Here is a 115,343-nt window from a genome sequence, read left to right as displayed (position 1 = left end):
CTGGATCTTCAAATTTTTCAGCATTAATGGGCGTGTTGATAGCCCCTGGTGCAATGCTGTTCACTCGAATGCCTTTATGTGCATATTCTAAAGCGATTGTTTCATTAAACAACTTCACTCCGCCTTTACTTGCTGAATAATGCGCAAATGTCGGCCAAGGAATCCGTTCATGAACAGAAGATAGGTTAATAATGTTGCCCTTTTTATTTTTTTCTAAATAGTGGTTTAAAGCGGCTTTAGAACCTAAGAATACTCCTGTTAAATTGACGTTCAATACTTTGTTCCAATCCTCCAATTTCAATTCATGGGTGGGAGATTGATTCTCCATTCCAGCATTATTGACCCATAAATCTAAACCACCAAAATTTTCCAAAGCTGCTTTCAATAAACTGTCTACTCCTTCTTCAGTTCCCACATCTGCTTGTACCGCAACTGCTTCGCCGCCTAATTTTTTCAAATCAGCAACCGTCTCTTCGGCACCTTCTTTATCGCTGTGGTAATTGATGACAACGGACATTTTTTCTTCTGATAAACGCCTAGCAATGGCATTTCCTATTCCCTTAGAGCCTCCAGTAACGACTGCAACTTTTCCCTCTAAATCTTTGTACATAAAACGTTCCTCCTTTAGAAGTTCTGCTTGTTTTATCTGTTTCTCTTATCTATTTTAATCTAAAGGATTTAGCTTCATTAAGCAAAAATTCAGCTTGTCTGATCATAACGTGAACAGCAAAAAAGCTGACTGAGAAGGGTTCTCTCAATCAACTTTTGTGATTATTTCTTTATCATGAGACAAGTTTTAACCCGATCGTTGCGACTAAAACCATTGCTATAAAAAGAATTCTTTTCCAATCTTTTGATTCGCCATACAGCAACATTCCTAGTATAGCCCCACCGGATGCTCCTATCCCTGTCCAAATAGCGTAAGCTGTTCCCATAGGAATGGTTTTCATCGCATATGAAAGGAAGAAGAAACTTACTCCAAAACCTGCTGCTAATAAAACTAACGATTGCCAATTGCGGTGTTGGTTTAGTCGATTGATCATCATGACACCCACTATTTCAAATAATCCGCCTGCAATTAATGAAAGCCACGCCATTACGAAACCTCTCCTTTTTCAGTTTTTTGTTCGGTCACTAACTTCAATCCTATAACGCCTGCCAGTAAAAGAAAAATCAGCAGTAATTTACTGATATTTAAAGGTTCATTAAAGAAAATAATTTCAGAAAAAACCGTTCCTGCTGTTCCTAAACCAACGAAGACAGCATATACTGTTCCGACTGGAATGTATTGGCTTGCTGCAATAATCAAATAAAAACTAAGTATTATTGCAAGAAGTGTTCCTAGCCATGCCCAAATATTAGCAGCATGGTTTAAACCAATCACCCATAGCACTTCACAAACAGCGCCTAACAATACTTTTCCCCACTGCTTATTCATATTAAAACTTCCCCTTCCTCATTTATTGCAAAATAAAAAGCCCGAAAGTAAACTGGTTACCAGTTACTCCCGGGCTTTTGTCCCTCCGTGACACAGTAAAACTGTGCGTTTTCTCTCGGTCCAGGCCAATCAGTTGATTGCGGAACCCTAGAAAACAATCGATTTGTGCAATTAATTATTAGTATAAAGACTATTTTTAATTAGTCAAGAAGAATAGACGACCTGTATCCATTCCTCCTTACTGCTTCCAATTCTAATAGTTTTTTCTTCATTGGCAGCTTTCCTCTATACCCTGAAATCCCACCATTTTTGTGGATTACTCGATGACAAGGAACAACGATTAAAACAGGGTTTTTCCCAATAGCCGTTCCGACAGCCCGAGAAGAACCAGGCTTATTGATCCTGCTGGCTATTTCTCCATATGAAGTCGTTGCGCCATACGGCAACTCCATTAATGCTGCCCATACTTCTTGTTGAAATGCAGTTCCAGTTGTATCGATCGGCAATTCAAACTGGCTTCTTTCCCCTTTGAAATACTCTTGCAATTGTTTAGCATATACTGCTACCTCGCCTTCGTTCTCTTCTAATAAGGCATAAGGGGTATATTTTTCAGCCCATTTTGTTAACTCGTCAAATCCTTCATCTAAAGAGCCGATAAAACAGAGCCCTTCTGCTGTAGCAGCTAAATAAAGCGGCCAATCAGGGTTGTCTAGCTGCCCATAAAAAATATGCGGTCTTTCTTTGTTTTCCATTATTTCCCGCCTCCTCTTTAGATATATTTGTTTACTTTGTTTCATTATTGATTTTTTTAATCGCTTTTGCTGGTACTCCTGCAACAACCGTATTCTCTGGAACGTCTTTAGCAACAACTGCTCCTGCAGCAATAACTGAGCCGTTTCCAATTGTGACGCCCGGCAGGATGGTTGAGTTGGATCCGATCCAAACATTTTCTCCAATAGCAACTGGAGAAGGATAAGTTGTGTTCCTTGTTTCTAAAGATAAGCCATGGTTAAGTGTAGCAATCGTGACATTCATACCTATCAAGGTGCCATTTCCTATCCTAATTCCGCCTCTATCTTGAAAGGAACAACCTATATTGAAAAATACGTTTTTTCCAATAGTGATATTCTTACCAAAATTCGTGTAAAACGGCGGATTACAGACAAAAGACGAATCGACTTTGCTGCCTGTCAGTTCGCTGAAAATATCTACGATTTCTTTTTGTGAATGATAGGATGTATTCAATGCCATGGTAATTTTTTGAGCTTCATCACTGCATTGAGCTGCTAATTCCTCCAATTCTTCGTCTTTATCTGGAATTGGATAACCGTTCTTGCAAAAAGCTATAAATTCTTTCATGTCCATTAAAAAATCCCCTATCTTTCTTTTTTATTGATCATTTATTATACTTCTTATTTTGGCAGGCAGTTAATCGTATTTAACACGTACTCTTTCAAGTATCTTGATTCCCTAAGGAACTATCTGAATCAACGGGAATGTTTGGAAGAACTAATGAACGTTTTAACAGTATTGCACTATATAATCTCGTTACCCTGCCGCACGAATAGTTGAAGGAAATAGCTGGTATACGTTATTTAACTAAATTTTAGCAGTTTCACATTAATTTTAACATATTGAGTTTGAAAAATAATGGATACTGAGCCAGTTGTTTCGCTGTTTCGTTTAAAAGTATAAAAAACTTCAATTTAATGACTATTAGTCCAACAACAGCTAGAACCCCCTCATTGTTAACCTTATAAAAAATTCGGTTGACAACGCACCCTTTACCTATTACACTTTCATTATAGAAACTACAGAGGTGAATGATATGACAACAAAACAACGCGTATTAGCTTTTTTAGAAAAAAATAAAGGCACCGCTATTTCTGGACAAGAATTAGCGAATACCTTGAAAATTTCCCGGACTTCCATTTGGAAAGCCATCAATTTATTGAAAGAAGAAGGTTATGCAATCGAAGCGATAACGAATAAAGGGTATTGTCTTTCGGCATCTTCTGATCTTTTATCTGCTGAAGCGATACGCCCTTTCTTGCTGCCGGAACTAAAAGATCGCCCTTTTCATATTTTTAAAACCACCGAATCGACTAATAATGAAGCAAAGAAAATAATCGTTGAACAAGCAAATACAGAAGCAATTGTCTTAACCGAAGAGCAGACAAAAGGAAAAGGACGACTAGGAAGATTTTTCTATTCTCCGCCTAAAACAGGCATTTACATGAGTCTTATTCTAAAACCACAGATGACTACGATGGATGCAACTTTGATCACAACTGCTGCGGCCGTCGCCGTTTGTTTGGCGATTGAAAAAATAACCAAAAAGAAACCAAAAATCAAATGGGTGAACGATATTTACTTAGACGGTTATAAAATTTCTGGTATTTTAACTGAAGCCGTCACAAATTTTGAAAATGGAACAATCGAAACGATTATTCTAGGAATCGGTTTAAATTTCAGAATGCCGCTTGAAGGATTCCCAGCTGAATTACAATCTATTGCAGGGAGTTTGTTGTCCACAGAAAACCCGGAAACAACTCGTAATGAATTGATTGCTGAAATCACAAATCAATTTCACCATATTTATCAACAGATTGAAACAAGAGAGTACCTTGAAGCTTACAAAGAACGTTGCTTTGTCTTTGGGAAAAAAATCGACTTTAGACAAGGAAAACAAGAATTTGAGGCTATTCCACTCGATATTGATCAACAAGGCGGCCTAATCGTTAAGATGGAAAATGGCGAGCAGCGTACTTTGTCTTATGGTGAAATAACCATCAAACGTCCGTTTAACAAGGAGAACAAAAAATGAAAATGAGTACAAGGGATCTCACCTATTGCAGCATTATGGCTGCCTTAACCTTTATCAGCGGATTTATCAGTATTCCTCTTGGCCCTATCCCTTTAACGTTGCAAACGTTAGTTGCTTTATTGACTGGATTACTGCTCTCAAAGAGGAATGCTGTTGTCGCACAAGGTTTGCATATTATTTTGATTCTTATCACAAGCGGATTTCAGTCTTTCCTCAGTCCAAGTTTCGGTTTTGTTTTTGGTTTTGCAGCTGGAGCTTACGTCATCGCCTTTATTTTAGAACAGTATCGATTTACTATTAAAACTGTTTCACTAGCTGTTCTGGCAGGCTCATTAATTTTCTATCTCATTGGGCTTCCATACATGGCCCTCATCTTAACAGGATACCTGGGAGTTAATTTATCGGTTTTCCAGATTTTCCAAATGGGAATGTTTGTCTTTATTCCCGGGGATATCATCAAAGCTATCATCGCGGTCACCCTTGGTTTGCGGCTACGCGGAAAAATCGCTCGTTCTCAAACATCCGTTTAAAATATTCGCTAATATATGGTTTTAATTTTAGTTAACGGATTAGACTAGAAGAAAAATTTGAATTTTAAATTACCCTATAATAAAGTGAGCTGCTTATTTTAATCAGCTGTTTCTGGCATGGTAATGCTAGAAGGATCGATGCCAAGCGATTCAGCCGTTTCTTCATTGATAAACAATTCTAAATGATCTGAGGTTTCTACTGGCATTTCAGCTGGGTTTTTCCCATTCTCAATTATTTCCAATGCCATCCGAGCCGTTTGACGTCCTAAATCTTCGTATTTGATACCGTAAGTTGCCAATCCTCCAGATTCTACCATTCCAGCTGAACCTGGAACTACTGGCAAGTCGTATTCTTTTGCGATCTCGCTGACAGTCGGCATCGTGCTGGTCAAAGTGTTGTCTGTTGGAATGTAAACTCCGTCAACTTCTTCAGCAAGCGTGGTCATAACTTGTTGAACATCGTTCGTTGTTGTAACGGTCGATACTTTAACCTTTACTCCAGCAGCTTCAAGAGCTTTCTGTGCTAAATCGGCTTGGATCTTAGAATTGGGTTCACTGGAATTGTAAATAATGCCAATCGTTTGAGCATCAGGTGTGAGAGACAGCAACAAAGAAACTTGGTCTTCAATAGGCACCATGTCGCTTGTTCCTGTAAGGTTCGTACCTGGAACGTCATTGCTTTCCACTAAACCGGCATCGACAGGATCAGTGATAGCCGTAAATAAAATAGGATCTTGACTAGTCAGATTAGCTAATGTTTGAGCCGCTGGGGTTGCGATAGCCAAAATCACGTCATTTTCTCCCGCTAATTGATTGCTCATACTTTGCAGATTCGCTTGGTCTCCTTGGGCATTTTGGTAATCAACCACTAAATTTTCTCCTTCAACGTAACCAGCTTCTGCCAGTTCGCTTAGAAACCCTTCTCGTGCAGATGTTAATGGACCATGTTCCATAAATTGCAATATGCCTACATGTACGACTTCATCTTCTTTGCTGTCTGCTGAATTGCCGCATGCCGCCAAACTCAATGTGGCAATGAGTGCTATAGCTAAACCAGCCAGCTTATTGTTTATTCTTTTTCCATTTTTCATTTCTTCTTCCTCCTATTTTTGTGCTTACCCAAACTAAAAGTCCATCAGCACTTCTTTTTTGGATAAGCAGTTAGTAATAACTTGCTTTTCTAACCAATAAAAAACACCCACTTAGATTTTGTATAAAATCTAGGTGGGTGTTTCGTCTTCGCTTAACAAAAAGACGTTTTAGTATAAAAGTTATGTGATAACCACCTAGATTTTAAATTTCATCTATGTGGCATAATTCATCAAACTCAAAGAGCTCTAGCCATTATAGATACAAACAAAGTTGTTAGTTGTTTGCATCCATGAGTAATCATTTCTACAAACAGCATCTAAGATAGCTAAAGTAATAGTTATTTAATTGTAGTTGATTCTGGATCGCTGATTGCTTTTCCATAATGATCCCTCACAATTTGAATTTGATAAACAAAGCATACTGAATAACGCTGTGGAAGTCAACTTTTTTTACTATGCTGGCGACACTTAGAATGCAAAAATCATCTCAAAAAGCCATAGAAGCGCATATAGTGTACTTGCCTACCTTATCGATAGCAATTTAAAAGACTTAAGGTACTAAAAAGGAGTTTGCCTACCTTATCAATAGACATTTAATAGCTTTAAGGTACTCAAAAGGGTTCAGGCGCCTATATTTTTTATTTTATGCCGATTTCACTCCTATCATTACTAAAAAAAGAGAAACTAAAGGTTAAAATAGATTAAAAAGAAAAACAGCCGCCAATTTAATCAGCAGCTGTTTTTTTTCGTTTTTTCACTACATTAGTTTGCTGTTTCTACAACTTTATATTTCGTGTCAGCCAGTGCTCCTTGAAATACTGGCGCATCAATTTCGTTTTGGCTTTCTACGATAGCCGTTTTACTGTCTAAATCGATCATCACGCGTTCAACACCGTCTACTGCTTGAAACTTTTCAGCAACCGTACTGGCACAGCCTTCACATTTCATGCCTTCAATCGTTAATTCTTTTTTCATTTTATCTGTCTCCTTTAAATTTAGTGGTCTTGCTTTTTTCTATTTACATTGAAGATGGTTTAAATCGTTTCAACCGCAAAGCATTCAATAAAACCGATATGGAACTAAAACTCATCGCTGCTCCGGCAAGCATCGGGTTCAATAAAGGACCACCAAACAGGAACAAGATCCCCATTGCGACAGGAATGCCCAGTGTATTGTAAGCAAATGCCCAAAACAGGTTTTCTTTGATATTTTTGATTGTTGCTTTACTCAATTCAATTGCCGTTGGAACATCCATCAAATCGCTTCTCATTAAAACAATATCCGCTGATTCAATGGCAACATCTGTTCCCGAACCAATAGCAATTCCGATATCAGCTTGTGCTAAAGCCGGTGCATCATTGATCCCGTCTCCTACCATCGCAACTTTTTTGCCCTCTGCTTGCAATTTCTTCACTTCGTTTGCTTTTTCTTCTGGTAAAACTTCGCTTAATACGCGGTCGATTCCGACTTGTTTGGCAATCGCATCAGCAGTTCGGGTATTGTCGCCCGTAATCATCGCTACTTCTAATCCCATGCGATGCAACTTCTCAATGGCCATTCTACTGTTTTCTTTGATCGTATCTGCAACGGCGATGATGCCAGCCAATTGACCGTCAACCGCCACATACATAGGCGTTTTTCCTTGGCCCGCCAATTCATCTGAAACAGTGATCAACGTTCCCAATGAGATAGAGCGTTCCTCCATTAATTTTTTATTTCCTAATAAAACAAACTGATCATTTATCGTTCCTTCGATTCCATGTCCTGGAACTGCACTAAAATCATGCGTCTTCAATAAGGTCATCTTTTGCTCTTCTGCCGCATTGACAATGGCTTCGCCAAGCGGATGTTCTGATCCTTTTTCAGCTGAAGCAGCTAGCAGCAACAAATCATCTTTACGAAATTCATTCGTAGTGATGATGTCCGTTACTTTAGGTTTGCCTTCTGTGATCGTTCCCGTTTTATCAAAGACAACTGTTTGAACTTGATGAGTTGCTTCAAGTGCTACGCCGCTTTTGATCAAGACGCCATGTTCAGCGCCTTTTCCAGTTCCTACCATGATTGCTGTAGGCGTTGCTAGTCCTAGCGCACATGGACAAGCAATCACTAAAACCGAAATAATGATCGTTAAAGCAAAGATGCCAGATTGTCCTGCGACAAACCACGTTAAACCGGAAAGCAATGCTAAGCCAATGACGATTGGAACAAAGTAACCCGAAATCGTGTCAGCTAATTTAGCTATCGGCGCTTTTGAACCTTGTGCATCCTCTACTAATTTGATGATTTGTGCTAAAGCCGTATCTTTCCCAACTTTAGTCGCTTCGTACTGAATCGTCCCATTAGTATTAATGCTGCCTCCAATGATATTGTCGCCTTTATTTTTTTCGACAGGCATGCTTTCTCCCGTCAGCATCGCTTCATCAACCGAAGTTGTTCCTTCAGTGACCGTTCCATCCACCGGCATTTTCTCGCCAGGTTTAACAACGATGCTATCGCCGACTTGGACATCTGCAACCGCCAGTTCAACTTCTTGTCCATTGCGGATAACACGGGCAGTTTTAGGAGCTAGGCCCATTAATTTTTTTATTGCTTCAGAAGTTTTCCCCATCGAAAGTGCTTCAATGTATTTCCCTAAGGTGATTAGCGTTAAAATCACTGCAGCTGATTCGTAATATAGTTCCATCGCGTAATCAGGATGTCCCATAAAAACTCCGACAGTTGCTCCTGCACTATAAATAAATGCTGCACTGGTTCCTAAAGCTACTAATGAATCCATATTCGGGTGGCCTTTAAATAACGCTCTGAAACCAACTGTAAAGAATTTTTTCCCTAAAAAGATAACTGGCAAGGTCAAAATAAGTTGGGCAATGGCAAATACACCAGGATTCATTGCAGGGTTCAGGAATTCAGGAAGAGGTGCTCCCAACATATGTCCCATTGAAATGTACAATAACGGAACTGTAAAAAGAGTAGAAACCCAAAATCTCTTCCAAATGCTTTGAATGTAGACCGCTTTCTTATCTTGGTGCTCATCTGCTTCATTTGCAGAATCAACTTCTTCGACAGCCTCATAACCTGCATCCGCTACTGCTTGGGTAATGCTGGAAGCTGTAACGGTTGCCGGATCATAATGGATCTGCATCTTTTCAGTTGCTAAGTTTACACTGACCGTTGAAACTCCAGACAATTTCCCAACAGCTTTTTCAACCGTCTGTGCACACGAAGCACATGTCATTCCTTCAATATTGAATGTTTTTTGTACATCGAGGCTCATGGCTTGATAGCCAGCATCAGCCACTGCCGCTTGGATATCTTTTTCAGACAGGTTTGCTTGATCATAATCAATGGTCAACTTTTCAGTCGCTAAATTGACATTGGCTTCTTGAACGCCTGGTAATTTTTTAGCAGCTTTTTCAACCGTTTGTGCACACGAAGCACACGTCATGCCTTCAATCGTAAATGTTTTATGAGTCATACTCTCTCCTCCTTATTTTTTTCTTACTACTAGCAATTGCATTGGCCAGGAGCACAATTACATGCTACTTCATCTACAGCTTCCTTCTTTTTCTGAGCTAAAACTTCTTCTAACAACCTCACGTCTTCATGGCTCAAGGTTGCTTCTGCCAATAAATTGGCAAGCGTTGTGCCAACCTTTTTATTGCACATTTGTGAAAACACATCCAGTGTCACGTTTTTAACACTATCTTCTTCACTAACAGTAGGTGTGTAAATAAATTTATTCCCCACTGGTTCAGTGGCCAATAATCCTTTTTCAACCAGTCTTCCTATCAATGTTTTGATCGTAGCTGGTTTCCAATTCATTTTGTCTTTTAATACAGCCACGATTTCTTTGCTCGTAACCGTTTCAGCTGTCCATGCAACCCGCATTACTTCCCATTCAGCTTCAGTAATCGTTGTTTTTACTTTCGTTGTCATTTAAGACCCTCTTTTCGTTTACATTCGTAGTCGTTTAATTCTATACTTAGTTTACGTCTGTAATCGTTAACTGTCAACCCTTTTGTTTTTAACTAATAAAAGGTTCTTTTAAATTTTTTTAAGATGGTGAATCTTTTCGAAATAGAGTAAGCTACATCACGAAACTAATAATCCCTTGTAATACAAAACAAGTTGGTTTAAATAGAATAATTTTTTAATTTTTTTCTATTAGAACTCAGACAACTGAAGTATGGACAAAATGGTTGCGTTCTTAATCATTGGCTAAACAAAAATTTCTCCTAAATCCCTGAACCAATTTTTTAAAACAAGGCATATGCCTTGCCAGTTAAGCTTTCATTTAGTTTTAATTTTTTCAATTTAAAGCTATGTTTTTGGGCAAAGGTTTGCTATACTAACAAACAGACCCGTTGGTATGTTAGGAGAAATACATCAAATATGAATACAAAATCGCTATTAATTGATACTGCTACGTCCCTTTTTCAGCAAAAAGGCTATAAAAATGTCGGTCTTAACGAGATTTTAAAAGCCTGTAATGTTACAAAAGGAGCGCTCTATCATCATTTTCCAAATGGAAAAGAAGAATTATTGATTACTTGTTTGCAAGGTTTGAATGAAGCCATCACCACAGATATCGAAGCTATTTTTAATCGATACCCATCAGCTGAGGACGCTATACTCTCAATGATCGATAAGTTGGTTCACAGCTTTGAACAGAATGGCACTATTATCGGCTATACATTTAGCAGCATTGTTAGTGAAATGGCCACGATGAGTGAACCGGTCCGCACTGCTTGTAATGCTCTATATGAAAATCTTCAACACCTTTACTGCAAGAAGCTGTTAACAAATGGTTATTCAGATGAATCAGCTTCTGCTATGGCACTATTGCTGACAGCTTCAATCGAAGGCGCAATGATGCTTTGTTTAACGCAAAAATCCGCAAAACCTTTAAAAACAGTTGCCGCATTATTGCCAAGTATCTTAAAAGTGAACAATTAAATTAGACAGAGCCCATTTATAGACTTTGTTAATATAAAAATTGGGGCTGCGTAAAAGCAGCCCTTTACTATTGCATTTATTAAACTGGGTACATCTTCAGTACAACTTGCATTTAATGCAGCTTATGGATATGTCTGACATTTATTCGCTCCATAGCGTAATTTATTATTGGCATATTATTCATCGCTGTATTTGCTTATCTATTTAGCGTCGGTCTCAAATATGGATTTCGAAAGGAAGAAAAATAATTATGCAACAAGAAAACAGATTACCAAAAAACGGTAAAGAGGGCTTTTTATATGGCACAATTATCGTAACTTTATCAGTATTAGTAATGGGCTCCATCAACATGATCATTGCAGCTGGAGAATTCAACAAAGATGTTGCAATGACCATGTTAGTCGCACTACCTATTATTTGGGTTATCGTTATGATTATTGAGCCACTAGCAATCGGCCGCTGGGCAGAATTTATATCTTCTAAATTTATTTCACCAACAGACGGCTTTGCTGCTCGTATTATGTTCCGCACGCTTTTTACAGTATTGGGAATGTCCTTTACGATGACGATTATTGGAGATATTTTCGGAAATGGTTTATCAGCCGATAGCTTTACTCACTTTATCAACGCTTGGCCTCGTAATTTCTTGCTCGCTCTATTTTTCGAGAGTGTTATTATTCAGCCATTTGCCCGTTTCGTAATGGTTAAAATGCATGCAGCGCAAGATAAAAAAGCTGCCATTCAAACTAATATAGAAAATGCTTAAAAAAGTGCTCAGGCTTTTGAAAAGTCTGAGCACTTTTTTTATCTCTATTCAGGAAAAAAGAGTAATCAAAACAATACCACATAGAGGAATAATTGAAGCAAACATAAATACCAGCCCTATATAACTTGGTGCAAAACGCTCAACAAAAGACTCTTTTGGCTTATCAGGATTGTAATAAACGTTCATATAACTTCCTAGTGGAAAGGCTTCTTGCATGGTCATATTGATAGAAGCTGCAGAATTATTTCTAATTCTCAATTTCGTGTCTAGTATATCGCCTTTTACCTTTGATTTTATAGGTTTAAAAGTAGATGAAGTTGTTATGACTACTGAATAGCGCAAAGCGGTTTTATAATTTTTACCGTTGACTTCATATTCTACGACCGGTGCCCGTGATTGGTTATATGAGTAATTAACCACTTCCCCTAGTATATGGTTAATGCTATTTTTCTTAATTCTTCGTTCCTTCAAATACAACCAAATTCCTAATGTTAAAAAACTTACTGTTAATACTGCCATTAGAGCTAATACTGCTAATAAAACATAATCCCTAGTCATTTCTACCATAACTCCCGCTTCTTTAAATTTACATTCTCTAAAACTAATTGTAACAATAAAATTGCTGCGAATAGTTGTAACCAAAAAAAGTTGAACCAAATTAATTTGGTCCAGCTTTTTTCATATACGATTTTAGTCCGTATAAAAGTATTGTTGTCATTCCACTATAAATCCAAAAAAACAATTCCTGTTACTTCATCTTTTTTAGAACAAGTCTTGAACTCAAGAACCCGCTTATAAGAGATATACTGATTAATAACAAAGATGGCAGCAATTCATTTATTCCTTCATTATAAAAATAGTTATGAAATAATCGAAAAAGAATAAAGCCAATCACAAAAGAAACTAAAAATCCTATTACATAATACAAAACAGTATAAGTAAGAGAATTATTATCTATTACTCTTTCATCTTTATTGTTCATACTGCCGCCAGTATGAGACATTTTTGCACTATCAAGCTTATTTTTATCCGCATTTTGTCCGACATTTACTCTTGCGTACATCGAACTAGATATATTGTTTTCTCGATTGTATTTTTGTTGTTTTTCGCGATCACTCACACCACTCAGCCCTTTCCTTAGTTAGAAAATGAAGACTTTTATATGTACTTCAATTATATATTATATTGAACGAAATCTATTCTAAAAAAACGGGTTTTGAATTCAATAAAAAACGAGTGAGAAGATCGCAAAATATCACTTATATAGTTATATACACTCAGTAACAGCAATCGCTCTTTTTTATCCATATGGAATTTCTTATGGCTGATACCAGTTATTCGATTCAAGGAAAGCTATGTTGCCCTTTTGCCATTTCGCAGCCGCTATCATTTTATTCGCCTTAAACTTCAGCTTTTTATCTCCTTTAACTTTTAATTCTATTTTATATTGGATCAAGCCTTTTTTTGCTTTAAATAGTTCAATATCCTTCCGGGGAATACGAACATAGGTGTCTGCAAAGTCACCCATCAATGTTAAACCAACCAAAACAATTTCTTCTGGCGAAAAGACCAGTAAAAAGTGACTCATATCCACAAAAGATGCTAATGCTCCATAAGTAAAAGAAGATAGCAATCCTGGTTCTGTATAACCGTATACAAAATTTTGCGATACCTCAACATCTAGTGGTTTCATATATTCTTTAATATTTTCTACTTTCATTGCTTCATTCATTTATAGCAACTCCTTTTTTTCAATTTTAGCGAAAACCGACAAAAAAGGGAAATAATAACCTAAGGTCTAAAGTTATTTCTCTGTTACCAAAGTCGCGAAGTGATGGAAAATTTCATTAAAGTAACGAAGATAAGTATTAAGAATAGCAAACCTTTCATAAGTAGATCTGCTGTTCTTACATCTTAATGCACTGAACAGTTAAGGATAATAAAGGTTCAACTCCCCTTTGTATTACACATGCGCATATAAAAGAACAGACATTCCTGAATGAAGATAGTCTATTAAAGTAGTTTATAATGATTGTATTCCAGAGATAGAATAAGGTAGTATAGGTATGTATATATTATAAATAGGAGAGATTATTTTGAAACTTAGAGCACTAGAAATTAATGATCTACCTGTTGTACACGAGTTAAATAATGAACATTCTATTATGTCTTACTGGTTTGAAGAACCTTATGAATCACTTACTGAATTGCAATACCTTTTCGATAAACATCTATTAGATGAGTCTGAAAGAAGATTTATTGTAGAAGATGATAAAAATATTGTGGGCATAGTTGAATTAGTCGAAATCAATTACATACATCGTAATTGTGAAATTCAAATCATTATCAAACCAGAATTCAGTGGTAAAGGTTATGCTAAATTTGCTTTTGAAAGGGCAACAAATTATGCTTTTGATGTTTTGAATATGCATAAAATATATTTATACGTTGACACTGATAATGAAAAAGCAGTCTACATTTATGAATCTCAAGGTTTTAAAAAAGAAGGCTTGTTGAGAGAACAGTTCTATACTAATGGAAAATATAAAAATGCCTACTTAATGGCTTTGTTAAAAGAGGAGTACATTTCCTAAAAAAAGAAAGTAGAAAAAAGCGTTCAGACTCGAAACACTGGAGCACGTTTAAGAAAAAATAGTTAATAAATGGAAAAGAGGCTGAGACTTTTATCTCAACCTCTAAATTTTAGTTGTATTTTGGAGATAGAATAAAAATTGCTAGTATAAAACCTCTCTGCTTTTTCATAAGGATTCATACCAGTGGCATTCAACAAATTATTTTCCGATAATGATTTTGTTCCATAATTTCCATTTGCTTATTGCATCTATAAGATTGGACTGATTGAGTTTCAGGAACCAATATTGTTTCGCTTATTTATAGCCCAGCGATTAAGGTTCCTACAATAAACCTTCACCATTCCTTATGCTCAGCAGTTTGGAAATATGATTCATTAAAAGAAATCGTTTTTTCAGTTAAATTTACCGTTGTATGTATCCCATAAGGCAACGCACAATGCGGGTAAGCATGTCCAAAATTAACGTTATACAATATGGGCATTGTGTCATCAGAGACAACCTTTTTATAGATTTTTTTGTACTCTTCATAATAAACTTCATCTTGCGGTTTTCCAACCAATATGCCGTTGATAACAGAGAAAATACCGGTTTGTTTTAAAGTCATTAATTCTTTTTCTAATTCCTCCGGAGAAGGTTTTTCCTCACTGGTTTCTAGAAACAGGATTTTTCCTTCCCATTGTTCTATAGAAGGAAACAAATGGTACTTCTGACTTATCTCAACTTCATCTGGATAACGTTCTCCAGCCAGCAAATCATAGAAACTTTCTAAACACCCTCCTAACAAAGGTCCGGAAAAGGAACCTGATCCTTGTAAAACTTCGTACCCTTTTTTTTCAAGGTGCTGGATGCGCTCGGTCCCTACCGCTGTTTGAGAGAAATCAGTGCGTTCTTCATACCAGAACTTACTTGAAAGAATTTCGTGTAGTTCATGTCCTTCTAAATAAGATTGCAATGTGGTTTTCGTATATGGCAACAAATCGTCAGCGAGTTCCGCTACATCATTGATGAAATTAGGGCCATAAAAAGAGACCATTCCCAACTGGTAGAACATTAAGTGATTGATAGTGGTATCGGAAAATCCTGTAAATAACTTGGGATTCGCTTGCACGTTCTGAATGAATTCCTTGTCCTCTAATAAGAATGGCAATAAACGATATGTATCATCGCCTCCAATAGCACAGATTATTCCTTTGATAGCTGGATTTCGAAAGGCATCTTTTAAATCTTGAGCACGCGCTTCAGGATGCTGTTTTAAATAGTCTATCCCTTTTAAAGAATTGCGCATAAAGACAGGCTCCAATCCTAATGTCATTAAACGCTTTTTCCCTAACTCAAGTTGATGGGAACAAAAATCTTCTCCCAAGATACCACTTGAAAGACTGACAATAGCTACTTTATCTCCTTTTTTTAATTCATTCGGTTTCTTCATTGTTTTCTCCCCTTTTTTTAATAGTATACCAATAATCTTCTCTTTTTAATCAAAATATAGGCTTAAAATACCCGGGAACAGCTAAATTATTTTTAGCTGTTCTTTTCTTATTTGATATGAAAACTGGACGTCACTCGTTAGCAAAAAAATATATGTTACAATAGTGGAGATTTGCTTGCTGTGTTTTGTGTAGGAAAATGTCCTTTTTCGTATACATAAAATCAATCAAGTGAGTGGGAATTTGTACAATGGAGGTTTTTCTTTGAAAATCAATTTAGGGAAAAAAGCGTTTTTTTTATATAGCTTTATTTTGCTGTGTCTCATCTCATCGATGGTGTTTGTGCAAAACAATTTTCACTTATATGAACAGCCCATAGCTGAAGTAGTAGAAGCAACGCTTAAAGAAGAACAGGAAGCGATTGATTTACCTAATACTAAAGATCGTTTGTTTTATCAACATTTAGTTGGAAAAATAAAAAATGGAGACCGAAAAGGACAACTGATCTCATTAGAAAATAAATACTCCTCATCGGGGGCATATGACCACAACTATCAAATAGGAGATGAATTATTTGTCTCAATCCAAACTAATAATGGAGAGAGCTTGAGAGGCGTTATTGACGGTCCAAAACGAGATAAGTATGTTGTGGTGGCAGCGTGGTTATTTATCCTAACGGTATTGCTTATTGGCAAAAGAAGCGGATTGTTTTCGCTAATCAGTTTAATTATCAACGTCTTAGTGTTGTCACTCGCATTAAATAACTATGTAAACTCAGAACGTGCCAGTTTACTGCTTATTTGCGGCGGGTTAGTGGTTTTTTTCACGGTTACTTCTTTGTTATTGATCAGCGGAAACAATGAAAAAACGTATGCTGCTATCCTAGCGACATTGGCAGGAACTTTTTCCGCATTGCTTATAGCGTACATAGTCATGGTTCTGACGGCTGAAAAAGGTCTTAGATACGAGGAAATGGCATTTATAACGAGATCGCCGCAAAAAGTGTTTTTAGCCAGCATTCTAGTTGGTTCTTTAGGAGCTGTAATGGATATTGCAATTACCATAACCTCTTCGCTTTATGAACTGTATGATAAAAATAAAGATATTCCGCTAAAAGACTTAAAGGCATCTGGTATGGAAATAGGCAAAGACATCATGGGTACAATGACGAATGTTTTGTTTTTTGCGTATGTTAGCGGAAGTATTCCTATGGTCCTTCTCTATTTAAAAAACGGCTCTGCATTGGGGTACACCTTATCTATGAATTTATCCTTGGAATTGACTAGGGCCCTTGTTGGAAGTATCGGTATTGTCTTAACCATTCCGATCAGCATCTATACAGCGACTTATTTCATTCGCAAAAGGAGTGCAGCAAAATGAGTGTATTAGTGTGTTTAGCGGTCATTTTATTTATCCTAATGAAGTTTGTCGGCGGTGAAAAAGGAACAAGGTCTTTTATTGCTCTTTTTTTAAATTTTGGCGTAACATTTGCGACCATGCTTTTGATGGGCTCCACAAATAATCCCATTATCATCACCTTAATAGCCTGTACGGTCATTAGTTGCATTAATTTGTTTTATATCAATAATGTGTCGATCAAGTCGATTGCCGCATTTATTTCAACAATGATTACTTTAGTTCTTTTAGTATCGGTTATTTTTATATTAGTTGAAATGTCTATGATACAAGGATTTGGAATAGAAGAGATAGAAGAGCTCAATTCTTTTACATTGTATGTAGGGATAGATTTTGCCAAAGTTGCAGTCTGCACGATAATCATGGGAACGATCGGTGCTATTACAGATACGGCTATTTCTATTTCTTCGGCGATGAATGAAATATCTATCCATAACCCACTGATCGATCGATTCGGTTTATTCAAATCAGGTATGAACGTCGGCAGAGATATTCTAGGAACAACGACAAATACGTTGTACTTTGCCTTTATTGGTGGTTATCTGGCTTTAATTTTATGGTTTAAAGATTTGTCTTACTCTCTTGGTGAAGTTGTTAATTCCAAAGTATTTAGTTCAGAAATCATCTCTATATTTTGTATTGGCACAGGTGCAATTCTGATTATCCCCATCACTGCCTGGCTTACAGCTTATATTTTGTCTAAAAACCAAAACATAACTCCTAAAAATAAGCTAACTTCTGAATAAACAACTGAAACAATCCTTTCCACAATAAAAACCCTTCAAATCAAAATATTTGAAGGGTTTTTAGGTTTTATAAATGAAAGTACAGTCGTAAAAGAGCTTTGGCTCCTCTACTCCTTATGCTGCAAATCCTCACTCTATGCACTTATCTAAGAGGTTCGTTCTGCTTTTATATGTTGAGCTCTTTTCATCACTTTAAATACCGTATCGATAGTAAAGATTGCTAAAGCAATCATCCCAGCTATTTGGATAGTGCTTTGCAAATGGCCTTGTGCTAATGCCGTATGACCTTTGATAAATTCGTAAACCGCTAAATACATACCCGATCCTGGAAACAAGGGAAAAAAACCGGGTAAAAAGAAAATCGTTACAGGAACTTTAAAAATCCGCGAGAAAATGTGCGATTGAGTAGAAATCACTAACCCTGAAATATATGTAGCCGAAACAGCTCCTAAGGTTTCAAGACAAAGTAAATAAACTCCCCAACCTAAAGCTCCCACAAAAGCTGTCGCAAAAATATGCTTTTTGGGGGATTCTAAAATAATGGACGCTGCTGCGACTGCTAGAAATGCCCCTATGATTTGACTAATCAAAATACGACACCTCCAATAAGAACCAATCCAATCGCAACTCCTAAAGCAATCGATAGAGCGACCACAAAGGCCTCTAAGGCTTTAGCCCCGCCGGACATGTAATCGCCTTGTAAAGTATCTCGAATCGCATTTGTAATGGCTGTTCCTGGTACTAGCGGCATAATGGTTCCCGTTATGACTAAGTGCATATTAAGCGTGGGAAAAAGAAACGCATGCATCAACCCGGCACCTACCGAAATAACGGCAGAAGATAAGACGTTTCGTACAAAGGACCCCATGTCTAACTTTTTTTCGCCTTTCAATACCAATGCCAACAAACCGCCATTGACTCCAGCAGCCAGAATTTCTAAAATACCGCCGCCTAACAATAAAGCAAAAGAAGCAGCTAAAGCTGATGTCGCAAGATCTTTATAAAGCCGCTTATATTGTACTTTTCCAATATCCTGCAGCGCCGCATACGCTTCTGGAATGGTTATTTCTTCACTGGTCAATTGCCGTGAAATAGTATTTACAACCGCAATTTTATTTAAATTCGTATCCCGCGAATTGATCCGTTTAACAATTGTGATTGGATCATCAATACTAGGATCATCTAATGTGGCAACTAATCCAGTTGCAATTGCCAAGGCTTCAGTCGTTTCAAACTTTGACGTTTTTAGGATATGGTTCATTGTGTCTTCTACACGATATGTTTCAGCATTGCTTTCCAACATAATCTTCCCTGCCAATATGGCGATATCCATTAGTGTTTTGTAATCCATTTTGCGTCCCTCATCCTTTCCCACGCTGGTTATCAGCCGTTTTTTCTAGTTGTAACATCCATTACAGGTTCGAATTTCAATTTAGTATAGCATACTTTCTTTTATCCCCCAGAACCTTTCAATTCTTTCTTATATCTTTTTAACCTTAATTACTACTAAAAATGAAAGGGAGCGGAACAAAGCTAAAGACGATCAAATCAAGACAACAGAAAAATCGATTTGACAGAAAGATATCTTTTAGGGACCCAATTCATCCGTATTTATGAAAAACACTATTCTGAGTTGAACAAACGAAACACTATTCCCCTACTAAAACATGATCACTACCAAAGAAAATCTGGGACAGTGACTAAGGTAAAAAAACTGATAATCGAAGATAATTCTTTGCATTCAAAGACGAAGGCAAATTTTTGCATTCAAAGTGAAGTTGTACTAGACTGAATGTGAGAATCACTAGAAAAGGCAAGCTTCTCTCAACACTTCTATACAGAATGGTGGGCGATAGTTTAGTCCGCATACGCATACCTTCAATAACGTCTCTCATTTTTCTATAAGCATTTGTTTTATTTGTTCGAGCGCTAGAATGGATTTCCATCTAACAAAAACCAACCGACACAAAACCCACATGCAATAGACCTAGACCAGCTGGATGATACAGTTATAGGGAAATAAATTCTTCATAATTGAAAGGATGGATGAGAACATGAATAAGGAAAGAGATTCAAAAGAATTTGAAAGCGCGATGACAAAAAGAAACAACTTGATCAGTATCACCGAAAAAATACCGGTCCAGATAAAGGAATGACGAGTGATACTGGCTTTAAAATTCCTAATGATCGTTGGAGTTTGCGAGCCGGAAAACGCGGTCCTTTAGCTTTTCAAGATATCCACTTTTACAGAAAACAATCCCGTTTCAACCGTGAACGAATCCCGGAAAAAGTAGTTCATGCTAGAGGTTTTGGTGTGTATGGAGATTTCGAATTGACGAAGTCAATGAAAGAGTATACCGTCGCTGACTTTTTGCAAGAACCCGGGACGGTAACTCCTGTTTTTACGCGCTTTTCTAACTTTATCGGAAATAAAGGGTCGAAAGACACAGCTGTAGATATACGCGGATTCGCAGTTAAGTTTTATACTCAAGAAGGAAATTATGACATGCTATCCCTTCAGTTCCCTGTCTTCATCATGTCAGATGCTATCAAGTTTATGGATGTGACCCATGCAGTAAAACCGAATCAGACCACAGATATACCTCAAGCGACGGTCGCCCACGAGCGTTTTTGGGATTACGTAGCAAACAACCAGGAATCTGCTCATATGGTGATGTGGCTGATGTCTCTTAGAGGACGGCCAAGAAGCTGGCGGATGATGGAAGGCTGGCCAATCAATACTTTCCGATTTATCAACAAAGACGGTAAGTCCACTTTTGTAAGATTTGTATGGAAACCTAAACTGGGCGTCCATTCGTTATTGATGGAGGAAGCCAATATGATTGGGGGCATCGATCCCGATTTTCATCGCCGGGATATGATAGAAGCAATCGAAAAAGGCGCCTATCCTGAATATGAGCTGGGCGTACAATTAGTTCCTGATGAAGATGAGTTTAAATATGATTTTGATGTGCTTGATTCTACAAAATTGTGGCCTGAAGAAGTCATTCCTGTTGAAATCATCGGGAAGTTAACTTTAAATCGATTGGTTGATAATTTCTTTGCAGAAGAAGAACAATCATCCTTTGACCCTTCCACGCTTATTCCGGGAATTGGTTTCACGAATGATCCTGTTTTACAAGGAAGGTCGTTTGCCTATCGAGACACAGATTACCATCGACTCGGCACAGGAAACATCAATGAAATCCCTGTAAACAAGCCGATTACCGAAGTAAATACTAACTTTAGAGACAGCTTTTCAAAATATCCGATTGATGAAGATAACGTCACCCATCATGAAAATTCACTTGCAGGAAATACGCCAGCAGAGGTTTCTCCAGAAGAAGGCGGCTATGCACACTACCCAGAAAAAGTAGAAGGGTATTTGACCAGTGAAGCACCTAGCGAATCGTTCCTCGATTACTTTTCCCAAGCAAGACTGTTCTGGAACAGCCTTGCATCTTTTGAAAGAAAAGATCTGATTGATACCTTCACTTATCATCTTCAATATGTAAAGAGTAAATCAGTCAGAGAGCAGAACGTGGAAATGTGGGCTAATGTAGATGAAGAGATGGCTAGCATTCTTGCTGATCGTCTAGGCGTAGAACGGCCTAAAGTTTCTCCTGTAAAAGATTCAAAAAGTTCCCCTGCACTCAGTATGGCTAACACAGCCTATTCTGCTTCTACTCAAAAAGTGGGCGTGTTGATTGGTGATGGATTCGACGGTCCAGCAGTTAAAAAAGTTTTAGAATCGCTGCAGCAACATGGAGCATTCGTGCACATTATCAGTGAAAACTTGGGCACCCTTACGGGAAATGACGGTACGCAATTAGAAGTACAAGAGACTTTTAAAACAAAACATCCTGTTTTGTATGACGCTTTTTATATTGTGGGCGGAAGTGCAGAAAACCAAGAGGAATTTAATCAGTATCTCATGGAATTTTATTACGAAGCATACAAACACTATAAACCAATCGGTATCGCCGAAAATGGTGATTCATATATTGAAATACCGAAACAGAAGAACCCGCTTGGTGTTGTCTTTGCTGCAAACAACCCTGAATTTGGCAATCAATTTATAGATGCCATTACTCAAACACGTTTTTGGGACAGAAAATAATCAGGTGCTTCATATGTAGATGAAGGTAAGTTTTTTTTACCAGATTTCTATCAAAGTGCTTGAAATAAAGGTCTCACCTGAAAAACAAAAAAGCAAATCTACATTTTTGTAGATTTGCTTTTTTGTTTTTAATCTAAACCAATTTCAGCTCTAACCACATCGGCAATGCGTTCAACATAAGAATCAACTTTTTCTTGTGTCGGAGCTTCAGCCATAACACGTAATAACGGCTCTGTTCCACTTGCACGAACTAAAATCCGGCCATCACCGTTCATTTCTTTTTCTACTTCATCGATAATCGCCTTGATAGCTGGAATATCCATTGCGCCATTTTTGTCGCTGACACGGATATTTACCAACCGTTGTGGATACGTTTGAACTTCTTCTGCTAATTCTGATAATTTTTTACCTGTTTGTTTCATTACATTTAATAATTGAATTCCTGATAACATTCCGTCACCAGTCGTATTGTAATCTAAAAAGATCATGTGACCCGATTGTTCGCCACCAAAGTTATATCCGTTTTTACGCATTTCTTCCATGACGTAACGGTCTCCTACTTGTGTTTCCAAAGCAGTCATTCCTGCTGCTTCCACAGCTTTATGGAACCCTAAATTGCTCATGACCGTTGAAACGATCGTATCTTTTTTCAAACGTCCTTTTTCCATTAAATACTTTCCACAAATGTACATGATTTTGTCGCCATCAACGATATTGCCTAATTCATCGACTGCAATAACACGGTCAGCATCTCCATCAAAAGCAAGACCTGCATCTGCTCCTTTTTCGATAACAAATTCAGCTAGTTTTTCAGGATGTGTCGAACCAACACCATCATTGATATTCAAGCCGTTCGGCGAAGCTCCCATCACATCAAACTCTGTTTCTAAATCTGCAAATAAACGGTTAAGCAATGGGCTTGTTGAGCCATTTGCTCCATCTAGACAAACTTGTAATCCGCTTAAATCATCCGGAATCGTTTGTTGTAAGAATTGAGTATATTTTAATGATCCTTCTGGATAATCATCAACCGTGCCTAAACCTTCTGCACTTGGACGAGCCAATGCATCTTCCTCTTGGTCTAACAAAGCTTCAATCTCCAACTCTGTTTCGTCTGATAATTTAAAGCCATCTGAACCAAAGAATTTGATGCCGTTGTCTTCTGCTGGATTATGGGAAGCTGAAATCATGACTCCCGCAGCAGCTCCTTGAATTCGTGTTAAATAAGCCACTCCTGGTGTTGAAATAACGCCTAATTTCATGACTTCGATTCCAACCGATAAAAGTCCGGCAATTAAAGCTGATTCTAACATTTCTCCGGAAATCCGTGTGTCTCTTCCGACCAATACGCGCGGGTGCAATTCTCCTGCTGAATGTTGGCACAATACGTAGCCGCCAAATCTTCCCAATTTAAACGCTAATTCTGGTGTTAGCTCTGAGTTTGCCACTCCTCTAACTCCATCTGTTCCAAAATATTTTCCCATTCTCATAATGCCCCTTTTCAAAGTTAAGAATCTTGTTTTGTTTAGAAAATCTTTTATTGTGTGCTTGAGTCTGAACTAGATTGACTAGCAGATGATTCGCTGCTTTCGCTTGATACATCTGGGTTAATGATTTTATCTTCTGAAGATGCACTCGACTCTAGTGAGGACTCATCTTCACTACTAGAAACTGCTTCTGAGCTGCTGGCAGATCCACTGGTTGAACTACTGCTGGTATCTTTTATTGTGCTGCTCGGCGTTTCCTCTTTTGGTGTCGAATCATCTTCTTTGACGACTGTTACCCTCACATTGACTTTTTCTGGTGTCACAGCTGAAGCACCTTCCACTAAAGCTAATTCCACTTCTTTAGTCGTTGTTTCAGTTATTCCTGTGACATCGACTTCTACAGGAAAACTGCTTAAATCATCTAATAATTCTTGTGACCCGGTTACACTTACCGTTGTATTTTTTTCGTTTTCTATGCCTAATTCATACGTATAATCATCTTCTGGTTCACCTGTTTGAATCAAAGAGACAGGCACTTCTTTGCTTTCAGCGGCTACTGGAATACTAACAGTGACTTCGCTTGGATTGATATTCACATCCAACTGATTGCCATCTGCATCACTGACACTTATCGGGACGGTTTGCTTGATATCTGACTTCGCACCTTTTGTGGCAGTAACGATTGCCTGCACAGAATGAACCTTATCGATCGTGGAAGCAGCTCCGGAAATTTCAACGGTATCATAATTTAAAGTAGGCTGCCCCGCTACATAACCTTTTGCCAAATCGGTTGCCTCAAATACGACGCCAACTTTAAACGTTTCAACGCGTTTTTCTTCAATTTTAATCGTTACTTCTGATGGTGTAACGGTATAATTCAAATCGGAGGAAAGCCCTTCCGGTATCAATCGAATCGTATGAGTACCTACGCCCAATTGATCTAAGTTTTGAGCTACTAGATCAAAACCTTTATTGGCTGTTGTTTGCGCCACGATATTGGTTGGACCAGTAATTTCGACTGAAGCTGTTTCAGGGAAACCGGAAACAAAGTATTGGTCTTGATCAATATCTACTACGATCGGCACATTTGTGATCGTCTTACTCGAGGTAATGCTAACGCCGCCTAGCGGATTAGTCGTTCGTAGTTTGCTAGTATTTTCGTAATTTACATAAGTAAATAACAAGACAGCGAATCCGAAAGCAACCAGTTTTGTAAACCATGGAGAGTTATAAATCTTTTCCATTTTTTACACTCCTTTCTTAAAACTGTCGATAAACTCTTGTAGCGGATTTTTTTTGACAGCTTCTTCTGGGAGAACCAATTCTTTACTTAAAAATTTCACGAAATCTTCGCGGGATAATTCTCTTAACAAGTCACCGCGGTGAGAGATGCTTACTCCACCTGTTTCTTCTGAAACGATAACCGTGATTGCATCCGTTACTTCACTTAATCCGATTGCTGCACGATGCCGTGTTCCTAAATCTTTCGGGATCAAGGAACTTTCGGATAGCGGTAAATATCCTGCCGCGGCTGCTATTTTATGGTTTTTAATGATGACAGCACCGTCATGCAAAGGGGTATTCGGAATAAAAATATTGATTAACAATTCTCCCGATATATCTGCGTCTAAGGCAATCCCGGTCGAAATATATTCTTCCAAACCTGTTTCCATTTGAATCGAAATCAATGCTCCGATTCTTCGTTTAGCCATGTACTGAACGGCCTGATCGATTTGTTGAATCATTTTTTTAGCCGGGTCTATTTTCCTTTGATTGTTTTTGAAAAACGATCCTCGTCCCAAATGTTCTAACCCTCTGCGCAATTCTGGCTGAAAAATAATGATGATCGCCAAAACACTCCATTGAATAACTAAATCCACGATCCAGTCTACTGTTTGCAATTGGAGAAAGAAACTTCCTATTTTGATCAACATGATGACCGCGATCCCTTTTAATAATTGGACAGCTTTTGTGCCTTTCAATATTTTTATCAGCTGGTAAATAAAAAAAGTTACCACCATAATATCGACTGCATTGATAAACGTTCGCCATGTAAATAAGTGTGACCAATCTATGGACATACGTGCACCTCCAATAACTTTTTAAATTGTCACTCGTTTTTTATTATACCATACTTACCCTAAATACTCGTTCATTGTATGAAGGAAAAAACCTGCTTTATTCTGCTGTTTTTTCGAATAATATAAAAAAAACTAGCAACGTTTCCGTCACTAGTCTTTATGAGTCATGCAGGATTCGAACCTGCGACCCTCTGATTAAAAGTCAGATGCTCTACCAACTGAGCTAATGACTCGAAGCTAAACAAGTTGCTAAGCATGGCAACGTCCTACTCTCACAAAGGGAATCCCTTCACTACCATCGGCGCTAAGAAACTTAACTGCTGTGTTCGGAATGGGAACAGGTGTATCCTTCTTGCCAACACCGCCACACTTTGGACGACTTGTTTAGTTATTTTAAATGCATTTACTAAAAATTAAATTAGTAAATTAATGGTGGAGGGGGGCAGATTCGAACTGCCGAACCCGAAGGAGCGGATTTACAGTCCGCCGCGTTTAGCCACTTCGCTACCCCTCCCAAAACATCCTTTTACATCTTATAACATATCATTCACTTTATCAAGTATAATTTGAAAGTTTTTTTGTTTCTAAGCCCTAGGAGTTGCTTCCAGTTCCTAAGCACTTTACACTTTTAGCATAGGCTGTTTTTTTAGTTAACATACACCTATTTGAGATTACGGTATGTCTCTTCGATTTAAATGCTGAAAACCCCAGTAAAAGCCCTTTTTTGATATACTATTATTGAAAACATCCATTTTTTAGAGATACTTTTTTGTCTGTCTTAAAGGAGGAGAATAGATTGGATACACAAACGCAAAAGAAAAAGAAGTTTTCTATGCCGTCGTCTTTTACTGTATTGTTCCTCATTATCGTTGCTATCGCTATTTTAACCTGGTTTATTCCAGCAGGTTCATATGACACTGATGATGCAGGAAATATTATTGCTGGAACTTATCATACTGTCGAATCCCATCCTCAGGGGATCTGGGAGGTTTTCATGTCTCCTGTAAAAGGGATGCTTGGAACCGACACGACACCTGGAGCAATTGAAGTTTCGTTGTTTATTATGGTTGTGGGCGGGTTCTTAGGAGTCGTAACCAAGACTGGAGCTTTAGATGCGGGAATCGCTTCTATCGTCAAAGCTTACAAAGGCAAAGAAAAAAAGCTGATTCCTGTATTGATGCTGATTTTCGCTATTGGAGGAACTACTTTCGGTATGGGAGAAGAAACATTAGCTTTCTATCCCTTAATACTGCCAGTGATGGTCGGTGTCGGTTTTGATACTTTGGTTGCTGTGGCTATTGTATTAGTTGGTTCGCAAATAGGTGTTTTAGCTTCTACGGTCAACCCTTTTGCTACTGGAGTTGCGTCACAAGCACTAGGCATCAGTCCGGGAGAAGGTATTATTTGGCGCCTCATTTTATTTATTGTCTTGTATGCCGCTTCCACTTTTTATGTTTACCGTTACGCTGTCAAAGTAGAAAAAGATCCTGATGCATCATTTGTAGCAGAACAAAAAGAAAAAAATATTGATCATTTTAAAATTCACGAATCGCAAAAAGAGCTAGATGTACGACAAAAAAATGTCATGATTCTGTTTGCATTAACTTTTTTCATTATGATCCTTGGTTTGGTTCCTTGGACCTCTTTAAATCAAAACTGGACTTTTTTTGAACGGTTCAATTCTTTCTTGGTTGATATTCCAGTTGTCGGGTCGTTGCTCGGGGCAGGTATGGTGCCCTTAGGAGAATGGTATTTCCAAGAAATTACTATGTTGTTTTTCTTGATGGCTGTAATCATTGGTTTACTGTATCGTCTACCTGAAGGAGAAATCGTCGACGCTTTTATGGATGGCGCAAAAGATCTATTAAGCGTTGCATTAGTGGTAGCTATCGCTCGTGGTATCCAAGTAGTCATGAACGACGGAATGATCACCGCTACTGTTTTACATTGGGGAGAAGAAGGATTGAGTGGTTTGTCTCCTGTATTTTTTACTATTCTAACGTATATTTTCTATATTCCTATGTCATTCTTGATTCCTTCTACTTCTGGGTTAGCCGCTGCAACCATGGGAATCATGGGCCCTTTGGGAGGCTTCTCAGGTGTACCGCAGCATCTGGTCATTACGGCGTATCAATCCGCTAGCGGTATCATTAATTTGATCACACCTACTTCTGGCGTAGTGATGGGAGCTTTAGCTATCGCCCGAATCGATCTTAGCACCTGGTGGAAATTTATGGCAAAATTAATCGCACTAGTTTTTATTCTTACCTGTGTCATTTTAGGCATTGCGGCAGTCTTTTCCTAAGTCATTTTCATTGTAAATGTACGTAAAAAAGAAAGAGGTCATCCTATGAAAACATTTATCCAAGAACACCATCAACAAGCTTGTCTTGAAACAATCAAAACGCTTATTGCTTATCCTTCCTATTTGAGAGAAGAACCGAAAAACCCTACTCCGTTTGGCCAAGACATTCAAGCCGTTTTGGAAGAGACACTTTCTATCTGCAAAAATTTAGGTATGAAAACTTATCTTGATCCAGAAGGGTATTATGGATATGCAGATTATGGCGGCAGCAAAGAATCGCTAGCTATCCTGTGTCATTTGGATGTTGTGCCGCCGGGTGATTTAAATTTGTGGGCAACAGATCCTTTTGAAGGTGTCGTCAAGAACGGAGCGCTTTATGGCCGAGGCTCACAAGACGATAAAGGACCAGCAATGGCTGCTCTCTATGCCTTTAAAGCTGTCATTGATTCTGGGGCGAAATTCAACAAACGCATTCGCTTTATTTTTGGAACCGATGAAGAAACCCTTTGGAGATGCTTAGATCGCTATAATGAAATGGAAGAAAAATCAACCATGGGCTTTGCGCCAGATGCTGAATTTCCATTAACTTATGCTGAAAAAGGGCTCTTACAAGTGAAACTGCATGGCTCTGGAGATGATCGCTTATCTTTAGATTGCGGCGAAGCTTTAAATGTTGTCCCCGGTTCAGCCAACTACCAAGGTTTTTTGACCAATAACTTGATCAAAGAGCTTCAACTATTAGGCTTTGATTACACAATGAATCAAAACACCTTATCCGTTAAAGGAAAATCTGTGCATTCAAAAGATGCTCCAGAAGGTATTAATGCTATTGCCAGATTGGCAGCGGCTCTTGCTCCGCATACCAAGAATGAGGCCATAGCATTTATAAACGCTATGCTTAAAGAAGAGGCAAATGGACAGTCTCTTTTCGGTACGATCCAAGACGAGGATTCAGGAAAGCTGACGGTCAATTTAGCTACCTTAAAAATCGATCCAAAAGAAACAGTCATTGGATTAGACCTTCGCATTCCTGTTACTGCCGATAAGGAACATCTCGTTAATGTACTCACCAAAACAGCTAATAAATACGATTTAATTTATGAAGAATTTGATTACCTCTCTTCATTATATGTCCCTAAAGACAGCCGTTTAGTAACTACCTTGTTAGATGTGTATCGCGAAAAAACAGGTGATTTATCTGACCCGCTGGTTTCGGGAGGGGCAACTTTTGCTCGAACGATGGATAACTGTGTAGCTTTCGGTGCCGTCTTTCCAGATTCAGAAGTTACCTTTCATATGCCAAATGAAAAGATGGCTTTGGATGATATTTATCGTTCAATGGATATCTATGCAGAAGCTATTTATCGTTTAGCTTGTCAGTGAAAGCAAAAAAACGGATGATTCTCGCTGTTATTACACGAGAGTCATCCGTTTTTTTATTTGGTATTAAAACTGGGCTAGCTGGATTCGAACCAACGCATAAGGGAGTCAAAGTCCCTTGCCTTACCGCTTGGCTATAGCCCAATAATGGTGGAGGGGGGCAGATTCGAACTGCCGAACCCGAAGGAGCGGATTTACAGTCCGCCGCGTTTAGCCACTTCGCTACCCCTCCATATTAAAAATAATACTTTATTAAAACCTTTAAAAGAATTAATGCCGGCTAAAGGAGTTGAACCCTCGACCCTCTGATTACGATTCAGATGCTCTACCAACTGAGCTAAGCCGGCATAGGCCATTCAAGTAAACGTTTGTTGAAAAAAACTGACCCGTACGGGATTCGAACCCGTGATACCGCCGTGAAAGGGCGGTGTCTTAACCACTTGACCAACGGGCCTATAGGCTTTTCATTCTTAAGCACAAGATTGATTATATAAAGAATTTCATAAAATGTAAAGGGAGAACTGCCTTTTCATAGAATTTTTAATCATTTTTTCATTTTTATGCAGTATATTACATATTTCACCTTGCAGCTTACCTTCTTTTTTAAAGAAAAACTACTCTAATATGGTTAATTAGAGTAGTTTCTTAAGGCTGTTATTTCGCTTCTATATCTGCATATTTTTCTGGTTTTCTTTCAAACAAAGTTTTGGCATACGGACAAAGAGGCACGATTTTTTTATTTTCATTGCGCATTTCTTCAACTACACGATCAACCAATTGTGCTGCAATACCTTGTCCTCGTAAAGATGGATCTACAAACGTATGATCTAAAATAACTTTGTCTTCACCTGATGGCACATAAGTTACTTCAGCTAACATTTTTCCTTTTTCGTCATTTTTATAAAAACGATTTCCAGATTTTTCGAATTCCATTTTTTCACTTCCTTCGCCTGACTTATTAGTAGATTACCTTCTCATTATAACATTAATATCTTGCTAGCATTTAGTATATCAAATTATTTTAAAATTGAACAACCTTCAGATACGCAGCGCAATTTTCCCTACTTGTTGTCCCTTTTCCAAATAATCAAATGCTTTTTCATATTCATCCCATTCAAATATACTATCGACGACAGGGTGAATTTGATGTGTTTCAATGAAGTTTAACATTTCTTGATATTCTTCTGCGCTTCCCATCGTTGTGCCTTTTAACGTATATTGTCCATAGAAAAATTCTCTTAAATTAAATTCAATGGTGTCTCCTGTGGAAGAGCCGATCAGCACCATTGTACCACCTTGACGCAGTTGCTTCATCGATTGATGAAACGTAGCTGCTCCCACAGTTTCAATGACCACATCAACTTTTTCGTTATCCAATGCCTCATCCCAATTTGACTCGCTTTGAATACCTTTATCGGCTCCTAGTTTTTCTGCTTGCTTTAATTTTTCCGCCGAACGAGAAGTCACGTAAACCTTCGCACCAGCCGCTTTAGCAAATTGCAGCAAAAATGTCGCTACTCCGCCACCGATACCCGGAACTAAAACAGACGTCCCTTCTGTAACATTTCCTTTTGTAAATAAAGCTCGATAGGCTGTTAATGCAGATAACGATAATGTTCCAGCTTCTTCCCATGATAAAAATTCAGGCTTCAGCGCAATATTTTTAATAGGCAAAATGATTTCTTCAGCGAAGGTGCCATGGACAGGATTGCCAAGTATTTTAAAGTCAGCAGGAGCTGCATCTGTCGCTTCATGCCAGTTTAAGCCTGGATTGATTATTACTTCGTCTCCAACTTTAAACTGCTGTACATCTGCATTTATTTCGCTAATAACTCCTGTTCCGTCAGACCCAATGACTAAAGGAGCTGCTGACGCTTCATGTTGCGCAACTGTAAATAAATCGCGATGATTTAAGCCGACCATTTTCATCTTCACACGAACTTCATTTGATTGTAAAGAACGGCTTTCCCATTCTTCCAAATGCAAACCCGCCATCCCTTTTTGATTTTTATGAACTAATGCTTTCATTTGATCACCTCTCCTTAAGTTTAAACTAAGTATACCGTTAACTTGTTGAAGATACAAAATAACGCTACAGAAGCCCATAGAGGCTTGTCTTTTTGTCCAAGTCTTATAAGTTCAGAAGAGATAATCGTACAGATAAAAAGGTATTTCAAAGAATTCTAACTCATACTTCGTTAGCAAAAGTGTGGATTTAAACATTCTTACGATACTCAAAAAGGGTTTGCGTACCTTATGTACGGAGATTTAAGCTCCTTAAGGTACGTAAAAGAGGTTTGCATACCATATCAATAGAAGTTTAGTGCCCTTAAGGTACTCAAAAGGAGGTTGCATACCATATCGATAGAGATCTAACATCCTTACGGTACTCAAAAGGGATTTAGGTCATATACTTTTATATCATTAACGTATTGAAGACACAAAAAAAGCCACATCCCATTAAGAGATGTGACTTTTATTTAGTGTTTATTTTAAGCCACTTGCCGGAATCGAACCGGCGACCTCTTCCTTACCATGGAAGCGCTCTACCAGCTGAGCTAAAGCGGCAAGAATAGACATCGTTAAACAAAAAAAAAGAACTCCGCAAGCAGGATTCGAACCTGCGACATCATGATTAACAGTCATGCGCTCTACCAGCTGAGCTATTGCGGAATAATGATCAATGCGCGGCAGCGTCCTACTCTCACAAAGGGAAACCCTTCACTACCATCGGCGCTAAGAAGCTTAACTGCTGTGTTCGGCATGGGAACAGGTGTGACCTTCTTGCCGTCACCACCGCACATTGGTTCATCAAGAGAACGGTGTTCTCTCAAAACTGGATAGTGTTTTTCTCTTGCAACGCCGTGTCGAAACCAAGACACCGTTTAAAAAATTGGTTAAGTCCTCGACCGATTAGTATTGGTCCGCTCCATACATCGCTGTACTTCCACTTCCAACCTATCTACCTGATCATCTCTCAGGGGTCTTACTCACTTACGTGATGGGAAATCTCATCTTGAGGGGGGCTTCACGCTTAGATGCTTTCAGCGTTTATCCCGTCCACACATAGCTACCCAGCGATGCTCTTGGCAGAACAACTGGTACACCAGCGGTGTGTCCATCCCGGTCCTCTCGTACTAAGGACAGCTCCTCTCAAATTTCCTGCGCCCGCGACGGATAGGGACCGAACTGTCTCACGACGTTCTGAACCCAGCTCGCGTACCGCTTTAATGGGCGAACAGCCCAACCCTTGGGACCGACTACAGCCCCAGGATGCGATGAGCCGACATCGAGGTGCCAAACCTCCCCGTCGATGTGGACTCTTGGGGGAGATAAGCCTGTTATCCCCAGGGTAGCTTTTATCCGTTGAGCGATGGCCCTTCCATGCGGAACCACCGGATCACTAAGCCCGACTTTCGTCCCTGCTCGACTTGTAGGTCTCGCAGTCAAGCTCCCTTCTGCCTTTACACTCTACGAATGATTTCCAACCATTCTGAGGGAACCTTTGGGCGCCTCCGTTACTCTTTAGGAGGCGACCGCCCCAGTCAAACTGCCCGTCAGACACTGTCTCCCAGCCAGATCATGGCTGTGGGTTAGAGTGGTCATACAGCAAGGGTAGTATCCCACCAACGCCTCCACCAAGACTAGCGTCCTGGTTTCATCGGCTCCTACCTATCCTGTACAAGCTGTACAAACACTCAATATCAAACTGCAGTAAAGCTCCATGGGGTCTTTCCGTCCTGTCGCGGGTAACCTGCATCTTCACAGGTACTATAATTTCACCGAGTCTCTCGTTGAGACAGTGCCCAAATCATTACGCCTTTCGTGCGGGTCGGAACTTACCCGACAAGGAATTTCGCTACCTTAGGACCGTTATAGTTACGGCCGCCGTTTACTGGGGCTTCAATTCTGAGCTTCGCTCGAGAGCTAACCCATCCTCTTAACCTTCCAGCACCGGGCAGGCGTCAGCCCCTATACGTCATCTTTCGATTTAGCAGAGACCTGTGTTTTTGATAAACAGTTGCTTGGGCCTATTCACTGCGGCTGACCAAATGGTCAGCACCCCTTCTCCCGAAGTTACGGGGTCATTTTGCCGAGTTCCTTAACGAGAGTTCACTCGCACACCTTAGGATTCTCTCCTCGACTACCTGTGTCGGTTTGCGGTACGGGCCGTTTGTTTCTCACTAGAAGCTTTTCTTGACAGTGTGACATCAGGAACTTCGGTACTTAATTTCCCTCCCCATCACAACTTGTCCTTAGAGAAGCAAGCATTTGACTCGCTTCAAGACTTGTTGCTTGGACGCACATATCCAACAGTGCGTATTCCTTAGCCTACTGTGTCCCTCCATTGCTCAAACAAAACAAACGGGTACAGGAATCTCAACCTGTTATCCATCGTCTACGCCTATCGGCCTCGACTTAGGTCCCGACTAACCCTGGGAGGACGAGCCTTCCCCAGGAAACCTTAGTCATTCGGTGGACGGGATTCTCACCCGTCTTTCGCTACTCATACCGGCATTCTCACTTCTAAGCGCTCCACCAGTCCTCACGGTCTAGCTTCGACGCCCTTAGAACGCTCTCCTACCATAGAACCTAAGTTCTATCCACAGCTTCGGTGTTATGTTTAGCCCCGGTAAATTTTCGGCGCAGGGTCACTCGACTAGTGAGCTATTACGCACTCTTTAAATGATGGCTGCTTCTGAGCCAACATCCTAGTTGTCTAAGCAACCCCACATCCTTTTCCACTTAACATAAACTTTGGGACCTTAGCTGGTGGTCTGGGCTGTTTCCCTCTCGACTACGGATCTTATCACTCGTAGTCTGACTCCCGGATATAAATCAATGGCATTCGGAGTTTATCTGAATTCGGTAACCCGAGAAGGGCCCCTAGTCCAAACAGTTGCTCTACCTCCATGATTCTTATTCCGAGGCTAGCCCTAAAGCTATTTCGGAGAGAACCAGCTATCTCCAAGTTCGATTGGAATTTCTCCGCTACCCACACCTCATCCCCGCATTTTTCAACATACGTGGGTTCGGTCCTCCAGTGCGTATTACCGCACCTTCAACCTGGACATGGGTAGATCACTTGGTTTCGGGTCTACGACCACATACTCATTCGCCCTATTCAGACTCGCTTTCGCTACGGCTCCGTCTCATCGACTTAACCTCGCATGGGATCGTAACTCGCCGGTTCATTCTACAAAAGGCACGCTATCACCCATTAACGGGCTCTAACTACTTGTAAGCACACGGTTTCAGGTGCTGTTTCACTCCCCTTCCGGGGTTCTTTTCACCTTTCCCTCACGGTACTGGTTCACTATCGGTCACTAGGGAGTATTTAGCCTTGGGAGATGGTCCTCCCGGATTCCGACGGAATTTCTCGTGTTCCGCCGTACTCAGGATACTGATCAGAGTGAACGGGGTTTCAGTTACGGGGCTTTTACCCTCTTTGGCGGACCTTTCCAGGTCGCTTCTCTTACACCGTTCATTTATGACTCTATGTGTTCAGTCCTACAACCCCAGAAAGCAAGCTTTCTGGTTTGGGCTTTTCCCGTTTCGCTCGCCGCTACTCAGGGAATCGAATTTTCTTTCTCTTCCTGCAGGTACTTAGATGTTTCAGTTCTCTGCGTCTACCTCTACGGACCTATGTATTCAGTCAGCAGTAACACCCTATCAAAGGTGCTGGGTTTCCCCATTCGGAAATCTCTGGATCACAGCTTACTTACAGCTCCCCAAAGCATATCGGCGTTAGTCCCGTCCTTCATCGGCTCCTAGTGCCAAGGCATCCACCGTGCGCCCTTATTAACTTAACCTATGGTCGTTGTTAATAGCGATCCAACATCAATTGATGCGAATCGTAAAAAATAAAACGCGGTTTTTACTTGGTTTCTTACTTTGTTACAATTGTTAAACACTATCCAGTTTTCAAAGAACAACATTTTTGATTTTGCGAATTGCTTCGCAATGGAGCCTAGCGGGATCGAACCGCTGACCTCCTGCGTGCAAGGCAGGCGCTCTCCCAGCTGAGCTAAGGCCCCAATTAAGGTGTTAAAGTAAAAAAAGGCCATTGACCTCTCAAAACTGAACAAAGCTAAAACGAATGTGTGAGGTTCCGTAATATTCCTTAGAAAGGAGGTGATCCAGCCGCACCTTCCGATACGGCTACCTTGTTACGACTTCACCCCAATTATCTATCCCACCTTAGGCGGCTGGCTCCTTTGCAGGTTACCTCACCGACTTCGGGTGTTACAAACTCTCGTGGTGTGACGGGCGGTGTGTACAAGACCCGGGAACGTATTCACCGCGGCGTTCTGATCCGCGATTACTAGCGATTCCGGCTTCATGCAGGCGAGTTGCAGCCTGCAATCCGAACTGAGAATGGCTTTAAGAGATTAGCTTGACCTCGCGGTCTTGCGACTCGTTGTACCATCCATTGTAGCACGTGTGTAGCCCAGGTCATAAGGGGCATGATGATTTGACGTCATCCCCACCTTCCTCCGGTTTATCACCGGCAGTCTCACTAGAGTGCCCAACTGAATGCTGGCAACTAGTAATAAGGGTTGCGCTCGTTGCGGGACTTAACCCAACATCTCACGACACGAGCTGACGACAACCATGCACCACCTGTCACTTTGTCCCCGAAGGGAAAGCTCTATCTCTAGAGTGGTCAAAGGATGTCAAGACCTGGTAAGGTTCTTCGCGTTGCTTCGAATTAAACCACATGCTCCACCGCTTGTGCGGGTCCCCGTCAATTCCTTTGAGTTTCAGCCTTGCGGCCGTACTCCCCAGGCGGAGTGCTTAATGCGTTAGCTGCAGCACTGAGGGGCGGAAACCCCCCAACACTTAGCACTCATCGTTTACGGCGTGGACTACCAGGGTATCTAATCCTGTTTGCTCCCCACGCTTTCGAGCCTCAGCGTCAGTTACAGACCAGAGAGTCGCCTTCGCCACTGGTGTTCCTCCACATATCTACGCATTTCACCGCTACACGTGGAATTCCACTCTCCTCTTCTGCACTCAAGTTCCCCAGTTTCCAATGACCTTCCCCAGTTGAGCTGGGGGCTTTCACATCAGACTTAAAGAACCGCCTGCGCTCGCTTTACGCCCAATAAATCCGGACAACGCTTGCCACCTACGTATTACCGCGGCTGCTGGCACGTAGTTAGCCGTGGCTTTCTGGTTAGATACCGTCAGGGGATGAGCAGTTACTCTCATCCTTGTTCTTCTCTAACAACAGAGTTTTACGATCCGAAAACCTTCTTCACTCACGCGGCATTGCTCCGTCAGACTTTCGTCCATTGCGGAAGATTCCCTACTGCTGCCTCCCGTAGGAGTCTGGGCCGTGTCTCAGTCCCAGTGTGGCCGATCACCCTCTCAGGTCGGCTACGTATCATTGCCTTGGTGAGCCATTACCTCACCAACTAGCTAATACGCCGCGGGTCCATCCATAAGCGGTAGCCGAAGCCACCTTTCATCCAACGATCAGGAGATCACTGGAATTATGCGGTATTAGCAGCCGTTTCCGGCTGTTATCCCCCACTTATGGGCAGGTTACCCACGTGTTACTCACCCGTCCGCCACTCTTCTTCTCTGGTGGGTGCAAGCACCCGGTAGAAAAGAAGCGTTCGACTTGCATGTATTAGGCATGCCGCCAGCGTTCGTCCTGAGCCAGGATCAAACTCTCATAAAAGTTGGCTTTGTCCGTTAGGACTTCACCCTTTTAATGATGCTTGAAGCTCATTAATTGACTTGCTAGCGAAATTTCTTTCACTTTGTTTCTGTTGATTTAACCCTTGGTTAAACCACCTTACACATTTGGTTCGTTTTGCTTTGTTCAGTTTTCAAAGGTCATTTCCTTCTGTTTTGACAACTTCTAAATAATAACACTTCTTCAAAAGCTTGTCAACCGTTTATTGAATAATTATTTATTTTAATTGTATAAATATTCAAGTAACCGCTTCATTACTTTTAACGACTCAGTTATAATAACATATCTTTATTTAAACTGTCAACTGTTAAATGAACTTTTTTCAAAAACAGTTTTTTCCGTTCATCGCAATGCAGCAACGTGTTCTAATATATCAGGGATTTGACGATTCGTCAAGCTTTAATAATAGGCTTATTCTATTTATTTAACAGCAAGAGAACATTCCACCTTAAAACACCGATTGTTCTCTTGCTAAACCGTTTCACTCTTTTTCTAATAAATAAGAAAAATCGTATTCTTCTTTCTTTACGATCATTAATAATCCGTCACCTAAAGGAACAATGCTGGATTCCAATGCTGGATGCTTCATTACTACATCAAGAAACAAATTGAGTTTACGATGAATGGCTCTAGATCGTTTGGGTATGTCTTCTTTCGGCAACAAAATCGTTCCGCCTTGTAATACATCATCGACAACCAGCATTCCACCTACTTTTAACAGTCGCATACACTCAGGAAAGAAATCATAATATTTTGATTTCGCGCTGTCCATAAAAATAAAATCATACGGTCCTTTTAAATCTGGGAGAATATCTGCTGCTTGCCCTTCTAAAAGAGTCACTTTATCGGTCAATCCTAATGCTTCGTAGTTTTTTCGGGCTTTTTCAATCATTACATCGAAACGATCGATAGTTGTCACATGTCCTGATTCCCCTACATACTGAGCCATCAAACTAGACGAAAAGCCAATTGCAGCCCCTATCTCCAGGATTTGTTCCGGTTTTATTTGCCCTAGAAGCAAACTTAGAAAAACAACTGTTTCATGGGGAATGATCGGGACACCTTTTTCGTTAGCTTCTCGTTCAATTTCTCCTAACTTACCCGATAAAGGTTTTTGTTCTTTTCTCAAAAAATCTACTATCTCTCTTTTAACTACCGGACGGTCCATCATTTCATTTCTGGCTGTTTTAACTTCTTTATTCTCCATTTCAATCTCTTTTCCCTTCTCATTAACGAACTGCTCGTTCATATTCCTCTTTTAAACTTAAAAGCTCTTTCTATTATAGGACGCCATCTCTTTCCAGACAAGCGTTTGTTCTCGTTACAACTATTTGGTTTATATTTATCGCAGCATTCCTAAAAGCATTGTATCCATTATATTCGATGTGGTACTATCAAAGTATGAAAACTAATTCATCACTTAAAGGAGGATATCGTAATGTTGATTAAATCACTCTGTATTCCTAAAAAGAATCTGACTACTGTTAAAGAAAGTGCCACTCTGCAAGAAGCAATTGATATTCTTGAAAAATCAGGTTATCGTTGCATCCCAATCTTAGACGAAAGCGGCACGATTTTTAGAGGAAATATTTATAAAATGCATATTTACCGACACAAAGCTAATAACGGCGATATGAATTTACCGGTTACGACACTCTTGAAAAATGCCACAAAATTCATTTCTGTTGATTCTTCATTCTTCAAAGTATTTTTTACCATCAAAGAATTGCCTTACATTTCTGTTTTAGATGAAGAAAACCGTTTCTATGGTATTCTGACCCATAGCTCTCTTTTAAACATGTTGCAACAATCATGGAACGTAAATTCCGGCAGCTACGTTTTAACGATTGCTTCTTCTGGACAAAAAGGCGATTTAGCCAACATGACAAAAATCATTAACCGCTATTGTTCGATTTCAAGTTGCATCACCTTAGACGCTGAACGCGAAGAAATCGTCCGTCGTACGATGATGACTTTAGAAGCTGGTGTTACTAAAGAAACCGTCGATCATATTTGCGAACACTTAGACAGAAAAGGTTTCCGTGTTGTAGAGATCGAAGATTTAAAAAATAATTAACGGTATGCCGCCATTATCTCAAAAAAAGCTGAACGTTTAAAACGTTCAGCTTTTTCTATGCACTTGACTATCCTTCAATTCTTTCACTGAAATGAATTTTCGAATCAAGGTACTTCATAACAGGAGCTCCAATAGCCATAACGCTGATTTCCCCTATTCCTACAGTCAAATAACCAAACCAAAACGGTACGCCGAAAGCTAAATTTAATTCCCAAGCAATCAAAGCCGAAACAATTGTAAAGACTGCTGTGTTGATCGCCATTTTACCCCAAATATTGGAAACTTTGCGAATTAAACCACTGGCAATCAAAAGCGACAACAGCGAGTGCCCAACCCCAAAAACTAAATCGTAACCAACCATTGTCGAAAAAAACAAATTCGAAATAAACACTCCGCCGACAATCCCGATGATGTATTTACGATTAAAGACCACTAAATGGTTAAATATTTCGGCTACTCGAAATTGCAAAGCACCAAACGAAATCGGGGCCAAAATCCCTGTTACTGCTACATATAAAGCTGCCACGATTGCATTTGTGACGATATTTTTTGTTTTCATGTGTGAATCCTCCTAGTTTTTTTATGTGGGATGGTTGCGAACCACGTATTCAATAACTCAATTATCATACCACTTCAGAAAATGAAGTTCAATCGAATAACAGCAACCTTTGGCCTCTCCATTGTTTGCCGACAAAAAAACACCCGCAAGCAATTCCACGGATGTTTTTTCGTTTAATTAAATGGAGTTAAATCGTTTTTGAGAGACCGACACTAATTTCTAAAGCTGCATCGATCTTTTTCATCATATGCTGGTCTAATTGCGTTACTTTTTCTCTTAAGCGTTGTTTGTCAATGGTGCGTATTTGCTCCAACAAAACAACTGAGTCCTTTTCTAAATCAAAATTTGCCGCTGACACCTCTACATGGGTAGGCATCTTTGCCTTTTGGATTTTCGCTGTTATCGCAGCCACAATAACTGTTGGGCTGTAGTGGTTTCCTACATTGTTTTGAATAATCAAAACTGGACGCATGCCGCCTTGCTCCGATCCTACAACAGGCGATAAATCAGCGTAATAAATCTCTCCCCGTCTTACCATAGGTATTTCCTCCTTACAATACCTGGTCAGAAATGGGCGCTGGCCTCTTTTTCACAAACTTCAAATTCATTACAAATATCAAGGTTGATACGAGACATTTCCGCATATCCTTTACGCAAGGTATCATATATAGTTAAGTTTTGGTCTGAAAACTGATCTACCACTGCATTCGTTAAATTGTTTTTATTTATTTTTGATTGAATCTCATAGCGTTGACTATCTTCAGTAATATGACGGTTCAATTCTACCTTAAAGAACCGGCCTTTTTCGCTCCCCATGAACCATACCCCCAATGAATAATTCCCTCTTCTTTTATGAAGTAAATCGGTATTAATATATGGGTCAATGGTAACATGAAACACTCGACTTTGGAACCTTCTAAAGAGAGTTCTCATAAAAGTTGATTTTTCTGCCATAGTTTGTTCGAAGATAGCGAACAAATGATTAAATATACTTCCTTGGAATACGGGTGGTTAAACCACATGTAACTTCATAGTGAATGGTATGTAAATAATCCGCAATTTCCTGCATTGAAATAGTTTCGTTTTGACTTTGGCCGACTAAAACCACTTCTGTTTTTTCTGCAACTTCATAAGGCAAACGAATCATGCATTGATCCATACAAACTCGCCCAACTATTTCACATCGGTGCCCTTCAACCAATACGTCGTGCCCTTGTAAATCTCTACGCCAACCGTCACCATAACCAATCGGAATCGTCCCAATCCATTCTCCTTCATGTGCGCGATAAGTTGCGCCGTAACCAATCGTTTCACCTTCTTGCATTTGCTTGATGTGACTAATTTCGCTGCTGATTCTCATAACAGGTTTCAAAGGGTAAGGTTCTGGCAACAGACTTCCAGATGGGTTTAAACCATACATCGCGATACCGAAGCGAATCAGGTTCGAGGAGCATCCTTTATGCCATAATGCTGTCGCACTATTAGCGGTGTGTACGAAAGGTGGTTTTTGATGCAGGTTGCTGATTAAAACGTTGAATTTTTCCATTTGCTGATTGAAATGCGATTCATCTCTACTATCTGCTTTAGCAAAATGGGTAAAGATGCCTTCAAAATAGAGGCTTTCATTTGCTTCAAACCATTTTTCGACAGCTTGAACTTCATCGGCAGTCTTAAATCCGATTCGTCCCATTCCAGTATCTAAAGCAACATGTACAGCTAGCTTTTCCGTTCCGTTACTCTTCTTCAAAATAGCTTGAGCTTGATCAAGCCATTTGATACTGCTTACAGCAACGCTAAGTTTATTCGAAGCCATCAATTCCGTGTAAGCTACGTCCACCAACCCCAATATTAAAATAGGTTCAGTAAAACCAGCTTCCCTTAATTCTAATGCTTCATCTAAAATAGCGACACAAAATCCTGTTGCTCCAGCTTCTCTTGCTGCCTTTGCAACTTCAACGGCTCCATGTCCGTAGCCGTCTGCTTTAACCACTGCATATAAAGCAGTGCCTTTATCCATCCACTGAATCTCCTGTTGAATATTGGAAATAATGGCCTGTGTATCAATATAAGCAATGGTTTTTCGGTGTATTCCTACGACCACTTCTAAACAACTCCCTCCTTCAGAATCTTTTTAGTTTGTTTCTAAGATTACTTGGGCAGCAGCAATCGCATCTGTATGCGTGATTGAAAGAAATACATTCCCATCGAACGGACTTTTCGTCACAATGGGTTTGCCTTTTGCATTTGGCAGTATTTCCAGATCATGAAAACCTAACTTGCCGATGCCCGTTCCATAAGCTTTTGAGAATGCTTCTTTCGCAGCATAACGTCCTGCTAAGAACTCAACTTGACGGGTCCCTTTTAATTTTTCGAAAATCTCTCTCTCAGCTGAAGTCAATACTCGTGCAGCAAATGTCGCTCTTTTTAAAAAGGCATGTTCGATACGCTGAATTTCAGTTATATCTAAACCTATCCCTACAATCATCTTGAATCCCTCTTTTTATGTAACGTATTTAAACTTGTTGAACTCCACTATGTATAATGTAACGATTGTATCTTAATCAGATACATGAGCTTATATTAGCAGATTATGAGATACTTGTCACTTAATAATACCCATCTTGTCCCTAGTATTTTTTACTGCATTTAGTTTAAGATAATAAAAAAGGGAGTGAGACAAAAAGCGTTTAGACCCGAATCTTCTACTTCGCATACCGTATCCCTAAGCAGCTAAAGCTGCAAGGGCTAAGGGAACTGGAACGAATAAGCGCAGTATGGTCACAGACCATCGAGCATTATTCGTGAAGTGGACGTCGGGTCTGCTTTTTGGAACACGTTCTAGAATAAATATTCGGATATGCAAAAGAGGTTGGGACAAAAGTCCCAACCTCTTTTATCTTTTTTCGGTTTAGTCTTTGCTACGGATAGTAAAGTTACGTTCTCCGCCGCCTTGACGACGATCAGAAGAAGGTTTACTACGACGGCTATCGCCACCGGTTCCGCGTTTTTTGTCAGCATTGTAGCTTCCGCCACCACGACGTTCAGCTGGTTTGCCACTGCTGTTGCGGTTACCGCCACGGTATCCGCCGCTCTTGCCTTTAGCAGGTCCACGTGATGAAGAACCGCTGCGACCTTTAGCTCCGCCACCACGACCAGGTAATGGGCGTTCAGGGGTGATTTTAACTGGAACTTCGCTTGGGTCTTTAGAAACACTCTTCAAGAAAGCTGCAGCTAAATCTTCAGCTGTATACGTTTCTAACAATTGAGCAGCTGCTTTAGCGTAACGGTCTAATCCATTAGCGTCAACAATTTTGCCAACGGCATCGATTGTTGCTTGGATTTGTCCTTCAAAAGCTTCCGCATTTGTCGGTGGACGTAGAGCAGTCATTTTTTTCTTCGTCAAGTCTTCAATCACACGCAAGTAACCCATTTCGTTTGGTGTAATGAATGTTACAGAAACTCCTTCGTTCCCTGCACGGCCAGTACGGCCAATACGGTGAACGTAGCTTTCTGGATCTTGAGGAATATCATAGTTGTAAACGTGAGTCACACCTGAAATATCTAATCCACGTGCTGCTACGTCTGTTGCTACTAAGATATCTAGTTTACCTGATTTAAATGCTTTCAAGACACTCATACGTTTTTGTTGAGAAAGGTCACCATGGATTCCTTCAGCACGGTAGCCGCGCATTTCTAATCCTTTAGCTAATTCATCAACACGACGTTTAGTACGACCAAAGACGATCGTCAATTCTGGAGCTTGAACATCTAATAGACGTGTCATGATGTCGAATTTTTCGAAGTCTTTACAACGAACGAAGAATTGTTCGATCAAGCTGTCAGACATTGAAGTAGCTTTGATACTAACGTGTTCAGGGTCTTTCATGAAACGTACACCAATCCGTTTGATTTGGCTTGGCATAGTTGCTGAGAACAACAACGTTTGACGTTCTGCTGGAACTTCATGAATGATTGTTTCGATATCATCAATGAATCCCATATTCAGCATTTCATCTGCTTCATCTAATACTAGTGTTTCTACATGGTTTAATTTCAATGTTTTACGTTTGATATGGTCCAATAGACGACCTGGAGTTCCAACAACAATATGCGGTTGGTCTTTCAAAGCACGAATCTGACGGCTAATATCTGCTCCACCGTAAACTACTTGAACGCGAATTTTTTTATCGCGGCTCAAACGGAATAGTTCTTCTTGTGTTTGGATTGCTAATTCACGTGTTGGTGCAATAACTAATCCTTGAACTGCACGGTTGGTAACATCAATTTTTTGTAACATCGGCAAACCGAATGCTGCTGTTTTACCTGTACCTGTTTGTGCCTGCCCGATAACATCTTTGCCTGCTAATGCCAATGGAATAGTTTGTTCTTGAATCGGAGTTGCTTCCTCAAATCCTAAACGTTCCACTGATTGTAGCAATTCTGGTATTAATCCTAATTCTGAAAATTTCAATATATTTCCTCCCAATTTTAGAAAACCTTAAAGAGAGATTTTTGCGAAATACAGGTACCATCATTGCTTCACATCAGATGCACCTGTTGCTTGTCACTCCATATAAAAACCTAGTGCCCATTCATAATGAATGTTTCACCTGATTTCTCATTTCATATCAAAAGCTTGGATTATTTCCCAAGCTCCTCTGCTTATCTATTTTCACAAAACCCTCATTGGTTTTATCTTTTAATTAAATCTTTCGTTTAATCTAAACAATCTTACCACGTCTATACAGGTTTATCAAACAAATTGCTTATTAGATTTGATGAACACGTTTCCTTTTCTAAATATCGTTCCGATGCGGTTTCCGGTTGCGCTTTCTCGTCCTTCGCCCTCATCACCTTCACAGAATAGACGTCTCAAAAGCAAAAAGCCTCCATTCTAATTTAATTAGAGTGAAGGCTTTTTCTAGTTATTTTAAACAGCTCTTAGCTTCGTCTGTCTCCAAAAATACGCAACAAGCTGATGAAAATGTTAATGAAATCTAAATACAAGTTAAGTGCTCCAGTGATAGCCACCGCACCTAACGGTTGTTGTCCGCCAAAACGGATATAGATTTGTTTTAATTTATGAGTGTCGTAAGCTGTGAAACCAATAAAGATAAAGACTGTAATGATCGACAAGACAAAATCAGCAGGACCGCTGTGCAAGAACAAGCCATTCACAACCATAGCGATGATCAGACCGATCAAAGCTCCTCTTAATTGCCCTCCGAACGACGACATATCGCGCTTTGTAAAAAAGCCAACTAGGCTCATTCCAGCAAATGTACCCGCAGTCATTAAGAATGCTGATCCAATACTGCCTAATTCGTAGATTAAAAAAATACTGGCCAGAGTAACGCCATTCAATAATGCAAAGGCTATGAAGCCGACCAAAGATGCACCGGCTGATTTCAACTTCGCACCATTAGACGCCAATTTCATGACTAAAAACAATTCGGCTATAAATAAACCGATCATTCCAAACGGACTGCCGTAAACTAAATTGAGCATAAACGTACTTTGAGCAGTATAGAAGGCCGTGATTCCTGAAATAGCTAACCCTAAAGTCATATAGCCATAAACGGAAGCGAAAAATTTGGCCATCGTATCTTCATTGACATGATCATTGGTTACATCTCTTCGTTGAACGTTCAAATTTGTTTTCCTCCTTCGACTGAATTATTAACACTAGTATAGCAAATTTTCTTATTCGCTAACTCCGTCTTAAGTCGGATTCTTTCTCGCGAACCCTTTGGTTAAACTTTAAGTTCTTGAACCACCGTTAACAAATCCGTTCCTAAACTGGATTTTATCAAAATATGGTCTTTTGGCTGAATCAATTGTTTCAACTGATGAATCATCGGTTCTTTATCCCCTGTAAAGTAATGAAGGTGTCCTTCAGCAAATATGCCTAACAACGCTGCATACAATACATGCATTTCGTTGCCGTATAAAAATACCTGATCAATACTCTCTGCCGACAGCACCTCTTCGATGCTTTTATGCAGCTCTCGTGACTGTTGGCCCAGTTCCAGCATATCCCCTAAAACCACAATCTTTCGGCCTGTATTCGACAAAGCACTAAAATTAGTTAAAACCAGTTTCATTGCTGTCGGATTCGCATTGTATGCATCGTTCAAAATCATGCTCTCGTGAATTCCAGTCAACCATTCTGTTCGATTTTTCGTCAATTGGAACACAGACAGTTTTGGCGCAGCCTGTTCAATAGAAATGCCTAATACCAGACCAGCAGATAATGCCGCTAAAGCATTCGTCACATTGTACGTTCCCAGAACAGGCAATGTAATAGAAAGATCAGGTTCTGCATTCGTTGTGAAAGTTGTTTCTGTCATCTGTGCATCAATGGTCAAAGGATACAAATCATTTTTTTCAGTTGTCCCAAATGTTTTGAGTTGTTCTTTAACCAGTGAATGGACGCGTTCTTCCAATAAGGGTTCTTCTCCAGGATAAATCAAAACACCATCTGGCTTTAAGCCCGAAATGATTTCCATTTTAGCATCTGCAATGCCGGCACGCGAACCCAAATATTCGATATGAGACTCTCCAATCATCGTGATGATGGCAATGTCCGGCTCAGCCAAGTCGGACAACACTCTAATCTCATTCGCATGGTTCATGCCCATTTCTAAAATAATAACTTCTGTATCTTCGGGCATTTCCAAGATGGTCATCGGCAAACCGATATGGTTGTTAAAGTTTCCTTGGGTCTTGTGCACTCGGTATGCACTGGAAACAACCGCTTCAGTCATGTCTTTAGTTGTTGTTTTTCCATTACTGCCAGTAATACCGATTACTTTCGGATGGATTTTTTTCAAATAATAGTTGGCTAATGCCTGCAGGGCTTTTAATGTATCTTCCACTTGAATGACCGGGATCTCAGTGGGAGCTTCGTCTAAAGGCCGACTCCAAAAAGCAGCTTTTGCTCCATTTTCAATCGCTTTTTCAATAAAGGCATGGCCATCATTATCCCCTATCAATGGAACAAACAATGAACCGCTGAATAATTTTCGAGTATCAAAACCAACTGCAGAAATTTCCACATCAGCCCATTTATCTGTCGCGTTTTGCGCACCGACTGCTGATGCAATTTCTCTTACTGTTAAAGAAAACATCTTCGTTCCTCCGTCTATAACGTAATTTTTTGTGTATAAATGAAAAAAAGGGCTGAGGCAGATGTCTCAGGTCCTTCTTTATTGTGCTTTTTTGATTAAAGGTTCTCTTATACCCGGTCTGTTTGCTCAAAAGCAAGAGATTCATTGAATCGTTTTAGTGCCAATTGGATCAACTCTTCAACTAAATCACCATAGTTCAAACCGGTATTTTGCCATAACAAAGGATACATACTAAATTGAGTAAACCCTGGCATGGTATTTACTTCATTAATAAAAATCTCGTCATTCGATGTTAAAAAGAAATCACAACGACTTAAGCCGCTTCCGTCGATTGCTTGAAAAGCACGCACTGAATAATCGCGAAGCTGACTTTTTACTTCTTCAGATACATGCGCTGGAATTTGGAGAGTCACATCGTTATCGATATACTTTGCATCAAAATCGTAAAAATCAATTTCTTTAACGAGCTCACCTGGTACGGACGTATGGATATCGTCATTTCCTAAAACAGCTACTTCTATTTCACGAGCTTCAATCCCTTGCTCAACCACCACTCGACGGTCGTAGCGCAAAGCCAATTCAATAGCTGCTTTCAATTCTTCACGATTTTCAGTTTTGCTGATGCCGACACTCGAACCAAGATTCGCAGGTTTTACGTACATCGGGTAAATCAATGAGCCTTCGCATCTTTTAAAGACTTCAGGAGCATCGGTCAACCACTCATTTTTGCGAATCGGAACGTAAGGAACTTGAGGCAATCCGGCTAATTGAAACAACTGTTTGCTGATGATTTTATCCATACCGCAAGCACTAGCCAGTACCCCTGCTCCAACATAAGGCATTCCAATGACTTCAAATAAGCCTTGAACAGTACCATCTTCGCCATTTGGACCATGCAATACTGGGAATATAACCGCATTGTCTTCTTTTAATTCTGAGGGACGGATAGCGTTACCTGTGGAAATTTCGCCCTCTTTAACAGCAAAGCTGCGGTTATCAGCTGCAGACAAACGCAATGCTTCAGAAAATGGGACAGTGTCTGCTTGTTTGATCGCTGCTCCCCTGATCCACTCGCCGTCTTTTGTAATATAAATGGGTTCAACTTCATAATAATTATAATATACTTCTTTTATAATGGAGAAAGCAGTTAATATCGAAATATCATGTTCTGCACTCTTTCCTCCATAGATCAGAAAGATTTTCATCTAGTTTGTCCTCCGAGTTGTAACTTATAGGTTCTTTTATTTAACCTAGAGTTCTTTTTAATTCAAAAGTTATTGTATCATATTTTTTTCGATAAAAGTAGCAGGTCTTTTAGATAATGTTCCAGCTGATTTTTACAGATCCCTTCACTAAGGAGTGTTGCGGATCAACAGTCATTTTGCTTTTTTACTATATAAAAATAAAATCAAATAAAAAAAGCCTAGAAACACTTAGTTTCTATAGCCTTTTTTATCTTAATAACGGTTCTAAAACGTCTTCCTCTTTAAGAAACCAATTTTTTTCATGATTATCGTAGCAAACGGTACCCATCAAATCTTTTTCTGAAAATGTATGCTCTACATCTCTCAATCGATCTTCAACTAAGAAGATGGGAATTTCGCAGACCGTATCTTGGTGCTGCATTTGCTTAAATGAGAACAAAGCACCTTCCCTAAGATAAGGAACCAACTCTCGAACTAATTCAACCGGAATGGGTTCGATCGTTTGACTCTTTTGAAAGAATTTTTTCTTCTCATTGATTTTCATTTCTAATGACCTCGTTAAGCTGTCGCCTAAAAAGCCATAAAATTGTTCCAAATAACGAAAATAAATTTTCCTGATGTCATCTGGCATGGTCAAGTAAATGAAATTGTTTTGCAATTTATAATAGAACGGAGAATGCAAATGCGTATAGGCATGAGCAATGTACAAAAGCTCGGATATTTCTACGGGCGTTAATTGTCTCAACAGTTCCATATTTTCAAAATCGATCCATTTGATCGACCCATCGGCCGTTTGCAGATTGTCTTTGAAATAAGCAGCAACATTTTCTGTTCCGCGGATTATCCGAAAGCCAGTATGGGCATCTAATTCCCCTACGCCTTTTGGGGCATTCAGTAACAGAATATTTTTAGGCATTTTTTTAATGATTTTAGCATAATTCACTAATGTAACACCTTTACTCAAGACAGAGTTGGTTACACTATCTAAATGAACATAAATATATTCTGAAGCCACGAGACCCTTCCCCCTTATTTCATACTACTTTATAGTATACTATGAAATCTCCAATTTATCTGTATCAATTAGGTGATATTAAGATTACAAAGACAAGGGTGGAAGCGTTCTATTACGACAGTTCGGTAACAAATGTTCTTACATTGCCTGCAAACGTTCAATCCGGGCTTCAATCGGAGGATGTGTCGCCAATAAAGAATTGCTTTTTTTCTTTTTAAAAGGGTTCTCAATATACAATGCTGCACTTGTAGGGTCTGCTTGCTGCATTGGCGGGCTGTCAGAAATCTTGGTCAATGCCGAAATCAACCCTTGTGGATTACGGGTCAATTCCACAGCAGAAGCATCTGCCAAGTATTCTCTGTTCCGCGATAGCGCCATCTGTACCATGGCAGCAGCAAGCGGTGCTAGAATAATAAACGCCAGCGAAATCAGCATCATGATAGCTCCTCCATTATTATTGTTATTGTTTTTTCGGCGTCCGCCTCCTCCAAACCACAACATCCGGGTTCCAATATTGGCCAGCAACGCGATCACTGCTGCTAAAGCTAGTGCAATCGTCGATAAACGGATATCGTAGTTGCGGATATGTGAAATTTCATGAGCGATAACTCCTTCTAATTCTTCCCGATTCAAGCGCTCCATAATACCTGTCGTAACTGCAACTGCTGCTTTGTCTGGCGAATTTCCCGAAGCAAAAGCATTCGGACTAGGGTCGTTGATAACATAAATTTTAGGCATAGGAACTCTGCCGATCAGCGCCATTTCTTCCACTACGTTCCATAAAAGCGGGTATTGGTCTTTATGTGTGATTTCTTTCCCTTTGTTCAGTCCCATGACTACTTTAGTAGAATTAACAATCATTAGCCCCATATAAATCAGGGCGATCACTGCCGCTAAAATAATACCGCTCAGAGCATTGCTGAAATTCAAGTAACCGACAGCACCGCCAAGAGCCAACACCAAAATAAAAAAACCAATGATCAAAAATACTGTTTTTCGCTTATTTTGTTCGATTTGCTGAAATAACATCCGCTTCTCACCTGCTCTCGTTTTTATATTAGGCACAAAAATCATTAAAAACCCTTACCATTCCGAAGAAGGGCTTTCCTTCTCCTTCCTCAGCAAGGGTTTTTTCGATTCACATTTTCATTAGTAACTTTAAAAAGAAACTTTAGGCACCGCTTTTTCTTCATTCGGCGTTTCCAACATTGCTTCTTCTTTAAATCCATGAATGCCTGCTATTAAATTGCTTGGAAAAGCTTGTAATTTAATATTGTACGTTGCTACGCTTGAATTATACAATTGACGGGCATAAGAAATCTTATTCTCCGTTGAAGTCAGTTCTTCCTGCAATTGAATAAAATTTTGATTTGCTTTTAAGTCAGGGTAGCTTTCACTGAGCGCAAAAATCGTTTTCAAAGAGTCCGTTAATTGATTTGAGACCTGCATTTGTTCTTCGCGGTTTTCAGCAGGAATTTGAGTCAATTGATTTCTCATTTGAATGACTTTAGCGAACGTTTCTTGTTCATGTTTAGCGTATCCTTTAACAGTCTCAACTAAATTCGGAATCAAATCATTGCGCCGCTTCAACTGAACGTCAATTTGACTCCATGCTTCTCTGACCCACATTCTGGTTTTAACTAAATTATTGTATAATCCAACGTATGCGAGTACTAATGCAATAATAATGACCAGGGCAATAATCCAACTCATACTAGCTCACACCTCTCCGATTCTTTTACTCATCGTACCAAAGAAAGGGGTAAAAAGCACGTCATATGACGTACTTCGATAAAATAAAACCAACAAAAAAAGTCCTGGATCTCCAGAACTTTTTTGAAAAATTAGTTTTCTTCTGTTGCGTTTGCATCTGCCAAACCGTATTTTTTGTTGAAACGGTCGACACGTCCATCGGCTTGGGTAAATTTTTGACGCCCAGTGTAGAATGGATGTGAATCAGATGTAATTTCGACACGGATCAATGGGTATGTGTTACCATCTTCCCATTCAACAGTTTCGCTTGAATGTTTAGTAGAACCAGACAAGAATTTGAAACCTGTTGTAGTATCCATGAAAACAACTTGTTTATATTCTGGATGAATTGCTTGTTTCATGTGCTTTCGCTCCTTTGCCCTGATACATTTGCTGAACCAGAGTTTTTTTTATTTTTTAGACAACAGTAGAATATTAACATAATGAACTTGTTAATGCAATATTTTCTTGCTTTTATTCTCTAATTGTTTGGTTTTTATCTGCGCGCATTACGCGTATTTTTAGTTTGGGTAAAGGCTTTTTCTGAAAAACTATTGAAAAACGCTTGATTGTTATCAGAATTACGCAATATTTTGATGAATTGATCCGTGAATTCTAAGGCATCGCCGACCATTGCATGTCGCAATTTCCAAATTTCTTCTAAGCGGCTGCCCGGCAATAACAATTCTTCTTTTCGCGTACCTGATTTTTTGATATCAATAGCAGGAAAAATTCGGCGTTCAGCTAATTCTCTTGACAAGTGCAGCTCTGAATTCCCGGTTCCTTTAAACTCTTCATAAATAATGTCATCCATCCGGCTGCCGGTATCAACTAAAGCTGTAGCTAATATCGTCAAACTGCCGCCTTCTTCAATATTCCGTGCAGCACCGAAGAATCGTTTAGGACGATGCAAAGCCGCTGGATCGATCCCCCCGCTTAATGTCCGGCCGCTAGCAGGGACCACTAAGTTATAGGCACGAGCTAATCGAGTAAGACTGTCCATCAAAATAATCACATCGCGTTTATCTTCTACTAAACGCATCGCTCTTTCTAAAACCAATTCAGTGACCCGTACGTGATTTTGCGGTTGTTGATCAAATGTTGAAGAAACAACTTCGCCTTTTACGCTGCGTTCAATATCCGTCACTTCTTCTGGACGCTCATCGATCAACAAGACGATCAATTCAGCTTCCGGATGATTTTCAGCAATACCGTTTGCGATTTCTTTTAATAGCGTGGTTTTACCAGCTTTAGGCGGAGCAACGATCAACCCACGTTGTCCGAATCCAACAGGAGCCACAATGTCGATCATCCGATTAGAAATCTTCATTTTTTCAGTTTCTAACACCATTTGGCGGTCTGGATAAAGCGGAGTCAATGCCGGAAAATGCGACCGTTCTTTTGCTTCTTCCGGAGCTTTTCCATTTACTTTACTGACGTGCATTAAACCATAATACCGTTCAGATGGTTTGGGCGGTCTGGCTTTACCAGAAACTTTATCGCCGTTTCTCAAACCAAATCGTTTGATTTGTGAAGCAGAAATGTAAATATCTTCTTTACTAGCCGTATAGTTGATCGGACGCAAAAAACCGAAGTCTTGTTGGGCCATGATATCTAAAACGCCTTCTGCCATAAAAAATCCTTGCTTTTCTTCTTGTGCCCGAATCACAGCTAACGATAATTCTTTTTTATTCATTTGGCTGTAATAAGGAATTTTCAATTCTTTGGCGTAGTTGTATATTTCTTTTAAAGTCTTCTCTTCTAATTGCTCTAGGGTTAGTATTTCGCTCATTTTTTTAGCTCCTATATATCGTCATCAGCTTCTATCATTTTGATGTCGGCGCCTAATGCAGTTAGTTTCTCAACAATATGATCATAACCTCGCAAAATGTTCTCAACACCTGTGATCGTTGTAGTGCCTTCTGCCATCAAACCGGCTATCACCAGACAAGCTCCTGCTCTCAAGTCACTGGCTTCAACTTCTACACCTTTTAATTTACTTGGGCCTTCTAATAAAATCAGGTCTCCTTCTACTCTTGCTTTCGCTCCCATTCTGACTAATTCAGGAATGTGTTTCACACGTTTAGCATAAATCGTATCTAAAATAGAAGATTCTCCTACCGCTTTTAACATCAATGGTGTTAACGGTTGTTGCAGATCCGTTGCAAACCCAGGATATGGCAGTGTTTTAACATCCACTGGTTTTAAAGGAGACTGCGCTTCTTTTACACGAACACTGTCTTCTCCGATTTCCATTGGAACGCCCATTTCTTCCATTTTCGCTAACGGACCTTCAAGGTGTTCCACGATCACGTTTTGCACTAAAATATCGGATCCTGCAGCTCCAGCTAACGCTAAGTAAGTACCTGCTTCGATTCTATCCGGAATAACGGTATGGCGACAACCATGCAGCTCTTCAACGCCTTCAATACGAAGAATATCCGTTCCTGCTCCTCGTATTTTTGCACCCATATTGTTCAACAATGTAGCAACGTCGATAATTTCTGGCTCACGTGCAGCATTTTCAATAATGGTTTTTCCCTTGGCCTTAACAGCAGCCAACAACACATTGATGGTTGCTCCAATGGAAACGACGTCCAAATAAATTCGAGTGCCGACCAAGCCTTCTTCAGGTGTTCTTAAATACATTGCACCCAATTCATTTTCAACCGTTGCTCCTAAAGCACGAAAGCCTTTCAAATGCTGGTCTATGGGACGCGGCCCTAAAAAGCAGCCACCAGGCAGCCCGACAACTCCTTGTCCATATTTGGTTAATAACGCACCCATAAAATAATAAGATGCCCGCAAACTTTGGATCTTTCCACTTGGCATTGGAATAGAAACCATTTCGGTTGGATCAATAACTAATGTCGACCCATCAAAATCCGTTTTAACGTTCATCACATTTAAAATCTCAATTAACGAGTGCACATCTTGTATATCTGGCACGCCTTCCAATGTCACTGGAGAATCCGCTAAAATGGAAGCTGGAATTAATGCAACTGCACTATTTTTAGCTCCAGTAATCGTTACGTTACCTGATAATTTTTTGCCTCCGTTAATAATTAATTTTTTCATTTAATACCCTCACTTCATTAAATTAGCAGTCCATCTGGGTTTTTATAATACATAAAACAACCTGACAAACCGCCTTATCTTTAAAATAATAAATCGTTGCCTTATTCTACTTTTTATTTTTTCATACAGTAATTATACAATAATGGGAAAAACATGCCATGTATTAGAATCTATGTCCGTTCCAGCTGCTTTTTCTATTGACTCTTTCAATTTTAAAAAAACTTAAAAAACTTCCTATTAAGCAATCAGAGGAAGAACTTAGGTACATTTGCGCTAGTGAGATTGAAAAATCAGTGAATCCAGAAAATACAAACACCTTGTAAAAAGAACTGGACAGATTGAAATAGAAGATACGAGGAAGCAAGATAACCAGCATAAAATGCGATTTAGGTGAGAGCCATTAAAATAATTTTATTTTTCGTATAAGTATACGTATTAACATATCTGGTTTATATTACTATACTTTAGCCTAACATACAATCCTTATCTATCCCCTCTCATTTAAGTTAACTTTAGATGAGAATACAATGATAAAAAATATAAGAGTCTCAAGAATGAGGTTATCCCTTCACTCTTTAGACTCTTATTTATTCTTGCACAAAATTTAACTATTCTTATGCTTTATTTGAAGAACCAAAACGTTGCATTGTTTCTTTAACTTTTTCAACGATTTTTTCTTTACCAGGAGCGATAACTTTACGAGGATCATAAACTTTATCGTCTGAGTTTAATTTTTCACGAACAGCTGCTGTCCAAACTTGTTGTAATTCAGTGTTCACATTGATTTTAGAATGTCCGTTTTCAATTGCTTTTTTAATTTGGAATTCAGGAATTCCAGATCCACCGTGTAAAACAAGTGGTGCATTTGTCAACTCAGAAATTTCTTTCATTTCGTCAAATCCTAAAACAGGTTCGCCTTCGTAGTCTCCGTGAACAGAACCTAAAGCTGCAGCTAGTGCATCAACGTTCGCTTCTTTGACCATACGTAAACATTCTTGAGCATCAGCGTATGAAACTCCGCCGGTAACACCGTCTTCAGTTCCTCCAACAGTTCCAACTTCTGCTTCAACAGAAGCGCCTTTTGAATGAGCGTATTCTACGACTTTTTTAGTTGCAGAAATGTTTTCATCAATCGGGTATGCTGAATTATCGATCATTACAGAAGAAAATCCTGCATCAATTGCTTCTTTACAGTTATCATATGAAGAACCATGGTCTAAGTGTAAAGCAACAGGAACAGTGATGTTCATTGTTTCCATTAATGCTTCTGTCATTGCAGCAACAACTTTTGTACCACCCATGTATTTTGCTGCGCCTTCAGAAACACCTAAAATAACTGGTGATTTTTCTGCTTCTGCAGCTTCAAGTACAGCTTGTGTCCACTCAAGGTTGTTGATGTTGAATTGCCCAACAGCATATTTACCTTCTAAAGCTTTATTTAACATATCCGTCATACTAACTAAACGACTCATATATATTTTCCTCCTTAAGGAAAAGAATTTGGTTGCCAAGATGATTCTTGACCAACATTTTTATTATACCAAACAAAGTCAAGAATTTCTACTCATAACTGATGATTGTTATAGGAACTATCGATCGTTTTACCCAGCAATTCTTTTTATTTTCCCAATGCTGCTGTTACAAAACCTAAAAATAGTTTTTGCGGGCGATTTGGACGTGAAAGAAATTCTGGATGAAATTGACAAGCTACGTAAAACGGGTGGTCTGACAACTCAACGATCTCAACTAAACGGTTATCAGGTGAAACGCCTGAGAAGACTAAACCTTTCTCTTCCAATAAAGGACGGTACTCGTTGTTGAATTCATAACGGTGACGGTGGCGCTCTTGAACGACTTCTTCATTATCATACCATTTCGCCGCAACTGTCCCAGCTTTCAAGTGACATGGATAAAGACCCAAGCGCAATGTTCCGCCTAAATCGATTACGCCTTTTTGATCGTTCATCAAATCAATGATATTGTATGGCGTTTCTGGATTTGTTTCAGTTGAATGAGCTCCCTCTAAACCAGCTACATTTCGAGCATATTCGACACAAGCCAGTTGCATGCCGAGACAAATACCTAAGAACGGTACGTTATTTTCACGGGCGTACTGAATAGCAACGATTTTGCCTTCCAAACCACGGTCCCCAAATCCGCCCGGAACTAAGATTCCATCAGCATCTTTCAGTTTACTGACAACAGTATCAGCCGTCACTTCGTCAGCATTGACCCAATCTATTTCAATCTCTGAATCAATTGCGTAACCAGCATGATTCAAGGATTCAACCACTGACAAATAAGCATCTGGCAATTCAACATATTTTCCAACTAATGCAATTTTAGTTTTTTTCGATAAATTTAAAACTTTTTCTTCTAATTTGATCCATTCAGTCATATCAGCCTTTGGTGCTTCAATTTTTAAGTGATCGCAAACGATTTGGTCCATATTTTGTTTTTGCAGGTTCAATGGAATGGAATAAAGTGTATCCACATCAAGGGATTCAATGACGGCTTCAGGTTCAACATCACAAAAAGAAGCCAGTTTATCTTTTAGCCCTTGCGGTACAGGTCTTTCAGTCCGGATAACCAATACGTTAGGTTGAATCCCTAAACTGCGTAATTCTTTAACACTGTGTTGCGTAGGTTTAGTTTTCATTTCCCCAGCTGCACCAAGATAAGGAATCAAGGTTGTATGAATGTACATCACATTGTCTGCACCCATATCGCTTTTCATTTGACGTAAAGCTTCTAAGAAAGGCAAGGATTCGATGTCCCCGACAGTTCCTCCAACTTCAGTAATGATGATGTCTGCATCTGTTGTTTGAGCGGCACGCATGATTTTCTCTTTGATTTCATTGGTAATGTGCGGAATCACTTGAACAGTAGCTCCTAAGTATTCGCCTTTACGCTCTTTACGAATAACTTCAGAATAAACTTTTCCGGTTGTTACATTCGAATATTGATTTAAGTTGATATCAATAAACCGTTCATAGTGACCCAAATCCAAATCTGTTTCTGCTCCGTCATCGGTCACAAAAACTTCTCCATGTTGATAAGGACTCATTGTTCCTGGATCAACGTTGATATAAGGATCAAATTTTTGAATCGTCACTTTCAGTCCGCGGTTTTTCAATAACCTTCCCAAAGAAGCTGCCGCAATGCCTTTTCCAATCGAAGAAACTACCCCGCCTGTTACAAAAATATACTTTGTCATTCTACCAAACTCCTTCTATTCGATTTGGGTGGTAAAACAAAAAAATAAAGCTCCCTATTCAACTAAGAATAGGGAGCTAAATAAATACCTTTTAGTCCTTGTCCCTTAAAAAAAAATTTAAGGGAGCCCAATAAAAATGATACAGCCTTAGCTTACCATCGTCAAGGACTTTGTATTATTTTTTGATTGCTTATCTAAAACACAGGTTTCATACTTATTAGTGAGTGCTTAAATTAAAATCGTCATCGTCATCGCCAGGTTCTTCATCCTCGTCAACGACCGTCAAATCGCCTTCTACACCATCCGGCAATTCATCTTCTGCATCTTCATCTGCACCAATTTCAGTTAAATCTTTTTTGTATTTTCCAAGGTCTTCTTTGTCTTCATGCTCAATTACAACGCCATCACTGTCAACGAGAAGTTCTTCTTCTTCTTCCTCTTCTTCATCGTCTTCTGGATCGTCGTTGCTGTAATCAATTTCATCTTCGCTCGAAACAAATGCACTAACTTTTTTACGTTTTTTACGACGTGGAGTTTCATCTTCGTTTCCTTGAGTGACTTCTTCATCAATAAAATCAACTGGATACCATGAGCGTAATCCCCAACGGTTTTCTCCAAGCGAAATAAAGCTGCCGTCAATATTTAAATCTGTATAAAATTGAGGCGTTTCACGTTGCACTACTTCCGCGCTAAGTCCTAGAAACTCTTTGATTTGTTTAAGCAATGTTGCAAATTCTACTACTTCTCCATTTTGTTCTAAAATGGCATGAGCTACTTCAATCAATGATAATTCATTTCTATTTTGTCCATTAAATCTTTCAAATTCCACGAAAGCCACGTCCTTTCAACAGTCTACTCTCTATCATACAATATTTAGACAGTAAAAAGCAATTGTAATTTGTATTCTCCTAATTTTTCTTGTCCTAAATACAAATCATATTCCAGCTGTAATCTTCCAGAAAAAGGTTGTTCTGTATAGCTGATTTGCAATTGGCGGGTGACAGTCTCCATTACGATCAATCCTTGCGGGGTTTGATAGTGTGTTTCATAACGTTCTCCTTTATCAAAACGCAGACGAGTTGTTGTTTCGCCACGGCGAATGATGGTGACGACGCCAGCTGCATCTAATTTAACGGTCACTGGAATCTCCACATTGTCATACGTTTCTTGGTAGCGAACATAATATGCACCATTCATTTGAACCACTTTACCTGTTTCATCAAATACATAATTTTCTGTTGCTCCACCTTGCAAAATAATCATTTCCATTTGTATTCTAGCCGGCATGCCTTTGCTTAAATCTGTTTCCACTATTGACAGTCCCTTCATTGACTTCTCGCCTATTTCCGGCGAATGCACTTCTTTTTATTTTTCATTTGTTTAGTGCTAGTTTAGCACATTTTATCTATTTTTCAGTTTTTTTTCGCTTAGCGATCCATCAAGTGGCGAACAGCTGCCAAAATATCTTCTAGCTGCGGGATAGCATGATACTCCAATTCTTTTTGGTAAGGCATCGGAATAGCTTTCCCTCCTAAACGTTGAATCGGTTTTCGCAAAGCATAAAAAGCTTCACTTTCTGCTACTAGGCTTGCAACCTCGCCGCCAAATCCGCTGCGCTTAACTGCTTCATGGACAATCAACAAGCGTCCAGTTTTTTGAACAGACTGGATAATCGTTTTGGTATCCAACGGAACCAGTGTACGTGGATCGATCACCTCAAGCGAAATGCCTTCTGCTGCTAATTGTTCGGCGGCAGCTAAGCTTTTTTCGACCATGATGCCCGTGGCAACGACTGTAACATGAGTACCTAAGCGTTTGATATCAGCCACTCCTAAAGGAATAACATATTTTCCGGCTGGCACCGTGCCCTTTGTTTTGTAACTTAGCTTATGCTCGTAAAACATGACTGGGTTATTGTCTTCAATGGCAGCATGCAACAGCCCTTTAGCATCATAAGCAGTCGATGGTTGCACCACTTTCAACCCCGGGATATGTGCTGTCCAGTTTTCTAAACTTTGTGAATGCTGAGCCGCATGTCCAGTCCCTGAACCGCCGGCTGTTCGCATCACAAGCGGAACCGTCGCTTTGCCGCCATACATATAATGGATTTTGGCCGCTTGATTGACGAGCTGATCCATTGCAATCGTAATAAAATCTGAAAATTGTATTTCAATGATCGGACGCAGTCCTGTCATTGCCGAACCTACTGCAGCTCCAGCTAAAGCGCTCTCTGAGATCGGCGTATTGCGAATCCTTTCTGCACCATATTTTTCGATCAATCCTTTTGTCGCACCAAAACCACCGCCATAAAGGCCGATATCTTCCCCCATCAAAAAGACACGGTCGTCTTCAGCCAATGCTTCATCCAACGCTTCATTGATCGCTGCTAAATACGTTATCTCGCGCATGCTATTCCTCCTAATCGGCATATACATTTGTTTCTAGATCCGCCAATGTGGCATCTTCCATTTTTTCAGCTGTTGCTATTGCCTGCTGGACTTTTTGATAGGCTGCTTTTTGCCATTTAGCCAAATCTGCAGGAGTCGCCAAATCTGCTGCTAATAATTGTTGTTCTGCCAGTAAAATCGGATCTTTTTCGTACCACTCAGCTTCTTCCTGCGCACTGCGGTATTCCCGCTTGTCTGATTTTGAATGACCTCTAAACCGATAAGTCAACGCCTCGATCAAGGTGGGCCCGCCGCCTTTCCGTGCTTTTTCAATGGCCGCGGCTGTTGCATCGATAACTTCCAGCCAATTATTGCCGTCGATCGTTTTCCCTTCAAAACCATAACTTTCAGCTCGTTTGGATAATTCCGGAATATTGACCATCTGTTCAATAGAACTGCTCATTCCATACTGATTGTTTTCAATAAAGAAGATAACCGGCAATTGCCAAATAGAAGCTAAATTCAACGCTTCATGAAAACTTCCTTCATTAGTAGATCCGTCACCAGTGTAACAAATAACGACATCTTCAGTTTTAGTCATTTGAGCAGTCAAAGCTGCACCTACAGCAATCGGATATCCGCCGCCAACGATTCCATTGGAACCTAAGTTGCCCGTTGCACTGTCGGCGATATGCATGCTGCCGCCTTTCCCGTGGTTGGTTCCGCCTTTTTTACCAAACAATTCTGCCATCATAGCTGCCATATCGGTTCCTTTAGCAATCGTATTGCCATGACCGCGGTGAGTCGTAGTGATGTAATCAGTTGGTTTTAATAAATACCCGCTTCCAGCTGCGGTAGCTTCTTGCCCAATCGACAAATGGGTCGTGCCATGAATTTTCCCAGCAGCGAATAATTCTTCCACTTGCTCATCAAAATAGCGGATCTCCCACATCATCCGGTACAGATTTGAGAAATCTTTCATCGTTAGATTGGCTTGATTTGGCAAGGTTTGTATCATCTCAATCGCCTCTTTTTCTTCCTCTTTCTTTATGTTCTTTAATTGTACCCAGTATAGCCTTATCGATACAAACGGGTCAATGAATCTTGATAACTCTCATTATTTTCTTGCTAAATGCTCGGTTTCATAGGAGTCTATCCTAAAATTTGTTATAATAAGATGAATGAACAGATTTGAACTTTAAATAAAGGAAGTAAACCTATGCCTGAAATTGAAAAAACTGACTTTTTGACCAACCACTCTTATTTACTATTTGATGCGGCAACGATGCCGTTCAATAACCAGCCAGTAGCCCATTTCGCTTTGGCAGACAGCTTGATGACGTACATTGGAAAAAACCAGCAGCAAGCAGCTCTTCATTTTTGGCCAACGAGCGATTTGGTGATTTTGGGTATGATGGATACAAAATTGCCCTACTTCAGGGATGCTTTAGCTAGCCTCAAAGCCAATGATCAGCATTACATTGTGCGTAATTCAGGCGGTTTAGCGGTTGTCGGAGACGAAGGCGTCTTGAACTTTTCTTTGATTTTTCCCGAAGATCCTGAAAACAAGATCAGCATCGATGAAGGCTACGAATTTATGTTGCGTTTGATTCGCGAGGCCTTTGGGGCTTATGCTAAAACGATTGAAGCTTATGAGATTCCAGATTCTTATTGCCCTGGCGATTTCGATCTGAGCATTGATGGCAAAAAATTTGCGGGAATTGCTCAACGCCGCTTGAAAAACGGGGTCGCTGTCATGATTTACTTGAGCGTCAACGGCAACCAGCAAAAACGCGCTCAAATGCTGCATGACTTTTATGCTGCTGGATTAAAAGGCGAAACGGTCAAATGGCACTTCCCAACGATCGATCCTGCGGTAATGGGAACGTTGGAAGAACTATTAGGTGTTTCCCTAACTGTTGCAGATGTGGAGGAAAAGATCCTTCAAGCCTTGCAAAAAAACCATTGTACGATTCAAAACGGCAACTATACACCCGATATTCTAGCCTCTTATGAAGAAGCCAAGCAAAAAATGATTCGACGCAATGTCCAAATGCTGCAAGATGACTTAGAAAAGGAGCTGTTAGACTGATGCCTAGATACGATGCAAATCAACAATTGCCTATGGAACAGGTTTTCCGTGACCCCGTTCACGATTACATTCATGTCCAACATCAAGTGATTTTAGATTTGATTGATTCAAGAGAATTTCAACGGCTGCGTCGTATCAAACAACTGGGAACGTCTTCTTTTACATTCCATGGTGCGGAGCATTCCCGCTTCACTCACTCGTTGGGCGTTTATGAAATCACTCGACGGATCTGTGATAAATTCGCTCGTAATTATGCCACAAAAGTTCCTGGCGACGGCGGTTGGGACGATTCGGAACGTTTAGTCGTTTTATGTGCTGCTTTGCTGCACGATATTGGACACGGCCCTTACTCGCATACATTCGAACGTATTTTCCAGACTGACCATGAAGCCATCACGGTAGAAATCATCACGTCTCCTACAACGGAAGTCCACCAAATCTTAGCTAAAGTCGCTCTTGACTTTCCCGGAAAAGTTGCCAGCGTGATTCAAAAAACCTACTCAAACCCGCAAGTCGTGCAGCTGATTTCCAGCCAAATCGATGCTGATCGAATGGATTACCTGCTGCGTGATGCTTACTTTACCGGCGTAAACTACGGAACGTTTGATTTGACCAGGATCCTGCGCGTGATTCGTCCTTATAAAGACGGCATTGCGTTTCAAATTTCTGGGATGCACGCTGTTGAAGACTACATCGTCAGCCGCTATCAAATGTATATGCAAGTTTATTTCCACCCTGTTTCTCGCAGTATGGAAGTGATTCTCGATCACTTATTGAAACGGGCTAAACGGCTATACGAAGAATCTGATTTGCAAATGAAAAACAAAGCAGACTTATTGGTTCCCTTTTTCGACCAAACATTTACATTGGAAGACTATTTAAAACTAGATGATGGCGTGTTGAGTACGTATTTCACTCTTTGGCGCGATGAACAAGATCCGATTTTAAGCGACTTAGCGACGCGTTTTCTCGATCGTAAACCGTTCAAATCGGTTAATTTCTCGAGTAAATACGATGAGCCCATCTTGCATAAACTGCAAGTTTTGATCCAAGAAGCTGGTTACGACATTGATTACTACACAGCCATTAATAACAGTTACGATTTACCATACGATTTTTACCGTCCGAACCAAATTGCCAACCGGACGCAAATAGAGTTGATGTACCAAGACGGTTCATTCATCGAATTGTCAAAAGTGAGTGAAATCGTTTCTTCGCTTACGGGTAAAGTCCGCGGAGATGAACGGTTTTATTTTCCAAAAGAGTTTTTAAAACCTAAAACGCCTAAAGAAATCACTCTATTCGAACCGATTTACCAAGATTTCAAACGTTACATCAAAAATGATGCAATCATACAACCCACTAACCCATTGGAGGAATAATACTACATGACAATTAAACTAATCGCTATCGATTTAGATGGCACACTACTAACAGATGCAAAAACAATCAGCCCGAAAGTAAAAGCAACCCTTATCAAAGCCAAAGAAAAAGGCATTAAAATCGTTGTTTGTACCGGCCGGCCTTTACCAGGCGTCATCGGCTTCTTGAAAGAATTGAATTTGGAAGAAAAAGGCGACTATGTTATCACTTACAATGGTGCCTTAGTTCAACAAGCTTATGATGGAAAAGCTATCGCTCACCACACGATGACATTTGAAGACTTTTTAGAAGTCGAAGCCATGAGCCGCAAAGTTGGCGTTCACTGCCAAACGATCGATCAAGAAGCTATCTATACGGCGAATAAAGACATCAGCCCTTATACGGTCAGAGAATCTTCGCTGGTGAATATGCCTATCAAATACCGCAGTGTCGAAGAAATGGATCCAAATTTAGAAATCAGCAAAATGATGATGATTGACGAACCTTCCATTTTAGACCGCGGCATTGCTCAATTCCCCGCAGAATTTTATGAAAAATACACCGTTTTAAAAAGCGAAGCATTTTACTTGGAAGTCTTAAATAAATCTGCTAGTAAAGGCCAAGCGTTAAAAGATTTGTCATCTATTTTAGATATCCCTAGAGAACAAATCATGGCGATCGGAGACAATGAGAACGACCGCGATATGCTTGTTTTCGCAGGTATCGGTGTTGCTATGGATAATGCCATCGACAGCATCAAAGACATTAGCGACCACATTACACACTCTAATGAACTAGACGGCGTTGCTACTGCGATCGAAAAACTAGCTTTTAAAGATTAATAGCCTTAGAAAAAACCGCTGAGAAAATAATCTCAGCGGTTTTTTCTAACTTTATTTTTTGCATTTACCCTAGCAGCTCTCCGCCTTTAGCGTAATTGCTTTTTTTCATTTCATTGAGAATGACATGGACACTTTCTTTGGAAGCACCCGTGTTTTTTACTACAGCCTCGGTTACTTCTTTCACTAAATTGGCTTTCTGTTCTGCTGTCCGGCCTTCAACTAATTCGATATGGATAAATGGCATTCTGATTCCTGCTTTCTTTAACGTAAGTATTTTTACTATAGTGTACTACTTTTCAGCCTTACATTCAGTATATTTATACAACCAGCGAATTTTTTACAAATTATAACGCTTAAAAACTTTGTTTATTACTTTTATTACATAAATTTAAAAATTATGTAATTTATGTAACATTCCGAAGTCTAATCGGTTATAATAATAAAAGCAAATTAATTAAACTGGTTTTTTGGATTTACAAATTAAACGTTAGACTAACATTGAAAAGAGGAAATAGAATGTGTGGATTTGTAGGATGCTTATCAAATGATGGAGAAACGTGGTTAGAGGAACAAAAAGCTGTCGTTGAGAAAATGAACAAACAAATTATTCATAGGGGACCAGATGACGAAGGGTACTATTTCGATGATGCCATTGCACTAGGTTTTAGAAGACTTAGCATTATCGATATTGAAAATGGGCACCAGCCTCTCTCTTATGAGGGTGATCGGTACCGAGTTATTTTTAATGGTGAGATTTACAATTACATCGAATTAAGAAATGAACTGATTGAAAAAGGATTCGCTTTTCAAACCGACAGCGATACAGAGGTGATTCTAGCAGCTTATCTATTTTATAAAGAAGAAGTGACTAGTAAGTTAAGAGGAATGTTCGCTTTTGTTATTTGGGATAAGCATGAAAAAACACTTTTTGGAGCACGCGATCAATTTGGAATAAAACCTTTTTATTACGCCGTTGAAAACAACTGTTTATACATAGCTTCAGAGAAAAAATCTATTTTAAGTGTCCTTGATCCTCAACCGCTAAACCAAGCTTCTCTACAGAATTATTTGACTTTCCAATACGTTCCAGGACCAGAAACGATGCATACTGCGATTAAAGCATTAGCTCCTGGGCACTTTATCACAAAAAAAATGAATGAGGATCTGACGATTTCTAAATATTGGCAAGCCGACTTTACTCCTGCAGCCAATTCTGAAGAACACATTACAGCAGAAATAAGAGCTGCCTTATTTGATTCGATCGAAAAACATATGCGTTCAGATGTTCCTGTAGGAGCTTTTTTGTCAGGAGGAATCGACTCTTCCATCGTCGTAGCTATTGCACGTGAATTCAATCCGAAATTAAAAACACTTTCGGTTGGTTTTGAAAGAGAAGGTTACAGCGAAATAAATTTAGCAGAAGAAACCGCTGAAGAGTTAAAAGTAGAAAATTTCAGCTACACGATCACTGCACAGGAATTCATGGATGAATTTCCTCGTTTTGTATGGCATATGGATGATCCTTTAGCAGACCCGGCCGCTGTTCCTCAATTCTTTTTATCAAGATTGGCCCGAAAACATGTAAAGGTTGCTTTGTCTGGCGAAGGTGCTGATGAGTTGTTTGGCGGATATGGCATTTATAATGAGCCAAACTCCTTAAAACTGTTTAAAAACACAGGGAAAATGACGAACCGAGCCCTTAATCGATTGGCTCGGCTGATGCCAGAAGGTGTTAAAGGCAAAAGCTTCCTTATAAGAGGAACGATGGCTTTAGAAGATCGATACGTGGGCAACGCAAAAATTTTTGATGAATTTGAAAAAAAGAAAATCTTAGTAAACTATGATTTGCATTTTCCTTATCAAGCAGTCACAAAACCTTTTTACGAGCAAACCATTAATTATGATCCTATCGATAGAATGCAATTAATTGATATCAATACGTGGTTGAGCGGAGATTTGCTTTTGAATGCAGATCGGACAACGATGGCCTATTCATTGGAATTAAGAACGCCTTTCTTAGACAAAGAAGTATTTGAAGTTGCCCGAAAAATACCGGCAAAACTTCGAATCGCTAACGGAACAACAAAATACATCTTGCGAAAAGCAGTAGAAGGCATTGTTCCAGATAATGTGATTTACCGAAAAAAACTTGGTTTCCCAGTTCCTATCCGCCATTGGTTAAAAGATGAACTGTATGAATGGGCACTTGCCATCATAAAAGAATCTAAAACCGAACACTTATTAGAGAAGCCTTACCTCATCAATTTGCTGGAAAAACATCGAACTGGAAAAATAGATCATTCTCGCAAAATTTGGACAGCTTTAACTTTTATGGTTTGGCACCGCATTTATGTCGAAGAGCCGCAAATGTTTTTAACTGAACCCAAACCTTTGCGTGATAAAATCAAACAGCCATTCCCTAATTAAGTCTTCAGCTGCCTCCTTTTGTAAGGCATTTTGTTAAGGTTTCCTTCTTTTTTGTATATCCTCACGCTTGACAGTAAAAAAACCTGAAATGCCTTTATAACAGTCATTTTAGGTTTTTTTATCGTTCGAAAGTGAGTAAAGGAATTTAAATCTCTATCCACAGGGCACCCAAACCTCTTTTGAGTACCTTAATAAGGTTAAACCTCTATCTTTAAGGTAGGCAAACACATCTTGCGGAACTTAAGGATGCGACAAGCGTAAAGATAAGGCACGCAAACTTCCGACCAAAAATTCAACGAATCCCTTATAAGAACTGCAGCTGCTATGCTTTTTTGTAAAGCGTTTTGTTAGGGTTTTCTTCCGTTCTTTTGTATAATCAATATGTACGATGATATCAGAAAGGAGTTTTTATTAAATGTCAGAATCAAAAGTTATGTACCAAACTACGGCTATCAATACAGGTGGACGTGACGGTGAAAGTCATTTACCAGATAAATCCTTCTCAGTTCGTGTATCAACTCCAAAAGCAATGGGCGGTCCTGGACAAGGCAGCAACCCAGAGCAATTGTTCGCGCTTGGATACAGTGCTTGTTTCAACTCCGCTCTAGAACATATGATGAAAGAAGAAAATGTTACTGGAAAGTCACAAGTAACATTGACCGTCGAATTGCTTTCCGATCCGACAGACAATGGATTTAAATTGGCTGCTAAAATTGAAGTAGCTGTTGAAGGCAAAAACACAGAAGAAACACAAAAATTAGCAGACAAAGCTCACGCTTTTTGTCCTTATTCAAAAGCCACCAAAGGCAATATTGATGCTACGGTGACAGCAGTTGAATACCAAGCAGACAAATAATTTTTAACATTCTTTACCAAAAGACCAGCTGACTATGCCAGCTGGTCTTTTACTATTTTTTTATTTTTTTTGGTTTTTCAGCCATTGTTCAACGGCCCACTGATGGCTGCCGCGCTTCAATTTTTTTAGGGCTTCCGTTACAGTCATCCATTCTAATTCATTAAAATCTTCTAACGGTTCACTCACAGCTTCCCATTTTTTAATGACATAAAAGTATGCTGGATTGTGGTAATACTGTTTGCGATGAGTAGAATAAAAATAATCTTCTGCATCGCCTAAATGGGGTCCTACTTCGATTTGGTAACCTAATTCTTCCAGAGATTCGCGTTGCAAGGTCTCTTCATCTGTTTCCTGATTTTCTTTTTCACCGCCTGGAAGCAAATACGATCCATTAGGCGGAGAAACCAGCAGCAGTTTGTCCTTTTCTGAATCATAGACGATTCCATATACGCCAATACGCAATTGGTAATCTACGTCTGCTTGCCGCTCTCCGAAAGTATAGGGTTTCATTTTTGTTGCCTCCATTTATTTGCTTTGAATTTTTTCACAAAACCATTCCTCATCTTATTCTCATTATTCTAACTTTTTTCTATAGAGGAGTCAATTTTATTCTTTCAAAAAAAGCATATCCTAAAAAGGACATACTTTTTGAACAACTATTAAATGGACAATTTTCACTGGATTCCCGTTGCTTTACGCAAGGTTTTGTTTTGCAACACAAAGTATAATAATGCCACATTGATTGGAGCCAGCACAAGGTTCTGAATCACTCGTGCAGGGAAAATAACATAGGCAGCTTTATCCAATAAAATGGTTAACCACCACGTGTTCAATCCCAAGTTGACGATAACGGCCACTAGAACTACTGCAAGAATCACTCGTCCAAGTGTTTTTGGCTTTTTGTACAAAACCAATCCATAAATCACGCCACCTAAAAAAGCAGATAACGTAAACCCTGGAAAAAAAAGTGCTGTCTTTGGAAAAAGTATAATTCCCATAAAATCAGTGATCGCTGCGGCCACTCCTGCAATCCAAGGGCCATACAACATAGCGATAATCGCTACTGGCAAAAACCCAAAACCAATTCGGACAATGGGAGTTTCTATTGAAACAAAGCGGGTCAATATAATTTCCAACGCCATCAACAAGCCAATAATCGAAATACTTCTTGCATCAAACTTACTTTTGTTCATTTTGAAGATCTCCTTTAAGAGCTCCCCACATAAAAACTATGCAGCGAATGCAGAAATAAAACCGCAAATTGCCAAGACAATTTTTCGTTTGAGGGCAACATCCCATCCCATCAACACTTAACGCTTTATTTCCTACTCTGTTTATTTTGTCATCGGAGATGCCTCTCCTTTAACAAATCCTACTATAGCATGTTTCAAACTCCTCTTCCACAAAACCTGCTATTTCTCCCACTCTTTTCCTCACATATGTTTTTCATCTTATTCTCATTTAATGGTTGACTTTCTCATTTTGTCCCTGTATATTTAAAAGCAAGTCAACTAACCAAACACTATGATAAGAAGAGTACGTTCCGACAGAACTTTTTAGAGAACCCAGTAACTTGCTGCAAATGGGGAAGGATGTCGAGCTGAAGATGGTCTTGGAGTGGAATGATGCAAACAATGATTAGATTCATTTTAGCTTATTCCGGGTGCACCCGTTACAGTGCCTCAGTTACATTAAGATGCAATAATCTTTTTAGACTGAATGAGGTAAAACCAGTGATGGTTTTATAAACTAAGGTGGTAACACGAAAGAGCTAATGGCTTTCGTCCTTAAAAAGAGACAGTTTTTCTGTTTCTTTTTAAGGACGATTTTTTATTTTAATAGTCTTAAACGCAGTGACGAGAAAAGTACTTCTATCGATTGCAACAACAGAGAGCCTGGCAGCTGAAAACAGGTTTGCAAAAGTAGAACGAAAATGGCCTCCGAGCGGGATACCAAGTGTCAGATAAGACCAGACATCAGGCTATCATGGGTGCACCCATTAACGTGCTCGAGTATCAGAACAATCTGTTCTTGTACTTTATAAGGAGTTATTTGCGAAAATAACTTAAACAAAGGTGGTAACACGAATGTTCAAGCGTTCGTCCTTTAATCTATTGCAAAGTAGATTATTGGATGAGCGCTTTTTTATTTCTACAACAACTATTAGGAGGCTATAAAATGATTTCATTAAAAAATGTCAGCGTCACATTTAACAGCAAAGAACAAGATATCCATGCAGTGAACGACGTTACCCTCACCATCCCAAAAGGTGAAGTATTCGGTATCGTGGGCTACAGCGGTGCTGGAAAAAGCACCTTGGTAAGAACGATCAATTTACTACAACGCCCCACAGCAGGTTCAGTTATCGTAGCCGATCAAAATCTGGTCCAGTTAAAATCAAAAGAATTACGGGCTGCACGCAAAAAAATCGGCATGATTTTTCAGCACTTTAACTTGATGGCTTCACGGACCATTGCAGAAAACGTCGCTTATCCATTAAGGAAATCAGGATTGACCAAACCTGAGATCAAAGCACGTGTCGCTGAATTACTGGACTTGGTCGGTTTATCCGATAAAAGCAGTGCTTACCCTTCTCAACTTTCCGGCGGTCAAAAGCAGCGTGTTGCGATTGCTCGTTCACTGGCCAACGACCCTGAAGTTTTGTTATGTGATGAAGCTACCAGCGCATTAGATCCTAAAACGACCCTTTCTATTTTAGAATTGTTAAAAGAATTAAACCAAAAACTTGCTTTAACCATTGTCATTATCACCCATGAAATGCAAGTTGTAAAAGAGATTTGTCATCGAGTCGCAGTCATGGAAAATGGACATGTCGTTGAAGCTGGCGACATTGTTTCCATCTTCACTGAACCAACAGAACAACTTACTAAAGAATTTATCAGTACCGCTACTCACACGGATCGTGCATTAGTAAATCTGCTTAAACACCCGACCTTATTGAACTTGCAATCGGATGATGTCTTAGCCAATATTTCCTATGTCGGTGCAAGTACCAGTGAACCGTTGATTGCGGCTTTATCGACTCGCTTTGGAGTGACCACCAATATTTTGTTTGGAAATGTTGAATTTTTACAAGAAACGCCTGTCGGAAATTTAATCGTTGTCTTTTCTGGAGAAGCCAGCCAGCGCAGCAAAGCTATTGCTTATCTGCAATCAAATCAGGTAAAAGTCAACTTGATCAATCACCAGCAAAAAGTCATTCAATTTAAAAAAGAAACCAAAGCTATTTAATAAGGAGGAAAAATTATGACGAATTTCTTAACAACTTACTTTGAAAATGTTATTCCTTTAAAAGATGAAATCATTGCCAGCACTCTTCAAACGCTTTACATGGTGGGCGTGACTGGCCTGATCGCAGGTGTTTTAGGCATCATTTTAGGTGTGATTCTTGTGGTTACGGATAACAACGGTATCCTGGAAAATACTCCGCTTTACAATATTTTGGATAAATTTGTCAATGTCTTCCGCTCGCTGCCCTTTATTATCTTGTTGGCCTTGGTCGTTCCATTAACACGGTTTCTGGTCCACACTTCTATTGGAACAACTGCCGCTATCGTGCCGTTAGTGATTGGAACAGTGCCTTTCTATGCCCGACAAATTCAAATCGCTTTATTAGAAGTTGACTCCGGCGTCATTGAAGCTGCTCAATCAATGGGCTCTAGTCCGTTAGAAATCATTTTCCGAGTTTATTTAAAAGAAGGCTTGACCGCTATTATTCGCGTTTCTTCTTTGACCATTATCAATTTAATCGGATTGACGGCTATGGCGGGCGCGATTGGCGGCGGCGGATTAGGGAACTTAGCTATTGCACGCGGTTATAACCGATACCAAAATGACGTTACTTTAGTCGCTACGTTAATCATTTTGCTGATTGTTTTCATCAGCCAATTTATTGGAAACCAATTGGTTAAAAGAACCACACATTGATTCGGTTTACAAAAACTAAAAAACAGAAAAAAGGGGAAATCAAAAATGAAAAAACTTAAAAAATTAGCTATTGGAACTATTTTGACAGCAGGAGTTCTGTTGACTGCTGCTTGCGGCAACGGCAATGAAGCCACCGGAGAAGAAACGACTACCGTTAAATTAGGAGTGGTAGGCGAAGTGAATGAACCTTGGGAATATGTCAAAGAACAACTTGCAGCAGATGGCATCAATCTTGAATTGGTCAAATTTTCTGACTACGCTACTCCAAACACTGCTCTGGCAGAAGGCGAATTAGATTTAAATTCTTTCCAAACCAAAATTTTCATGGAAGCTTTTAATGAAGATCACGGCGAAGATTTGACACCCATCGGCGATACGGTTATTGCCCCATTGGGAATTTATTCATCAGATTTAAAAGATATTAGTGAAATCAAAGAAAATGACACTATCGCCATTCCAAATGACGTTTCTAACGAAGGACGTGCTTTATTGTTATTGCAAACAGCAGGTTTGATTGAAGTGGACCCAGCTAAAGGCCAGGTCCCCGTTGTTGAAGACGTGACTTCTAATCCATTGAACCTGACCCTCCAACCGTTAGATTCTTCGCAAACAGCTCGGGCGTTAGAAGATGTTGCGGCTTCAGTGATCAATAGCGGCATGGCCGTCGATGCTGGATTTATCCCAACTGAAGATGCTATTTTCCTTGAACCGGTAACAGAATCTTCTGATCCATATGTGAATGCTATCGTTGTTCGCGGAGAAGACAAAGACAATGAGTTATACAATAAAATTGTTGCGGCTTATCAAACAGATGGTACGAAAGAAGTTATTGAAAAAACATCTAAAGGATCATCGATTCCTGTTTGGAAATAATCATTTACAGTTAAACTAACGCTAAAGGAGCTTGAATTCTACTATGAAAATCACTAAAAAATATTATTTATCTGCTTTACTTGTTTTATCCCTCTTCTTAGCAGCGTGCGGCCGTTCTGCTGCAGATGAAACACCTGTCGTTAAATTAGGTGTGGTCGGTGAAGAACAAGATGTATGGGAATTCGTTGCCGATAAGTTGGCAAAAGAAAACATCACACTAGAACTCGTTAAACTAACGGATTATACACAACCCAATACTGCTCTCGCCGAGGGTGAAATCGATTTGAATTCTTTTCAACATCAAATTTTTCTGGATACTTACAATGCTGAAAGCGGCAATGACTTAGTCACTATTGGGAAAACCTATATTGCTCCCTTAGGCCTTTATTCCAACGACTTAACTTCAATTGATGAAGTCAAAGAAAAAGATGTGGTCGCAATTCCTAATGATGTAACCAATGGCGGACGGGCACTACTGCTTCTGCAAACTGCTGGCTTACTGACCGTCGACCCTGCTGCCGGAACAACGCCAACTGTCAACGATATTACAGAAAATCCATTAGATTTAGAAATCAAAGAATTAGATGCTGCCCAAACCGCTCGTTCTCTGCCCGATGTTGCCATTTCTGTTATTAACAGCGGGATGGCCGTTGATGCTGGCTTTATCCCAACTGAAGATGCAGTTTTCTTAGAACCAGTAGATGAGAAATCTGATCCTTATATCAATATTATTGTCGCCAATTCTGAAGATGCAGAAAATGATATCTATCAAAAAGTTGTCAAAGCTTATCAAGCAGAAGACACCAAAGAAGTCATTGCAGAAACGTCCAAAGGTTCTTCTGTTCCTGCTTGGGATGAAAATTAATTCTATTTCCACTATTCATGACGTACTTGTTCCCCACTACTACAATTTGAAAGGATGATTTTCATGACCACTACATTGACCAGTTCGACCATTAAAGAAGAAGTCCAACAAGGAGCCGAAGACGTGATTGCCTTACGTCGCTACTTTCACCAACACCCTGAACCGAGTTTAAAAGAATATGAAACGATCAAACGCATCAAAGCAGAACTCGACAAGTTAGCGATTCCTTATGAAGCAGTTGGCGAAACGGGTGCTATTGGAACGATCGTCGGCGGAAAAGGTCCGGGAAAAACACTGTTGCTGCGAGCGGATATCGATGCATTAGAATTAGAAGATGCCAAAGATAAATCGTATAAATCCACGCAACCAGGATTGCATCATGCTTGCGGACATGACGGACATACCTCCGCTTTATTAGGCGCAGCCAAAATCTTGAAACAACACGAAGCTGATTTTTACGGAACAATCAAACTAGCTTTTCAACAAGCCGAAGAAATCGGAGCCGGTGCACGTCAATTTGTAGAGGGTGGTTTCGTTGAAGGAGTCGATCAAGTTTTTGGCCTTCATTTAGATTCGTCCGTTGAAACCGGCAAGATCGTAGCAACAGCTGGTCCGACCAACGCTTCTTGCGACATCTTTTCAATCACTGTTCGCGGTGAAAGCGGACATGCCGCTCGTCCTGATTTGGGACGCGACGCTTTACTGACGGCTGCAGCAATCACCGTCGAACTGCAAAGCATCGTCAGTCGTGAAGTTAGCCCATTAGATAACGTCGTTGTAGCTGTTGGTGTCTTAAAAGCTGGAACGCGGTATAACATCATCGCAAACGAAGCCACATTAGAAGGAACGGTTCGTACTTTTAGCCATGAAACACGCAAATTCGTTTTAGAAGCCGTGGAACGTATTGCACAGGATGTTGCAAAAGCACATCGTACAACGATTGAATTTAAAAACTACGATGCTGCTGCTCCGCTGATCAATCATCCAACCGCAACAAACCGTGCAGCTCGCATTGGTGCTGAAATAGTGGGTGAAGAAAATGTCATCAAAGACAACGAAAAAAGTTTAGGAGCCGATGATTTTGCTGACTTTTTAGCGGTTGCTGAAGGAGTCTACGCTCGTGTCGGCACGAAAAACCCTGAAGACCCAGACACATGGTTCGGCCACCATCACGAAAACTTCGATATTGACGAGCGTGGCTTAGCGGTTGCTACTGAATTACATGTCAAATATGCTTTGGGTTATCTAAACGACCTTTAATCCTATTTCAGAAATGACTCGAGAAAACCAAAAATAAACCGTCTCCCTCTCCACAAAGCAGAGGATTGGCGGTTTATTTTTATTTTTTTAAAATTAGATTTCCTTATTTTCTAACATTTGAACTGTTTCTTATTTATATTGCGTCTTCGAATAACTCCATAACTTACTCCTAAAACTGCGAGGATCAGGATGGTAAAAACTAATACCGCGTTTTTCTCTGTTGGGTATGGTGCAAGTGATTGTCCAACTAGCAGATTTGATAAGACTGAAGCTGGTATGAGTGTAATTAACAGAACATTCAACAGAGGACTAACCAAAATGGTAGTTGATTTAGACAACATTTTTCCAATACCATAAAGAATTGCACCAACGATTTGTATGATCATACCGCTTACGATTGCTTCGGAGGTCTGATGATCGTACCATGTGCTGAACGAAATGAGCAAACCTACGATCATAAATGCAGTCGACATCATTAACAATACCGTACTAGATAAAACAGCAGTACTTTTTTTCGACTTGTTTTCAATTTTTTCATTGCCTTCTTGAAAATCATCTCTCAGCAGATAATCTATCGAAGTATCAAAAAAACGGCTTATTTCTATGATGTTTTCTACGTCAGGTAAAGAAGCACCTCCTGTTTTCTATCTTAAGTTTACCATGATGCTTGGTTGCATCCCACCATCCATAGCTGGAAATCCCGCAACTGTTGGTTGCAAAAGTGTTTTCAGCTTCTGTTTCTCTGGCCATGTAAAAATCCGGTGTATATTCGGACTTTTCAAGAATAAACACAGTGAAAGAGGTTGGGACAAAAGTCCCAACCTCTTTTGCATATCCGAATATTTATTCTAGAACGTGTTCCAAAAAGCAGACCCGACGTCCACTTCACGAATAATGCTCGATGGTCTGTGACCATACTGCGCTTATTCGTTCCAGTGATTCGGGTCTAAACGCTTTTTGTCTCACTCCCCTTTTGAAATCCTATTTTTCTTAACTATACCCAACAATAGTATGTGGAGTATAAGGTTCTTCAAGGTAAGCTACTTCCTCATTAGATAATTTCACGCTTAAAGCAGTTACCGCATCTTCTAAATGAGCCATTTTAGTTGCTCCAATAACAGGAGCTGTAACAGCTTCTTTTTGCAGCAGCCACGCCAAAGCAATATGGACGCGTTCTACTTGTTTATGCGTTGCAAGTTCTGCTACTCTGTCTGCAATGACTTTGTCTACAGCTTCTGTGGAACCATATTTGGATTCAGCGATAAAATCGGTTTCGGATCTTTTAGTTACTTCAGTCCAATCCCTTGTCAGCCGACCTGATGCAAGTGGGCTATAAGGCGTTACTGCGATTTTTTGGTCTTCGCAGAAAGGCAGCATTTCTCTTTCTTCTTCTCGATACATCAAATTATAATGATTTTGCATTGAGACAAAAGGTGTCCAACCGTTCTGTTTGGCAACATTATTAGCTTTTTGAAATTGCCAAGCAGCCATCGAAGAAGCACCAATATATCTTGCTTTACCCGATTTAACGACATCGTGTAAAGCTTCCATAGTTTCTTCAATAGGTGTGTCGTAATCCCAACGGTGGATGATGTATAAATCTACATAATCCATATCCAAACGGTTTAAACTATTGTCTATTTCAGACATGATCGCTTTTCTTGATAAGCCTGATCCATTCGGTCTGTCGTTCATTTTCCCATGGACTTTCGTGGCAATGACCACATCTTCCCGGTTAGCATATTTTTTTATAGCTTTCCCAAGAATTTCTTCGCTTTTTCCTAAAGAATAAACGTTAGCGGTATCAAAAAAGTTAATGCCTAATTCAATGGCTTTTTTAATAATCTGAAGGCTTTCTTCTTCTTTTAAAGCCCACTTATGCAGCCATGTATCAGGGTCGCCAAAACTCATGCACCCAAGACAAATCGGTGAAACATCCATTCCAGTATTTCCAAATTTTATATAGTCCATTTATTTCCCTCCTAATTTTGATAAAACGAAAATTATTTTATTCTTCCATTGCCTTTTACAATCCCACTTAATGTTAACTCTAACGATCCTTAGAAAACCAGCTAAACAACTTTCGATTTGAATAATGAATGCTGCAATAGCTACCGCTAATTAAAACAACGCTTTCATTAGCCCGTAGTGTTCTTGTTAATTTCACTTAAATACCTTTTTGGGAGAAATCTTTTCAATTTTTTTATCAAGACCCGTTCCTACCATAAAAATAGATACTGGTATTAGCCATAGGGGAATAGGGAAAAAACCTTTGAAACTGAGGTTGCTTATAAAGTGAATAACTAAAGTAATTATGACTAATTCAATATAGCTTTTCAACATGTTGATTGCTGTTCCTTTAATCTTCATAATAGACACCGTCCCTTTTTTCGCTTCACTACAAGTATAGTTTAACTGATTAAAATAACATAACAATCGAACCCGTTGATTAAACGATAAGTTACAGTTGAATTGCATAAATAAGAATTAAAGCATTAGATATTAGAAACTTCCTAATAGAGTACGATAAAATTGCTATATCGGATTTTTAGAATAATCAGTCTTTTTTCAGTTTGTTTTTTTCCCATATCCTAATAACATTTACAATAATAATTGCCGGAATAAAATACAGGAATAAAGAAGGATAAGGAACTTTCATTAACATCAGACCTACTCCGAAGATTATTGCGATAATCAGTGATGCGTTAGTTAGCTTCATAGTTAAACTCCTTTTTTGTTTGTCATTCCATTATGCCTAAAATAATTTAGAATTAATAGGATATGTTGGTTTACAGTGTTTAATTCAAGCCGCTTCATTAACTTAAGATTACAATACGATGATAAAAAGGGTTGAGTTTTTAACCATAAAGCGTTATGCTATCATTATTAACTTATGAGAGGAAAGATCCCATGACATATTTACTCAACCAAACAGCTATTATTATTAGAACCAGGATTTAAGCACTGTAGGTTTTTTACAGTAGTTTAAGTCCTATTCACGCTTGTTTGGTTGAATGGGATTTAGATCACCCATTCATTTATTGAATAGGTGGTCTTTTTATTTTCTCGAAAGGATGTGGTGATATGGAAAGTGACATTAGTTTTATTAAATATTTAATGAAACTGAACTGTAGATACAAATTTCACCAGCACAAATTGGAACTATTCTTATGAATTTCCTACTGCAGTCTCTTTAGCAAGATAATCTCTTAAATAACAGAAAGAAGGTATTTATTATGCGTTTAAGTCAAGTTGTTCGTCCAGGTCCCGGTCAGTTTTTGTGTGAACCAGGAGCACTAAACTATTTAGATGAAAAGTTATCCTCTTTTGCCACTCCCGTTATCATCACTGGCGAGTTGTCATATAAAGCTTTCCAAAAATATTATAAAGGTTCTTTAGAATTACCTGTTTATCAGTATGATGGCACTGCTTCCCATGAAGATATGGCTCGCCTCTCCAAACTTATAGAAGGTACCGATTGTATAGTCGGAATCGGCGGTGGACGTGCTTTGGATACTGCAAAAGGAACAGCGGATTTATTACAAGTTGAGTATGTCACCATTCCTACTGTATTAGGAACCTGTGCTGCCTATACTCCACTTTCCGCCGTTTATCATCCTGATCACTCATTTAAAGTCGTTGATTATTACGAAAAAGCTGCTCTGTTGTGTTTAATGGATTTAGATTTATTGGTAGAATCTCCTAAAAAATATTTTATGGGCGGCATCGGAGATACGTTGGCTAAATGGTATGAAGCAGAAGGCATCACTCGACATGTAGCTACTGAATTGCCTGCTATGGTACAAGTCGGATTGAAAACTGCAAAAGTTACTCAAGAGCTGCTTCTAAAAGACAGCAAAGAAGCATTAGAAAGTTTGGAACGCGGTGAATTAACACCTGCATTCCAGCGCGTTGCAGAAGCAGTTGTGGCGATTGCTGGAACAGTTGGCGGATTTGCCGGTGAATATGGTCGAATGGCTGGAGCACATGCCATTCATAACGGAATGTCGCTCGTTCACGAAACCCATGCTTTTGAACATGGTGTAAAAGTAGCTTATGGGGTTCTTGTTCAGCTTTGGGCTTCCGGTGACCAAGCAGAAGTCCGAAAATTACTGCCTTTCTTTGTGGAAAACCAATTCCCTCATCGTTTTTCTGATTTTGGCGTAACTGAAGAAGTATTGAAAAAAGCTGAAAAAGTAGCTGCATTCGCTGCATCTGATGCTGAAACCTTTAATTTGGCGGTACCGGGAGTTACAAAAGAAGATGTGTTACAGGCAATGAAAGCTGTGGAATCTTTGACTCAATCGGTTGCAATCTAACCGGATAGACAATTCTTTGTACTAATGAGTCCTCAAACTAGTTGTTTAAGGATCCTTTCCCATCTCACAATCTATTGTTTGATGGGAGAATTTCATGACAAACACAGCTGTATTAAACTAAGTAGATAAAGGAGTAATAATAATGAAATTGTCTTACAAATTAGCGGCTTCAATTGGGGCTGCACTTTTATTAACAGCATGTAGCGGAAATGGAGACTCTTCAAGTTCAACGAGTACTGAATCCGCAAGCAGCACAAGCGTAAATCCCGAGGGGCAGGTTGTTCATTATACTGCACCCACAGAATTAGCTACCATGGATACTACTTTAATTACCGATAACAATAGTGCAAACTATTTAGGCCATGTTATCGAAGGGTTATTGAGGATCGACGAAGAGGGAGACCCCGTACCGGCAATTGCAGCTGAAGAAGGAGTTATCTCGGAAGACGGACTGACTTATACATATAAACTTCGTGAAGATGCTGTATGGTCTAATGGGGATCCTGTTACTGCCCATGATTTCGTGTATGGCATACAAAAATTAGTAAATCCTGACACTGGTGCATCGTATAGTTATTTAGCTGAAACCATTATAAATGCCAACGAAATTATGTCTGGAGAAAAAGATGCAAATGAGTTGGGAGTTACTGCTGATGGCGACTATGAAATTACTTTTAACTTAACGCAACCAACGCCTTATTTTGAATTCTTGTTATCCTTCACGGCTTTCTTTCCCCAAAATCAAGCCTTTGTTGAAGAACAAGGAGAACAATACGGCTCATCTAGTGATGCAATCATCGCTAATGGTCCATTTGTATTGGAAAATTGGGATGGAACTGGATTAACTTGGGACTTAGTAAAGAACGAGGATTACTATGCAGCTGATGACGTTGCTTTAGACACTATCAATGTTCAAGTCATAAAAGAAACAAGTACCGCTGTTAACTTATTTGAAGGTGGCCAAGTTGATAATGCTCATCTAACTGGAGAAATGGTAAAACAGTATACTGGTGATGAAAATGTTGTCGTTCAAAAGAAAGCTCGAACAGCCTATTTGGAATTTAACTGGGATAATGAATACCTGAAAAATGCTAAATTAAGAGAAGCATTAGGTCTAGTTATCAACGCAAATGATTTAGTAAACACCGTTTTAGGTGACGGTTCTACTGAAATCGGCGGATTTTTACCAGCTGACTTTGTAACTAATCCAGCTACCGGTACTGATTTCGCTGAAGAAGCAGGAACGTTCCTATCTTACGACATCCAACGTGCTCAAGAGCTATGGGAAGAAGCAAAAACTGAACTAGGCGTTGATACCCTTACGTTATCTCTAGTTGGTGATGATGATGAGAAAAACAAAAAAATCAGCCAATATGTTCAAGGTCAAGTTCAAAACAACTTACCAGGTATCACCCTTGATTTGCGTAACGTTCCTAAGAAAAACCGTCTTGCTCTAGCTGATTCTCGCGACTTCGATATTCTTCAAACTGGTTGGGGAGCTGACTTCGCTGATGCCATCAACTTCATGGACCTTCTATACAGCGGTTCTTCATACAACGAAGGCGGCTACACAAATACCGATTTTGACGCTCTTATTGATTTAGCAAAAACAACGAATGCCAATGATGACGAAAAACGTTGGAACGATCTTCAACAAGCACATAAAGTCTTGACCGATGACTTTGCCTTCATTCCATTGTATCAAGAAGCAGAAACACAACTTCGTAATCCTGCTGTTAAGGGAATCATTCTCCACCCCGTTGGTGTAGAGTTTGACTTAAGTCGCGCAAGTGTTGAAGATTAAGCCTGGATAGGATAAATTAATTGAAACAGGTCCTCTAACGCTACAGCAAAAGCGTTAGAGGACCTGTTTGGTTACAACATATGATTTTACATAAACTAATTTTTTCGTAAGCTGACAAAAAAAATGGAATTGTCATTTTGCATTTATTTGGCAGTTTTTCAAGAAGATAACTTAATTTTAAATAATGAACCCGCCAGAATATTTCATCAGAACAAGTATTTTTTAAGCAAGGCTACTTGTTCTGATGAAAGAAAATAGAGGTAGAAAATAAGAGAGCCTTCACTTTTGCTAACTATAGAAAATAACTTCTAACCAACAGACGTCTCCAAGCTTGTGGCTTATCTCAATGCACTTCTCCAAAAAAATTCATGTGTTTTATTTTCCTATAGAAATAAGGTACTATTACAGAATATAATATGAGTTGAGTTTTTCATTTTAAAATGCAACGTTCAACTTATCCGTATGAACTAATTAATCTAAGGATTAAAACAAAAGCAGCAGCCAATTAAATTAGCTGCTGCTTTTGTTTATAGATATATGAGTTTAAGCCATTTCATGTGTTTATGAAATAACAGTTGATTTTTATCTGAGTTTACTTTATAAAATTCATAAAATTTTTTGCTGCTTTCATTCCTTTTAAATTTGTTTCCTTTAAATAAATTAAATGAAAAGGGTGTTCAATAGTAAAATCCTTTAATTTAATTTCTTTTAACTTGTTATTTTTAAGTTCTTCTTCAACCGCTCTACGATATAAAAAAGTGATTCCGAGATTCTTTTCCACTAACTTCTTGATGGAACCAATACTTCCAATCGTCATGGTTTTTATAAAACTATCTAAATGAATCCCTTGATTTTTTAAAGCTGTCTCTAAAATTAGACGTGAGCCTGATCCTTGTTCTCGTGTCAACAATTGATATGAAAATAAATCAGTAATGTTCTGTTCTTTTTTCCATAAAAAGCTTTTTTCTGAACATACTGCAATAAACGGTTCTGTAGAAATTTTATGAAACCCAAAAAAGTGCTGGTTAAATTCTCCTTCCACAAAAGCGAAATCAATTTTTCCATGTTTCAACAAATCAACCAATGATTTTGTATTATCTGCAACCATAGAAAGCTCGTGCGTAGGATAAGTCTGCATATAAGATTCAATAAGATCTGGCATCATATATTCGCCGATCGTTAGTGTCGCTCCAAATGTAAAGAAAGGTCTTTCTTCTTTTGGATTTAATTGTTCTTGAATTTGCTGTATTTCTTTTTGCAGCAAGAAAAGGTCTTTTTGCAATTGCTTTCCTTTTTCAGTTATCGTCAACTGTCTGCCTTCATAATGAACCAACTCAACTTCCAATTGATTCTGCAAGTATTGAATGTGCTGCGTAACAGCCGGCTGAGTAATATGCAACTTTTTTGCTGTTCGAGTGTAATTCATTTCTTCCACAAGTGTAAGAAATGTTTGATAGCGATAGTCCAACATGGCTTTCCCTCATTTATAAATCTAATTTATAAATGTATAATAAATGATTATTTTAACTTATGCAAATTAAAGCGTAAACTTTCCCTTATAAAAGAGTTTATACAAAGGAGAGACAAGATGCTAACTCAACTAAAGAAAAAATCAAAACTTATTCTGCCTGGTTTATTTATCAGTATAATTGTTTCTATATTTAGTCAATACCTAGCTGTTTTTCTGCCTACTATGGGTTCGGCATTAATTGCTATTTTTATAGGAATTTTACTAGGAAATACACTATTAAATAAACCTTCTTTAAACAGCGGTACCAAATTCTCTGAAAAGACATTGTTAGAACTGTCCATTGTTTTAAATGGATTGATTCTTAATTTCCAAATCATCAAACAAGTTGGCTCTATCGGTTTTATTTTCATTCTTCTTCAAATGATTGCTACTATTTTTATAACTTATTGGATTGGCCGTGCTATGAAATTTAACAAGAAATTTTCATTATTAATGGGGGCCGGTAACGCCGTTTGCGGTTCTTCTGCAATCGGTACAGTTTCTCCTGTCATTAAAGCAAACGATAAAGACAAAGGCATGTCCATTACGGCTGTCAACATTGTAGGAACATTCTTGATGATTTTATTGCCGCTTATTTCTTCTGTTCTTTACCATAACGAAGCTGTTCAAACCTCAGCTCTAATCGGCGGAACAGTCCAATCAATCGGTCAAGTTATCGCATCTGCTAAATTAGTCAGCGGAGAAGTAACTAATTTAGCCATTGTATTCAAATTGATGAGAGTTCTTCTTATTGTAGCTGTTGCACTTATATACGGTAAATTAAATGTAAATGAAGAAGAGCCGTTGTTTTCTAAAACAACTGTTGTCTCGGCTGCTGATAAAAATCCGGAAAAATCAATTGGCATTCCTTGGTTTATTATTGGTTTCTTTCTTTTATTTATCCTTAGAAGTTTTACTCAGCTGCCTCAATCAGCCCTTCACGGTGCAGAAACCATCAGCAATCAATTTGAGATTGCTGCTTTAGCTGCAATTGGCTTACGTGTAAATTTTTCGGATATTATTAAAGAAGGACCAAAAACTATGCTTTACGGGCTATTGATCGGCCTTTTCCAAGTCATCATTGCCGTTTTATTGATTATCTGGTTGTTTTAGTCTTTCTTCTACTGTTCACTGTATAAGTTCAATACAGCTTCCCACGCTTCATTGAGTGCTTTATTTTTAGCGATACACAGTATTTCTTCAAAAGGACCAGTTCTAGTAATTGAATAGTGTTTTAAAAAGAGCACTAACTGAATGTTTTTTTAATTAAAAATGAAAAAAATAAGACCTGCTGATTTGTTAGGATCAGCGGTCTTATTTTTACTTATAGCACTTAACAAAATGACTTTTTTATAAAAATAACCCTATAAACATTGCAGATAATATCGGAACAATAAAGCCGCCTAACATTCCTCGCAAAGCTAGTTTAGACAAATCATTTTTTCTAGTTGGAGCAAATACTGATAAACCTGTCACACAAATAGCTATACTAGAGAACGCTCCAAAGCTACCCACAGCAACGGATAACATCGCTATGGCTCTCTCAGATAAATCTGTCATCAAAGGCGCTAGATCTGCATAAGCTACGAATTCATTAATCGATAATTTTGTCCCTAAAAGCTGCCCGGCTATCATGGCCTCGGAACCAGCTAAGCCCATTAGCCAACCGATAGGCATAAAGATATAGCCTAAAGCCCCTGTAAAGCTAGTACCGACTAAACCTAACAAACTGTTTAACAGCGCTACAATAGAAATACCTGCAATCAAACTAGCACCGATACCTAAAACCATTTGCAACCCGTTGTTGATTCCCTCAGCCATAGCGGAAAAAACGGATGTGTTAGCGCCTTTGCGGTCTAATGTTACGTCTGATACTTTACTGATTTCTGTCTCTGGCGTTAAGATCTTAGCGACGAGCAATGACCCAAAAGGAACCAAAGCCGTTGTAATCAAAAGCCATTTCATAGGAATACCGAGCAAACTATACCCAACTAAGATAGAAGCGGACATGGATCCCATACCTGAAACCAAAACGGTCATCAATTCTGACTTCGTCATGTTAGGCAGATACTTAGCAACTAAGAAAGGTGCTTCTGTCTGGCCTAACAACATATTAGCTACAGCTACAAAAGACTCCGCTTTCTCGGTGCCTAATAATTTGCCTACAGCCCCTCCGATTACTTTAACTACCCAACCTACTATACCTAAATAGCCTAAAATACCTGTTAAGGCAGATAAGAAAATAATGACGCCTAGTACATCAATAAAGAAATACCCTTTTCCAAATAAATCCCCAAAAACAAAAGCAAGCCCCTCGTTAGCAAAACTAAACAACTTAGTTACAGCTCCTGCTAACTGTTCAATGATCCAGCTGCCCACAGGAACTTTAATTAAGAATAGCGACAAAACTAACTGCGCTCCCAAAGCAGTAGCTACGGTTCTTTTATTGATTGCTTTTTTATTATCTGATAAGAGATATAAAATCCCCAGCATGACTATAATGCCCAAAATTGTTACTAATTTATTCATTCATTCTATTCTCCATCTCTGCTAATTTATCTTTGACCATTGTTACAACAGCATAGGCATCCTCTGGGTTATTGACTACATCAATATCGTCAATGTTAATGATCAGCACATCAGAAGCATTGTAGTGTTTCGTAACCCAATGGTCATATCCTTCCCAAAGCGCTTTATAGTAATCAAGTAAACTTTGGTCTTGCTCAAAGTCTCTGCCTCTCAAACCGATACGGTAAAGAATCGTTTCAAAAGACCCTTGCAAATAGACCATTAGATCCGGGGACTTTTTAGGAAGTTCTTGTAATTCTTCCATCATATTATTGAGCAATTTCTCGTATATATTAAACTCGGTGTCTGAAATGCGCCCTAAATTTGCGTTTACTTTAGCAAAATACCAGTCTTCATAGATGGAACGATCTAAAACATTGTTTTTATTATGTAACGCCTCTTTAATACTTTTAAAACGACTATTTAAAAATTCCAGTTGCAATAAAAACGGATACCTTTTTAAGCTTTGTTCCTCCTCGCTTGCTGTATAAAACAAAGGCAAGATTTCGTTATCCTCTACATTTTCATAAAACACTTCACTATCTAAAGCTCCTCCTAAAAGATTAGCTACACTTGTTTTTCCCGCACCAATCATTCCGCCTATTACTAAAATCGCCATCTACCCCTCTCCTTGTTCTTGTTGATTTTATTTTATAACCTAAGTTTTTGCAGCTTTGATCGTTACTCACTAGGTGAATGAACTATCCAATCTTTTTCCTGTTTTATCTCCTATACGCTTAGCTCTAGTGATATACTACCTCCCGCATGCTTATCGTTTGCTCTTTTAATAGATATTCGCAATTATATATATTAATACATTAGCTATGATACACTGTTTTTTTGTTTTTTCAATAAAAAATCACACCATATGCCGAATAATTTAAAACAAGACACAATATGTTGTGTTTTAACGCATTGGATTAATTCTGCACAAATAGCAGGCCAACTGAAAAAAATACACTAAAGCCAAAAATAATACGATTACTGTGAGGTGAAGTTAACCAACAAGCAAAGGAGTGCTGACAATAAAAGCATTCAAACTCAATTAAAATTTCTTCAAGACCGGAATGATTGATGTCTCAACATTTCACAAATAAAACATAACTTCCTTAGAACTTCAATAGTGATTTAACACTATATATGGTGTACAATAAAAACAGAGCAACACTATATGGTATAAAAAGGTGATTAACCTTACTATACATACTTATTAAGAGCTTAACTAATACAAGGAGTGATTGATATGGTGATGAACGTAACTACCGATGCAACAGTAAATATAAAAAAATTGAATGAGGATATTCAGGCTTTTCCTCAAGTTCATCCGATTACAGCGGAAATGAAGCTGACCCATAAAGGCGTCTCGCGTCTTGTGATGTTGGATCGCTACGCTTTTAAAGATACATCTAAAGTGACTCTATCCGTGGGAGACTTGGTTATTTTAACGGTCAAACCGGATCCCAGCTATCCAACTCGCGGCACTGGCTTCGTGACTCACATCGACCATGAGCAGCATACCGCTCAAGTTTTGGTTGAAGAAGAATACCGCGGCGTTATTGAAGATTCGGCGGCACAAGAAACGGGTATCGTTACATGTAATTTAGACGCTATCGAAAAACCATTAGAAATCTATTACGAGCAAATCGCGAAACGCAATGCAACAGGATTGTCTGCAGTCGAAAAAACGGCTGAACAGCGTGAAGCGTCTTACCAACTCTTTTACAATGAATTAGTGCAGTTAAACTTTATTCCTGCTGGACGCGTTTTATACGGTGCTGGTTCGGATACTGAAGTAACCTATTTCAATTGTTACGTTATGCCTTTTGTTCCTGATTCACGCGGCGGAATTTCAGATCACCGTAAAAAAATTATGGAAATCATGAGTCGCGGCGGCGGAGTCGGCACGAATGGTTCTACCTTACGTCCGCGTAATGCATTGGTTCGCGGTGTGAATGGCAAGTCATCAGGGTCGGTTTCATGGTTAGATGACATTGCTCAATTAACTCATTTAGTTGAACAAGGCGGCAGCCGACGTGGTGCTCAAATGATCATGTTGACTGATTGGCATCCTGATATTATTGAATTCATTATTTCTAAAATGCAAAACCCGCGGATCCTCCGCTATTTGATTGAAAATACAGAAGATGCACAAATTAAAAAAATGGCTTCTGAAAAATTAAAATTCACGCCTTTCACGGAACGTGAAGCAGCGATGTACCAAAACATCTTAAATTACAAACACATCCCGGGTACTGGCGGATTTGACCAAGCTACCTTAAAAGAAGTTGAAGATAAAGTGAGAACCGGCGGAACATATGGAGTTCATCACCCCGATTTCTTGACTGGTGCCAATATTTCGATTTGTTTAACGGATGACTTTATGCAAGCTGTTGAAAATGATGAAGATTACGCTTTGCGTTTCCCAGCTGTTGAATCCTACAATGAAGCTGAAATGGCTTATTACGACGCTCATTGGACAGAAGTTGGCGATGTTCGCGAATGGGAAGCCAGTGGACATGCGGTTCGGACTTATCGAACCATTAAAGCTCGGGAACTCTGGAAACTGATCAATATTTGTGCAACTTATTCTGCTGAACCTGGTATTTTCTTTATCGATAATGCCAATAAAATGACGAATGCAGCTGCTTATGGACAAAAAGTGGTCGCAACAAACCCTTGTGGCGAACAACCCCTTGCTCCTTATTCCGTTTGTAACTTAGCTGCTATCAATTTAGCTGAAATGGTTAATAAAGATAGCGAAACGATCGACTTTGCTAAACTAAAACAAACTGTTAAAACCGGTGTGCGGATGCAAGATAACGTTATTGATGCTACACCTTACTTTTTAGAAGACAACGAAAAGCAAGCATTAGGCGAGCGCCGAGTGGGCCTTGGCATTATGGGATTAGCTGATTTGCTCATCTACGCTGGTAAAGAATACGGTTCTCCTGAGGGGAACGAGTTGGTCGATCAAGTATTTGAAGCTATTGCTGTCACCGCTTATGAAACATCCATTGAATTAGCTAAAGAAAAAGGCAGCTTTCCGTTCTTGATTGGTAAAACAGAGGAAGAAACAGCTCAATTGCGCAAAAACTTCATCAATACTGGATACATGAAGCAAATGCCAGAACACATCCGTCAAGATATTTTGACCTATGGTATTCGCAACTCTCACTTGCTGACGGTTGCTCCAACAGGTTCAACTGGTACGATGGTTGGAGTGTCAACTGGTTTGGAGCCTTACTTCTCTTTCAGTTATTTCAGAAGTGGACGTTTAGGCAAGTTTATTGAAGTCAAAGCGGCTATTGTTCAAGATTACTTAAGCCGTCATCCAGAAGCGGATCCAGACAACCTGCCGAGTCAATTTGTCTCAGCTATGAGTTTGGCACCTGAAGCACACGTCGACGTACAATGTGTTATCCAACGGTGGGTAGACAGTTCGATTTCTAAAACTGTCAATGCACCTCGCGGCTATAGTGTCGAACAAGTCCAAAGTATTTACGAACGTTTATACAAAGGCGGTGCTAAAGGCGGCACAGTTTATGTGGACGGCAGTCGCGACTCGCAAGTATTAACGTTAAAAGCTGAAGAAAACAACTGGGAAGAAGATGCTGTTCAAACTGAAAAAACAGTACACGTCGCTGCACCTACCCAAGAAGCTGTTTTTGGCAATGAAGTTGGCGATACTTGCCCAATCTGCCGGCAAGGAACGGTTGAAGATTTAGGCGGCTGCAACACTTGTACCAATTGCAACGCTCAATTAAAATGTGGTCTATAAGAGAACTGAAAAACCATCGCATTCATTAAACTGAATGCGATGGTTTTTTTCTTATTGTCATTTGATCAAAAGATACTGTTTAAGCTGGATTGATCAATAACATAATACCTAATAGGATAACAACGATAAAGACATAACGCTCAAATTTATAACTTGGGATCCGCCCATGGATAAAGGTTCCCAGCAAGATGGCTAAACCAATCGCCGGCAATGAAAAAACATATAAAACAAATAACTCTTTAGACCAAAATCCTCCCATAAACTGACCGATAATGATCAACGAACTCGAAACCAGAAAATGGGCTTGCAGCGTCCCTCTAAAAACTGCTGGTTTCCAATCGCGCATCGTACCATAAATAACAATGGGTACGCCGTTCATATTATAAGCACTCCCGAACATCCCAGCTGCAAAACCAAATGGCAATGACCAGGCAGGTTTATTTAACCATAAACGTGGTTTTGATTGAAGCAATTTCGGTTTGATCAACGAGTAGATGCCATAAACAATCAGAAAAATTCCTAACCCATAAGTGATCACTGCATTAGGTGCAAACTTGACCAACAGCAAACCAACAGGTATACCGAATAACGTAGAAATGGAAAGCCGGCCTAAGACTGGCCGGTCAACATCTTTCCATCCTGAAAAAACCGTTAATACAGCAACAGTAAATCCGCCTAAACCAATTAATGAAATGGATGTAGCCAAACTGATTGGCAGCAACGCCAGCAAAGGCATACTAATAATGGAATCTCCAAAACCAAAAACTGCCCGCATCAATGCACCGAGGAAAACAATTCCTACTACTAATAAAATAAGCGTGACACTCATTACAAAAATAACCCCTTTTCTATCCAACACCTTTAAACTACTTTTTAATGTTTTTTCTAACTGATTTCATCCTTCTATCTTAACAAATGTGCCGACCATTTGCATTAAAACCTATTGCTTTTATAGCCATAAAAAAAGGAACCTATCATAGTGATAGATTCCTTTTTGTTTTCTCATTAACTCTTATTCATTTGCCGTTTTCAATAATTCAATAACTTCTTCTGGTGTAGCGGCTTCAATCAATTTTTGTACATTTTCGATTTCTGAACAAAAGATAGCAATGGATGACAACAAATCTAAGTGCTCGTCGCCTTTTCCAGCGATTCCAAATAAAACAAAGACTTTGTTTTCATCGCTTGTTTCACTAAAATCAATTCCTTTTGGAAAAGTCGCTACCGAAATCGCTGTTTCATAAATGTCTTTTTTTGAAGCATCGGTACCATGAGGAATAGCGATAAAATTCCCCATATAAGTAGATACGGTCTGTTCTCTTTCCAGCATGCTTTCAACATATTCTGCATTTACTGCTCCGCTTTCAACCAATAAATTACCTACTAAACGAATAGCCTCTTCTTTAGTTTCGGCTGTTGCTCCTAATTCTATCAACTCTTTTGTTAATGTTGCCATTTCGTTCACTCCTCTATCTTTAATGAGACTTTCTTAACACATATGCTTTAAATTCTTTTTCCATCTTCTGTCGAACCGCTTCTTCCGTTCCCTTGTCGAATAAGGCCGTAGTGCTGTCATTTTCTATGATCATACTGCTGACCAAGCCTAACAAATCACGTTCAACTACATTTAATGGGTAAGGCGCAACCATTATCAATAACCGTTTCAAAATCATATCTTTCCTATCAATTCCTACGATCGGAACCTCTTTTTCTAATTGATAGATTCCAAAATAGCTGGAAGCAACATTCGCATTTCTTACATGGAAAAGGCCCATTTGAGACCCCGGTATTCCGACTGGAGCAATGTTTGCTCGTTCGATCAACTTTTGCTGCACGTCACCAGCTTCTGTTAAAATCCCAATTTCTTGAAGCCGACAACAAATCCATAATAGCGTTTCTTCTAAAGACTGGTTCCCATCAACTGACTCAACTGAAAAATAATTTAAAATGCCTAATGCTGTTTTCGATAAATGATGTATTTCCTTCAGCGTTTTTTCTGTAGGCAGTGCTTCATTGCTCTGTTCGTTTATTTCTTTTAGCGAATTGGTCAATGTGTAATGCTTCTTTTGATTGATGCATTCATCAATCAATCCTTTGATTTTCACTACTTCTTCGCTTAAAAGCATCGGCGTGATCAGATGATAGCGGACTGAAAATTGCGGCAAAAAAATGGTTGAAAAGATAAAATCAAAGTCTGTTAGTTTATGTTCATTGACTTCAGAAAGAGAAACCACGGTTATTTCTTTCAATTCAGAAAAGTTTTTGCGCAATCGGTTTTCTAATATCCTTGAGGTTCCGATTCCGCTGGAACAAATGACCATTGCTTTTAAGCCGTATACTTTTTTGGAATTTTCCCAGGAAGAAGCAAAATGAATGATCAGATAAATATAATCATTTTCTGAAAAATAATCATTTGGAAAAACACTTTTTAATCCTAGTACTACGCCTTTATATATTTCCGGATACCGTTCACGAATAGTTCCGTACAGACTGTCTTCTACTTGAAGAACCGGCGGAAATGTTCGATTCAGTAAAGATTCCATATGTGTCAATAGGCCTGAAAACAGCGTATAGTCTTTGTTAAAGTCCCACTGAACTTCTGTTGCAACTAAACGAATAAAGTGCTTAACTTGGTAAGTTAGTTCCACGTTGTAATCTGTCGAAAACAAATCTTGTTTTTGAAAAAAACGCACACCGTTTACAGCTTTTTTTAAAAAAGTTCGTTCTGATATTGAAAATTCCAACGCTGTTTCTTGAGAAATTTCTTTGATCACATAATCCGTTATGTCTTTAGTAAGATCAGAATTTTCTTTTTTTTCAAAGTGGATGTCTTTTAACTGATTATCTTCCGATAAACGCATGATCATCAAGGTTAAAATGACAATGAATTGCATCAACCCGCTATTTGATATATCTTCAAAAAAATGTTGCTTCATACGAAATGTGACCTGCACAGCTATTTTAAAGTCACGATACGTTAGAAAAGATAGAAAAGGCATTCTGGTTTTCTTTACTTTTTCAAAATACTCTTCATTATAATCCTTTTGAAAAAGATTAAGAAATTCATATTCATTCAATTTACTAGTGATGATACCGCTGACGATCAGTCGCAGCGATTCTTCATTACTTTTGATGGAAACAACTTTGCCTTTCCCTCGCTGCAAAGTCATTTGAAATTCTTCAACAATTTCTGCTATTTTAGTTAAATCATTATTAATCGTTCCTAGACTAACATTAAAGTCTTGTGCTAACCCTATTAATTTAACGTTATCTTTTGTCAACAGCAACTGGCAGATCAGGTAACTCTGCCGGTCTTTCGAATCAAAGATCAGGTCCGTGTTCAATAAGTCTTTTTTTAATCGGTTTAATTCTTCTCTTTCACCGCTTAAATAAAAGCCGGCACCTAACTTTTTAGTCAGTGTAACCTGATAAAGAGATAACGTATCTTCAGCTATGGCCAGTTCGCGATAAACGGTTCGGCTGCTCACTTCCAGTTCTCTAGCCAAAACTTCTAGCGAAATCCCTGTTTTATTCAGTAAAAGCAATTCTAAGAGCTGCTTTTCCCTAATTGAAAAATACATTTCTTACCCTCGTTCCTACTCTCTTTTTTCCTTGCTCTTTTATTATATCATCAAGAACGGAGTAAGCTTTCAATAACTTCATCGTATTTAGGGCTGCTTAAAAAATTATCGACGGTTTCATGTATTCCGCTTGGCGTCTTTTGCCGCGCTCTGGCATTTAATTCTATTTGTGTGATAATCAACGTTTCTTTTTCATCTTCCAAATCACTGATGGCCGAATTCGTAACCGGTATATCCAATCCGGCTTTTTTAGCTTTATTTCTTAAAATCGAAGCGCCCATAGCACTGGAACCCATTCCTGCATCACAAGCAAAAATAATTCGTTTAACGGTTGCTGAAGAAATATCTGCTTCAACGGTTGCAGTTTCAGTTGTTGCGCTAGCAGAAGCTTCAGAAACTGAATTCATGACTGTGCCTTTTGACTCAGCTTTCATACCTTGCATTTTAGTTACATTGCTTTCAAAATCTTCATTTTCAGAACGGTCTGCTTTTAAAATAAGCATCGCCACAACAAATGACGCTATAATCGACGCTAAAACACCGGCTAATATTTGCAAATATTCTCCTTTAGGCGTCATAGCAATGACGGAAAGAATAGAACCCGGAGACGCAGTAGCAACTAAACCTGTATCAAATAGTGTAAACGTTAAAGTTCCTGCTACTCCACCAGCCATGACTGCCAAAATCATTAAAGGTTTCATTAATACATACGGGAAGTACAATTCATGTATGCCGCCAATAAATTGGATGATCGCAGCACCAGGTGCAGAAGCTTTGGCTGTTCCTTTACCAAACAACATATACGCTAGTAAAACTCCAAATCCAGGACCAGGGTTTCCGGATAGAATAAACAATACTGACTTTCCTGTTTGAGCTGCCTGTTCAACGCCGAGCGGCCCTAAAATTCCGTGATTGATTGCATTATTTAAAAAAATAACTTTTCCAGGTTCAGTAAAAATATTAACTAATGGCAGTAAATTTGCATCGATCATAAATTCGATACCATTGCCTAAAAAAGCCATTATGATTGATACGATTGGCCCAATTCCTAAAAACCCTATGATTGCTAGTACAAATCCAATAATCCCACTAGAAAAGTTATTGACCAACATTTCAAATCCAGCTTTTATTTTAGGTTGAAAAATAGCGTCAAACTTTTTAATAGCCCAACCGCCGAATGGCCCCATAATCATTGCGCCAATAAACATCGGCACATCGGTTCCAACAATAACACCGATCGAAGCAACTGCTCCTACTACGCCTCCGCGATGTCCTGAAATCATCTTTCCGCCGGAATACCCTATTAACAACGGCAGCAGATAAGTAATCATCGGCGTCACTAACTGAGCAAGCGTCTCACTTGGAAAATACCCGTTTGGAATGAACAATGCAGTGACTATTCCCCAAGCTATAAAGGCACCTATATTCGGAATAACCATATTGCTTAAAAATGTACCCACTTTTTGGGCGCCGACTTTGATGGTCGTTTTATCTTTTATTCTTTCTTTGCTCGTTACAGCTTCCATTTTGTTTTCCTCCCAAAATTCGTTTATTTCTTTGATAGTATTATCTTACAAGCGTTTGTTTCCGCTTTCAATGGTTAGTGAATACAAACTTGTCAAAAGAAAATTGACAAGTTTTAAAAAAACTTATTCTATGTGCTTTTAAAACCAAAAAGAGTCATTATTTCAAAAAGCGAAATAGCGACTCTTTTTGGTTTAGTTTACTTCTTCGTGACCTCATGGCCGCCAAACTCATTTCTAAGAGCTGCAACTACTTTTCCCGTAAACGTATCTTCTTCTAATGATCGGTACCGCATCATTAGAGAGAGTGCAATCACAGGCGTCGGAACTTTTGCTTCCAAGGCCGCTTCTACCGTCCATTTACCTTCACCAGAAGATTGCATAATGCCTTTTATTTCATCAAGATGAGCGTCTTTTTGAAACGCATTTTCGGCCAATTCCATTAACCAGCTTCTAATAACCGATCCATTATTCCAAACTTTTGCCACATCGGCCAAATCATACTCGAATTCACTTTTCTCAACGACTTCAAATCCCTCTGCCATCGCTTGCATCATGCCGTATTCAATCCCATTGTGTACCATTTTCAAGTAATGTCCGCTGCCGGATTTCCCAGTATACAAATACCCGTCTTCCACACAAATGCCTTTTAAAACTGGTTCAATTACCGCAAATGCTTCTGGGTTGCCGCCAACCATTAAACAAGCACCTGCATTCGCTCCGCTCGTGCCGCCTGATGTGCCCATATCTAAGAAATGGATGCCTTTTTCTGCGGATACTTCAGCATGCCGGATAGAATCTTTGTAGTGTGAATTTCCTCCGTCGATGATGATATCATTCGGTTCTAGTAACTCATTGACTTCGCTTAGTACATTTTCTAATGGTTTTCCTGCTGGCACCATGATCCAAATAATTTTAGTTTGTTTGAACCCCGTAACCAGTTCTTTTAAATCCCCCGCGGTTTTGATTCCGTTTTCATCTGCTTGTTTTCTAACCTCTTCTACGCTGTCGTATCCCACAACCTGATGCCCATTTTTTTGTAAGTTTAAAGCTAAGTTGTAACCCATTTTTCCTAATCCGATTAATCCAATATCCAATTTAACCACTCCTTATATATTTATGGTCTCAGTATATGGAATATTTTTTCTTTTTGCAACAACAATAAAAAAATATTTTTTCTTCGGTAGCGATATGCTATACTTATCTCAACTCTTTTAAGCAGGTGAAAACATGAAAAACCAAGATATCAACTTAAAAATCAAATCTATCTATCGTGATTTAAGCAGCAAAGAAAAAAAGATTGCGGATTTTATTCTTTTGCATCCCGAAGAAGTCATGCATGGAACCATCAGCAATATCTCCGATACGATTCAAGTTGCTGATGCTACTTTTTTCCGTTTTTGTAAGCGGTTAGGTTATAAAGGGTTTCAAGATTTCAAAATTGCCTTAGCTTCAGAAAAAGTAAACGGGGCTTTATCTATCCACGAAAATATTTCTAAAGAAGATAATGAACTGCTAATGGCACAAAAAGTCTTTGAATCCAATATAAAATCCTTAAATGACACAAAAAAGTTGTTGGATGAACAAGAACTGATCAAAGCTGTCCAGTTTCTGACTGCTGCCAAAACGGTTGGTTTCTTTGGTGTCGGCGGCTCTAGTATTATTGCCATGGATGCCTACCATAAATTTTTGCGTACGCCACTAAATTGTACGTATACACAAGACACTCATATCCAAATGATGCAAGCCTCTCGGTTAACCGAAAATGATTGTGCCATCATTATTTCTCATTCTGGCATCACCAAAGACACTATACAATTGGCAGAAATCATTAAAGAAAAAAAAGCCAAAGCAATCATTATCACTAGTTACTCGCTTTCTCCCTTAGCGAAATTCGCAGATGCTTTGTTGTTATCGACCGCTGAAGAAACCGACTATCGTTCTGAGGCTCTGACTTCTCGCATCACACAGCTAAGTTTGATAGATGCTTTATTTGTTAGTGTTATGTTTAAAACGGGTGATTTTGCGACGCATTCACTTGAAGAAGTCCGGAAAGTGATTTCTCAGACGAAACTTTGATAGACGGTTATTTGATAGACGGTTAAACATAAAAACCCGTTTCAATAAGAGAAACGGGTTGATCGAGTAAGTTGATCAGCAGTCAGAGATGGTACCTAATCAGACATTTCTGCCTTCATCCGCTTGATATCAGCTGGTTCACTTTTTTTATTCAGTTTGTTCGTAATGAACTTCTACAAATTGGTGGTATTGCTTTACGTCTTTCAATAACAATTTATTTTCATAATCACCAGGTACAAATAACGGAATGCCGTTCCCAATAATAACTGGAGTGAGCTGTATGATAAATTCATCTACCAGTTTCTCTTCAAGAAGAGGCTTCAGCACTTCGCCACCACCCACGATCCAAATCCTTTTACCTGTTTGGCTGGTTAACGATTTAACAAAATTCGCTAAGTCGGAATTTACAAACGTGACAAACTCAGTTGAACCGGTCAACGTTCTTGAAAAAACATAACATTTTTTACCTTTGTAAGGAAATTCTTCCGGCGAAAGCAACAGCATTTGTTCATAGGTTTTTCTGCCCATGATCAGCGTATCAACGGTTTCATAAAATTCTGGATAGCTGGTGTCATTTTCACCTTCAGTCCCTATTAACCAATCCAATAAATGGTTTTTTCTTGCTAAATACCCGTCTAAACTGATCGCCCCATAAAATACTGTTTTTCTTTGTTTGCTCATCGTATAAACCTCCATATGATTTAGTTGTTCCATTAAAAGAATGGCTATCAAATTGTGCCTTTCTTGACTGTTGACTTGTTTGCTAGCAACAAGCGTCATTAGTTGCGTTTTTAAATTATGAGCGGTAAATTTGAAGTAACGAAAACAATTCATTAAAAGGAGTTCATCATTATGACAAAAAATATCGGTGTCTTAGTTGGAAGTCTTCGTAAAGGTTCTTACAGCAAACAAGTTGCAAAAGTATTTTCTACCTTATTTCCTGAAGAATACCATATCTCCTTTATCGATATCAATGGGTTAGATATCTATAATCAGGATTTTGATGATGAAGGAAACGTTCCTGAAAATTGGAAGACCTTCCGTAATGCGATTGGCAAAATGGATGCTATTTTATTCGTAACCCCTGAATACAACCGTTCCGTTCCCGGCGTGTTAAAAAATGCGCTAGATATTGGGTCACGTCCAGCCGGTTCGAGTGTTTGGAATGCTAAACCCGCAGCTATCGTCAGTGTTTCTCCAGGAGCTATCAGCGGATTCGGTGCAAATCATCATTTACGCCAATCCTTAGTGTTCCTAAACATGCCGACTGTCCAACAACCAGAAGCTTATATCGGAAACGTAACAAAGCTGCTTCAAGAAGACGGCTCCATCACTAATCCAAATACTCTGCAGTTTTTCCAATCCATCGTCAATGCTTTTGTTGAATTGATTGAAAAAAACAGTTGAGTTCTCTTTGCTTATCAGTATAAATGAATTCTGTCAGAAACTAAAGCCATGTATGCCCAAGCGGTCCATGACTTTAGCTTTTTTTATGTTGATCTATAACAGGACGTCACTATCCGTCATAAAAAGCTCTTGAAATCGACTCAAATTAACTATCGTTGTAAGATAGTAACTGATATACTTCTTAAGGAGAAACCCATTTAAAACTGTACTTAAATCGTTTCACTGGGCGATCAAACTAGGCAATTCAATGTTAGGAGGCATAAAAAATCATCCTGTGCTTAGTCCGATAAACCATTGTGAACAGAGTCTAACGCGCATAGACTGCCGTTCTTTTTGTACATAAAATGGTTGCCAAATTTACAACTATACTATTACATTAAACCTGTCTGTTACAGGCTTATTTTCAGGAGATGGATACGATCAAAGCTAAATTTAAAGTATTATGGGAACTTGGAGAAATCTACACTTCTCCCTTAAACCTTTTTTTAATTCTATTAGGAGTTTCTTTTTCAACTTACCACTACAACCATACTTGGAACTGGCGGATAATTTTATACGTTTTAACGATTCTTTTTTTCCATGTGGCCGTTAATATTTTTAATAACTATATGGATTATAAAAATGCTTCAGACGCTCATGATTACAAAGTAAAATCAAATATCATCGGAAGAGAAAATCTGAATCTAGCAACGGTAAAGAAAGCTTTTCTATTCTTTTTAGCATTGGCTTCTTTTTTTGGTCTGCTACTAGTCTGGTCTACCAATTTAGTGTTATTGGGATTAGGCGTACTAGGTTTTTATGTTGGTTTATTTTACTCATCAGGGCCAAAACCATTAAATAGTTTGCCCATTGCTGAAACAGTTACCTCTTTGTTCAGCGGTTTTGTCATTCCTTTAATTGGTGCTTATTTGTGTTTGTATGATCAGGTTGATTTTTCTTTCCACACCATAAAATTAGTTTTCTTCATTAGTTTGCCAATGGTGGTCATGATGTTTAACAACTTATTGGCCAATAATACTTGTGACCTAGAAGAAGATATTGTAAATGGGCGAAAAACATTAGTCTATTACTTAGGTAAAAAGAAAGCTGTGCAATTATTTAAAGTCGTATTTGTTTTTAATTTTTTATGGTTGATTTTGCTGGTTTACTTGAAGTTAGCTCCATTCCCTATCTTGTTGCTGGTTCTTTTGTTTCCCAAATATTGGAAAAGCTTATCGCCTTATTTTGAAGTTCAAGATAAACAAAAAACCTTTCCAGTTGCCTTAAAAAATATGGCTGCTATCATGATGCTTTACCCTATTTTGTATACGATTGGAGTAGTGTTCGCTCAATTTTAATCGTTGATTGACAAAACAGCAGAGAAACCTTAAAGTTACACTGATCACTATATATAGAGTTGGAGGGGTGCTTTATCAAAAACGAAACAGACCCGAATAAGAAACAACCATGGAAAATAGTTTTAATCATTGCAGCAATCATAGTCGTATGTATGATTGGATTAACGGCCTACTTAACGATCAGTGGTCCGAATCGTTCTGAAACGCCTATCTCTGAGACCAGCGCTCAAGAAGCTGCTCTTGCTAATCTAAGCCAAAACGATACGACCTATCAATCTCTTTATCCAGAATATGAAATAGCCTATGTGTATCTTATGAGTGCTTTTTCCAAACAAATGGATGGGATAGAAAGCGGAGAAACCACAGAAGAAAGTTTTAATAAAGTCATTGAAGATTTCGAAATATTAGTTAGTGATTTTTTAAAACGAGTTCCTGATACCGCTGATACCTTTAAAGAAAGCAGAGATGCTGCTGTTTCCAGTGCTCAAAAAACACAGGATACCTTAATTCATTTTGAAGACCTTATAAACGAAACAGGAATTACGAATGATGAAATCAGTATTGATCATTTAAGTGATGCACTGGATGATTTTAAAGAAAGTCAGATAACCTTCAAAGAAACAATGGATTCACTAAAATAATCAAAAAAATGAGTTCCTTCATTGTGTTATTAATGAAGGAACTCATTTCTTATTAAACATCTGTATTCAATATTTCTCGTCCAGCATGGTGGTGGATTTTGCGCCAATCTACTAACCCTTCGCCTAATCCACGCAATAAAATTTCACCTGTTCCCATATTCGTTGCTAATGGAATTTCATAGACATCGCTCAAGCGGAGCAATGCAGTGATATCTGGTTCATGAGGCTGAGCTGTTAACGGGTCTCTTAAAAAAATCACCATGTCTATTTTATCATCTGAAATATAGGCTCCAATTTGTTGGTCGCCACCTAATGGCCCTGACTTAAACCGGTGAACGTCTAATCCTGTAGCATCCACGATTCTTTGTCCCGTGGTTCCTGTCGCATAAAGGACATGCTCTTTCAAAATATCTTGATAAGATGAAATTAATTTAACCATTTCATCTTTTTTCTTATCGTGAGCAATCAGTGCAATATTCATTTTTATTCCCCCATCCTTTATCCTTTACTTCTTCTATCCTATATTAATAATAACATGCAAATCGTGGAAACGCATACTTTATTGAAAAACCGGATAGTGACAAGTTTTTTGGGGAAAGAAATAGAAAAGAGAAAATTTATTTTAATTGCAGCTCATCCAGTGTTATAGGATTCCACCCAAAAAAAACGTAGTAAGTTTTACAATGAGTGTTTATTCTTGAGTCTCTTTTTCACTTACGTTACACTTAAATTAATCAAACATAGAAAGAGGGAATAAAAACATGGGAAAAAAAGTTGCAGTAGTTGTTACGAATTTATTTGAAGATGTCGAATTCACCTCCCCAAAAGATGCATTGGAAAAAGCTGGACATGAAGTTACTACTATTGAAGAAAAAGCAGGCAATCAAGTTACGGGAGAAAAAGGCGATGCGACGATCACAATTGATAAAAGTATCGATGATGTTTCTCCAGACGAGTTTGATGCTTTACTCATCCCAGGAGGCTTCTCGCCTGACCAATTACGTGCAGATGAGCGCTTTTTAACATTTGTTAAACAATTTGCGGATGCTAAAAAACCGATTTTTGCTATTTGTCATGGACCACAGCTTCTCATCAACGCTGAAGTAGTCAAAGGCAAAAAAATGACTTCTGTTAAACAAGTCGGTGTTGATTTGAAAAATGCCGGTGCTTTATATGAAGACAGCGAAGTTGTGACTGACGAGAGCGGCTTAATTACCAGCCGTACCCCTAAAGACTTGCCGGCTTTTAATAGAGCCATCTTAGAAGCGTTAGCTTAGAATAGCAACGCGACTGCTTCATTGAAACTATTAAAACCTTTAACCGACTTTCATGTTCTTCTCATCTTTTTCTGATAGAATCAACAAGTCGTTTAAATAAATTCAATTTATTTTTACTCTCTTTTCTCCCCTATGAAAAGAGTCTTATCCCCTAGCTGTCTCACAAATGTGAGGCAGCTTTTTTTATTCCTTAACATAAAAATTAATCTTTAGTCACACTTTCTTCATACTTCATCGTTATAGTAGAAACATACCAATAACAACCAACTTTTTTATATTTTCATTTTTACCTTTTACTCCTCCAAAGTAATAGGTATTACTCCTTTTAGCCACTTGTTTTTACAAGTGGCTTTTTTTGTGTATACGATCTTTTACTTAAATTTAATAAAAATATAACAATTCAAACAAATGTTTCGAGATTATCCCCACCGCAACGATGAAAGCGATTTATTTTTTAAGCGTCACTCAAAATCACCTATTTGTCAAGGTTTCCGTCTTGCATTACCTCTTACTTTTTGTTAGAATTATAGATATAAGGAGCAAACATCTGCTTCCTACTGAATGAAATCAGCAAAAAAACTATATAGGAGGAATGTTATGGATTTCAAAACAAAACAGATCAAGTCCATTATAAAGACATTAAAGAGCGACGAGAAAAACGGGCTTACGTCGCAGCAAGTTGAACAAAAAAAGAAAGAATTTGGTGCTAACCAATTTACAGAAGAGGAACGCGTTTCGCTTTTCAAAAAAATACTGAATCATTTAAAAGAAGTGACAGTTATTATTTTGATTATAGCTGGAATCATTTCCACGTACATCGCCATTACTCAACACCCCTCTGACTTATCAGAACCAATCGTTATTTTCGCTATCATCGCTTTAAATGTTTTCATCGCGATTCGCCAAGAAGGAAATGCAGAAGCCGCTTTAGAATCGTTAAAGAGCTTATCTGCTCCAAAAGCTCGGGTTATCCGTGATAACCAAACAGAAGAAATTGACGCCGTCGATTTAGTACCCGGTGATATTTTACTTCTTGAAGCTGGTGACATGGTTCCAGCAGATGCTCGTATGATCTCTAGCAGCAATTTACAAACGGAAGAATCTGCTTTAACAGGTGAAAGTTTGCCTATTGAAAAAGATGAAAATGCCGTTGTTGACGAAGATGCTCCAGTTGGGGATGTCTTTCATACCGTTTTTTCAGGGTCATTGGTTACCAATGGTCGTGCAAAGACGATAATTACTGCAACTGGAATGGACACTGAAATGGGTGCTGTAGCAAGTCTACTTAATAACACCAAACAAGGAAGAACGCCACTGCAAGACCGGATGAACAAGCTGGGCAAACAATTAAGTATCATTGCTGTATTAGCTGGTGTTTTGATTTTCATTTTGAATTTTTTCCAAGGTGAAGATTTCATTACAACCTTAATGACCGCTGTTACGTTAGCTGTTGCCGCTGTTCCAGAAACTTTGCCAGTGATTGTGACCATTAGTTTAGCTTTCGGGGTACAAAACATGGTCAAACGCAATGCGATCATCCGTACGATTCCTTCGGTTGAGACATTAGGCAGTGCTTCTGTCATTGCTTCAGATAAAACCGGAACATTAACTCAAAATAAAATGACTATTCAAAAATTGTGGACTTTCCCGCATCCGCCTATTGATGCTACTGCTGAATTTGGTGAAGATGAGAAAATGCTCTTGAAGATGATGAGTTTAGCTTCGAATGCCACCATCGAAGATCGTGATGGTGAAGTAGTTATTGCTGGTGACCCAACAGAATCAGCCATCATTCGCTTATTGCAAGAAAAAGGAATGCCTAAAAAAGAATTAGAAAAAGAATACCCACGTGTTCACGAAATTCCGTTTGATTCTGAACGTAAATTAATGACCACTGTTCATAAAACAGAAGATGGGTATATTTCCATTACTAAAGGGGCTTTTGACCGTATACCGGTTCACTTTTCATCTATTACAGATGAAGTTGGAACTAGAGCTCATGAAATACATGATTCATTTGCACAAGATGCTTTACGTGTGATTGGCGTAGGATACAAAAAATACGATGATTTGCCTAAAGATTTATCAGTTGAGGAATTAGAAAAAGATATTCTATTTGCTGGAATCGTCGGCATGATCGATCCTCCTCGTGAAGAAAGTCGTGACGCAGTTAAAGAAGCAAAAGCAGCTGGTATTAAAACGATTATGATTACTGGTGACCACGCTGTTACAGCGACTGCTATCGCTAAACAAATCGGGATTTTTGAACCAGGTGATAAGACCATTACGGGTGCTGAGCTTAGCAAATTATCGGATGAAGAACTAAAAGGAAATGTTAGAGACTTTTCCGTTTATGCACGCGTCTCGCCTGAAGACAAGATTCGAATCGTTAAAGCGTGGCAAGCCAATGATGAAATAGTTGCCATGACCGGTGACGGAGTCAATGATGCGCCAGCTTTAAAAGCAGCAGATGTTGGTACTGCGATGGGAATCGCTGGTACAGAAGTTGCTAAAAATGCAGCAGATATGGTTTTAACAGATGATAACTTTGCTACAATCGTTCATACCGTTGAAGAAGGCCGTCGAGTCTACGAAAACATCAAAAAAACTGTCTATTTCTTATTAGCGTGTAACATTTCAGAAATTTTTATTATGTTGCTTGCTGTTCTCTTTGGTTGGGGCCTTCCAGTTGTTTCTATTCAACTCTTATTTATTAACGTAGTAGCCGATGGAATACCAGGTTTCGGCTTAAGTAGAGAAAAGGCAGATCCAACGCTGATGGAACAAAAACCAACGAAAAAAGGCGAAAGTATTTTCGCTCGTGGTATGACTCGTAACATTGCGATCGTCGCGACTATTTTTACTATTATCACTTTGCTTGGTTTTTATATTGGATCTTCTGTCACGGTTGATGCTACTATCGGCGCAAGTCATGAAGTTGGACAAACGATGGCTTTCCTTATCCTAGGTTGGTCTTCCGTTATTCACATCTTCAATGCCCGAAGTAAAGAATCCATTTTTAAAATTGGTTTCTTATCAAATCCAACTGTTTTCTGGACATCTCTTTTATCCATTTCGATTTTAACAATCGTTGCTTTGGTACCTTTCTTAGCAAACATTTTCTTTCTTGTTCCAATGAGTTTGACCCATTGGATCATTGCGGTTGTTTTGTCGATACTTCCATTAATATTCGTGGAAATACAAAAATTGGTCTTTAAGAAGATTGGAAAAGCATTCTAAAATGAATACTAACAAAAAAGGTTCCAGTAGAAATTATTCTGCTGGAACCTTTTTGTTGTTTAACTGGGTTATTTTTCAGTAAGACTAGCTCCATTGGTTTCGATGACTTGTTTGTACCAATAAAAGCTTTTCTTTTTATAGCGTTCTAATGTACCTGTGCCATCGTCATGACGGTCCACATAGATAAAACCATAGCGTTTTTTCAATTCAGCCGTTGAAGCACTAACAAGGTCAATACAGCCCCAAGTAGTGTACCCCATTACATTGACACCGTCTTTGATTGCTTCTCCTACTTGAACTAGGTGATCGTTTAAATAATCGATTCGGTAATCATCATTAACGGTCTTGTCGCCATTTTCATCAGTGATCAATTCGTCATTAGCACCTAATCCATTTTCGACAATGAAGAGTGGTTTTTGGTATCGATCCCAAAAGTCATTCAATACGATTCGTAGTCCTTTTGGATCAATTTGCCAACCCCATTCAGAGGCTTCTAAGTACGGATTTGGTATGCCGCCTAAAATATTGCCTTTACCAGGCTTACGTTTGCTCTCATCAGCTGTTTCCGTGACACTCATATAATAACTGAATGAAATGAAGTCCACAGTATTTTTAAGGGTTTCTTCGTCGTCTGGACCAAAATCAAGTTCAATATTGTTCTCACGGAAGTAGCGTTTCATATAGCCTGGGTACGCTCCTCGCACGTGGACATCCGAGAAGAAATAGTTTTTGCGTTCAGCTTCCATAACCGCAACCATATCATCAGGATTAGATGTTAGCGGATAAATCGGCATCGCCAATACCATACAACCGATTTGAGCTTCCGGCATGATTTCATGTCCTATTTTTGTTGCTAACGCACTCGCTACTAACTCATGGTGTACTGCTTGATACAAGTCTTTTTGCGTCAGCTCTTCAGGGGCTGTATAAATACCGCCGCTCATAAATGGTGCATGTAAAATAGAGTTGATTTCATTGAATGTCAGCCAATATTTTACTTTTCCTTTATAACGGGTGAAGACTGTCCGTACGTAATTTTCGTAAAAATCAATCATTTTACGGTTTACCCAGCCGTCATATTCTTTAGATAAATGCAGTGGGGTTTCATAGTGAGAAAGAGTCACTAAAGGCTCAATGCCGTATTTCAACAATTCATCAAATAAATCATCATAGAATTTCAAACCAGCTTCATTTGGCTCAGTTTCATCGCCTTTAGGGAAAATACGTGACCAAGCAATTGATGTACGGAATGTTTTGAAACCCATCTCCGCAAATAACTTGATGTCTTCTTTATAACGGTGATAAAAATCGATTCCGACTAACTTCATATTGTCTTCTGTCGGTTCGTCGGTTATCGGACCGAATCCGCCATGAGGCGTAACATCTTGGACAGACCATCCTTTTCCGTCTGCGTTATAAGCACCTTCTAATTGGTTCGCTGCAACCGCTCCACCCCATAAAAAACCATCTGGAAATTGTTCTTGTGTCAAAATGATCCGCTCCTCTTTTATTCATTAGTTTAACTATTTTTAAAAAATAAAAAACCTAAACTCATTCCAAATGCTCTATCCAACTTGCAATAGAACGATTTCGAATCAATTTAGGTTTTGCCTGCCGAACAGTAACAATCCTTCTGCTAAACTCAATATAACACGCTGCACCATGAAATGCAAACGCTTTTCATACTTCCCATTAAGTAATTACCTACATAAAAGGTCGAAGGATAGTCTTTTCAAGTAAAAACTGTTAAAATGGTAGGCAATTGAAGTCATTTGGTGTTCGATTTTAAATGACCGTATCTTGAAAGAATGGATGGGTGTAATGAATAAAACAGCAAGACAAACCTTAGCTTTATGCAAACGAGTCATCATAAAAGTTGGTACCAGCACCATCATGTACCCCAATGGCACGGTTAACTTACAACGGTTAGACAAATTGGCTTTTGTCTTGAGCGATTTGAGAAATCAAGGAAAAGAAGTCATTCTAGTATCTTCCGGCGCAGTCGGCGTTGGTCTTCACCGGTTGAATTTGAAAGAATCGCCTAAAACCATTCCAGAACAACAAGCTGTTGCTTCTGTAGGGCAAAGCGAACTCATGAATTTATACAGCAATTTCTTTTTCAACTATGGTCAAATCATCGGACAAGTGTTGATGACGCGTGATATTGTCGAGTTTCCTGAAAGTCGGTTAAATGCTATCAACACTTTTGAACAATTATTGAAGAAAAATGTTATTCCGATCGTCAATGAAAATGATACGGTCGCAGTCGATGAATTGGACCATTCCACAAAATTCGGCGACAATGATCGTTTGTCTGCTATCGTAGCTGAAATTACACAAGCGGACTTATTGATCATGCTGTCCGATATTGATGGTTTTTACGATCGCAATCCCAACGAAGATGCGAATGCTGAACTATTCCGCGAGATAAATGATGTCACTCCTAGGCTCTTTTCACTTGCCGGCGGAGTAGGATCAGAATTCGGTACTGGCGGCATGGTCACTAAATTAACTGCAGCAGAACACATTTTAAAACAAACTAGTCAAATGGTCTTAGCAAATGGCGAAGATCCGACAATCATTTTTAAAATTATTGCCGGTGAGGATATCGGAACACTTTTCACGACTAAACAGAATCAGTAAACCATAGGGAGGAATTTGAATGGAAACCTTAATAGAATTAGGTGAAAAAGCAAAAAAAGCCAGCCGTTATTTGGCACAAGCTTCTTCTAAAGAAAAAAATGCAGCACTTCAATTAATGAGTGAGGCTCTTTTAGAAAATGCTTCAACTATTCTGGCCGCAAATCAACAAGACCTTGCTGCAGCTAACGAAAACAACATCGCTGAAACGCTGGTAGACCGTTTGATTTTAAATGACGAACGCCTGCAAGCTATGGCTGAGGGCCTAGTACAGATTGCTGAATTGCCAGATCCAATTGGGTTAGTGAGCGGCATGTGGAAAAACGAAGCTGGTTTAACTATCGGCAAGCAAAGTGTACCGCTTGGCGTTATCGGCATTATCTACGAATCACGACCAAATGTGACCACAGATGCTGGTGCCTTATGTTTTAAATCAGGCAATGCCGTCATTTTACGCGGCGGAAAAGAAGCGATTCATTCCAATAAAGCTTTGATCACTGTTTTGCAGCAAGCTTTAGCTAAGACTAGCTTTCCAGAGACAGCTATCCAATTGGTAGAAGATACGACTAGAGAAACTTCTCGAGACATGATGCGGTTAAATCGTTACTTGGATGTTTTGATACCTCGCGGAGGCGCACGTTTGATTCAAACAGTGATGGAAACCGCTACTGTTCCTGTTATTGAAACGGGCACAGGCAATTGCCACATTTATATCGATAAAGAGGCACAATTAAAAATGGCCACCGATATCATCGTCAATGCGAAATGTTCTCGCCCTTCTGTTTGTAACTCAGCCGAAACTTTATTGATTCATGAAGATGTCGCTGATGAATTTCTGCCTGTGATTGAAGCAGCTTTAGCTGAATACCATGTCGAATTGCGTGCAGACGAAAAAGCTCTCCGCATTTTTAAAGACGCGGTGCCGGCTCTTGAAGAAGATTGGGAAACCGAATTCCTAGATTTTATCTTAGCTGTAAAAGTTGTTTCTTCATTAGACGAGGCCGTTACCCATATCAACCAGTACAGCACAGGTCATTCTGAAGCAATCGTAACCGACAATTACTTTGCTGGGCAACAATTCCACCGCGAAGTTGATTCATCAACAGTCTATATTAACGCTTCAACACGGTTTACAGATGGTTTTGAATTTGGTTTTGGAGCTGAAATCGGCATCAGTACTCAAAAACTGCATGCTAGAGGACCAATGGGCCTCGCTGAATTAACTTCTTCCAAATACATCGTCTTTGGAGAAGGTCAAATTCGGTAGTTTCTTTTTGGAATACGTTTTTTTGAGGCATGATTTCGATTTCACTTCGAAATCATGCCTTTTAAACTAATCACTGCCTGTGGATAAGTTGTGGATAACCGCATTTGACAGTCTGCCAAGTTATACACAGGGGATAACTAAGGCGACCAAAATTAACGGGAGGTCAGTATATGGAGTATCAAGCAGTATTAGATTTTTGGTTTGAAGAAGTTACGCCTAAACAATGGTTTGAAAAAGATGAACAGCTTGACGAAGAGATTCGGCAACGTTTTGGAAGTTGTCACCAACAAGCCATCCAAGGAGAGTTAGTGACCTGGCGTAAGACCATTCAAGGCCGTTTAGCAGAAATCATCGTTTTGGATCAGTTTTCCAGAAATATTTTCCGAAACGATCCTCGTTCATTTGCATATGACGGGATGGCATTGGTTTTAGCTCAAGAAGCTATGAACCTAGAAGAGTTGAACCAATTAAGTGTAGCTCAACGCAGTTTTATCTATATGCCTTTAATGCATTCCGAATCCTTAGTGATTCATGAAGAAGCCTTGAAACGCTTTTCAGAAAAAGGAATGGAAACAAACTTAGACTTTGAATTAAAGCATCGAGATATTTTAGTGAAATTTGGTCGCTATCCTCATCGCAATGAAGTTCTGAATCGCAAATCAACACTAGCAGAAATCCAATTTTTGAAAGAACCAAATTCATCTTTTTAATATGCCTTAGACGCAAAAAAGCTCCCTTCGCAGCAGACACTTCTTAGAGTGTCTCCTTTGAAGGGAGCTTTTCGATTTAGTACAGCCTGTACTACTGTGCTTCAATTTTATTGTTTGTCTACAATCCTAAATAAGGAGCTGGGTTGACGCGACTGCCATTCAGGTATACTTCAAAGTGCAAGTGTACACCTGTAGAAGAGCCCGTTGTTCCCATGGTACCGATTTGCTGTCCTTGCGATACTTGTTGCCCAGGTGCTACGGTCAAGCTTCCTGCGACCATGTGGGCATAAAGCGTTTGAACGCCATTGCCATGGTCGATTTTCACATAGTAACCCCAGCCGCCGTCGTAACCAGCAAAGACCACTGTTCCGCTTTTAGCTGCCACGATAGAACCGCCGCCGCCAAAGTCCATTCCGCCATGTAACTTTTTCTTCCCTGTAATCGGGTGAATCCGGTAACCGTATGGCGATGTGGTGTACCCGCCACTAGGACGGATGAATCCTGAACCATTTACGTTAGACGCAGGTGGTTTTATCGGATTCGGTTTAACCGTGCTTGGTTTAGAAGGCGCGGGTGTTGGTGTTGGGTCAGGTTTCGCAACAGATTCATTGGATGATGCTTGACTATTTGGTGCTTCATCAGCTGATGCTTTTGGTGTTTCTACAACACTCGCTTCTTTTTCGACTACTGCTGCAACCGTTTTTTGCTCCGCAGCTTTTGCTTGTGCTTCCTCTGCTTCTGCTTGAGCTAGAGCTTGGGCTTCTGCCTCAGCAATGGCTTCAGCTTGAGCAGCAGCTTCTTCTTCGGCTTTCTTAGCTGCCGCTAGTTTAGCTTGTTCTTCTTCAAAGATACGTTGACGTTCTTTTTGTAAACTTTCAGATAATACACTCGTTTGAGTGGCAATGACTTCTTGTTCTTGAATAAACGTATTTTTTTCTGATTCTGTCATATCGTATTCTGCTGCGATTTGGATGATCTTATCGTCCATTTCAGCTTTTTGTGCCACTAAATTATTTTTGCTCACTGTGATATCATTTTTCAGCGTTTCGATCGCTTCTTTTTCAACTTCGGCTTCTTTTTCAGTCAATTCTAAAGCAATTTGGTCGCTTTCTTGTTTAACAACAATACTCTTATTGGCAGAAACCAATTGGTTGGCTACGCCCATTCGGCCGACTAGATCCGATAAGCTTTCTGCAGAAACAATCAATTCGATCAAATTAGAAGCACTTCCATCCGTTTGAACCGAACGTGCTTGCGTTTCAAGTTTTCCTGTCCGTTGTTCGATCAAGCTTTGTAGTAATTGAATCTCTTTTTGCAACTCTTCTATTCTTAGGTTAGACTCTTCTAATTTTTTCTCTTGCTTATGTAAAGTGATGACGACTTCATCAATTTGAATCTGCAGTTGTTGAATGTCAGTTTCAAAAGCTGCTTTTTTTGATTCTAAGCCCGTTAATGTTTCTTCTTGTTTTTTTATATGACTGTTTAATTCAGACGATTTATTTTCAAGTTCTTGTTTTTGCTGTTCCAGCTCTTCAATAGAATCCGCACTTGCCGTTGCAGGCATAATGAATGGACCTGTGAGCAACATAGTCGTAATAAAACCGACAACTAATTTCTTTTTCATTGAATTCCCCCATACCTTTTCCAAATCTTCTACTTAACTACCCTAGTGTAACATATTTAACCACTTTACTAGATGTTAATTGGCTAACAAAAAAAACCCTTATATTACAGAGGTAACAAAAATCAACTCACTGTTATTTAATATATGTATGCTAAACTAAGAAAGAATCTAAAGAAAAAGGGGACTTATTATGAACAACAAAATGCCCATTGCAGTTGTCGGTGCAGGCATCGTAGGAGCAACGACCGCATTTTATCTTAGTGCTGCCGGCTATGCTGTTACGATTTACGATGAAGGTACAGGACAAGCAACGTCGGCCGCTGCGGGAATTATTTGCCCTTGGCTGTCACAACGCCGCAACAAACAGTGGTATCAATTAGCCGCTGCCGGTGCAGCTTTTTATCCAACGTTGATGCAAGATTTGAATGAGGATATGATGAATTCTGACATTTACCGCCAAGTCGGAACGTTAGTCTTTAAAAAATCTCCTGAATTATTAGCTAAACTTGAAAAAATAGCTTTAAAACGACGAGAAACTGCTCCAGAAATTGGCGAACTGTCTATCCTTTCGCCTGCTGAGATCAAAGCCAAGCTGCCTTTGCTGGAAACGGAACAATCGGCTTTATTTGCTTCTGGCGGAGCACGAGTTGATGGATCCCTGCTGACTAAAAAATTGGTAGAGGCTGCCGTTTCAAATGGAGCAGACTATTTTCCTGAAAAAGCTCAGTTAACAATGTCGACAACCGGCACTTATACTATCGCCACACCTACACACACTAAGCATTTCTCTGCTGTGGTTTTAGCTGCAGGCGCTTGGTTACCTGAAATATTGCAGCCTTTAGGATTTTCTGTCGACATCCGGCCACAAAAAGGCCAATTGATCCATTTAGAAGTAGAGGAAGAAACACAAGACTGGCCAGTGGTGATGCCAGATGGCGAAAAAGATATCATTCCTTTTCCGAACGGACGCATTGTAGTCGGCGCTACTCACGAAAATGATGAAGGATATGATTTAGTGCCGTCTGAAGAAAAACTAGCAGTCATGCTGAATGAAGCAGCCGAACTTGCTCCTAGTTTAGCCAAAGCAACAATCAAAGAAGCACGTGTCGGTACACGGGCTTTCACTTCTGATTTCGCCCCCTTTTTTGGCGAAGTTCCAGAATCTCCCGGCTTATATGTGGCCAGCGGTTTAGGCTCTTCCGGGTTGACTTCAGGACCAATCATTGCCCGTATGTTAACTCAATTGATCATGGATAAACCCACTGATTTGCCAGTATTCGACTACCCTGTAGCACGTTATATTCACAGAACTCATTCATATACAGAGATAAAAGATTAAAACTTAAGTTAAAGCAACATAACAACAATCGTGAACTGGCTAGCGTTCACGATTGTTGTTTAATTATTTGGTCACCTTTTAAAGACTTCTGCGTTTAGTGATTATAAATATTTAGACATGCTTATATCTGTCGTTTTGAATCCCATTTTTTCATATAGTGAGAATGCCGTCGTATTATGCGCAAATACATGCAGCATAACTTTCTTTATTCCCATCTTTTTAGCGATTTCTTCAAGTTCCGACATCGTTTGCGTACCATAACTCAAGCTCCGAAATTCTTCAAATATAATAAAATCATAGATAAAAGCTGCTTTGCCATGCACTGATATGCTCCCAATATAGTAGACAGTAGAAATACACAAAATTTCTAGACTATTATGTGGGGAGTGTCTTTTCAGCTAAGTAGAGTGCTCAGTTTATTTGAATACTAAATGAAAAAACTCTACAACAGTAAAAAATAATTCGTTTTAATAAACTGAATCACTTTCTTGATTTCTTTTTCCATGCAGCATTAATTTTGATGATTAAATTCCAAGTAATCCAAGACCATAGCGATTTGTTCTTCGACTGAATAGTCTCCTTCAATCCTTAGTATTGGACAAGATAACTCTGCCATCCAATGTTCATGCAAGATTTTACTTCTAACTTCCATACCTGCATGCAGGACCTATCTGGACGCCTCTTCAATTAGATAATGGACAATTAGAAGGACATTTCCCTGAGTTTGGCCAAAGCAATCCATTGAAACGGGCTGGACAACCTGTAGAGCTAGCCCCGGTTTACGTTCTCTTGGCTTCAGATGAAGGTAGTTATATCACTGGGCAAATTTATGGTGTAACTGGCGGCAAACCGATTGATTTATAATTGATTGCCCTATTCCAAATTCTATAGCGAACTTGCACCATCAGGTTACAGCCCACGATGGACGAACTCCAACTAAAAGCCAATTTTAGTTGGAGTTTATTTTGTCGCTGTCTTCGTTGCTAGCTGTATTGCCATTGGTTTTGCTATTATAAAATACAATTATTTAGAACAATATAAAAGATTGCTTTCCATAGCTGAAGCTGGAATCTTTTATGGTAAGGATTTATTTGATAAAGAACGATATTGAAGAATTAAAAGAGATAGCATTGAAGTTAATAAATGACGTGGGCAATGAACCGATTGAAAAGTTAGAGAACATAGTTGCTGCTAACGAAGGATACCCTACTCCTAAAATTGACGTTAGAGCTTATATTAAAAAAGATAACAAAATATTGCTCGTAGAAGATTTTCCAACAAAAGAGTGGGCTTTGCCAGGAGGTTATGCCGAAATAGGATTAACTCCTAAAGAAAGCATTATAAAAGAAGTATTAGAAGAAACTGGTTTAACAGTTGATGAGTGTAAGCTAATGGCTGTATTCGATACGAATTTACGAAAAGATATTCCTCAACTGTTTCAATATTATAAATTGGTTTTTTATTGTACTATCGCCGGTGGAACTTTCAAAGAAAACATCGAAACTTCTGATGTAGGCTTTTTGATTTAGAAAACTTACCAAAATTATCAAAAAATAGAACAACTAAAGAGCAATTGATTGAACTGTCTAACAGTAATAGCACAAGTATTTATTGTGAATGATTAGTATTGCACAATCAGCTTTTTTACATAGCTCTTGCTCAGAACGACTATTAAATTACAATATTGCGCTAACTGCATTTACTTAAAAACGAAATTATTGGTTTCAAAGTACTGACAGTCTTTAGTAGTAAAATTCAAAACAAACCTCCACTACTTCTAAAACTGTAGGCATTACTCCTAACACTCCAACCGTCTCTTTAACGACATTAAGCCAATTATCTGCTCTGCCTACTCTACTCTCCTTTCGCTTCTGTTTCTCAAGGTTATTCTTGGTAATAAAAAGTACAACCTTGTATAATAAAAAATAAATGTTTGAAAAATAAAGTGAGGTAAATGGATATGCCAAAAATTAACCGTAAAAAACATGATCTTCACCCTGGTAAAGATGAAGATATTGAAATAAAGAGCGGTCGCTTTCGTTTGTACTTTCAAAATCGCTATTCAATTATATCCTTGATGACTGATCTCCTTACAGGAATATTTTATATTATTGGAAGTATAGCCAGCCTAACTCCTATCCCAGATATTTATGGTACGTATCTTTATTTAACAGGGGCCATTTTTTTAACTGCACGCCCTATTTTAAAAATCTTCCATAATATCTTTATCTACGACGACAAAAAAATAGCAGAACGAGAAGAGCAAAAAGATACAGAAGATGAAGAATACAATGAAGATTATTATGGTGAGGATAACGATGAAGAATATAAGGAAGAGGAAGAAGAGGAGGAAAAAGAAGAACAGGAAAACAATCAAAAGAAAAAATGATCTGATTTGTATAGGTTTTTCGATACAAATGCTAGGCAAATTTTTCATTGCCCATAAAAAAGCTCACCTCTAGCAGCATTTTAATGCATTTAGAGGTGAGCTTTTAGTTTGTACTATTTTATTGGTTTATTTTTTAATCAATCAGAACAACATCTTGTCGCTTCCAAATGTTTCGCCTAACGCTTCTTGTGCGAGAACATTCAAGAAATTCCATGGACGATTGTAACCTGGCTGGAAGAAGAAGTCACCAAGAGCCAACTGTTCCAATGTCCATTCTGCTGAAATGCACACAGACAAAGTATTGATGGCTGCTGTAATATCGTACGTTGACATCAATTGAGCACCAACGATTCGGTGACTGTCTTTTTCAAAATGAATTTTCATCAATACGGAATCTTCATCACCCATAAAGGCAGGGCGAATTTTTTCTTCAACATATTTGCTAGCTACTTCAGCGTCTATTGTATCGCTATCGCAGTCTTTGACTCCAGTAGAAGCAAAGTTATAATCAAATAAAGAAAGACCAGAAGTACCGGAAACAGCTGGCATTTTAACTTTTTTCTCCACAATATTTTTCGCTGCAACAACACCTTGACGGCGAGCATTAGATGCCAATGCGATCAATTTCGATCCGTTATTTGGAGCAAAAGGAACTTTTGTAGCATCTCCGGCTGCAAAAATGTCTTTTTGAGAGGTTTCCATGTATTCATCGATAATGACAGTACCGTCTTGATCCAGTTCAACGATCCCTTGAAGCCATTTTGTATTTGGACGAACGCCAGTTGCCATAATAACTGTATCTACTTCATATTCGTCTTTATCAGTGACTACTTTGGCTACTGCACCATTTTCACCAGTAATTTCTTTCACCATTTCACCGGTACGAACGCTTAGTCCTTTTTGTTCCAAATGGTTTTCTAACACATCTGTAAATTCTTTATCTAGATAAGTGTTCAAAACACGACCTAAAGCATCCACGACCGTTGTTTCTATACCAGCTTTAGCAAATGCTTCTGCTACTTCAATACCAATGTAGCCTCCGCCGACAACAACAGCTTTCTTCGATTTTGCCATACGATTTTTAATTTCCCCAGCCCAATCACGGCCGCGCACATAGAAAACGTTGTTCAAGTCAGTGCCGGGTATCGGCAATTCAATTGGATTAGCTCCAGGAGTAATGATCAGCTTATCGTAGTTTTCTTCCGTTTCTCCGTCTATTGTTTTAACCGTAATAGTTTTTGCATCAGGGTTAATACCTATGACATCGCTATTCATATGAACATTTATTTTTTGTTCTAAGTATGAAGCCTCTGTTGCATAATGCAAGCTGTCAAGCGACTCTGAAATACCTTCCAAATAGCTCTGGATTCCACAAGACAAGAATGAAGCTGTTGAACCTCGTTCATATAAATGCAATTCAGCATCGGGCTGTTCTTTCAATAATGTTTCGATTGCCTCATAACCGGCATGAGATGTTCCTACTACAATAACTTTCAAATTAATGCCTCCTATTAAAAATCATTTCTTACAATGTGCAGTATATCACTTAATTTCTTTTTTTTAAAAGAAAGTGCATTAAAATACTATCTTTTTGTAAAGTTATAATTATCTGAATATTCCTAAATAACCATATAACGAAACAAAACTGTCATTACCAACACAATCATTCGCTTCAAGAAAAACGCAAGCCTTTTCATTGAAACAAGACGAGAAAAAGTTTTACTTCTTGCGTCAGTTGTGAAAACATTGTTTAGGATAAAAAATCACAATCCAGAAAATGGAATACACTCGTTTAGTATGAATTCAGTTATTACATTGTAAAAGACCAGACTGTTTGATACATACACCATTCAGTCGCTAAGGATGCAAATAAAAATTTATTCCTGTTTTTGATTACAATAAAAAGAGCCTACAGAACAGTAAACTGTAGGCTCTGTTTTCTAATTACCAAAAAAATTCTCTTCACTCTATTCTTATAGCTTATCTTTTATCTTATTCACAATACCTTTTACAGGAGTTGTGGCGGGTTCAATATCGATCGATTTTTGAACGAGTTCGTGTCTTTCTCCCAAATTTTCGTCGGACTTTTTATCCCACAATTCTTTTTGTCTTTTTTTAATCATCGCACTCATTGCCTTAGGAACAACATTTCGATAGTCATTCGTTTCGCCAGTGATTACTTTGATGCCCTCTTTGATGAGTTCTTCCGGATCCAATTGTTCATAAGGAAATGCCAGCTGTTCATAGTCGAAAAGCCGTTCTGCTGGATTATCCCGCCAGGTTCTCCATGCTTCAAATTCGCGGTCGTTGAAGCCAGTCAAGTAAGGCCCAGGGTTGATGACTGCTACTTGCACATTGAACTCTTGAAGTTCTTTGCTAAGTGATTCGGCAAATGCTTCTAATGTAAATTTTGATCCGCCATAAGGTCCCGATAATGGATCCGCCATAAGACCAGAAACAGAAGACATAAATACGATTTTTCCTCTTTGCTTT

97 protein-coding genes, 9 tRNA genes, 4 rRNA genes, 3 pseudogenes and 3 riboswitches (2 of these 116 only partly in view) are annotated in these 115,343 nt (G+C 39.0%); of the genes and pseudogenes, 38 read left to right on the top strand and 75 right to left on the bottom strand.

Annotated elements, in window-relative coordinates:
• The 5 genes from JHE06_RS01595 to JHE06_RS01575 all read right to left on the bottom strand — a co-directional run.
• Positions 1–610, bottom strand: the 5' portion of a protein-coding gene (locus tag JHE06_RS01595) for a glucose-1-dehydrogenase (protein ID WP_058919826.1). Its footprint begins 176 nt before the window's first position; the window shows 610 of its 786 coding nt (coding positions 1–610); it begins with the start codon at positions 608–610; its stop codon lies beyond the left edge, outside the window.
• A 172-nt stretch (positions 611–782) separates the two neighbouring features.
• Complete coding sequence (locus JHE06_RS01590; protein ID WP_058919825.1) at positions 783–1,097, bottom strand: DMT family transporter; 315 nt, start codon at positions 1,095–1,097, stop codon at positions 783–785.
• Entirely contained in the window at positions 1,097–1,438 is a 342-nt protein-coding gene (locus JHE06_RS01585; RefSeq protein ID WP_058919824.1) for a DMT family transporter, read from the bottom strand. The genes JHE06_RS01590 and JHE06_RS01585 overlap by 1 nt, the downstream gene beginning before the upstream one ends.
• Positions 1,439–1,502: 64 nt before the next feature.
• Positions 1,503–1,600, bottom strand: a riboswitch (guanidine-I (ykkC/yxkD leader).
• A 38-nt stretch (positions 1,601–1,638) separates the two neighbouring features.
• The gene (locus tag JHE06_RS01580; protein WP_201089144.1) at positions 1,639–2,190 is read right to left on the bottom strand and encodes a methylated-DNA--[protein]-cysteine S-methyltransferase; all 552 of its coding nucleotides are present in this window, start codon (positions 2,188–2,190) and stop codon (positions 1,639–1,641) included.
• Positions 2,191–2,221: 31 nt separating this feature from the next.
• Positions 2,222–2,803 carry a sugar O-acetyltransferase gene (locus JHE06_RS01575; protein WP_201089142.1) on the bottom strand — a complete coding sequence of 194 codons (582 nt, stop codon included), beginning with the start codon at positions 2,801–2,803 and terminating at the stop codon, positions 2,222–2,224.
• Between the two features lie 463 nt (positions 2,804–3,266).
• Between JHE06_RS01575 and JHE06_RS01570 the strand changes: the two genes are divergently transcribed.
• Complete coding sequence (locus tag JHE06_RS01570) at positions 3,267–4,265, top strand: biotin--[acetyl-CoA-carboxylase] ligase (protein ID WP_201089140.1); 999 nt, start codon at positions 3,267–3,269, stop codon at positions 4,263–4,265.
• Complete coding sequence (locus tag JHE06_RS01565; protein ID WP_231726732.1) at positions 4,262–4,795, top strand: biotin transporter BioY; 534 nt, start codon at positions 4,262–4,264, stop codon at positions 4,793–4,795. The genes JHE06_RS01570 and JHE06_RS01565 overlap by 4 nt, the downstream gene beginning before the upstream one ends.
• Before the next feature lie 98 nt (positions 4,796–4,893).
• Here the strand turns inward: JHE06_RS01565 and JHE06_RS01560 are convergent, their stop codons facing one another.
• The 4 genes from JHE06_RS01560 to JHE06_RS01545 all read right to left on the bottom strand — a co-directional run bounded on the left by JHE06_RS01560 (position 4,894) and on the right by JHE06_RS01545 (position 9,822).
• Positions 4,894–5,886, bottom strand: coding sequence for an ABC transporter substrate-binding protein (locus tag JHE06_RS01560; RefSeq protein ID WP_058919820.1), 993 nt, complete (start codon positions 5,884–5,886; stop codon positions 4,894–4,896).
• A 762-nt stretch (positions 5,887–6,648) separates the two neighbouring features.
• Positions 6,649–6,861, bottom strand: coding sequence for a heavy-metal-associated domain-containing protein (locus JHE06_RS01555; protein WP_201089138.1), 213 nt, complete (start codon positions 6,859–6,861; stop codon positions 6,649–6,651).
• Positions 6,862–6,904: 43 nt separating this feature from the next.
• Positions 6,905–9,361 (bottom strand): heavy metal translocating P-type ATPase, encoded by a 2,457-nt coding sequence (locus JHE06_RS01550; protein ID WP_201089136.1) that lies wholly within the window; start codon positions 9,359–9,361, stop codon positions 6,905–6,907.
• Positions 9,362–9,390: 29 nt separating this feature from the next.
• Positions 9,391–9,822 (bottom strand): CopY/TcrY family copper transport repressor, encoded by a 432-nt coding sequence (locus tag JHE06_RS01545; RefSeq protein WP_058919817.1) that lies wholly within the window; start codon positions 9,820–9,822, stop codon positions 9,391–9,393.
• Between the two features lie 456 nt (positions 9,823–10,278).
• Between JHE06_RS01545 and JHE06_RS01540 the strand changes: the two genes are divergently transcribed.
• Together JHE06_RS01540 and JHE06_RS01535 are read left to right on the top strand one after the other, a co-directional pair.
• The gene (locus JHE06_RS01540) at positions 10,279–10,842 is read left to right on the top strand and encodes a TetR/AcrR family transcriptional regulator (RefSeq protein ID WP_058919816.1); all 564 of its coding nucleotides are present in this window, start codon (positions 10,279–10,281) and stop codon (positions 10,840–10,842) included.
• Between the two features lie 250 nt (positions 10,843–11,092).
• A complete protein-coding gene (locus tag JHE06_RS01535; protein WP_058919815.1) occupies positions 11,093–11,608 on the top strand; it encodes a hypothetical protein in 516 nt (171 codons plus the stop codon).
• A 48-nt stretch (positions 11,609–11,656) separates the two neighbouring features.
• Here JHE06_RS01535 and JHE06_RS01530 read toward each other — a convergent pair whose 3' ends face one another.
• From JHE06_RS01530 to JHE06_RS01520, 3 genes are all read right to left on the bottom strand, one after another.
• Positions 11,657–12,175, bottom strand: coding sequence for a DUF3592 domain-containing protein (locus JHE06_RS01530; protein WP_058919814.1), 519 nt, complete (start codon positions 12,173–12,175; stop codon positions 11,657–11,659).
• 181 nt (positions 12,176–12,356) lie between these two features.
• Positions 12,357–12,728 carry a hypothetical protein gene (locus JHE06_RS01525; RefSeq protein ID WP_201089134.1) on the bottom strand — a complete coding sequence of 124 codons (372 nt, stop codon included), beginning with the start codon at positions 12,726–12,728 and terminating at the stop codon, positions 12,357–12,359.
• A 198-nt stretch (positions 12,729–12,926) separates the two neighbouring features.
• On the bottom strand, positions 12,927–13,340 hold the full coding sequence (locus JHE06_RS01520; protein WP_201089132.1) for a hypothetical protein: 414 nt from the start codon (positions 13,338–13,340) through the stop codon (positions 12,927–12,929).
• A gap of 364 nt (positions 13,341–13,704) precedes the next feature.
• On the opposite strand from JHE06_RS01520, the gene JHE06_RS01515 reads away from it, so the two are divergent.
• The gene (locus tag JHE06_RS01515; protein WP_236253531.1) at positions 13,705–14,202 is read left to right on the top strand and encodes a GNAT family N-acetyltransferase; all 498 of its coding nucleotides are present in this window, start codon (positions 13,705–13,707) and stop codon (positions 14,200–14,202) included.
• A gap of 334 nt (positions 14,203–14,536) precedes the next feature.
• Here the strand turns inward: JHE06_RS01515 and JHE06_RS01510 are convergent, their stop codons facing one another.
• Positions 14,537–15,631: a S66 family peptidase gene (locus tag JHE06_RS01510; protein WP_201089130.1), complete on the bottom strand. Its 1,095-nt coding sequence runs from the start codon at positions 15,629–15,631 to the stop codon at positions 14,537–14,539.
• Positions 15,632–15,893: 262 nt separating this feature from the next.
• On the opposite strand from JHE06_RS01510, the gene JHE06_RS01505 reads away from it, so the two are divergent.
• Both JHE06_RS01505 and JHE06_RS01500 read left to right on the top strand, forming a co-directional pair.
• Positions 15,894–17,009 carry a YibE/F family protein gene (locus tag JHE06_RS01505; RefSeq protein WP_236253530.1) on the top strand — a complete coding sequence of 372 codons (1,116 nt, stop codon included), beginning with the start codon at positions 15,894–15,896 and terminating at the stop codon, positions 17,007–17,009.
• A complete protein-coding gene (locus JHE06_RS01500) occupies positions 17,006–17,791 on the top strand; it encodes a YibE/F family protein (RefSeq protein WP_201089126.1) in 786 nt (261 codons plus the stop codon). The genes JHE06_RS01505 and JHE06_RS01500 overlap by 4 nt, the downstream gene beginning before the upstream one ends.
• 146 nt (positions 17,792–17,937) lie before the next feature.
• On the opposite strand, the gene JHE06_RS01495 is transcribed toward JHE06_RS01500, so the two are convergent.
• Both JHE06_RS01495 and JHE06_RS01490 read right to left on the bottom strand, forming a co-directional pair.
• Positions 17,938–18,381, bottom strand: coding sequence for a threonine/serine exporter family protein (locus JHE06_RS01495; RefSeq protein WP_058919807.1), 444 nt, complete (start codon positions 18,379–18,381; stop codon positions 17,938–17,940).
• Entirely contained in the window at positions 18,378–19,142 is a 765-nt protein-coding gene (locus JHE06_RS01490) for a threonine/serine ThrE exporter family protein (protein ID WP_058919806.1), read from the bottom strand. Before JHE06_RS01490 ends, JHE06_RS01495 begins: the two co-directional genes overlap by 4 nt.
• Before the next feature lie 801 nt (positions 19,143–19,943).
• On the opposite strand from JHE06_RS01490, the gene JHE06_RS01485 reads away from it, so the two are divergent.
• Complete coding sequence (locus tag JHE06_RS01485; RefSeq protein ID WP_201089124.1) at positions 19,944–21,911, top strand: catalase; 1,968 nt, start codon at positions 19,944–19,946, stop codon at positions 21,909–21,911.
• A gap of 128 nt (positions 21,912–22,039) precedes the next feature.
• Here the strand turns inward: JHE06_RS01485 and glmM are convergent, their stop codons facing one another.
• The 6 genes from glmM to JHE06_RS01455 all read right to left on the bottom strand — a co-directional run bounded on the left by glmM (position 22,040) and on the right by JHE06_RS01455 (position 25,993).
• Positions 22,040–23,395: a phosphoglucosamine mutase gene (glmM, locus tag JHE06_RS01480; protein ID WP_201089122.1), complete on the bottom strand. Its 1,356-nt coding sequence runs from the start codon at positions 23,393–23,395 to the stop codon at positions 22,040–22,042.
• A 53-nt stretch (positions 23,396–23,448) separates the two neighbouring features.
• Positions 23,449–24,642: a CdaR family protein gene (locus tag JHE06_RS01475; RefSeq protein WP_201089120.1), complete on the bottom strand. Its 1,194-nt coding sequence runs from the start codon at positions 24,640–24,642 to the stop codon at positions 23,449–23,451.
• A 3-nt stretch (positions 24,643–24,645) separates the two neighbouring features.
• Positions 24,646–25,479, bottom strand: coding sequence for a diadenylate cyclase CdaA (cdaA, locus tag JHE06_RS01470; protein ID WP_058919803.1), 834 nt, complete (start codon positions 25,477–25,479; stop codon positions 24,646–24,648).
• Positions 25,480–25,639: 160 nt separating this feature from the next.
• Positions 25,640–25,712, bottom strand: a tRNA-Lys gene (locus tag JHE06_RS01465).
• 20 nt (positions 25,713–25,732) lie between these two features.
• Positions 25,733–25,848, bottom strand: a 5S ribosomal RNA gene (gene rrf, locus JHE06_RS01460).
• Between the two features lie 61 nt (positions 25,849–25,909).
• A tRNA-Tyr gene (locus JHE06_RS01455) sits at positions 25,910–25,993 on the bottom strand.
• A 318-nt stretch (positions 25,994–26,311) separates the two neighbouring features.
• Between JHE06_RS01455 and JHE06_RS01450 the strand changes: the two genes are divergently transcribed.
• Both JHE06_RS01450 and JHE06_RS01445 read left to right on the top strand, forming a co-directional pair.
• Complete coding sequence (locus JHE06_RS01450; RefSeq protein ID WP_201089898.1) at positions 26,312–27,784, top strand: YfcC family protein; 1,473 nt, start codon at positions 26,312–26,314, stop codon at positions 27,782–27,784.
• Between the two features lie 45 nt (positions 27,785–27,829).
• Positions 27,830–29,167 (top strand): M20 family metallopeptidase, encoded by a 1,338-nt coding sequence (locus tag JHE06_RS01445; RefSeq protein WP_201089118.1) that lies wholly within the window; start codon positions 27,830–27,832, stop codon positions 29,165–29,167.
• Positions 29,168–29,236: 69 nt separating this feature from the next.
• On the opposite strand, the gene JHE06_RS01440 is transcribed toward JHE06_RS01445, so the two are convergent.
• The 13 genes from JHE06_RS01440 to JHE06_RS01380 form a co-directional block, all read right to left on the bottom strand.
• Positions 29,237–29,308: transfer RNA gene (locus JHE06_RS01440), tRNA-Gln, on the bottom strand.
• 4 nt (positions 29,309–29,312) lie between these two features.
• A tRNA-Tyr gene (locus JHE06_RS01435) sits at positions 29,313–29,396 on the bottom strand.
• Positions 29,397–29,438: 42 nt separating this feature from the next.
• Positions 29,439–29,511: transfer RNA gene (locus JHE06_RS01430), tRNA-Thr, on the bottom strand.
• Between the two features lie 35 nt (positions 29,512–29,546).
• Positions 29,547–29,618, bottom strand: a tRNA-Glu gene (locus JHE06_RS01425).
• Between the two features lie 200 nt (positions 29,619–29,818).
• Complete coding sequence (locus JHE06_RS01420) at positions 29,819–30,097, bottom strand: GNAT family N-acetyltransferase (protein ID WP_058919801.1); 279 nt, start codon at positions 30,095–30,097, stop codon at positions 29,819–29,821.
• 105 nt (positions 30,098–30,202) lie between these two features.
• On the bottom strand, positions 30,203–31,192 hold the full coding sequence (locus tag JHE06_RS01415) for a zinc-dependent alcohol dehydrogenase family protein (protein WP_201089116.1): 990 nt from the start codon (positions 31,190–31,192) through the stop codon (positions 30,203–30,205).
• A gap of 467 nt (positions 31,193–31,659) precedes the next feature.
• Positions 31,660–31,732, bottom strand: a tRNA-Thr gene (locus tag JHE06_RS01410).
• A gap of 32 nt (positions 31,733–31,764) precedes the next feature.
• A tRNA-Asn gene (locus tag JHE06_RS01405) sits at positions 31,765–31,837 on the bottom strand.
• A gap of 12 nt (positions 31,838–31,849) precedes the next feature.
• A 5S ribosomal RNA gene (gene rrf, locus JHE06_RS01400) occupies positions 31,850–31,965 on the bottom strand.
• Positions 31,966–32,057: 92 nt separating this feature from the next.
• Positions 32,058–34,977: ribosomal RNA gene (locus JHE06_RS01395) — 23S ribosomal RNA — on the bottom strand.
• A 152-nt stretch (positions 34,978–35,129) separates the two neighbouring features.
• Positions 35,130–35,202: transfer RNA gene (locus JHE06_RS01390), tRNA-Ala, on the bottom strand.
• A 90-nt stretch (positions 35,203–35,292) separates the two neighbouring features.
• A 16S ribosomal RNA gene (locus tag JHE06_RS01385) occupies positions 35,293–36,854 on the bottom strand.
• The 16S, 23S and 5S rRNA genes sit together here with 3 tRNA genes alongside, the layout of an rRNA operon.
• A gap of 499 nt (positions 36,855–37,353) precedes the next feature.
• Positions 37,354–38,079: an O-methyltransferase gene (locus tag JHE06_RS01380; RefSeq protein WP_058920308.1), complete on the bottom strand. Its 726-nt coding sequence runs from the start codon at positions 38,077–38,079 to the stop codon at positions 37,354–37,356.
• A 231-nt stretch (positions 38,080–38,310) separates the two neighbouring features.
• Here JHE06_RS01380 and cbpA point away from each other — a divergent pair, with 231 nt between their 5' ends.
• On the top strand, positions 38,311–38,949 hold the full coding sequence (cbpA, locus tag JHE06_RS01375) for a cyclic di-AMP binding protein CbpA (protein ID WP_058919799.1): 639 nt from the start codon (positions 38,311–38,313) through the stop codon (positions 38,947–38,949).
• A 67-nt stretch (positions 38,950–39,016) separates the two neighbouring features.
• Here the strand turns inward: cbpA and JHE06_RS01370 are convergent, their stop codons facing one another.
• From JHE06_RS01370 to JHE06_RS01270, 21 genes are all read right to left on the bottom strand, one after another.
• Entirely contained in the window at positions 39,017–39,508 is a 492-nt protein-coding gene (locus JHE06_RS01370) for a QueT transporter family protein (RefSeq protein WP_201089114.1), read from the bottom strand.
• 6 nt (positions 39,509–39,514) lie between these two features.
• Positions 39,515–39,559: riboswitch (PreQ1 riboswitch) on the bottom strand.
• A gap of 136 nt (positions 39,560–39,695) precedes the next feature.
• Positions 39,696–40,046: a type II toxin-antitoxin system PemK/MazF family toxin gene (locus tag JHE06_RS01365; RefSeq protein ID WP_201089112.1), complete on the bottom strand. Its 351-nt coding sequence runs from the start codon at positions 40,044–40,046 to the stop codon at positions 39,696–39,698.
• Positions 40,047–40,072: 26 nt separating this feature from the next.
• Positions 40,073–40,324 carry a hypothetical protein gene (locus tag JHE06_RS01360; protein WP_058919796.1) on the bottom strand — a complete coding sequence of 84 codons (252 nt, stop codon included), beginning with the start codon at positions 40,322–40,324 and terminating at the stop codon, positions 40,073–40,075.
• 166 nt (positions 40,325–40,490) lie between these two features.
• Positions 40,491–41,609: an alanine racemase gene (gene alr, locus JHE06_RS01355; protein WP_201089110.1), complete on the bottom strand. Its 1,119-nt coding sequence runs from the start codon at positions 41,607–41,609 to the stop codon at positions 40,491–40,493.
• A 30-nt stretch (positions 41,610–41,639) separates the two neighbouring features.
• Complete coding sequence (gene acpS, locus JHE06_RS01350; RefSeq protein ID WP_201089108.1) at positions 41,640–41,993, bottom strand: holo-ACP synthase; 354 nt, start codon at positions 41,991–41,993, stop codon at positions 41,640–41,642.
• A 423-nt stretch (positions 41,994–42,416) separates the two neighbouring features.
• Positions 42,417–43,979: a DEAD/DEAH box helicase gene (locus JHE06_RS01345; RefSeq protein ID WP_058919793.1), complete on the bottom strand. Its 1,563-nt coding sequence runs from the start codon at positions 43,977–43,979 to the stop codon at positions 42,417–42,419.
• Between the two features lie 470 nt (positions 43,980–44,449).
• Positions 44,450–45,160 (bottom strand): Bax inhibitor-1/YccA family protein, encoded by a 711-nt coding sequence (locus JHE06_RS01340; protein WP_231726731.1) that lies wholly within the window; start codon positions 45,158–45,160, stop codon positions 44,450–44,452.
• A 101-nt stretch (positions 45,161–45,261) separates the two neighbouring features.
• On the bottom strand, positions 45,262–46,638 hold the full coding sequence (locus JHE06_RS01335; protein ID WP_201089106.1) for a UDP-N-acetylmuramoyl-tripeptide--D-alanyl-D-alanine ligase: 1,377 nt from the start codon (positions 46,636–46,638) through the stop codon (positions 45,262–45,264).
• 107 nt (positions 46,639–46,745) lie between these two features.
• Positions 46,746–47,843: a D-alanine--D-alanine ligase gene (locus JHE06_RS01330; RefSeq protein ID WP_201089104.1), complete on the bottom strand. Its 1,098-nt coding sequence runs from the start codon at positions 47,841–47,843 to the stop codon at positions 46,746–46,748.
• Positions 47,844–48,090: 247 nt separating this feature from the next.
• The gene (locus tag JHE06_RS01325; protein ID WP_201089102.1) at positions 48,091–48,858 is read right to left on the bottom strand and encodes a hypothetical protein; all 768 of its coding nucleotides are present in this window, start codon (positions 48,856–48,858) and stop codon (positions 48,091–48,093) included.
• 138 nt (positions 48,859–48,996) lie between these two features.
• The gene (gene htpX, locus JHE06_RS01320; protein ID WP_201089100.1) at positions 48,997–49,887 is read right to left on the bottom strand and encodes a zinc metalloprotease HtpX; all 891 of its coding nucleotides are present in this window, start codon (positions 49,885–49,887) and stop codon (positions 48,997–48,999) included.
• 129 nt (positions 49,888–50,016) lie between these two features.
• Positions 50,017–50,571: a LemA family protein gene (locus JHE06_RS01315; RefSeq protein WP_201089098.1), complete on the bottom strand. Its 555-nt coding sequence runs from the start codon at positions 50,569–50,571 to the stop codon at positions 50,017–50,019.
• 131 nt (positions 50,572–50,702) lie between these two features.
• On the bottom strand, positions 50,703–50,972 hold the full coding sequence (locus JHE06_RS01310; RefSeq protein ID WP_058919787.1) for a type B 50S ribosomal protein L31: 270 nt from the start codon (positions 50,970–50,972) through the stop codon (positions 50,703–50,705).
• A 134-nt stretch (positions 50,973–51,106) separates the two neighbouring features.
• Positions 51,107–52,402, bottom strand: a complete 1,296-nt coding sequence (gene rho / locus JHE06_RS01305; protein ID WP_201089096.1) for a transcription termination factor Rho — start codon at positions 52,400–52,402, stop codon at positions 51,107–51,109.
• 11 nt (positions 52,403–52,413) lie between these two features.
• Positions 52,414–53,688 carry a UDP-N-acetylglucosamine 1-carboxyvinyltransferase gene (locus JHE06_RS01300; RefSeq protein WP_058919785.1) on the bottom strand — a complete coding sequence of 425 codons (1,275 nt, stop codon included), beginning with the start codon at positions 53,686–53,688 and terminating at the stop codon, positions 52,414–52,416.
• Positions 53,689–54,302: 614 nt separating this feature from the next.
• A complete protein-coding gene (gene fba, locus JHE06_RS01295; protein WP_058919784.1) occupies positions 54,303–55,160 on the bottom strand; it encodes a class II fructose-1,6-bisphosphate aldolase in 858 nt (285 codons plus the stop codon).
• Positions 55,161–55,306: 146 nt separating this feature from the next.
• Positions 55,307–56,905 (bottom strand): CTP synthase, encoded by a 1,599-nt coding sequence (locus JHE06_RS01290; protein ID WP_058919783.1) that lies wholly within the window; start codon positions 56,903–56,905, stop codon positions 55,307–55,309.
• Between the two features lie 217 nt (positions 56,906–57,122).
• The gene (gene rpoE, locus JHE06_RS01285; protein WP_201089094.1) at positions 57,123–57,734 is read right to left on the bottom strand and encodes a DNA-directed RNA polymerase subunit delta; all 612 of its coding nucleotides are present in this window, start codon (positions 57,732–57,734) and stop codon (positions 57,123–57,125) included.
• Between the two features lie 44 nt (positions 57,735–57,778).
• Positions 57,779–58,234, bottom strand: coding sequence for a DUF1934 domain-containing protein (locus JHE06_RS01280; RefSeq protein ID WP_201089092.1), 456 nt, complete (start codon positions 58,232–58,234; stop codon positions 57,779–57,781).
• A gap of 98 nt (positions 58,235–58,332) precedes the next feature.
• The gene (locus JHE06_RS01275; protein WP_058919780.1) at positions 58,333–59,313 is read right to left on the bottom strand and encodes an alpha-ketoacid dehydrogenase subunit beta; all 981 of its coding nucleotides are present in this window, start codon (positions 59,311–59,313) and stop codon (positions 58,333–58,335) included.
• Positions 59,314–59,323: 10 nt separating this feature from the next.
• Positions 59,324–60,310, bottom strand: coding sequence for a thiamine pyrophosphate-dependent dehydrogenase E1 component subunit alpha (locus JHE06_RS01270; protein WP_058919779.1), 987 nt, complete (start codon positions 60,308–60,310; stop codon positions 59,324–59,326).
• 201 nt (positions 60,311–60,511) lie between these two features.
• On the opposite strand from JHE06_RS01270, the gene JHE06_RS01265 reads away from it, so the two are divergent.
• Genes JHE06_RS01265 through yidA form a run of 3 tightly spaced genes read left to right on the top strand, consistent with a single transcriptional unit; the run spans position 60,512 to position 63,588 of the window.
• On the top strand, positions 60,512–61,384 hold the full coding sequence (locus tag JHE06_RS01265; RefSeq protein ID WP_058919778.1) for a lipoate--protein ligase family protein: 873 nt from the start codon (positions 60,512–60,514) through the stop codon (positions 61,382–61,384).
• On the top strand, positions 61,384–62,766 hold the full coding sequence (locus JHE06_RS01260) for an HD domain-containing protein (RefSeq protein WP_058919777.1): 1,383 nt from the start codon (positions 61,384–61,386) through the stop codon (positions 62,764–62,766). Before JHE06_RS01265 ends, JHE06_RS01260 begins: the two co-directional genes overlap by 1 nt.
• Positions 62,767–62,772: 6 nt before the next feature.
• The gene (yidA, locus tag JHE06_RS01255) at positions 62,773–63,588 is read left to right on the top strand and encodes a sugar-phosphatase (RefSeq protein WP_058919776.1); all 816 of its coding nucleotides are present in this window, start codon (positions 62,773–62,775) and stop codon (positions 63,586–63,588) included.
• Positions 63,589–63,652: 64 nt separating this feature from the next.
• On the opposite strand, the gene JHE06_RS01250 is transcribed toward yidA, so the two are convergent.
• On the bottom strand, positions 63,653–63,832 hold the full coding sequence (locus JHE06_RS01250; RefSeq protein WP_058919775.1) for a 2-hydroxymuconate tautomerase: 180 nt from the start codon (positions 63,830–63,832) through the stop codon (positions 63,653–63,655).
• Positions 63,833–64,104: 272 nt separating this feature from the next.
• Here JHE06_RS01250 and asnB point away from each other — a divergent pair, with 272 nt between their 5' ends.
• Positions 64,105–66,015, top strand: coding sequence for an asparagine synthase (glutamine-hydrolyzing) (gene asnB / locus JHE06_RS01245; protein WP_201089090.1), 1,911 nt, complete (start codon positions 64,105–64,107; stop codon positions 66,013–66,015).
• Between the two features lie 415 nt (positions 66,016–66,430).
• The gene (locus JHE06_RS01240; protein WP_058919773.1) at positions 66,431–66,871 is read left to right on the top strand and encodes an organic hydroperoxide resistance protein; all 441 of its coding nucleotides are present in this window, start codon (positions 66,431–66,433) and stop codon (positions 66,869–66,871) included.
• 60 nt (positions 66,872–66,931) lie between these two features.
• Here the strand turns inward: JHE06_RS01240 and JHE06_RS01235 are convergent, their stop codons facing one another.
• Both JHE06_RS01235 and JHE06_RS01230 read right to left on the bottom strand, forming a co-directional pair.
• Entirely contained in the window at positions 66,932–67,381 is a 450-nt protein-coding gene (locus JHE06_RS01235) for an NUDIX hydrolase (RefSeq protein ID WP_058919772.1), read from the bottom strand.
• 164 nt (positions 67,382–67,545) lie between these two features.
• A complete protein-coding gene (locus JHE06_RS01230) occupies positions 67,546–68,064 on the bottom strand; it encodes a folate family ECF transporter S component (RefSeq protein ID WP_058919771.1) in 519 nt (172 codons plus the stop codon).
• A gap of 39 nt (positions 68,065–68,103) precedes the next feature.
• A riboswitch (THF riboswitch) is annotated at positions 68,104–68,206 on the bottom strand.
• A gap of 843 nt (positions 68,207–69,049) precedes the next feature.
• Here JHE06_RS01230 and JHE06_RS01225 point away from each other — a divergent pair.
• The 5 genes from JHE06_RS01225 (at position 69,050) to JHE06_RS01205 (ending at position 73,817) form a co-directional block, all read left to right on the top strand.
• Positions 69,050–70,123 (top strand): methionine ABC transporter ATP-binding protein, encoded by a 1,074-nt coding sequence (locus JHE06_RS01225; protein ID WP_201089088.1) that lies wholly within the window; start codon positions 69,050–69,052, stop codon positions 70,121–70,123.
• A 15-nt stretch (positions 70,124–70,138) separates the two neighbouring features.
• Entirely contained in the window at positions 70,139–70,819 is a 681-nt protein-coding gene (locus JHE06_RS01220) for a methionine ABC transporter permease (RefSeq protein WP_201089086.1), read from the top strand.
• Between the two features lie 45 nt (positions 70,820–70,864).
• The gene (locus JHE06_RS01215) at positions 70,865–71,692 is read left to right on the top strand and encodes a MetQ/NlpA family ABC transporter substrate-binding protein (RefSeq protein WP_201089085.1); all 828 of its coding nucleotides are present in this window, start codon (positions 70,865–70,867) and stop codon (positions 71,690–71,692) included.
• Between the two features lie 43 nt (positions 71,693–71,735).
• Complete coding sequence (locus tag JHE06_RS01210; RefSeq protein WP_058919767.1) at positions 71,736–72,557, top strand: MetQ/NlpA family ABC transporter substrate-binding protein; 822 nt, start codon at positions 71,736–71,738, stop codon at positions 72,555–72,557.
• A gap of 63 nt (positions 72,558–72,620) precedes the next feature.
• Positions 72,621–73,817, top strand: coding sequence for an amidohydrolase (locus JHE06_RS01205; protein WP_058919766.1), 1,197 nt, complete (start codon positions 72,621–72,623; stop codon positions 73,815–73,817).
• A gap of 110 nt (positions 73,818–73,927) precedes the next feature.
• On the opposite strand, the gene JHE06_RS01200 is transcribed toward JHE06_RS01205, so the two are convergent.
• The gene (locus tag JHE06_RS01200) at positions 73,928–74,293 is read right to left on the bottom strand and encodes a hypothetical protein (RefSeq protein WP_156413291.1); all 366 of its coding nucleotides are present in this window, start codon (positions 74,291–74,293) and stop codon (positions 73,928–73,930) included.
• A gap of 514 nt (positions 74,294–74,807) precedes the next feature.
• Complete coding sequence (locus tag JHE06_RS01195) at positions 74,808–75,788, bottom strand: aldo/keto reductase (RefSeq protein ID WP_058919764.1); 981 nt, start codon at positions 75,786–75,788, stop codon at positions 74,808–74,810.
• A gap of 1,265 nt (positions 75,789–77,053) precedes the next feature.
• Here JHE06_RS01195 and JHE06_RS01190 point away from each other — a divergent pair.
• Entirely contained in the window at positions 77,054–78,136 is a 1,083-nt protein-coding gene (locus tag JHE06_RS01190) for an iron-containing alcohol dehydrogenase family protein (protein WP_058919762.1), read from the top strand.
• Positions 78,137–78,278: 142 nt separating this feature from the next.
• The gene (locus tag JHE06_RS01185; RefSeq protein WP_201089083.1) at positions 78,279–79,940 is read left to right on the top strand and encodes a peptide ABC transporter substrate-binding protein; all 1,662 of its coding nucleotides are present in this window, start codon (positions 78,279–78,281) and stop codon (positions 79,938–79,940) included.
• Positions 79,941–80,532: 592 nt separating this feature from the next.
• Here JHE06_RS01185 and JHE06_RS01180 read toward each other — a convergent pair.
• Positions 80,533–81,411, bottom strand: coding sequence for a LysR family transcriptional regulator (locus JHE06_RS01180; protein WP_082664230.1), 879 nt, complete (start codon positions 81,409–81,411; stop codon positions 80,533–80,535).
• A gap of 117 nt (positions 81,412–81,528) precedes the next feature.
• Here JHE06_RS01180 and JHE06_RS01175 point away from each other — a divergent pair, with 117 nt between their 5' ends.
• Positions 81,529–82,563 (top strand): YeiH family protein, encoded by a 1,035-nt coding sequence (locus JHE06_RS01175; RefSeq protein WP_058919760.1) that lies wholly within the window; start codon positions 81,529–81,531, stop codon positions 82,561–82,563.
• Positions 82,564–82,800: 237 nt separating this feature from the next.
• Here the strand turns inward: JHE06_RS01175 and JHE06_RS01170 are convergent, their stop codons facing one another.
• Positions 82,801–83,979 carry a NupC/NupG family nucleoside CNT transporter gene (locus JHE06_RS01170; protein WP_058919759.1) on the bottom strand — a complete coding sequence of 393 codons (1,179 nt, stop codon included), beginning with the start codon at positions 83,977–83,979 and terminating at the stop codon, positions 82,801–82,803.
• Complete coding sequence (locus JHE06_RS01165) at positions 83,972–84,637, bottom strand: deoxynucleoside kinase (protein ID WP_058919758.1); 666 nt, start codon at positions 84,635–84,637, stop codon at positions 83,972–83,974. The genes JHE06_RS01170 and JHE06_RS01165 overlap by 8 nt, the downstream gene beginning before the upstream one ends.
• A gap of 624 nt (positions 84,638–85,261) precedes the next feature.
• Between JHE06_RS01165 and JHE06_RS01160 the strand changes: the two genes are divergently transcribed.
• On the top strand, positions 85,262–87,796 hold the full coding sequence (locus tag JHE06_RS01160; RefSeq protein WP_058919757.1) for a vitamin B12-dependent ribonucleotide reductase: 2,535 nt from the start codon (positions 85,262–85,264) through the stop codon (positions 87,794–87,796).
• A gap of 79 nt (positions 87,797–87,875) precedes the next feature.
• Here JHE06_RS01160 and JHE06_RS01155 read toward each other — a convergent pair whose 3' ends face one another.
• The 5 genes from JHE06_RS01155 to gnd form a co-directional block, all read right to left on the bottom strand.
• Entirely contained in the window at positions 87,876–88,655 is a 780-nt protein-coding gene (locus tag JHE06_RS01155; protein WP_231726729.1) for a sulfite exporter TauE/SafE family protein, read from the bottom strand.
• A gap of 153 nt (positions 88,656–88,808) precedes the next feature.
• Positions 88,809–89,252 carry a PTS sugar transporter subunit IIA gene (locus JHE06_RS01150; protein ID WP_058919755.1) on the bottom strand — a complete coding sequence of 148 codons (444 nt, stop codon included), beginning with the start codon at positions 89,250–89,252 and terminating at the stop codon, positions 88,809–88,811.
• Between the two features lie 19 nt (positions 89,253–89,271).
• Entirely contained in the window at positions 89,272–91,377 is a 2,106-nt protein-coding gene (locus JHE06_RS01145; RefSeq protein WP_058919754.1) for a BglG family transcription antiterminator, read from the bottom strand.
• Positions 91,378–91,427: 50 nt separating this feature from the next.
• A complete protein-coding gene (locus tag JHE06_RS01140; protein WP_058919753.1) occupies positions 91,428–92,903 on the bottom strand; it encodes a PTS mannitol transporter subunit IICB in 1,476 nt (491 codons plus the stop codon).
• A gap of 197 nt (positions 92,904–93,100) precedes the next feature.
• The gene (gnd, locus tag JHE06_RS01135) at positions 93,101–93,997 is read right to left on the bottom strand and encodes a phosphogluconate dehydrogenase (NAD(+)-dependent, decarboxylating) (protein WP_058919752.1); all 897 of its coding nucleotides are present in this window, start codon (positions 93,995–93,997) and stop codon (positions 93,101–93,103) included.
• A gap of 133 nt (positions 93,998–94,130) precedes the next feature.
• Here gnd and JHE06_RS01130 point away from each other — a divergent pair, with 133 nt between their 5' ends.
• The gene (locus tag JHE06_RS01130) at positions 94,131–94,979 is read left to right on the top strand and encodes a MurR/RpiR family transcriptional regulator (RefSeq protein ID WP_201089081.1); all 849 of its coding nucleotides are present in this window, start codon (positions 94,131–94,133) and stop codon (positions 94,977–94,979) included.
• Positions 94,980–95,126: 147 nt separating this feature from the next.
• Here the strand turns inward: JHE06_RS01130 and JHE06_RS01125 are convergent, their stop codons facing one another.
• Complete coding sequence (locus JHE06_RS01125) at positions 95,127–95,660, bottom strand: dihydrofolate reductase family protein (protein ID WP_058920306.1); 534 nt, start codon at positions 95,658–95,660, stop codon at positions 95,127–95,129.
• Between the two features lie 171 nt (positions 95,661–95,831).
• On the opposite strand from JHE06_RS01125, the gene JHE06_RS01120 reads away from it, so the two are divergent.
• The 3 genes from JHE06_RS01120 (at position 95,832) to JHE06_RS01110 (ending at position 98,364) form a co-directional block, all read left to right on the top strand.
• On the top strand, positions 95,832–96,386 hold the full coding sequence (locus JHE06_RS01120) for an NADPH-dependent FMN reductase (RefSeq protein WP_058919750.1): 555 nt from the start codon (positions 95,832–95,834) through the stop codon (positions 96,384–96,386).
• 410 nt (positions 96,387–96,796) lie between these two features.
• Positions 96,797–97,723 (top strand): UbiA family prenyltransferase, encoded by a 927-nt coding sequence (locus tag JHE06_RS01115; protein ID WP_058919749.1) that lies wholly within the window; start codon positions 96,797–96,799, stop codon positions 97,721–97,723.
• 152 nt (positions 97,724–97,875) lie between these two features.
• Positions 97,876–98,364, top strand: coding sequence for a hypothetical protein (locus tag JHE06_RS01110; protein WP_201089079.1), 489 nt, complete (start codon positions 97,876–97,878; stop codon positions 98,362–98,364).
• A gap of 52 nt (positions 98,365–98,416) precedes the next feature.
• On the opposite strand, the gene mgsA is transcribed toward JHE06_RS01110, so the two are convergent.
• A complete protein-coding gene (gene mgsA, locus JHE06_RS01105; protein ID WP_058919747.1) occupies positions 98,417–98,845 on the bottom strand; it encodes a methylglyoxal synthase in 429 nt (142 codons plus the stop codon).
• A 280-nt stretch (positions 98,846–99,125) separates the two neighbouring features.
• Between mgsA and JHE06_RS01100 the strand changes: the two genes are divergently transcribed.
• A complete protein-coding gene (locus JHE06_RS01100) occupies positions 99,126–99,641 on the top strand; it encodes a type 1 glutamine amidotransferase domain-containing protein (protein ID WP_201089077.1) in 516 nt (171 codons plus the stop codon).
• Between the two features lie 597 nt (positions 99,642–100,238).
• The gene (locus tag JHE06_RS01095) at positions 100,239–102,881 is read left to right on the top strand and encodes a calcium-translocating P-type ATPase, PMCA-type (protein ID WP_201089075.1); all 2,643 of its coding nucleotides are present in this window, start codon (positions 100,239–100,241) and stop codon (positions 102,879–102,881) included.
• Positions 102,882–102,949: 68 nt separating this feature from the next.
• Here the strand turns inward: JHE06_RS01095 and JHE06_RS01090 are convergent, their stop codons facing one another.
• Positions 102,950–104,377, bottom strand: coding sequence for a glycoside hydrolase family 1 protein (locus JHE06_RS01090; protein WP_058919744.1), 1,428 nt, complete (start codon positions 104,375–104,377; stop codon positions 102,950–102,952).
• A 325-nt stretch (positions 104,378–104,702) separates the two neighbouring features.
• On the opposite strand from JHE06_RS01090, the gene proB reads away from it, so the two are divergent.
• The 3 genes from proB to JHE06_RS01075 all read left to right on the top strand — a co-directional run bounded on the left by proB (position 104,703) and on the right by JHE06_RS01075 (position 107,498).
• A complete protein-coding gene (gene proB / locus JHE06_RS01085; RefSeq protein ID WP_201089073.1) occupies positions 104,703–105,524 on the top strand; it encodes a glutamate 5-kinase in 822 nt (273 codons plus the stop codon).
• 19 nt (positions 105,525–105,543) lie between these two features.
• Positions 105,544–106,788 (top strand): glutamate-5-semialdehyde dehydrogenase, encoded by a 1,245-nt coding sequence (locus JHE06_RS01080; protein ID WP_201089071.1) that lies wholly within the window; start codon positions 105,544–105,546, stop codon positions 106,786–106,788.
• Positions 106,789–106,958: 170 nt separating this feature from the next.
• On the top strand, positions 106,959–107,498 hold the full coding sequence (locus tag JHE06_RS01075) for a DUF924 family protein (protein WP_201089069.1): 540 nt from the start codon (positions 106,959–106,961) through the stop codon (positions 107,496–107,498).
• Between the two features lie 118 nt (positions 107,499–107,616).
• Here the strand turns inward: JHE06_RS01075 and JHE06_RS01070 are convergent, their stop codons facing one another.
• Positions 107,617–109,122, bottom strand: coding sequence for a peptidoglycan DD-metalloendopeptidase family protein (locus tag JHE06_RS01070; protein ID WP_201089067.1), 1,506 nt, complete (start codon positions 109,120–109,122; stop codon positions 107,617–107,619).
• Between the two features lie 190 nt (positions 109,123–109,312).
• Here JHE06_RS01070 and JHE06_RS01065 point away from each other — a divergent pair, with 190 nt between their 5' ends.
• Entirely contained in the window at positions 109,313–110,461 is a 1,149-nt protein-coding gene (locus tag JHE06_RS01065; RefSeq protein WP_201089065.1) for an NAD(P)/FAD-dependent oxidoreductase, read from the top strand.
• 101 nt (positions 110,462–110,562) lie between these two features.
• Here JHE06_RS01065 and JHE06_RS01060 read toward each other — a convergent pair whose 3' ends face one another.
• Positions 110,563–110,823: a GNAT family N-acetyltransferase gene (locus JHE06_RS01060; protein ID WP_268905521.1), complete on the bottom strand. Its 261-nt coding sequence runs from the start codon at positions 110,821–110,823 to the stop codon at positions 110,563–110,565.
• Between the two features lie 301 nt (positions 110,824–111,124).
• Between JHE06_RS01060 and JHE06_RS01055 the strand changes: the two are divergent.
• From JHE06_RS01055 to JHE06_RS01045, 3 pseudogenes are all read left to right on the top strand, one after another.
• Positions 111,125–111,325, top strand: a pseudogene (locus JHE06_RS01055) (SDR family oxidoreductase); the annotation flags it as partial.
• A gap of 148 nt (positions 111,326–111,473) precedes the next feature.
• Positions 111,474–112,082 (top strand): annotated as a pseudogene (locus JHE06_RS01050) (NUDIX hydrolase).
• 339 nt (positions 112,083–112,421) lie between these two features.
• Positions 112,422–112,730 (top strand): annotated as a pseudogene (locus JHE06_RS01045) (YrhK family protein); the annotation flags it as partial.
• Between the two features lie 261 nt (positions 112,731–112,991).
• On the opposite strand, the gene JHE06_RS01040 reads toward JHE06_RS01045, so the two are convergent.
• Both JHE06_RS01040 and JHE06_RS01035 read right to left on the bottom strand, forming a co-directional pair.
• A complete protein-coding gene (locus JHE06_RS01040; RefSeq protein ID WP_058919737.1) occupies positions 112,992–114,347 on the bottom strand; it encodes an FAD-dependent oxidoreductase in 1,356 nt (451 codons plus the stop codon).
• A 476-nt stretch (positions 114,348–114,823) separates the two neighbouring features.
• Positions 114,824–115,343, bottom strand: the 3' portion of a protein-coding gene (locus tag JHE06_RS01035) for an SDR family oxidoreductase (RefSeq protein WP_058919736.1). Its footprint extends 365 nt past the window's final position; only the last 520 of its 885 coding nucleotides appear in the window; its start codon lies off the right edge, out of view; it ends in the stop codon at positions 114,824–114,826.

Origin of the sequence: Carnobacterium sp. CS13 (assembly GCF_016653495.1) — a bacterium.
Taxonomy (GTDB): Bacteria; Bacillota; Bacilli; order Lactobacillales; family Carnobacteriaceae; genus Carnobacterium_A; species Carnobacterium_A antarcticum.
The sequence above is the reverse complement of the archived record's forward strand: the minus strand, read 5'-3'. Positions and strand labels throughout refer to the sequence as shown.

Coding starts and splice junctions, on each gene's coding strand:
- JHE06_RS01590 (WP_058919825.1), bottom strand. CDS start 1,097: ATGGCGTGGCTTTCATTAATTGCAGGCGGATTATTTGAAATAGTGGGT.
- JHE06_RS01585 (WP_058919824.1), bottom strand. CDS start 1,438: ATGAATAAGCAGTGGGGAAAAGTATTGTTAGGCGCTGTTTGTGAAGTG.
- JHE06_RS01580 (WP_201089144.1), bottom strand. CDS start 2,190: ATGGAAAACAAAGAAAGACCGCATATTTTTTATGGGCAGCTAGACAAC.
- JHE06_RS01575 (WP_201089142.1), bottom strand. CDS start 2,803: ATGGACATGAAAGAATTTATAGCTTTTTGCAAGAACGGTTATCCAATT.
- JHE06_RS01570 (WP_201089140.1), top strand. CDS start 3,267: ATGACAACAAAACAACGCGTATTAGCTTTTTTAGAAAAAAATAAAGGC.
- JHE06_RS01565 (WP_231726732.1), top strand. CDS start 4,262: ATGAAAATGAGTACAAGGGATCTCACCTATTGCAGCATTATGGCTGCC.
- JHE06_RS01560 (WP_058919820.1), bottom strand. CDS start 5,886: ATGAAAAATGGAAAAAGAATAAACAATAAGCTGGCTGGTTTAGCTATA.
- JHE06_RS01555 (WP_201089138.1), bottom strand. CDS start 6,861: ATGAAAAAAGAATTAACGATTGAAGGCATGAAATGTGAAGGCTGTGCC.
- JHE06_RS01550 (WP_201089136.1), bottom strand. CDS start 9,361: ATGACTCATAAAACATTTACGATTGAAGGCATGACGTGTGCTTCGTGT.
- JHE06_RS01545 (WP_058919817.1), bottom strand. CDS start 9,822: ATGACAACGAAAGTAAAAACAACGATTACTGAAGCTGAATGGGAAGTA.
- JHE06_RS01540 (WP_058919816.1), top strand. CDS start 10,279: ATGAATACAAAATCGCTATTAATTGATACTGCTACGTCCCTTTTTCAG.
- JHE06_RS01535 (WP_058919815.1), top strand. CDS start 11,093: ATGCAACAAGAAAACAGATTACCAAAAAACGGTAAAGAGGGCTTTTTA.
- JHE06_RS01530 (WP_058919814.1), bottom strand. CDS start 12,175: ATGGTAGAAATGACTAGGGATTATGTTTTATTAGCAGTATTAGCTCTA.
- JHE06_RS01520 (WP_201089132.1), bottom strand. CDS start 13,340: ATGAATGAAGCAATGAAAGTAGAAAATATTAAAGAATATATGAAACCA.
- JHE06_RS01510 (WP_201089130.1), bottom strand. CDS start 15,631: ATGAAGAAACCGAATGAATTAAAAAAAGGAGATAAAGTAGCTATTGTC.
- JHE06_RS01500 (WP_201089126.1), top strand. CDS start 17,006: ATGAGTGTATTAGTGTGTTTAGCGGTCATTTTATTTATCCTAATGAAG.
- JHE06_RS01490 (WP_058919806.1), bottom strand. CDS start 19,142: ATGGATTACAAAACACTAATGGATATCGCCATATTGGCAGGGAAGATT.
- JHE06_RS01485 (WP_201089124.1), top strand. CDS start 19,944: ATGACGAGTGATACTGGCTTTAAAATTCCTAATGATCGTTGGAGTTTG.
- glmM (WP_201089122.1), bottom strand. CDS start 23,395: ATGGGAAAATATTTTGGAACAGATGGAGTTAGAGGAGTGGCAAACTCA.
- JHE06_RS01475 (WP_201089120.1), bottom strand. CDS start 24,642: ATGGAAAAGATTTATAACTCTCCATGGTTTACAAAACTGGTTGCTTTC.
- cdaA (WP_058919803.1), bottom strand. CDS start 25,479: ATGTCCATAGATTGGTCACACTTATTTACATGGCGAACGTTTATCAAT.
- JHE06_RS01450 (WP_201089898.1), top strand. CDS start 26,312: ATGCCGTCGTCTTTTACTGTATTGTTCCTCATTATCGTTGCTATCGCT.
- JHE06_RS01445 (WP_201089118.1), top strand. CDS start 27,830: ATGAAAACATTTATCCAAGAACACCATCAACAAGCTTGTCTTGAAACA.
- JHE06_RS01420 (WP_058919801.1), bottom strand. CDS start 30,097: ATGGAATTCGAAAAATCTGGAAATCGTTTTTATAAAAATGACGAAAAA.
- JHE06_RS01415 (WP_201089116.1), bottom strand. CDS start 31,192: ATGAAAGCATTAGTTCATAAAAATCAAAAAGGGATGGCGGGTTTGCAT.
- JHE06_RS01380 (WP_058920308.1), bottom strand. CDS start 38,079: ATGGAGAATAAAGAAGTTAAAACAGCCAGAAATGAAATGATGGACCGT.
- cbpA (WP_058919799.1), top strand. CDS start 38,311: ATGTTGATTAAATCACTCTGTATTCCTAAAAAGAATCTGACTACTGTT.
- JHE06_RS01370 (WP_201089114.1), bottom strand. CDS start 39,508: ATGAAAACAAAAAATATCGTCACAAATGCAATCGTGGCAGCTTTATAT.
- JHE06_RS01365 (WP_201089112.1), bottom strand. CDS start 40,046: ATGGTAAGACGGGGAGAGATTTATTACGCTGATTTATCGCCTGTTGTA.
- JHE06_RS01360 (WP_058919796.1), bottom strand. CDS start 40,324: ATGGGGAGCGAAAAAGGCCGGTTCTTTAAGGTAGAATTGAACCGTCAT.
- acpS (WP_201089108.1), bottom strand. CDS start 41,993: ATGATTGTAGGGATAGGTTTAGATATAACTGAAATTCAGCGTATCGAA.
- JHE06_RS01335 (WP_201089106.1), bottom strand. CDS start 46,638: ATGTTTTCTTTAACAGTAAGAGAAATTGCATCAGCAGTCGGTGCGCAA.
- JHE06_RS01330 (WP_201089104.1), bottom strand. CDS start 47,843: ATGAAAATCTTTCTGATCTATGGAGGAAAGAGTGCAGAACATGATATT.
- htpX (WP_201089100.1), bottom strand. CDS start 49,887: ATGTTATTTCAGCAAATCGAACAAAATAAGCGAAAAACAGTATTTTTG.
- JHE06_RS01315 (WP_201089098.1), bottom strand. CDS start 50,571: ATGAGTTGGATTATTGCCCTGGTCATTATTATTGCATTAGTACTCGCA.
- JHE06_RS01310 (WP_058919787.1), bottom strand. CDS start 50,972: ATGAAACAAGCAATTCATCCAGAATATAAACAAGTTGTTTTCATGGAT.
- rho (WP_201089096.1), bottom strand. CDS start 52,402: ATGAGCGAAATACTAACCCTAGAGCAATTAGAAGAGAAGACTTTAAAA.
- JHE06_RS01300 (WP_058919785.1), bottom strand. CDS start 53,688: ATGAAAAAATTAATTATTAACGGAGGCAAAAAATTATCAGGTAACGTA.
- fba (WP_058919784.1), bottom strand. CDS start 55,160: ATGAGTCGTTTAGTTAGTATGACGGATATGTTAAATAAAGCTTTAGAA.
- JHE06_RS01290 (WP_058919783.1), bottom strand. CDS start 56,905: ATGACAAAGTATATTTTTGTAACAGGCGGGGTAGTTTCTTCGATTGGA.
- JHE06_RS01280 (WP_201089092.1), bottom strand. CDS start 58,234: ATGAAGGGACTGTCAATAGTGGAAACAGATTTAAGCAAAGGCATGCCG.
- JHE06_RS01275 (WP_058919780.1), bottom strand. CDS start 59,313: ATGCGCGAGATAACGTATTTAGCAGCGATCAATGAAGCGTTGGATGAA.
- JHE06_RS01270 (WP_058919779.1), bottom strand. CDS start 60,310: ATGATACAAACCTTGCCAAATCAAGCCAATCTAACGATGAAAGATTTC.
- JHE06_RS01265 (WP_058919778.1), top strand. CDS start 60,512: ATGCCTGAAATTGAAAAAACTGACTTTTTGACCAACCACTCTTATTTA.
- JHE06_RS01260 (WP_058919777.1), top strand. CDS start 61,384: ATGCCTAGATACGATGCAAATCAACAATTGCCTATGGAACAGGTTTTC.
- yidA (WP_058919776.1), top strand. CDS start 62,773: ATGACAATTAAACTAATCGCTATCGATTTAGATGGCACACTACTAACA.
- JHE06_RS01250 (WP_058919775.1), bottom strand. CDS start 63,832: ATGCCATTTATCCATATCGAATTAGTTGAAGGCCGGACAGCAGAACAG.
- asnB (WP_201089090.1), top strand. CDS start 64,105: ATGTGTGGATTTGTAGGATGCTTATCAAATGATGGAGAAACGTGGTTA.
- JHE06_RS01240 (WP_058919773.1), top strand. CDS start 66,431: ATGTCAGAATCAAAAGTTATGTACCAAACTACGGCTATCAATACAGGT.
- JHE06_RS01235 (WP_058919772.1), bottom strand. CDS start 67,381: ATGAAACCCTATACTTTCGGAGAGCGGCAAGCAGACGTAGATTACCAA.
- JHE06_RS01230 (WP_058919771.1), bottom strand. CDS start 68,064: ATGAACAAAAGTAAGTTTGATGCAAGAAGTATTTCGATTATTGGCTTG.
- JHE06_RS01225 (WP_201089088.1), top strand. CDS start 69,050: ATGATTTCATTAAAAAATGTCAGCGTCACATTTAACAGCAAAGAACAA.
- JHE06_RS01220 (WP_201089086.1), top strand. CDS start 70,139: ATGACGAATTTCTTAACAACTTACTTTGAAAATGTTATTCCTTTAAAA.
- JHE06_RS01215 (WP_201089085.1), top strand. CDS start 70,865: ATGAAAAAACTTAAAAAATTAGCTATTGGAACTATTTTGACAGCAGGA.
- JHE06_RS01210 (WP_058919767.1), top strand. CDS start 71,736: ATGAAAATCACTAAAAAATATTATTTATCTGCTTTACTTGTTTTATCC.
- JHE06_RS01205 (WP_058919766.1), top strand. CDS start 72,621: ATGACCACTACATTGACCAGTTCGACCATTAAAGAAGAAGTCCAACAA.
- JHE06_RS01200 (WP_156413291.1), bottom strand. CDS start 74,293: ATGATGTCGACTGCATTTATGATCGTAGGTTTGCTCATTTCGTTCAGC.
- JHE06_RS01195 (WP_058919764.1), bottom strand. CDS start 75,788: ATGGACTATATAAAATTTGGAAATACTGGAATGGATGTTTCACCGATT.
- JHE06_RS01190 (WP_058919762.1), top strand. CDS start 77,054: ATGCGTTTAAGTCAAGTTGTTCGTCCAGGTCCCGGTCAGTTTTTGTGT.
- JHE06_RS01185 (WP_201089083.1), top strand. CDS start 78,279: ATGAAATTGTCTTACAAATTAGCGGCTTCAATTGGGGCTGCACTTTTA.
- JHE06_RS01180 (WP_082664230.1), bottom strand. CDS start 81,411: ATGTTGGACTATCGCTATCAAACATTTCTTACACTTGTGGAAGAAATG.
- JHE06_RS01175 (WP_058919760.1), top strand. CDS start 81,529: ATGCTAACTCAACTAAAGAAAAAATCAAAACTTATTCTGCCTGGTTTA.
- JHE06_RS01170 (WP_058919759.1), bottom strand. CDS start 83,979: ATGAATAAATTAGTAACAATTTTGGGCATTATAGTCATGCTGGGGATT.
- JHE06_RS01165 (WP_058919758.1), bottom strand. CDS start 84,637: ATGGCGATTTTAGTAATAGGCGGAATGATTGGTGCGGGAAAAACAAGT.
- JHE06_RS01160 (WP_058919757.1), top strand. CDS start 85,262: ATGGTGATGAACGTAACTACCGATGCAACAGTAAATATAAAAAAATTG.
- JHE06_RS01150 (WP_058919755.1), bottom strand. CDS start 89,252: ATGGCAACATTAACAAAAGAGTTGATAGAATTAGGAGCAACAGCCGAA.
- JHE06_RS01145 (WP_058919754.1), bottom strand. CDS start 91,377: ATGTATTTTTCAATTAGGGAAAAGCAGCTCTTAGAATTGCTTTTACTG.
- JHE06_RS01140 (WP_058919753.1), bottom strand. CDS start 92,903: ATGGAAGCTGTAACGAGCAAAGAAAGAATAAAAGATAAAACGACCATC.
- JHE06_RS01130 (WP_201089081.1), top strand. CDS start 94,131: ATGAAAAACCAAGATATCAACTTAAAAATCAAATCTATCTATCGTGAT.
- JHE06_RS01125 (WP_058920306.1), bottom strand. CDS start 95,660: ATGAGCAAACAAAGAAAAACAGTATTTTATGGGGCGATCAGTTTAGAC.
- JHE06_RS01120 (WP_058919750.1), top strand. CDS start 95,832: ATGACAAAAAATATCGGTGTCTTAGTTGGAAGTCTTCGTAAAGGTTCT.
- JHE06_RS01115 (WP_058919749.1), top strand. CDS start 96,797: ATGGATACGATCAAAGCTAAATTTAAAGTATTATGGGAACTTGGAGAA.
- JHE06_RS01110 (WP_201089079.1), top strand. CDS start 97,876: ATGATTGGATTAACGGCCTACTTAACGATCAGTGGTCCGAATCGTTCT.
- mgsA (WP_058919747.1), bottom strand. CDS start 98,845: ATGAATATTGCACTGATTGCTCACGATAAGAAAAAAGATGAAATGGTT.
- JHE06_RS01100 (WP_201089077.1), top strand. CDS start 99,126: ATGGGAAAAAAAGTTGCAGTAGTTGTTACGAATTTATTTGAAGATGTC.
- JHE06_RS01095 (WP_201089075.1), top strand. CDS start 100,239: ATGGATTTCAAAACAAAACAGATCAAGTCCATTATAAAGACATTAAAG.
- proB (WP_201089073.1), top strand. CDS start 104,703: ATGAATAAAACAGCAAGACAAACCTTAGCTTTATGCAAACGAGTCATC.
- JHE06_RS01080 (WP_201089071.1), top strand. CDS start 105,544: ATGGAAACCTTAATAGAATTAGGTGAAAAAGCAAAAAAAGCCAGCCGT.
- JHE06_RS01075 (WP_201089069.1), top strand. CDS start 106,959: ATGGAGTATCAAGCAGTATTAGATTTTTGGTTTGAAGAAGTTACGCCT.
- JHE06_RS01070 (WP_201089067.1), bottom strand. CDS start 109,122: ATGAAAAAGAAATTAGTTGTCGGTTTTATTACGACTATGTTGCTCACA.
- JHE06_RS01065 (WP_201089065.1), top strand. CDS start 109,313: ATGAACAACAAAATGCCCATTGCAGTTGTCGGTGCAGGCATCGTAGGA.